Source organism: Flavobacterium sp. 9, assembly GCF_002754195.1.
Classification (GTDB): domain Bacteria; phylum Bacteroidota; class Bacteroidia; order Flavobacteriales; family Flavobacteriaceae; genus Flavobacterium.
The window spans coordinates 3,920,345-4,035,687 of sequence record NZ_PEEU01000001.1; the positions used below are offsets into that span (position 1 = coordinate 3,920,345).

The 115,343-nt window shown below is 33.2% G+C and carries 102 protein-coding genes and 2 tRNA genes (1 of these 104 cut by a window edge); 62 read left to right on the plus strand and 42 right to left on the minus strand.

Translation table 11 applies throughout. From position 1 onward, the window contains the following. The 3 genes in view from CLU81_RS16170 to CLU81_RS16180 are tightly spaced (at most 52 nt apart) and all read left to right on the plus strand, a layout consistent with a single transcriptional unit that may run on beyond the window. A protein-coding gene (locus CLU81_RS16170) for an Ig-like domain-containing protein (RefSeq protein WP_099710748.1) crosses the window boundary here: on the plus strand, positions 1-5,458 show its 3' portion. Its footprint begins 9,338 nt before the window's first position; only the last 5,458 of its 14,796 coding nucleotides appear in the window; its start codon lies off the left edge, out of view; the stop codon is at positions 5,456-5,458. 52 nt (positions 5,459-5,510) lie between these two features. Next, positions 5,511-6,422 (plus strand): type IX secretion system membrane protein PorP/SprF, encoded by a 912-nt coding sequence (locus tag CLU81_RS16175; RefSeq protein ID WP_099710749.1) that lies wholly within the window; start codon positions 5,511-5,513, stop codon positions 6,420-6,422. Between the two features lie 12 nt (positions 6,423-6,434). Beyond that, complete coding sequence (locus CLU81_RS16180) at positions 6,435-8,438, plus strand: OmpA family protein (protein WP_099710750.1); 2,004 nt, start codon at positions 6,435-6,437, stop codon at positions 8,436-8,438. 244 nt (positions 8,439-8,682) lie between these two features. Here CLU81_RS16180 and CLU81_RS16185 read toward each other — a convergent pair whose 3' ends face one another. Both CLU81_RS16185 and CLU81_RS27240 read right to left on the minus strand, forming a co-directional pair. Further along, a complete protein-coding gene (locus CLU81_RS16185; RefSeq protein ID WP_099710751.1) occupies positions 8,683-9,021 on the minus strand; it encodes a hypothetical protein in 339 nt (112 codons plus the stop codon). Then, positions 8,994-9,122: a hypothetical protein gene (locus CLU81_RS27240; RefSeq protein ID WP_255410516.1), complete on the minus strand. Its 129-nt coding sequence runs from the start codon at positions 9,120-9,122 to the stop codon at positions 8,994-8,996. The genes CLU81_RS16185 and CLU81_RS27240 overlap by 28 nt, the downstream gene beginning before the upstream one ends. Before the next feature lie 746 nt (positions 9,123-9,868). On the opposite strand from CLU81_RS27240, the gene CLU81_RS16190 reads away from it, so the two are divergent. From CLU81_RS16190 to CLU81_RS16265, 16 genes are all read left to right on the plus strand, one after another. Beyond that, a complete protein-coding gene (locus CLU81_RS16190) occupies positions 9,869-10,294 on the plus strand; it encodes a CBS domain-containing protein (RefSeq protein WP_099710752.1) in 426 nt (141 codons plus the stop codon). A 159-nt stretch (positions 10,295-10,453) separates the two neighbouring features. Then, entirely contained in the window at positions 10,454-12,745 is a 2,292-nt protein-coding gene (locus CLU81_RS16195) for an NADP-dependent malic enzyme (protein ID WP_099710753.1), read from the plus strand. A gap of 78 nt (positions 12,746-12,823) precedes the next feature. Continuing rightward, on the plus strand, positions 12,824-13,405 hold the full coding sequence (gene ruvA / locus CLU81_RS16200) for a Holliday junction branch migration protein RuvA (protein WP_099710754.1): 582 nt from the start codon (positions 12,824-12,826) through the stop codon (positions 13,403-13,405). A 24-nt stretch (positions 13,406-13,429) separates the two neighbouring features. Beyond that, positions 13,430-20,677, plus strand: coding sequence for a cell surface protein SprA (gene sprA, locus CLU81_RS16205; RefSeq protein ID WP_099710755.1), 7,248 nt, complete (start codon positions 13,430-13,432; stop codon positions 20,675-20,677). Positions 20,678-20,762: 85 nt separating this feature from the next. Next, positions 20,763-21,143, plus strand: coding sequence for a glycine cleavage system protein GcvH (gene gcvH, locus CLU81_RS16210; RefSeq protein ID WP_099710756.1), 381 nt, complete (start codon positions 20,763-20,765; stop codon positions 21,141-21,143). Next, positions 21,136-21,519 (plus strand): VanZ family protein, encoded by a 384-nt coding sequence (locus tag CLU81_RS16215; protein WP_099710757.1) that lies wholly within the window; start codon positions 21,136-21,138, stop codon positions 21,517-21,519. The genes gcvH and CLU81_RS16215 overlap by 8 nt, the downstream gene beginning before the upstream one ends. 114 nt (positions 21,520-21,633) lie before the next feature. Beyond that, positions 21,634-22,377: a deoxyribose-phosphate aldolase gene (gene deoC / locus CLU81_RS16220; protein WP_099710758.1), complete on the plus strand. Its 744-nt coding sequence runs from the start codon at positions 21,634-21,636 to the stop codon at positions 22,375-22,377. Beyond that, positions 22,378-24,519 (plus strand): energy transducer TonB, encoded by a 2,142-nt coding sequence (locus CLU81_RS16225; RefSeq protein ID WP_099710759.1) that lies wholly within the window; start codon positions 22,378-22,380, stop codon positions 24,517-24,519. It abuts the gene before it with no gap. A 159-nt stretch (positions 24,520-24,678) separates the two neighbouring features. Beyond that, positions 24,679-25,581 carry a heme o synthase gene (gene cyoE, locus CLU81_RS16230; protein ID WP_099710760.1) on the plus strand — a complete coding sequence of 301 codons (903 nt, stop codon included), beginning with the start codon at positions 24,679-24,681 and terminating at the stop codon, positions 25,579-25,581. A 2-nt stretch (positions 25,582-25,583) separates the two neighbouring features. Continuing rightward, positions 25,584-26,171 carry a cytochrome c oxidase subunit 3 gene (locus CLU81_RS16235; protein ID WP_099710761.1) on the plus strand — a complete coding sequence of 196 codons (588 nt, stop codon included), beginning with the start codon at positions 25,584-25,586 and terminating at the stop codon, positions 26,169-26,171. 42 nt (positions 26,172-26,213) lie between these two features. Next, on the plus strand, positions 26,214-27,197 hold the full coding sequence (locus CLU81_RS16240; protein WP_099710762.1) for a cytochrome c oxidase subunit 3: 984 nt from the start codon (positions 26,214-26,216) through the stop codon (positions 27,195-27,197). A gap of 18 nt (positions 27,198-27,215) precedes the next feature. Further along, complete coding sequence (locus CLU81_RS16245; RefSeq protein WP_099710763.1) at positions 27,216-27,566, plus strand: cytochrome C oxidase subunit IV family protein; 351 nt, start codon at positions 27,216-27,218, stop codon at positions 27,564-27,566. 78 nt (positions 27,567-27,644) lie between these two features. Next, positions 27,645-28,286 (plus strand): hypothetical protein, encoded by a 642-nt coding sequence (locus CLU81_RS16250; RefSeq protein ID WP_099710764.1) that lies wholly within the window; start codon positions 27,645-27,647, stop codon positions 28,284-28,286. Between the two features lie 10 nt (positions 28,287-28,296). Beyond that, on the plus strand, positions 28,297-28,986 hold the full coding sequence (locus CLU81_RS16255) for an SCO family protein (protein ID WP_099710765.1): 690 nt from the start codon (positions 28,297-28,299) through the stop codon (positions 28,984-28,986). A 2-nt stretch (positions 28,987-28,988) separates the two neighbouring features. Further along, a complete protein-coding gene (locus tag CLU81_RS16260) occupies positions 28,989-29,570 on the plus strand; it encodes a DUF420 domain-containing protein (RefSeq protein ID WP_099710766.1) in 582 nt (193 codons plus the stop codon). Then, positions 29,563-29,865 (plus strand): hypothetical protein, encoded by a 303-nt coding sequence (locus tag CLU81_RS16265; protein ID WP_099710767.1) that lies wholly within the window; start codon positions 29,563-29,565, stop codon positions 29,863-29,865. The genes CLU81_RS16260 and CLU81_RS16265 overlap by 8 nt, the downstream gene beginning before the upstream one ends. Before the next feature lie 144 nt (positions 29,866-30,009). Here CLU81_RS16265 and CLU81_RS16270 read toward each other — a convergent pair whose 3' ends face one another. Then, positions 30,010-31,416, minus strand: a complete 1,407-nt coding sequence (locus CLU81_RS16270) for a DUF4403 family protein (RefSeq protein WP_099710768.1) — start codon at positions 31,414-31,416, stop codon at positions 30,010-30,012. Between the two features lie 176 nt (positions 31,417-31,592). Here CLU81_RS16270 and CLU81_RS16275 point away from each other — a divergent pair, with 176 nt between their 5' ends. The 8 genes from CLU81_RS16275 to tsaB all read left to right on the plus strand — a co-directional run bounded on the left by CLU81_RS16275 (position 31,593) and on the right by tsaB (position 39,753). Then, positions 31,593-32,294, plus strand: a complete 702-nt coding sequence (locus CLU81_RS16275) for an ABC transporter ATP-binding protein (RefSeq protein WP_099710769.1) — start codon at positions 31,593-31,595, stop codon at positions 32,292-32,294. Further along, positions 32,287-33,531: an ABC transporter permease gene (locus CLU81_RS16280; protein WP_099710770.1), complete on the plus strand. Its 1,245-nt coding sequence runs from the start codon at positions 32,287-32,289 to the stop codon at positions 33,529-33,531. Before CLU81_RS16275 ends, CLU81_RS16280 begins: the two co-directional genes overlap by 8 nt. Positions 33,532-33,533: 2 nt before the next feature. Further along, complete coding sequence (locus CLU81_RS16285; protein ID WP_099710771.1) at positions 33,534-34,799, plus strand: ABC transporter permease; 1,266 nt, start codon at positions 33,534-33,536, stop codon at positions 34,797-34,799. A gap of 38 nt (positions 34,800-34,837) precedes the next feature. After that, positions 34,838-35,953 carry an efflux RND transporter periplasmic adaptor subunit gene (locus tag CLU81_RS16290; protein ID WP_099710772.1) on the plus strand — a complete coding sequence of 372 codons (1,116 nt, stop codon included), beginning with the start codon at positions 34,838-34,840 and terminating at the stop codon, positions 35,951-35,953. Between the two features lie 78 nt (positions 35,954-36,031). After that, complete coding sequence (locus CLU81_RS16295; protein WP_099710773.1) at positions 36,032-37,483, plus strand: TolC family protein; 1,452 nt, start codon at positions 36,032-36,034, stop codon at positions 37,481-37,483. A gap of 4 nt (positions 37,484-37,487) precedes the next feature. Then, positions 37,488-38,780, plus strand: a complete 1,293-nt coding sequence (locus CLU81_RS16300; protein ID WP_099710774.1) for an efflux RND transporter periplasmic adaptor subunit — start codon at positions 37,488-37,490, stop codon at positions 38,778-38,780. Between the two features lie 18 nt (positions 38,781-38,798). Next, on the plus strand, positions 38,799-39,050 hold the full coding sequence (locus CLU81_RS16305; RefSeq protein ID WP_099710775.1) for a hypothetical protein: 252 nt from the start codon (positions 38,799-38,801) through the stop codon (positions 39,048-39,050). Between the two features lie 28 nt (positions 39,051-39,078). Continuing rightward, on the plus strand, positions 39,079-39,753 hold the full coding sequence (gene tsaB / locus CLU81_RS16310) for a tRNA (adenosine(37)-N6)-threonylcarbamoyltransferase complex dimerization subunit type 1 TsaB (RefSeq protein WP_099710776.1): 675 nt from the start codon (positions 39,079-39,081) through the stop codon (positions 39,751-39,753). 7 nt (positions 39,754-39,760) lie between these two features. On the opposite strand, the gene CLU81_RS16315 is transcribed toward tsaB, so the two are convergent. From CLU81_RS16315 to CLU81_RS16325, 3 genes are all read right to left on the minus strand, one after another. Further along, positions 39,761-40,570, minus strand: a complete 810-nt coding sequence (locus CLU81_RS16315; protein ID WP_099710777.1) for a mechanosensitive ion channel family protein — start codon at positions 40,568-40,570, stop codon at positions 39,761-39,763. Positions 40,571-40,659: 89 nt separating this feature from the next. Continuing rightward, positions 40,660-41,088 (minus strand): hypothetical protein, encoded by a 429-nt coding sequence (locus CLU81_RS16320; RefSeq protein WP_099710778.1) that lies wholly within the window; start codon positions 41,086-41,088, stop codon positions 40,660-40,662. Between the two features lie 152 nt (positions 41,089-41,240). Continuing rightward, positions 41,241-42,140, minus strand: coding sequence for a NifU family protein (locus CLU81_RS16325; RefSeq protein WP_099710779.1), 900 nt, complete (start codon positions 42,138-42,140; stop codon positions 41,241-41,243). Between the two features lie 143 nt (positions 42,141-42,283). On the opposite strand from CLU81_RS16325, the gene CLU81_RS16330 reads away from it, so the two are divergent. Both CLU81_RS16330 and CLU81_RS16335 read left to right on the plus strand, forming a co-directional pair. Further along, on the plus strand, positions 42,284-43,273 hold the full coding sequence (locus CLU81_RS16330; protein WP_099710780.1) for a type IX secretion system membrane protein PorP/SprF: 990 nt from the start codon (positions 42,284-42,286) through the stop codon (positions 43,271-43,273). Positions 43,274-43,282: 9 nt separating this feature from the next. Then, positions 43,283-43,801, plus strand: a complete 519-nt coding sequence (locus CLU81_RS16335) for a gamma carbonic anhydrase family protein (protein WP_099710781.1) — start codon at positions 43,283-43,285, stop codon at positions 43,799-43,801. An 87-nt stretch (positions 43,802-43,888) separates the two neighbouring features. On the opposite strand, the gene CLU81_RS16340 is transcribed toward CLU81_RS16335, so the two are convergent. The 6 genes from CLU81_RS16340 to CLU81_RS16365 all read right to left on the minus strand — a co-directional run bounded on the left by CLU81_RS16340 (position 43,889) and on the right by CLU81_RS16365 (position 48,672). After that, on the minus strand, positions 43,889-44,605 hold the full coding sequence (locus CLU81_RS16340) for a LytTR family DNA-binding domain-containing protein (RefSeq protein ID WP_099710782.1): 717 nt from the start codon (positions 44,603-44,605) through the stop codon (positions 43,889-43,891). 108 nt (positions 44,606-44,713) lie between these two features. Then, a complete protein-coding gene (locus CLU81_RS16345) occupies positions 44,714-45,421 on the minus strand; it encodes an intradiol ring-cleavage dioxygenase (protein WP_099710783.1) in 708 nt (235 codons plus the stop codon). Between the two features lie 12 nt (positions 45,422-45,433). Next, entirely contained in the window at positions 45,434-46,534 is a 1,101-nt protein-coding gene (locus tag CLU81_RS16350) for a sensor histidine kinase (protein ID WP_099710784.1), read from the minus strand. Continuing rightward, a complete protein-coding gene (locus CLU81_RS16355) occupies positions 46,535-46,867 on the minus strand; it encodes a DUF4907 domain-containing protein (RefSeq protein ID WP_099710785.1) in 333 nt (110 codons plus the stop codon). Then, positions 46,857-47,864, minus strand: coding sequence for a kelch repeat-containing protein (locus CLU81_RS16360; protein ID WP_099710786.1), 1,008 nt, complete (start codon positions 47,862-47,864; stop codon positions 46,857-46,859). Before CLU81_RS16360 ends, CLU81_RS16355 begins: the two co-directional genes overlap by 11 nt. A 16-nt stretch (positions 47,865-47,880) precedes the next feature. After that, complete coding sequence (locus CLU81_RS16365; RefSeq protein ID WP_233209725.1) at positions 47,881-48,672, minus strand: DUF6268 family outer membrane beta-barrel protein; 792 nt, start codon at positions 48,670-48,672, stop codon at positions 47,881-47,883. A gap of 281 nt (positions 48,673-48,953) precedes the next feature. Between CLU81_RS16365 and CLU81_RS16370 the strand changes: the two genes are divergently transcribed. Both CLU81_RS16370 and CLU81_RS16375 read left to right on the plus strand, forming a co-directional pair. Beyond that, positions 48,954-50,282 (plus strand): DUF4270 family protein, encoded by a 1,329-nt coding sequence (locus tag CLU81_RS16370; RefSeq protein WP_099710788.1) that lies wholly within the window; start codon positions 48,954-48,956, stop codon positions 50,280-50,282. Then, on the plus strand, positions 50,283-51,518 hold the full coding sequence (locus CLU81_RS16375; RefSeq protein WP_099710789.1) for an aromatic hydrocarbon degradation protein: 1,236 nt from the start codon (positions 50,283-50,285) through the stop codon (positions 51,516-51,518). Positions 51,519-51,522: 4 nt separating this feature from the next. Here the strand turns inward: CLU81_RS16375 and murI are convergent, their stop codons facing one another. The 8 genes from murI to CLU81_RS16415 form a co-directional block, all read right to left on the minus strand. Beyond that, complete coding sequence (gene murI / locus CLU81_RS16380) at positions 51,523-52,302, minus strand: glutamate racemase (RefSeq protein WP_099710790.1); 780 nt, start codon at positions 52,300-52,302, stop codon at positions 51,523-51,525. A 518-nt stretch (positions 52,303-52,820) separates the two neighbouring features. Next, positions 52,821-53,324: an OmpH family outer membrane protein gene (locus tag CLU81_RS16385; protein WP_233209726.1), complete on the minus strand. Its 504-nt coding sequence runs from the start codon at positions 53,322-53,324 to the stop codon at positions 52,821-52,823. Positions 53,325-53,339: 15 nt separating this feature from the next. Beyond that, positions 53,340-54,368: an OmpH family outer membrane protein gene (locus CLU81_RS16390; protein WP_099710791.1), complete on the minus strand. Its 1,029-nt coding sequence runs from the start codon at positions 54,366-54,368 to the stop codon at positions 53,340-53,342. 42 nt (positions 54,369-54,410) lie between these two features. Then, positions 54,411-57,152 carry an outer membrane protein assembly factor gene (locus tag CLU81_RS16395; RefSeq protein WP_099710792.1) on the minus strand — a complete coding sequence of 914 codons (2,742 nt, stop codon included), beginning with the start codon at positions 57,150-57,152 and terminating at the stop codon, positions 54,411-54,413. Then, positions 57,085-57,825, minus strand: coding sequence for an isoprenyl transferase (locus tag CLU81_RS16400; protein ID WP_099712786.1), 741 nt, complete (start codon positions 57,823-57,825; stop codon positions 57,085-57,087). Before CLU81_RS16400 ends, CLU81_RS16395 begins: the two co-directional genes overlap by 68 nt. Before the next feature lie 4 nt (positions 57,826-57,829). Continuing rightward, complete coding sequence (locus tag CLU81_RS16405) at positions 57,830-58,519, minus strand: DUF6089 family protein (protein WP_099710793.1); 690 nt, start codon at positions 58,517-58,519, stop codon at positions 57,830-57,832. 173 nt (positions 58,520-58,692) lie between these two features. Further along, complete coding sequence (locus tag CLU81_RS16410; protein ID WP_099710794.1) at positions 58,693-59,577, minus strand: NAD kinase; 885 nt, start codon at positions 59,575-59,577, stop codon at positions 58,693-58,695. Positions 59,578-59,666: 89 nt separating this feature from the next. Beyond that, a complete protein-coding gene (locus tag CLU81_RS16415; RefSeq protein WP_099710795.1) occupies positions 59,667-60,326 on the minus strand; it encodes a CBS domain-containing protein in 660 nt (219 codons plus the stop codon). A 116-nt stretch (positions 60,327-60,442) separates the two neighbouring features. On the opposite strand from CLU81_RS16415, the gene CLU81_RS16420 reads away from it, so the two are divergent. The 3 genes from CLU81_RS16420 (at position 60,443) to CLU81_RS16430 (ending at position 64,521) form a co-directional block, all read left to right on the plus strand. Next, on the plus strand, positions 60,443-61,156 hold the full coding sequence (locus CLU81_RS16420; protein WP_099710796.1) for a pyridoxine 5'-phosphate synthase: 714 nt from the start codon (positions 60,443-60,445) through the stop codon (positions 61,154-61,156). 230 nt (positions 61,157-61,386) lie between these two features. Next, positions 61,387-63,666, plus strand: coding sequence for a TonB-dependent siderophore receptor (locus CLU81_RS16425; protein WP_099710797.1), 2,280 nt, complete (start codon positions 61,387-61,389; stop codon positions 63,664-63,666). A 3-nt stretch (positions 63,667-63,669) separates the two neighbouring features. Continuing rightward, positions 63,670-64,521 (plus strand): DUF4249 domain-containing protein, encoded by an 852-nt coding sequence (locus CLU81_RS16430; RefSeq protein ID WP_099710798.1) that lies wholly within the window; start codon positions 63,670-63,672, stop codon positions 64,519-64,521. Between the two features lie 51 nt (positions 64,522-64,572). On the opposite strand, the gene CLU81_RS16435 is transcribed toward CLU81_RS16430, so the two are convergent. Further along, positions 64,573-65,940, minus strand: a complete 1,368-nt coding sequence (locus CLU81_RS16435; RefSeq protein ID WP_099710799.1) for a hypothetical protein — start codon at positions 65,938-65,940, stop codon at positions 64,573-64,575. Between the two features lie 221 nt (positions 65,941-66,161). Here CLU81_RS16435 and CLU81_RS16440 point away from each other — a divergent pair, with 221 nt between their 5' ends. The 8 genes from CLU81_RS16440 (at position 66,162) to CLU81_RS16475 (ending at position 73,172) form a co-directional block, all read left to right on the plus strand. Then, positions 66,162-66,947, plus strand: coding sequence for an alpha/beta fold hydrolase (locus tag CLU81_RS16440; RefSeq protein ID WP_099710800.1), 786 nt, complete (start codon positions 66,162-66,164; stop codon positions 66,945-66,947). 27 nt (positions 66,948-66,974) lie between these two features. Beyond that, positions 66,975-67,463: a YdcF family protein gene (locus tag CLU81_RS16445; RefSeq protein WP_099710801.1), complete on the plus strand. Its 489-nt coding sequence runs from the start codon at positions 66,975-66,977 to the stop codon at positions 67,461-67,463. A 45-nt stretch (positions 67,464-67,508) separates the two neighbouring features. Continuing rightward, the gene (locus CLU81_RS16450; protein WP_099710802.1) at positions 67,509-67,853 is read left to right on the plus strand and encodes a phage holin family protein; all 345 of its coding nucleotides are present in this window, start codon (positions 67,509-67,511) and stop codon (positions 67,851-67,853) included. A 118-nt stretch (positions 67,854-67,971) separates the two neighbouring features. Further along, positions 67,972-69,294, plus strand: coding sequence for a trigger factor (locus tag CLU81_RS16455; RefSeq protein WP_099710803.1), 1,323 nt, complete (start codon positions 67,972-67,974; stop codon positions 69,292-69,294). A gap of 380 nt (positions 69,295-69,674) precedes the next feature. After that, positions 69,675-70,349, plus strand: a complete 675-nt coding sequence (gene clpP, locus CLU81_RS16460; RefSeq protein ID WP_089354755.1) for an ATP-dependent Clp endopeptidase proteolytic subunit ClpP — start codon at positions 69,675-69,677, stop codon at positions 70,347-70,349. A 176-nt stretch (positions 70,350-70,525) separates the two neighbouring features. Continuing rightward, positions 70,526-71,758 carry an ATP-dependent Clp protease ATP-binding subunit ClpX gene (gene clpX, locus CLU81_RS16465; RefSeq protein ID WP_099710804.1) on the plus strand — a complete coding sequence of 411 codons (1,233 nt, stop codon included), beginning with the start codon at positions 70,526-70,528 and terminating at the stop codon, positions 71,756-71,758. 162 nt (positions 71,759-71,920) lie between these two features. Next, on the plus strand, positions 71,921-72,520 hold the full coding sequence (locus CLU81_RS16470) for a hypothetical protein (protein ID WP_099710805.1): 600 nt from the start codon (positions 71,921-71,923) through the stop codon (positions 72,518-72,520). Continuing rightward, positions 72,510-73,172 (plus strand): murein L,D-transpeptidase catalytic domain-containing protein, encoded by a 663-nt coding sequence (locus tag CLU81_RS16475; RefSeq protein ID WP_099710806.1) that lies wholly within the window; start codon positions 72,510-72,512, stop codon positions 73,170-73,172. The genes CLU81_RS16470 and CLU81_RS16475 overlap by 11 nt, the downstream gene beginning before the upstream one ends. Before the next feature lie 155 nt (positions 73,173-73,327). Here the strand turns inward: CLU81_RS16475 and CLU81_RS16480 are convergent, their stop codons facing one another. Then, positions 73,328-74,293, minus strand: a complete 966-nt coding sequence (locus tag CLU81_RS16480; protein ID WP_099710807.1) for a GlxA family transcriptional regulator — start codon at positions 74,291-74,293, stop codon at positions 73,328-73,330. 141 nt (positions 74,294-74,434) lie between these two features. Here CLU81_RS16480 and CLU81_RS16485 point away from each other — a divergent pair, with 141 nt between their 5' ends. The 7 genes from CLU81_RS16485 (at position 74,435) to serB (ending at position 78,751) form a co-directional block, all read left to right on the plus strand. Next, positions 74,435-74,845, plus strand: coding sequence for a VOC family protein (locus CLU81_RS16485; RefSeq protein ID WP_099710808.1), 411 nt, complete (start codon positions 74,435-74,437; stop codon positions 74,843-74,845). A 3-nt stretch (positions 74,846-74,848) separates the two neighbouring features. Further along, on the plus strand, positions 74,849-75,271 hold the full coding sequence (locus CLU81_RS16490; RefSeq protein WP_233209727.1) for an SRPBCC domain-containing protein: 423 nt from the start codon (positions 74,849-74,851) through the stop codon (positions 75,269-75,271). A 45-nt stretch (positions 75,272-75,316) separates the two neighbouring features. Next, the gene (locus CLU81_RS16495) at positions 75,317-75,721 is read left to right on the plus strand and encodes an SRPBCC family protein (RefSeq protein WP_099710809.1); all 405 of its coding nucleotides are present in this window, start codon (positions 75,317-75,319) and stop codon (positions 75,719-75,721) included. Positions 75,722-75,882: 161 nt separating this feature from the next. After that, on the plus strand, positions 75,883-76,290 hold the full coding sequence (locus tag CLU81_RS16500; RefSeq protein ID WP_099710810.1) for a VOC family protein: 408 nt from the start codon (positions 75,883-75,885) through the stop codon (positions 76,288-76,290). Between the two features lies 1 nt (position 76,291). Continuing rightward, the gene (locus tag CLU81_RS16505) at positions 76,292-76,729 is read left to right on the plus strand and encodes an ATPase (RefSeq protein WP_099712788.1); all 438 of its coding nucleotides are present in this window, start codon (positions 76,292-76,294) and stop codon (positions 76,727-76,729) included. Between the two features lie 87 nt (positions 76,730-76,816). After that, complete coding sequence (locus CLU81_RS16510; protein ID WP_099710811.1) at positions 76,817-77,260, plus strand: VOC family protein; 444 nt, start codon at positions 76,817-76,819, stop codon at positions 77,258-77,260. A gap of 264 nt (positions 77,261-77,524) precedes the next feature. After that, positions 77,525-78,751 (plus strand): phosphoserine phosphatase SerB, encoded by a 1,227-nt coding sequence (gene serB / locus CLU81_RS16515; protein ID WP_099710812.1) that lies wholly within the window; start codon positions 77,525-77,527, stop codon positions 78,749-78,751. 266 nt (positions 78,752-79,017) lie between these two features. On the opposite strand, the gene CLU81_RS16520 is transcribed toward serB, so the two are convergent. The 3 genes from CLU81_RS16520 to CLU81_RS16530 form a co-directional block, all read right to left on the minus strand. Continuing rightward, complete coding sequence (locus CLU81_RS16520) at positions 79,018-79,263, minus strand: redox-active disulfide protein 2 (RefSeq protein WP_099710813.1); 246 nt, start codon at positions 79,261-79,263, stop codon at positions 79,018-79,020. Between the two features lie 44 nt (positions 79,264-79,307). Continuing rightward, positions 79,308-79,904: a Zn-dependent protease gene (locus tag CLU81_RS16525; protein WP_099710814.1), complete on the minus strand. Its 597-nt coding sequence runs from the start codon at positions 79,902-79,904 to the stop codon at positions 79,308-79,310. Positions 79,905-80,037: 133 nt separating this feature from the next. Beyond that, positions 80,038-81,561 (minus strand): GH3 auxin-responsive promoter family protein, encoded by a 1,524-nt coding sequence (locus CLU81_RS16530; RefSeq protein ID WP_099710815.1) that lies wholly within the window; start codon positions 81,559-81,561, stop codon positions 80,038-80,040. 257 nt (positions 81,562-81,818) lie between these two features. Here CLU81_RS16530 and CLU81_RS16535 point away from each other — a divergent pair, with 257 nt between their 5' ends. Both CLU81_RS16535 and CLU81_RS16540 read left to right on the plus strand, forming a co-directional pair. Then, complete coding sequence (locus tag CLU81_RS16535; RefSeq protein ID WP_099712789.1) at positions 81,819-82,613, plus strand: DUF2797 domain-containing protein; 795 nt, start codon at positions 81,819-81,821, stop codon at positions 82,611-82,613. Between the two features lie 259 nt (positions 82,614-82,872). Next, complete coding sequence (locus CLU81_RS16540) at positions 82,873-83,952, plus strand: glycosyltransferase family 9 protein (RefSeq protein WP_099710816.1); 1,080 nt, start codon at positions 82,873-82,875, stop codon at positions 83,950-83,952. A 70-nt stretch (positions 83,953-84,022) separates the two neighbouring features. Here CLU81_RS16540 and CLU81_RS16545 read toward each other — a convergent pair whose 3' ends face one another. From CLU81_RS16545 to sppA, 3 genes are all read right to left on the minus strand, one after another. Continuing rightward, positions 84,023-86,617 carry an AsmA family protein gene (locus CLU81_RS16545; RefSeq protein ID WP_099710817.1) on the minus strand — a complete coding sequence of 865 codons (2,595 nt, stop codon included), beginning with the start codon at positions 86,615-86,617 and terminating at the stop codon, positions 84,023-84,025. A 173-nt stretch (positions 86,618-86,790) separates the two neighbouring features. After that, positions 86,791-87,738 carry a S9 family peptidase gene (locus tag CLU81_RS16550; protein WP_099710818.1) on the minus strand — a complete coding sequence of 316 codons (948 nt, stop codon included), beginning with the start codon at positions 87,736-87,738 and terminating at the stop codon, positions 86,791-86,793. Positions 87,739-87,747: 9 nt separating this feature from the next. Then, entirely contained in the window at positions 87,748-89,505 is a 1,758-nt protein-coding gene (gene sppA / locus CLU81_RS16555) for a signal peptide peptidase SppA (RefSeq protein ID WP_099710819.1), read from the minus strand. A 281-nt stretch (positions 89,506-89,786) separates the two neighbouring features. Here sppA and folK point away from each other — a divergent pair, with 281 nt between their 5' ends. Next, positions 89,787-90,920 (plus strand): 2-amino-4-hydroxy-6-hydroxymethyldihydropteridine diphosphokinase, encoded by a 1,134-nt coding sequence (folK, locus tag CLU81_RS16560; protein WP_099710820.1) that lies wholly within the window; start codon positions 89,787-89,789, stop codon positions 90,918-90,920. Positions 90,921-91,036: 116 nt separating this feature from the next. Here the strand turns inward: folK and CLU81_RS16565 are convergent, their stop codons facing one another. From CLU81_RS16565 to CLU81_RS16575, 3 genes are all read right to left on the minus strand, one after another. After that, a complete protein-coding gene (locus CLU81_RS16565) occupies positions 91,037-94,000 on the minus strand; it encodes a T9SS type B sorting domain-containing protein (RefSeq protein WP_099710821.1) in 2,964 nt (987 codons plus the stop codon). Positions 94,001-94,108: 108 nt separating this feature from the next. Beyond that, entirely contained in the window at positions 94,109-94,651 is a 543-nt protein-coding gene (locus tag CLU81_RS16570; protein WP_099710822.1) for an RNA methyltransferase, read from the minus strand. 79 nt (positions 94,652-94,730) lie between these two features. After that, positions 94,731-95,153: a DUF1573 domain-containing protein gene (locus CLU81_RS16575; protein WP_099710823.1), complete on the minus strand. Its 423-nt coding sequence runs from the start codon at positions 95,151-95,153 to the stop codon at positions 94,731-94,733. A 158-nt stretch (positions 95,154-95,311) separates the two neighbouring features. On the opposite strand from CLU81_RS16575, the gene mutS reads away from it, so the two are divergent. The 4 genes from mutS (at position 95,312) to CLU81_RS16595 (ending at position 98,780) form a co-directional block, all read left to right on the plus strand. Then, the gene (gene mutS / locus CLU81_RS16580; RefSeq protein ID WP_199174573.1) at positions 95,312-97,918 is read left to right on the plus strand and encodes a DNA mismatch repair protein MutS; all 2,607 of its coding nucleotides are present in this window, start codon (positions 95,312-95,314) and stop codon (positions 97,916-97,918) included. A gap of 162 nt (positions 97,919-98,080) precedes the next feature. Next, positions 98,081-98,153, plus strand: a tRNA-Gly gene (locus CLU81_RS16585). 14 nt (positions 98,154-98,167) lie between these two features. Next, positions 98,168-98,253, plus strand: a tRNA-Leu gene (locus CLU81_RS16590). Positions 98,254-98,405: 152 nt separating this feature from the next. Further along, positions 98,406-98,780: a DUF1508 domain-containing protein gene (locus CLU81_RS16595; protein ID WP_099710824.1), complete on the plus strand. Its 375-nt coding sequence runs from the start codon at positions 98,406-98,408 to the stop codon at positions 98,778-98,780. 191 nt (positions 98,781-98,971) lie between these two features. Here CLU81_RS16595 and CLU81_RS16600 read toward each other — a convergent pair whose 3' ends face one another. Together CLU81_RS16600 and CLU81_RS16605 are read right to left on the minus strand one after the other, a co-directional pair. After that, complete coding sequence (locus tag CLU81_RS16600) at positions 98,972-99,196, minus strand: hypothetical protein (RefSeq protein WP_089354185.1); 225 nt, start codon at positions 99,194-99,196, stop codon at positions 98,972-98,974. 350 nt (positions 99,197-99,546) lie between these two features. Continuing rightward, positions 99,547-100,776, minus strand: coding sequence for a 3-deoxy-D-manno-octulosonic acid transferase (locus CLU81_RS16605; protein WP_099710825.1), 1,230 nt, complete (start codon positions 100,774-100,776; stop codon positions 99,547-99,549). 136 nt (positions 100,777-100,912) lie between these two features. Between CLU81_RS16605 and CLU81_RS16610 the strand changes: the two genes are divergently transcribed. From CLU81_RS16610 to CLU81_RS16620, 3 genes are all read left to right on the plus strand, one after another. Further along, positions 100,913-102,046 (plus strand): DegT/DnrJ/EryC1/StrS aminotransferase family protein, encoded by a 1,134-nt coding sequence (locus CLU81_RS16610; RefSeq protein WP_099710826.1) that lies wholly within the window; start codon positions 100,913-100,915, stop codon positions 102,044-102,046. 46 nt (positions 102,047-102,092) lie between these two features. Continuing rightward, positions 102,093-103,106 (plus strand): UDP-glucose 4-epimerase GalE, encoded by a 1,014-nt coding sequence (gene galE, locus CLU81_RS16615; protein ID WP_099710827.1) that lies wholly within the window; start codon positions 102,093-102,095, stop codon positions 103,104-103,106. Positions 103,107-103,268: 162 nt separating this feature from the next. Next, positions 103,269-103,490, plus strand: a complete 222-nt coding sequence (locus tag CLU81_RS16620) for a hypothetical protein (RefSeq protein ID WP_099710828.1) — start codon at positions 103,269-103,271, stop codon at positions 103,488-103,490. 89 nt (positions 103,491-103,579) lie between these two features. Here the strand turns inward: CLU81_RS16620 and fabD are convergent, their stop codons facing one another. Beyond that, a complete protein-coding gene (gene fabD / locus CLU81_RS16625) occupies positions 103,580-104,455 on the minus strand; it encodes an ACP S-malonyltransferase (RefSeq protein ID WP_099710829.1) in 876 nt (291 codons plus the stop codon). Positions 104,456-104,526: 71 nt separating this feature from the next. Beyond that, on the minus strand, positions 104,527-104,889 hold the full coding sequence (locus CLU81_RS16630; protein ID WP_041517577.1) for a DUF983 domain-containing protein: 363 nt from the start codon (positions 104,887-104,889) through the stop codon (positions 104,527-104,529). Between the two features lie 96 nt (positions 104,890-104,985). Between CLU81_RS16630 and CLU81_RS16635 the strand changes: the two genes are divergently transcribed. Continuing rightward, positions 104,986-105,846, plus strand: coding sequence for a helix-turn-helix domain-containing protein (locus CLU81_RS16635; RefSeq protein WP_099710830.1), 861 nt, complete (start codon positions 104,986-104,988; stop codon positions 105,844-105,846). A 152-nt stretch (positions 105,847-105,998) separates the two neighbouring features. Here CLU81_RS16635 and CLU81_RS16640 read toward each other — a convergent pair whose 3' ends face one another. The 4 genes from CLU81_RS16640 to CLU81_RS16655 all read right to left on the minus strand — a co-directional run bounded on the left by CLU81_RS16640 (position 105,999) and on the right by CLU81_RS16655 (position 109,776). Continuing rightward, on the minus strand, positions 105,999-106,532 hold the full coding sequence (locus CLU81_RS16640; protein ID WP_099710831.1) for a YceI family protein: 534 nt from the start codon (positions 106,530-106,532) through the stop codon (positions 105,999-106,001). 151 nt (positions 106,533-106,683) lie between these two features. Next, on the minus strand, positions 106,684-106,920 hold the full coding sequence (locus CLU81_RS16645) for a (4Fe-4S)-binding protein (protein ID WP_099710832.1): 237 nt from the start codon (positions 106,918-106,920) through the stop codon (positions 106,684-106,686). A 174-nt stretch (positions 106,921-107,094) separates the two neighbouring features. After that, complete coding sequence (locus CLU81_RS16650) at positions 107,095-107,811, minus strand: pirin family protein (protein WP_099710833.1); 717 nt, start codon at positions 107,809-107,811, stop codon at positions 107,095-107,097. A 483-nt stretch (positions 107,812-108,294) separates the two neighbouring features. Continuing rightward, positions 108,295-109,776: a helix-turn-helix domain-containing protein gene (locus CLU81_RS16655; protein ID WP_099710834.1), complete on the minus strand. Its 1,482-nt coding sequence runs from the start codon at positions 109,774-109,776 to the stop codon at positions 108,295-108,297. A gap of 197 nt (positions 109,777-109,973) precedes the next feature. Between CLU81_RS16655 and aceB the strand changes: the two genes are divergently transcribed. Together aceB and aceA are read left to right on the plus strand one after the other, a co-directional pair. Further along, complete coding sequence (gene aceB, locus CLU81_RS16660) at positions 109,974-111,575, plus strand: malate synthase A (RefSeq protein ID WP_099710835.1); 1,602 nt, start codon at positions 109,974-109,976, stop codon at positions 111,573-111,575. 126 nt (positions 111,576-111,701) lie between these two features. Next, positions 111,702-112,982: an isocitrate lyase gene (gene aceA, locus CLU81_RS16665; RefSeq protein ID WP_099710836.1), complete on the plus strand. Its 1,281-nt coding sequence runs from the start codon at positions 111,702-111,704 to the stop codon at positions 112,980-112,982. 111 nt (positions 112,983-113,093) lie between these two features. Here aceA and CLU81_RS16670 read toward each other — a convergent pair whose 3' ends face one another. The 3 genes from CLU81_RS16670 to purT are packed head-to-tail and all read right to left on the minus strand — an operon-like array spanning position 113,094 to position 115,149. Further along, positions 113,094-113,669: a Crp/Fnr family transcriptional regulator gene (locus tag CLU81_RS16670; RefSeq protein ID WP_099710837.1), complete on the minus strand. Its 576-nt coding sequence runs from the start codon at positions 113,667-113,669 to the stop codon at positions 113,094-113,096. Further along, the gene (locus CLU81_RS16675; RefSeq protein WP_099710838.1) at positions 113,669-113,986 is read right to left on the minus strand and encodes a DUF6370 family protein; all 318 of its coding nucleotides are present in this window, start codon (positions 113,984-113,986) and stop codon (positions 113,669-113,671) included. The genes CLU81_RS16670 and CLU81_RS16675 overlap by 1 nt, the downstream gene beginning before the upstream one ends. A gap of 2 nt (positions 113,987-113,988) precedes the next feature. Next, positions 113,989-115,149 (minus strand): formate-dependent phosphoribosylglycinamide formyltransferase, encoded by a 1,161-nt coding sequence (gene purT / locus CLU81_RS16680; RefSeq protein ID WP_099710839.1) that lies wholly within the window; start codon positions 115,147-115,149, stop codon positions 113,989-113,991. Positions 115,150-115,343: the final 194 nt, after the last annotated feature.

The following is a 115,343-nucleotide window of genomic DNA, read 5'->3' on the forward strand; positions in this document are numbered from 1 at the left end:
CACTGCTACAGAAGATACTTTATACACATCGACAATAAGCCTTGTGGCTAATGATACCGATGTAGATTCAAGTCCACTAACAGTGGTAGCAGGAACGTATACAACAACTAAAGGCGGAACATTGACTTTAGCGGCAGACGGATCTTATACTTATATGCCAGCTCCGAATTTCAACGGAACAGATACAGTAGATTATACGGTAACTGACGGAAGTTTAACAGATATTGGAACATTAACGATCACAGTAAATGCTGTAAATAATGCGCCAATCGCTGTTGATGATACAGCAACTGCAACCGAAGACACCCTTTTCACATCAAGCATCTCTCTTGTTGCTAATGATACCGATGTAGATTCAAGCCCGCTGACAGTGGTAGCAGGAACGTTCACAACAACTAAAGGCGGAACACTGACTTTAGCAGCTGATGGATCGTATACTTATATGCCAGCTCCAAACTTTAACGGAACCGACACGGTAGATTATACAGTTACTGACGGAAGCCTAACTGATATTGGAACACTTACAATCACAGTAAATGCTGTAAATGATGCACCAATTGCTGTTGACGATACTGCAACTGCAACTGAAGACACTCTTTACACATCAAGCATCTCTCTTGTTGCCAATGATACTGATGTAGATTCAAGCCCGTTAACAGTAGTAGCAGGAACATATACAACAACTAAAGGCGGAACCCTGATTTTAGCTTCAGACGGATCATATACCTATATGCCGGCTGCGAACTTTAATGGAACTGACACAGTAGATTATACGGTAACCGATGGAAGTTTAACTGATATTGGAACTTTAACAATCACAGTAAACGCTGTAAATGATGCACCAATTGCTGTTGACGATACAGCAACAGCTACAGAAGATACCCTTTACACTTCAATCATAAGTCTTGTGGCTAATGATACCGATGTAGATTCAAGCCCATTAACCGTGGTAGCTGGAACTTACACTACAGTGAAAGGCGGAACATTAACTTTAGCGGCTTACGGATTGTATACTTATATGCCGGCTGCAAACTTTAACGGAACCGACACGGTAGATTACACCGTAACTGACGGAAGTCTAACGGATATTGGAACATTAACCATCACAGTAAATGCTGTAAACGATGCGCCAATCGCCGTTGACGATACTGCAACTGCTACAGAAGATACTTTATACACATCGACAATAAGCCTTGTAGCTAATGATACCGATGTAGATTCAAGTCCATTAACAGTAGTAGCAGGAACTTACACTACTGCGAAAGGCGGAACATTGACTTTAGCGGCTGACGGATCGTATACTTATATGCCGGCTCCAAATTTCAACGGAACTGATACAGTAGATTACACCGTAACTGACGGAAGTCTAACTGATATTGGAACTTTGACAATAACAGTAACAGCAGTAAACAATGCGCCAATTGCTGTTGACGATACAGCAACGGCTACAGAAGATACCCTTTACACCTCAACTGTAAGCCTTGTGGCGAATGATACCGATGTAGACTCAAGCCCGTTAACAGTAGTAGCAGGAACGTACACCACAACTAAAGGCGGAACATTAACTTTAGCTGCTGACGGATCGTATACTTATATGCCGGCTCCAAACTTTAATGGAACTGACACTGTAGATTATACCGTAACTGACGGAAGTTTAACAGATATCGGAACATTGACCATCACAGTAAACGCTGTAAACGATGCACCAATTGCTGTTGACGATACTGCAACTGCAACCGAAGACACGCTTTACACCTCAACGGTAAGCCTTGTGGCGAATGATACAGATGTAGATTCAAGCCCACTTACAGTAGTAGCTGGAACTTATACGACAACTAAAGGCGGAACATTGACTTTAGCGGCAGACGGATCCTATACTTATATGCCGGCTGCAAACTTTAGCGGAACCGATACGGTAGACTACACCGTAACTGACGGAAGTTTAACAGATATTGGAACATTAACCATTACAGTAAATGCTGTAAACGATGCTCCAATTGCTGTTGACGATGTAAATGCAACTAACGAAGACACAACTTTAACTGTTGATGTTGCTTCCGGAAATAATTTATTAGCAAATGATACCGATGCAGATGGAGATACTTTGACAATTACACAATTTGTAATTGGAACAACAACTTACACAGTTGGAAGTACCGCTAACTTAACCGAAGGAGATCTTACAATAAATGCAAACGGCAGTTATGCTTTTGTTCCAAAAGCAGATTATAATGGATCGGTACCAAAAGTAACCTACACCGTAACTGATGGAACAACTTCTACTACAGCAAATTTATTTATCACAGTAATTCCGGTTAACGATGCAATTGTGATAAAAGACGATTCTGCAAATTCAGTTGTAAGTACAAATCAACCAAAAACGATTTTGAATGTTCTTGGAAATGATACTAAAAACGGATTACCAATTGTATCAACTGAAGTAACTATTAAAGAAACAGTTTCAGATCCAACAGGAAACATAAAATTAAATCCTGACGGAACAATTGTTCTAAAACCAAATGCGCCATCTGGAACTTATGAATTAACATACCAAGTTTGTGAATTAAACACAACAAACTGCGGAACAGCTACAGTAAAAATTACTGTTGTTGCACCGGTTATAGATGCAGTTTCTGAAACTACAACTCCAATTAATGGAAGTATTGGAGGAACAACAATATCGCTTATCACAAACGATACCTTAAACGGAGGTTCAGTAGTTATAGGAAACCAAGTTGGTCAGGTTATTTTGACAGGTATAAATGTCCCAACAGGATTAACTTTAAACGCAGACGGAACAGTAACTGTAGCACCTGGAACTCCAAAAGGAGATTACCAAGTTGAATACAGAATTTGTGAGGCAAATGATCCAAACAATTGTGATACAGCAATAAGTATTATCGCCGTAACTGGAGCAGATTTAATCTTGAAAGACGATTCTGCAGGTTCAGTAGTAAGTACAAATCAGCCAAAAACGATATTGAATGTTCTTGGAAATGATACTAAAAATGGATTGCCAATTGTTTCAACAGATGTAACTATTAAAGAAACAGTTTCAGATCCAACAGGAAACATAAAATTAAATTCTGATGGAACAATTGTTCTAAAACCAAACGCGCCATCTGGAACTTATGAATTAACATATCAGGTTTGTGAATTAAACACAACAAACTGCGGAACAGCTACAGTAAAAATTACTGTTGTTGCACCGGTTATCGATGCAGTTTCTGAAACTACAGCTCCAATAAATGGAAATATCGGAGGAACAACAATATCGCTTATTACAAACGATATCTTAAACGGAGGTTCAGTAGTTATAGGAAACCAAGTTGGTCAGGTTATTTTGACAGGTATAAATGTCCCAACAGGATTAACTTTAAACGCAGACGGAACAGTAACTGTAGCACCGGGAACTCCAAAAGGAGATTACCAAGTTGAATACAGAATCTGTGAGGCAAATGATCCAAACAATTGCGACACAGCAATAAGTATTATCGCCGTAACTGGAGCTGATTTAGTCTTAAAAGACGATTCTGCAGGTTCAGTAGTTGGAGTTAATCATCCGGTAGATGTTTTAAATGTACTTGGAAATGATACTAAAAACGGACAACCAATTGTTTCAACAGATGTAACTATCAAAGAAACAGTTTCAGATCCAACCGGAAATATTAAATTAAATCCTGACGGAACAATTGTTTTCGGACCAAATGCGCCAGCCGGAACATATGAATTAACATATCAGGTTTGCGAATTAAACACGACAAATTGTGCGACAGCAACAGTAACAGTTACCGTTGTTGCTCCAACAATGACAATAACAGCAGATAGCTATTGTTCAAACGATGTTCCTTATGTTTCCTATAATGTGAAACCGGACAATTTTACGCCAAACAACTTATTGACAATAACATGGATCGACAGCGCGAATAATGTTGTTGCAACACAAACTAACTTGCCATTAAGCGGAAATATTCTTTGGCCGGGAGCGACTATTGACAGTAATGGAAACGGTTTAGATTGGCCAGGATGGATATTCGCAAACGGACAATGGACAGAAGGCGTCGACGGATTTGAAAATACAAGACCAAGCGTAACGATGGAATTTTCATTAAATCCAACCGTAAAAGTTGTAGTAAATTATCCTGTAGCAACGGCAGATTGTAATGCAAGACCTGCATTTATAATTAAAGCTAATGATGATGAAGCAGGACCAATTAATACAAATAAAGAAATAAGTACATCATTGAATATCTTTAATAATGATACTTTAAACGGAACAAAATTTAATGCTTCGAATGTTGTTTTAACGACAATTATTCCGAATCCTAATTTAGTTTTAAACGCAGATGGTTCAGTAGATCTTGTACCAAAAACACCTTCAGGAACGTATCACTTAACATATCAAATTTGTGATGCTGTAAATCCACGTAGTTGTAGTCAGGCAGTTGTTACTGTTACCGTATTAAATTCATTAGATCCGGATCCGCCAGTAGTAACACCACTTATTCTAACGAATGATAAAATAAATGTTGATGGAATAAATGGAGAATTAGAATTCATAAATGTCTTGGATAATGATTTATTAAATGGATTACCAATTAAGATAGCCGATGTTGTATTTACACCTACTACAAGTCCATATTTCGAATTTAATGTAGATGGAACAGTAAACGTGAAACCAAACACGCCAGGCGGAGATTATACACTGACTTATCAAGTTTGTGAAAAAGCAAATTCACAAAATTGTAAAACAGGAACATTAAATGTTTTCGTTGAAGTTCCGTCAATTGCAATTATTAAAACAGCTTCGTTTAACGACGAAAATGGAGATAAAGTTGCAGAAGCCGGAGAAAGCATTACTTATAAATTCAAAATAACAAATACAGGTAATGTCGCTTTAACGCAAGTTATGATTAAGGATCTTTTACCGGGAATTGTAATCTCCGGACAAGCAATTGATTTGGATCCAAATCAGTCTGATGAAACAAACTTTACCGCAGAATACAAAATAACACAAAATGATATCAACCACGGAAGTGTTACAAATCAGGCAAGTGTTGAAGGAAAAAGCGGAAAAGGAGTTGTAGTTGGAGATACATCTGATAAGGAAAATAATGCAGAAGACAGACCTACAGTTATCGCATTGAATGGATGTGAGATAAAAGTCTTCAATGCTTTTTCTCCAAACGGAGATGCAAAAAATGCAAGATTCTATATTCAGGGATTAGAATGTTATCCTGACAATACAGTCGAGATATACAACCGTTGGGGAGTATTGGTTTATGATACTACTAATTATAATAATGAAGACAGAGTTTTTGTTGGAATCTCAGAAGGACGTACAACTGTAAAACAATCAGATGGTCTGCCGGTAGGAACCTATTTTTATATATTGAAATATAAAGACAGCGGCTCAAACCAACATGAATTATCAGGATACTTATACATTAATAAATAAAAATAATAAACGGCTTAGTCAGAAGCTGAGCCGTTTTTTAAAAGATCATTAAATGAAAAAACTAGCTTTAATTTTTGTGTTTTTTTCTATTGTATGTAACGCACAACAAGACGCGCAGTTTACACAATATATGTACAACACCATTGCAATAAACCCCGCTTATGCAGGTTCGCGCGGAGTATTAAGTGTTTTTGGTTTGTATCGTACACAATGGATTGGACTTGACGGAGCACCAGAAACAAGTACATTTTCAATCAATACACCTTTAAATAATAGTAATTTGGGATTGGGAGTTTCTTTGGTAAATGATAAAATCGGACCAACAAACGAAAACACATTGTCGGCAGATTTATCGTATAGTATTCCAACTTCAGAAAAATTTAAATTGTCATTTGGATTAAAAGCAACAGCCAACCTTTTCAATTTGGATGTAACTAAATTAACTTATGAAAATCAAGGTGATCCACAATTCCAGGATTTAAATAATAAGTTTACACCAAATATTGGAGCCGGAGTTTATTGGCATTCAGATCAGGCTTATATTGGATTATCAGTGCCAAATTTTATCCAAACCAATAGATATGATGATAACGATGTTGCTATTTTCAAAGACAAAATCAACTACTATTTTATGGCAGGTTACGTCTTTAATTTAGACCATTTAGAGTATATAAAATTCAAGCCAGCCCTATTAACAAAAATGGTTGAAGGAGCACCTTTGCAAGTAGATGTTTCAGGAAATTTTATGTTTAATGATAAATTTGTTGTAGGACTTGCTTATCGTTGGAGCGCTTCAGTAAGTGCAATGGCAGGTTTTCAGGTTTCAAAAGGAATGTATATAGGATACGGTTACGATCATGAAACTACCAACTTAAGAAGATACAATTCAGGATCACATGAGATTTTCCTTCGTTTTGAATTTTTCCATAATTACAGCAGACTTACATCACCAAGATTCTTTTAATTGATTTAAAATATGATGATTAAAAAACTATTATATTCCTTTTTGTTCTTTAGCATTTTTTTCGCAGCAAATGCCCAAACTGCAAGTATAGCAAATGCAGATAAAAAATACGATAATTACGCTTACGCGGATGCAATAAAAGCCTACGAAAAGTTAGTTAAAAAAGGAGTTAGAGACGAAAAAGTATTTCAAAGATTAGGGAATTCCTATTATCTTATTGGAGAATTACAACAAGCTTTAAAATACTATCAGGAATTATATATCCTTAATGAAAATCAGGAACCAGAGTATTTGTATAAATATGCTCAATGTTTGAAATCAGAAGGAAATTATACACAATCAGATGAAATTTTGGAAAAACTCATTCAAAAAGCACCATCAGATAAAAGAGGTATCCTATTCGCAAATAATAAAAATTATTTAGAAGATATTAAAGCAAATTCTGGCCGATTTGATATTGCAGATGCCGGAATTAATTCAAAAGATTCAGATTACGGAAGTACTATTTTAGATAATAAACTAGTATTTACATCTGCCAGAGATACCGGTTCAATAGTCAAAAAGAATTTTAAATGGACCAATAAAGCAATTTCAACTTTATATTCTGCTGAATTAAGTCCTGACGGAAGTATTGGAAAACCAATGATATTTCATAAAGAAAATTTAAGAGTCAATTTCAATCAATCGACTCCGGTTTTTACAAAAGACGGAAGAACAATGTACTTCACCAGAAATAATTCTGTAGATGGAAAAAGAAGAGAGAATGAAAAGAAAATTACATTCTTAAAACTTTATAAAGCAACTTTAATAGACGACGAATGGAAAGAAGTTCAGGAACTTCCTTTTAATAGTGACGAATACAGCGTTGCGCATCCGGCTTTGAGCGTCGATGAAAAAACATTGTATTTTGCATCAGATATGCCAGGAACGCTTGGAGCTTCGGATATTTTTAAAGTAAGTATAGAAGCTAATGGAAGTTTTGGAAAACCTGAAAATTTAGGTTCGGATATCAATACAGAAGGAAGAGAAACCTTTCCTTTTATTTCGGCTGAAAATGAACTTTATTTTGCCAGTGATGTAAGACCAGGTTTAGGCGGACTTGATATTTATGTTTCGAAAATAACTAAAGAAGGTTCTTTTGATGAAGTTCAGAATATTGGAGAACCAATTAATAGTAAACAAGACGATTTTGCTTTTATAATTAACAATAAAAACAGAAACGGTTTTTTCTCTTCAAATAGAAGTGGTGGTCAAGGATTGGACGATGTTTATCGATTTACAGAAAACCGCAGATTAATTTGCGAACAATCTATATCAGGAACAATTACAGATCAGGAAACAAACGAAACACTTTCGAATGTTGCTTTAATTTTGTTTGACGAAGCAGGTAAATCTGCCGTTGAAGCAAAATCTGATGCTAACGGAAATTATGTTTTTTCGAATGTAAAATGCGGAAAGAAATACTTTATCAAAACATCAAAAGAAGATTATTTGTTTAAAGAAGTTTCTGTGACGTTGAAAAAAGCAACAGGTTCAGTTTCTCTGCCAATAGCTTTAGAAAAGAAACCAAAACCAATAGTAGCAATTCCGGTTGTGATAAAGGCAAGTAATTCTATTAAACCAGTTAAAGTCAATATTACTATTGGGACCGATTTAGGAAAATTATTAAAAATTCCGATGAACTTTTTTGATTTAGGAAAAGCTACAATCAAGAAAACATCAGAGCCTCAATTGCAGAAAATTGTTGATATGCTAAAACAATATCCAAGCATAAAATTAGATATTCGTTCGCATACAGACAGCCGTTCATCGACTGAAAGTAATCAGATTTTATCAGACAAAAGAGCAGAATCGACGAAGAATTGGTTGATACAAAAAGGAATCGACGCAAGCCGATTAACAGCAAAAGGATACGGAGAAACACAATTAGTAAATAAATGTGCCGATGGTGTAAAATGTACCGAACAAGAACATCAGCAAAACAGACGAAGCGAATTTATAATTGTAAGTCTGTAATTTGATAAACATAAAAAAGACCTTTTTCTAATCTGAAAAAGGTCTTTTTTATTGCATTCTATTTTGAATAGGAATAAATCCCAGCGGTATGGAATATTTATAGATAATATTGATGTATCGGAAAGAACCCATTTTTGGGTGATATTTATGATGCAATTTCACTCCGCTGGAGTTTTAAAATAGAGATTTTTTGTTTGGCTATAAATATAATGCTCCGATGGAGCAGCCAATCTATCTGAATAAATTATGTGATATTATTAGAATCCGCAATAAACATTTGGTTGATTTCGTCTAGAACATCAAATTCATTGGTAGGAAACATTTCTAAAACCATTTCTAAAACGAGCGCTATATTAATAGGTGAAGTTTTAATGGTTTCCGAAGTTTTATGTGCATCGTGATCCAGCGCTACAATACATAATTTTAGGATTTCGGTAATAAGACAACCAAGTTCAGAATAATTTGAAAGCTTAATTTGAACGGTATAAGTTTCTGATTCATCATTAGAAGGTTTTAAGGTGTTTAAATATAGGGCAGATAACTTTTTTAGGCGTTCTAAATTTTTAGTTTCAATTGTTTCCATAATAATGTTTTTAATTCTTCTGAAAGTGTTATTGTCATTTCATGCAAGTTGTGTTTTATAATTGTTATTTTCAACATACTATAATATGTTAATTTAATCATTTTCTTATATTTTTAAAAAATCAAATGTATTAAAGAGAGAAGAATAATAGAACGACATATATGTCGTGTTGATATCTTTTTTAAATTTTATGTAATCCCTACGGGATATTATGGAAACGTGCTTTCCTATTTCTACCAACATTTAATTCCTAACGGAATATATTGTAGGGATGGATTTTAATCCGTCCTTCTCAAACATAACCACAATCTTGTCATTTCGACGGAGGAGAAATCTCCGTGAGAAGCTCGACAAAGATTGGCGAGTTTCTTTGTAGAGTTTCTAGTGTGATTTCTCCTCCGTCGAAATGACAAATTAAACGAAAAACACTATTATGAAAACAATTGCCCTAGCCCCGATAGAAGTGGAAATCCTTTTGTGGCGGGGTTCGCCACAAAAGATTGTAACGGATAGCGGGATTAGCTCCTGATTAAAATCATTCATTCATATATCCCTACAGGATATTTTATCGGGCATCATATTTTTTTTCTACCGATCCATAACTCCTAGCGGAGTTTCTGTTAATGCTTAATTTTCGCAAATTACCCCATTAGGGGTAAATGGTCGGTAACCCTGCGTTTTTCGCAAAAAAGTCTTAAAATTCATTCATTTTTTTAAAGTAAAATTTCTTTAGATTAAATTTTAACTTATTATGTTTAAAATGAGTTGATTAAGTCTTAAAAAATCGTTTTCGTTGTTTTTTATATTCATTTTTTTCTAACTTTATAGAACTTAAAATTTTTCAGATATGACTGTAAATCAAATACTAAACGCAAAAGGGAAAAATGTTTATTCCGTACTTTCAACAACAACAGTTTATGAAGCTTTGAAAGTAATGGGCGAAAAAAACATAGGGGCAATTCTGGTTATTGATGGAACCGATTTGAAAGGGATATTATCTGAAAGGGATTATGCCCGAAAAATTGTTTTGAAAGACAAGTCATCAAAAGAAACCTTTGTACATGAGATTATGGAAAGCACTGTTTTTTCGGTTAACCTTTCTAATAATATCGAAGACTGCATGGAGTTGATGAGTACGAAAAGGATTAGACATTTACCAGTTTTGGAAGATGGAATTGTGGTAGGAATAATTTCGATCAGTGACGTTGTAAAAGCGATTATAGAAATTCAAAAAGATACTATAAATCATTTAAATTCATATATTTCTCAGTAATATAAAACATAAAAATATACTTTATAAAATAGTCCAAATTATCGTGGACTATTTTTTTTGGGGTAACGAAAACGTTTTTTTCGGAAAAGAAAAATATAAAAAGACGCCATTTTAAACCAAGACTTATATCTTTGTAAGCTAGAATAAAAGCTAAATATAATGAACAAAGAGAGTAAAAGAAGAGAAGCGTTACTGTACCATTCAGAACCAACTCCAGGAAAAATTCAGGTAGTTCCAACAAAAAAATATGCAACCCAAAGAGATTTATCTTTGGCTTATTCGCCGGGTGTTGCTGAGCCATGTTTAGAAATTGCAGCAAACGTAGACGACGTTTATAAATACACAGCAAAAGGAAATTTAGTTGCCGTTATCTCAAACGGTACAGCGGTTTTAGGACTTGGAGACATTGGTCCGGAAGCTTCTAAACCAGTTATGGAAGGAAAAGGATTATTGTTTAAAATCTTTTCTGATATTGATGTTTTTGATATAGAAATCGGAACAAAAGATATCGAAGAATTTATCCAGACTGTTAAGAATATTGCTCCAACTTTTGGAGGAATAAATCTTGAAGATATTAAAGCACCTGAATCTTTTGAAATCGAAAGAAGATTGGTAGAAGAATTGGATATTCCGGTAATGCACGATGATCAGCACGGAACGGCAATTATTTCTTCTGCGGCTTTAATCAACGCATTAGAATTAGCAGGAAAAAAAGCGGAAGATGTAAAAGTAGTAGTTTCTGGCGCAGGTTCGGCTGCAATAGCTTGTACTGATTTATATGTTTTGTTGGGAGTTAAGGTTGAGAATATCAAAATGTTTAATAGTAAAGGACTTTTAACAAAAGACAATCCTTCACTATCAGAATTACAATTGAAATACGCTGTTGATGGCGCTAAAATTGAATTAGCAGAAGCAGTAAAAGGAGCAGATGTTTTCATCGGATTGTCTTCAGGAGGTATTTTATCGGCTGAAATGTTGTTGACAATGAAAGAGAATCCGATTGTTTTTGCAATGGCAAATCCAAATCCGGAAATCGATTATAATTTAGCTACAGAAACTCGTAAAGATGTTATTATGGCTACAGGACGTTCAGACTTTCCTAACCAGGTAAATAATGTTTTAGGTTTTCCATATATTTTTAGAGGAGCGCTAGATGTGAGAGCTACTAAAATTAACGAAGCTATGAAAATGGCTGCTGTAAAAGCATTGGCTATTTTGGCTAAAGAACCAGTTCCAGAGCAAGTAAACGTGGCATATGGCGCAACAAAACTGGGTTTTGGTAACGATTATATTATCCCTAAACCATTTGATCCAAGATTGATTACTGTAGTTGCTCCGGCAGTTGCAAGAGCAGCAATGGAATCTGGTGTTGCAAAAAATCCTATTACAGATTGGGCTGCTTACGAAGATCAGCTTCGCGAACGTATGGGTAATGATAATAAAATGGTTCGTTTGATGACAAACCGTGCTAAAATGGATCCTAAAAGAATTGTATTTGCTGAGGCAGATCAATTAAATGTATTGAAAGCAGCACAAATTGTTCATGAAGACGGAATTGGTTTTCCAATTTTATTAGGAAATAAAGAAGCGATTTTAGAGCTTAAAGCTGAATTAGGTTTTGATGCAGAACTTGAAATCATCGATCCTAAAACAAATGAAGAAGAAGTAAGACGTAACAGATTTGCAAAATCATACTGGGAAACAAGAGAAAGAAGAGGCGTTTCGCTACTTGATGCTCAGAAATATATGCGCGAAAGAAACTATTTTGCTGCAATGATGGTTAATGAAGGCGAAGCAGATGCATTAGTTACCGGTCATACAAGAAGTTACCCAACAGTTGTAAAACCAATGTTGCAATTGATCGAAAAAGCACATGGAGCATCACTTGTTGCAACTGCAAACATGATGTTGACTTCTCGCGGACCAATGTTCTTGTCTGATACTGCAATTAACATCAATCCTTCTGCCGAAGATTTGATTAATATTGCAATTATGACGGCAAAAACTGCAAAAATGTTTGGTGTTGAGCCAGTTATTGCAATGGTTTCATATTCAAATTTTGGATCTTCAACAAGCCAAAGTGCTTCAAAAGTAAGAGAAGCAGTAGCTTATTTGCATAAAAATCATCCTGATATGATCGTTGATGGAGAGATTCAGGCAGATTTTGCTTTGAATCAGGAAATGCTTGCAGAGAAATTTCCTTTCTCAAAATTAGCTGGAAAGAAGGTAAATACATTGATTTTCCCTAACTTAGAGTCGGCTAATATTACTTATAAATTATTAAAAGAATTATATAAAGTAAATTCAATTGGTCCAATTATGATGGGAATGGGTAAACCGGTTCACATTTTTCAATTAGGAGCAAGCGTTGAAGAAATGGTTAATATGGCTGCAATTGCAGTTATTGATGCTCAGGAAAAAGAGAATAAAAAAAATAAATTAGCTAAATAGTAGAAATTATAAGGGTCGATGTAATAATGTCGTATTTTTATTGCATTTTTATTATATTTGACCCTTATAAATTATACTATGATAGCACATTTGCAAGGTAAATTAGTCGAGAAAAATCCTACAGATGTAGTGATTGATTGTGGAGGTGTTGGATATCAAGTACATATCTCCTTACACACCTTCTCATTAATTCCTAATGCAGAGAATATAAAATTGTATACGCATCTTCAAATTAAGGAAGATGCGCATACTTTATTTGGTTTTGCAGAAAAATCAGAACGAGAAATTTTTAGAATGTTGTTATCTGTTTCCGGAATTGGAGCAAATATTGCCAGAACAATGTTGTCTTCAATTGAACCCAGACAAATAATAAATGCTATTGCCTCTGGCGATGTTGGTATTATACAGTCAATTAAGGGCATTGGGAACAAAACAGCACAAAGAGTTATTCTTGATTTAAAAGAAAAAGTGTTAAAGTTGTACGATTTAGATGAAGTTTCTGTAGTACAAAACAATACAAATAGAGATGAAGCGTTATCTGCTTTGGAAGTTTTAGGTTTTGTTCGAAAAACTTCTGAAAAAGTAGTCGAAAAGATCGTCAAAGAAGATCCCGAAGCTACTGTTGAATCAATCATCAAAAAAGCTTTAAAAAGCTTATAAACTCATTTTAAATAAAAGAATTGTATGCGTAAAATTTGTATTTTTTTGCTGGTTTTATTTTGCGGTAATGTTTTGCGTGCGCAAGTAAATCCGGCGGTCAAAGATACAACCAAGACTCAATTCTCCGTAGGAAAAGTTGAGATCGACGATCCACCAAGTATACTTTCTGCTTATAGATATGATCCTATTACAGACCGTTATATTTACACAAGTTCAGTTGATGGTTTCTCTATCAATTACCCTATTGTTTTAACACCAAAAGAATACGAAGATTTAGTTTTGAAAGAATCCAGAAGAGATTATTTCAAAAAGAAATCAGATGCTATCGATGGTAAAAAAGTAGGTAGTGAAGCTGATAAAAAGAATTTATTACCAAGATATTACATTAACTCAAGTCTTTTTGAAAGCGTTTTTGGAAGTAATACAATTGATGTAAAACCAACAGGATCAGTCGAAATGGATTTGGGTATTCGATATACCAAACAAGATAATCCTTCATTTTCACCTAGAAACAGATCAAGCTTAACCTTTGATTTTGATCAGAGAATCAGCATGAGTTTAATGGGTAAAGTAGGAACCAGATTAGATGTAAATGCTAATTATGATACTCAGTCTACATTTGCATTTCAAAACTTATTTAAACTGGCTTATTCCCCTTCAGAAGATGATATTATTCAAAAAGTTGAGGTTGGTAATGTTAGTATGCCTTTGAACAGTACGCTTATACGTGGAGCTCAAAGTTTATTTGGGGTTAAAACTCAATTGCAATTTGGTAAGACAACAATCACCGGAGTTTTCTCAGAACAGAAGTCACAAACAAAGAGTATAGTTGCAGAAGGTGGAGGTACAGTTCAAAATTTTGATTTATATGCTTTAGACTACGATAACGACAGACACTTCTTCTTGTCACAATATTTTAGAAACAAATATGACGCTTCTTTAAAAGGATATCCGTTTATTGATAGTCGTGTGCAGGTAACGAGAATTGAAGTTTGGGTAACCAATAAGCAAAACCGTGTAAGTACTACAAGTAATAACTTGCGTAACGTTATTGCACTTCAGGATTTAGGAGAAGCGCAAGCAAAGGGTATTCCTGATAATCAGGTTGTAGTTGTATCCCCAACAACAGGTTTCTTTAATAATCCTATTGATTCTCCTGCAGAGAATGATAATAATAAATATGATCCTGCGGCTATTGGACAGGCAGGTTCGTTTTTAAATTCAAATATTAGAGAAATTGTAACGGCAAAATCAGGATTTAATAGTGCAAACGTAAGTGAGGGTACAGATTATTCGATATTAGAAAATGCAAGAAAATTAAATGCAAACGAATTTACTTTTAATGCGCAATTAGGATATATCTCTTTACAACAGCGTTTGGCAAATGATGAGATTCTGGCTGTAGCCTACGAGTATACCATTGGTGGTAAAGTTTATCAGGTTGGAGAATTTGGTAGTGATGGAGTTGACGGGACAATTGTTACAGGAAACACTCCTTCAAATCAGGCTATTATTACGCAAAGTTTAATCTTGAAAATGCTGAAAAGCAGTTTGACAAACGTACAGAATCCAGTTTGGAATTTGATGATGAAAAACGTTTATCAAATTCCTCAGGCGTATCAAATTAAGCAAGATGATTTTAGATTAAACATTCTTTATACAGATCCTTCGCCTATCAATTATATTACTCCTGTTACAGGAACTTCTTTTCCTGCAAATCCTACAGCGGATAATAAGGTTGATCAAACACCATTATTAAATGTTTTTAATCTGGATAAATTAAACTACAATAACGATCCGCAAACCGGGGGAGATGGTTTCTTTGATTACCTTCCGGGAATAACGGTAGATGTTCAGAATGGCCGAATTATTTTTACTACAAAAGAACCTTTTGGTGAGCTTATATTTAAAAAGTTGCAAAACTCAGGTTCAGGAGAAACTTATGATGACCCTAGTACGTACAATGATAATCAAAAAAAATACGTGTTTAGAAATATGTATCGAAATACGCAATCCGGAGCATTACAAGACAGTGACAAAAATAAATTCTTATTAAGAGGAAAATATAAATCATCAGGAAGCAACGGGATTCCAATTGGAGCATTTAATGTTCCGCAAGGTTCAGTTGTGGTAATGGCTGCCGGGAGAAGATTAGTTGAGGGAATTGATTACAGCGTAGATTATCAATTAGGGCGAGTACAAATTCTGGATCCATCACTTCAGGCTTCAAATACACCAATTGAGGTTTCGCTGGAAAACAATTCAATTTTTGGACAGCAAACCAGAAGATTTATGGGAGTCAATGTCGAACATAAAATTTCGGATAATTTTATTGTTGGCGGTACCTTTTTAAAAATGACGGAGAGACCATTTACTCAAAAATCGAGTTATGGGCAGGAATCTGTAAATAATACTATTTTTGGTTTTAACGGAACTTATTCAACAGAAGTTCCATTCTTTACCAGATTAGTAAATAAATTGCCAAATATTGATACAGATGTTCCTTCTAATCTTTCGATTCGCGGTGAGGTTGCTTTCTTAAGACCGGATGCTCCAAAAGCAAGTGATTTTGAAGGAGAAGCAACTATATATGTAGATGATTTTGAAGGCTCACAGTCTACGATAGATATGCGATCAGCTTATGCGTGGAGTTTGGCTTCTACGCCATTTATTAATGCAGCAGGAGATCCTACTTTTAATGCAAATTATGATGATTTAAGATATGGTTATAAAAGGGCAAAACTGGCTTGGTATACCATTGATCCAATATTTTATACTTCAAAACCATCAGGTATTTCAAACGATGATTTATCATTGAACACAACAAGAAGAATTTACAGCCGTGAATTATATCCAAATACAGATATTGCTCAGGGACAAATTCAGGTTATTAATACACTTGATTTAAGTTATTATCCATCAGACAGAGGTCCGTATAATAACAATCCAAATTTTAATACAGATCCGGCATCTTCGAATTTTGGTGGAATTATGCGTGCTCTGAATTCTACAAATTTTGAACAGGGGAATGTTGAATATATTCAGTTTTGGGTTCTCGATCCTTATGTTGGAAACGGAGAAGCGCAAACAAATAATACCGGAAAAATATATTTCAATTTAGGTGAAGTTTCTGAAGATGTTTTAAAAGATGGAAGAAAACAATATGAAAACGGATTAGGACCAGGTCAGATAATGGTAAATCCACAGCCAATTTGGGGAGATGTTCCAGCATCACAATCTTTGATTTATGCTTTTGATACAAATCCGGATAATCGTAGAAATCAGGATGTTGGTTTAGATGGTTTGCCGGATTCCAGAGAAGGTTCAGTATATACAAATTATGCAGGAGATGAAGATCCTGCTGCGGATAATTATACCTATTATTTAAATACAACGGGTGGAGTTCTTGATCGTTATAAAAAGTATAATGGAGTAGAAAATAACTCCGCGGTAAGTATAGATGATCCTAATCGTGGATCAACAACATTACCGGATGTTGAAGATATTAATCGTGATAATACGATGAGTACTATAAATGCTTATTACGAATATAGTATTGATATTAAACCGGGAATGCAAGTTGGACAGAACTATATTACAGATATTCGTGATGTATCCAATATTGAATTGCCAAACGGTGGAACAACAAATGCAAGATGGATTCAATTTAAGATTCCTGTTTCTCAGCCTCAAAAGACCATTGGTAATATTACTGATTTTAGATCTATTCGTTTTATGCGTATGTTTATGACTGGCTTTAATGATCAGATGACAATGCGTTTTGGAGCTTTAGATTTAGTTCGTGGAGAATGGAGAAGATACACTGGAACTTTAGACGCAAATGATACGGATCCGACTAATGACGGAACTGAATTTGATGTTTCGGCAGTAAATATTCAGGAAAACAGTACAAAATGTCCTGTGAATTATGTCATTCCACCAGGAGTTCAAAGAGAGCAATTGTATAATAACAATACAATTATCAACCAAAACGAGCAAGCGTTAGCATTAAGAGTTGGTGGATCAGGTTTACAACCACTGGATTCGAGAGCAGTTTTTAAAAATGTAAGCGTAGATATGCGTCAATACAAAAAACTTAAAATGTTCTTGCATGCTGAATCTTTGCCAAGTGAAGCTACGTTACAAGATGATGAAATGGTAGGGTTTATTCGCTTTGGAAATGACTTTACACAAAACTTCTATCAGGTTGAGATTCCATTAAAAGTAACCAGAACAGGAGGGTCATGTTCAATAAGTCCTGATCAGGTTTGGATGGAAGACAATAATATCGATCTGGCATTGGAGTTGCTGACAAGTATGAAGATTAAAGCTATGAGCCTTGATCCTGCTTCTCCTAAGCGAGATATTAATGGTATTTATTACCCGGATAATGATCCGGATGCTAAAGGCGGCGATGGAGATAGTAGATTGACATTAGGTATAAAAGGAAATCCTAACTTTGGTTTAGTTCGAAACTTAATGGTCGGAGTAAAAAGTAGAGTAGATCATAAAGATATCAAGGGAGAAGTTTGGTTTAATGAGCTTCGTCTTGCCGATTTAGAGAATAAAGGTGGTATGGCAGCAATATTAAATATTGATACCAATATGGCTGATTTCGCCACAGTTTCGGCAACGGGTAAAAAGAGTACAATTGGTTTTGGATCTCTTGAACAGGGAGCAAACGAAAGAAGTCGTGAAGATATTCAGCAATATAATATTGTTACCAATTTAAATCTGGGTCAGCTATTGCCACATAAATGGGGAATCAATCTTCCATTTAATTATGCGATTGGGGAAGAGGTAATTACTCCTGAGTATGATCCTTTTAATCAGGATATAAAACTAGATCAGTTGATTAGAGAAACTACTGATCAGGCTGAAAAAGACAATATCAGAACTCGTGCTGTTGATTATACAAAACGAAGAAGTATTAATTTTATTGGAGTAAAAAAGGACAGAGCGCCTGAACAAAAACCGCATATTTATGATGTTGAGAATTTAACATTTTCACAATCGTATAATGAGGTTAATCGCCATGATTATGAAGTAGAAACTTATCAGGATCAACAATCGAATACCGCGGTAAATTATGCTTATACTTTTCAGCCAAAAGAAGTAGTTCCTTTTAAGACAACCAAATTCATGAAAACAAGTGAATATTGGAAGATCTTAAGTGACTTTAATTTTAATTATTTACCATCTAATATTACGTTTAATACCAATATTTTAAGACAAAGCAATCGTCAACAGTTTAGAGATGTTGAAACACAAGGGATTCCGGTTTCACCACTTTTCAGAAGGAATTTTGCATTTAATTATCAATATGGTTTTGGTTATAATCTAACAAAATCATTGAAAATAAATTATACTGCTGCATCAAATAATATTGTTAAAAATTTCTTGAATGACGATAATACCCCTAAGCAGGATTTTAATATTTGGGATGATTATCTGGATATTGGAACGCCAAATCAACACATACAGCAATTAGTATTGAATTACGAAATTCCTATTAATAAAATCCCTGTTTTTAGTTTTGTAAAGGCAAGTTATTCATATACGGCTGATTATAACTGGCAGCGTTCTTCTTCAGCGTTTGCTGATCTTCCGATAGAAAATGAGGATGGATCAACAACAAATTACAATTTGGGGAATACAATCCAGAATGCAAATTCTAATACATTGACTACAACATTTAATATGAATATGCTGTATAAATACTTAGGATTAACGCCTGGAGCAAAATCGTCGAAGGCTGGAGCAAAACCTAAGGCTGCTGCGCCACCAAAACCTGGGGAAAAAATTGTTAATACCGCAAAACCGGTAGTAAGTAATAGCCCTTTTTATGATGGTTTGATAGGAATATTAACTAGTGTGAAAAACATTCAGGTAAATTATACTAAAAATAGCGGAACTGTTTTGCCGGGATATACACCAAGTGTAGGATTCTTTGGGACTTCAAGACCAACATTAGGGTTTGTTTTTGGAAGTCAGGATGATGTGCGATATGAAGCTGCTAAAAATGGATGGTTGACAGATTATCAGGATTTTAATCAAAACTTTACACAGGTAACAAATAAGCTTTTAAAAATAACAGCAAATATTGATTTACTGCCGGATTTAAAAATCGACTTGGCAATGGATCGCGCTTATTCTCAAAATACATCAGAACAATATAGTGTTGATCCAGTTAGTAGAGAATATTTGCCATTATCTCCATATACTTATGGGATGTTTTCGATTTCGACTGTATTGATAAAGACGGCTTTCTCTAAAAGTGATGAAACACAATCTGCGGCATTTGATGATTTTAGAAACAATCGTTTGATAATTGCAAATCGTCTTGCAGAAGAACATTATGGCTCAGCTCCAATACCAAGATATGATGTAGCTGATGTTCCACCACCACCGGTAGATCCAACGCAGGAAGATCCGTTTAAAAAACAAAGAGAAATTTATGCGGCAAATCAAGGATATCCAATTGGTTATGGCAAAAGCAATCAGGCAGTATTATTACCGTCTTTCCTTGCGGCTTATACCGGAAGTGATGCATCGAATGTTTCAACTGGAATTTTTAGAGATTTCCCAATTCCAAACTGGAGTATTAAATACAATGGTTTAATGCGTTATAAGTTTTTCAAAGATAAATTCAAGCGATTCTCATTACAAAATAATTACAGAGCATCGTATACAATAAACCAGTTCAGGTCTAATTTTGACTATGCTGAAAAGCCGAATGGACAGGATATTAATACCAATTTCTTCAATAAAACGATCATGTCAAATGTCAATTTGGTAGAGCAGTTTAGTCCGCTTATCCGTGTTGATTTTGAGCTGAAGAGTTCATTGCGTATTCTTACCGAGATTAAGAAAGACAGAGCATTATCGATGAGTTTTGATAATAATTTATTGACAGAAGTTAAAGGAATGGAGTATGTTGTAGGAATGGGATATCGTTTTAAAGATGTCATTTTCTCCTCAAGATTAGCAGACAGTCCAACAGGAATTATTAAAAGTGACATCAATATAAAAGCCGATTTTTCTTTTAGAAATAATCAAACGTTGGTTCGTTATTTAGATTATGACAATAATCAATTGGCAGCAGGACAGAACATCTGGTCGTTAAAAATGACAGCAGATTATGCGTTTAGTAAAAACCTAACTGCAATATTTTATTACGATCACTCGTTCTCAAAAGCAGTAATTTCAACATCATTTCCATTGACGAATATTAGATCAGGATTTACACTTAGATATAATTTCGGAAATTAATTTTTAGTTTCTAAACTAGATTTCTTAGAAGATTATTACATTTGTGGCTGAATTACTAAATTATCAATTTTCAAACAACACAATTATGAGCATACCAGCAAATTTAAAGTACACAAAAGATCACGAATGGGTTAGCATCGAAGGCGATGTTGCAACTGTAGGAATTACTCATTTTGCACAAAAAGAGTTAGGAGATATCGTGTATGTTGAAGTAGAAACTTTAGATCAGACACTTGATAAAGATGAGGTTTTTGGAACAGTTGAAGCTGTTAAAACAGTTTCTGATTTGTTTTTGCCTTTAACAGGAGAAATTATTGCTTTTAATGAAAGCTTGGAAAGTGCTCCTGAAACAGTAAATTCTGATCCTTATGGAGATGGATGGATGATTAAAATAAAAATTGCTGATGCATCAGAAATAGAAGGTTTATTATCTGCTGAAGCTTATACACAATTGATCGGTGCCTAAACAGTTACTGTTAATCTGGGCAATTATTTGTTCGGGAATTATTGCTTATTTCTGTCTTATTGATTCGAGTAAGATTCCCATAGTAAATTTTCCGAGCATTGATAAAATTGTGCATTTTTGTTTTCATTTTGGATTTACAATTTCCTGGATTGTATTCTTTAAGAAAGAGCTTAAAGGAAGAGAAGCGGATGATTATAAAGCATATTTGATTTCGTTTATATTTTCTGTTTTTTTTGGAATTACGATCGAGATTTTACAAAGTGTCCTGACAATTACACGAGCATCAGATGTAACAGATGTTTTAGCAAATGCACTTGGTGCAACTATAGCGGTTTTTACCGCAATAGCCTTCAAGAAGCGATTAGATAAAATATAAGAATATAACTACCCACTTCGGTGGGTTTTTTATTGTCTAAAAATCAGGCATTACAAGGAGTTTTTTTTGAATTTAAAATGTATTTTTGTCCCGATTCAATATAATTTCAAAATCATGAATGTCAAGCAATATTTGGATTCGACTTATTTAAAAACTGCCTCTCAAGCCGGACTTACAGAAGCCGAAAATGAGCGCGTAGTAAAGAATGCAATTAGTGAAGCAATTCTGGAAGGATTTAAGTTAATTATGATTCGCCCGGAATATGTGGCTTTAGCCAAAGAAATGATTTTGAAAGCCAATTCGACTTTACTTGTTGGTACCGTTATTGATTTTCCTGAAGGTAAATCAAGTATCGAAACTAAAATCAAAGAAGCAAATGAAGCAATTGAAAATGGAGCAGACGATTTAGATTTTGTTTGTAATTATGAAGCCTTCAAAAGAGGTGAAATTACTTTATTAAAAGAAGAAATTTTATTTGGAACTCAGATAGGTTTAGCAAATAATAAAACAGTAAAATGGATTATTGAAGTTGCTGCCTTAACAGATAAAGAAATTATTCAGCTCTCGGCATTGATAAAAAATGTTGTGATGTCAAACTTTAAAGAAGAGAATTATACTTCTGTTTTTGTAAAATCATCAACGGGCTTTTTTAAAACAGAAGACAATGTTCCAAATGGAGCGACCGTTCCAACTATTATTATGATGTTAGAAAATGCGTCCCCTTTGCAGGTTAAAGCTGCCGGAGGAGTTAGGTCGTATGATGAAGCAATAGAAATGATTCGTTTAGGTGTTAAACGTATCGGAACTTCGGCTGCAAAACCAATTGCAAACGGAGAAAATACCACAAATCAATATTAAATGAAAACCAAAATTTACGTGAATAAGATTTCTTTATCTTTTATTTTTACATTATCTGTCTTATTTGCTTTTTCTCAGGAAAATAATAATGCTTCTATAAAACCAGGCTTTACTGCAGAGCAATTTCCTGTTTTTCCAAATTGTGAAAATTTAGAAGCGAAGAAATTAGAGAATTGTTTTTACAAAGAAGTTCAGGATTTTGTGTTTCAGAATTTTCAAGTTCCTGAAAAATCAAAACAAAATAATTATAAAGGAGAAGTAAAAGTGCTTTTTGAAGTTGATGTTAATGGTGAGTTTAAAGTGATTTATGTAAATGCCGCCAATGACGAATTATCTGAAGAAGCAAAACGTGTTTTTGGTAAATTTCCGAAAATAAAACCTTCAACATATAATGGAAAACCAACGTATTCAAAATATACAATTTCTATTGATATACCATTAAAAAGTTCAGCTCAAATCGCTGAGGAAGCTTTGGCTGCAGCCCAAATTCTAAAACCGGTTGAAAAACCAATGACAGAATTGGATAGTATTGTATATAAAAAATACAATAATCCTGAATTCGAAAGTCATTTGAATATTCCGTTTTCTCATAGTTATTATGCACAATTTGATGGCGCTATGAATCAGGTAGGAACTAACAATCATACCGCTTCTAAGCCCTATACTTATGCCGAAGTTTCTAAATATTATAATTTAAAAGCCGTAAATGAATCACTTCAAAAGAATGTTTCTACTTGGTTAGGACGAAAATGGTGGAATGAAAATTTAGTTCAGATTCAAGGCGAAGACTATTGGTTATCGCTAAATCCTATAGTTGATTTGCAAATGGGAAAAGCTTCAGATCTTGATGCTTCTTATACTTATGTAAATACCAGAGCGCTAAACTTTAGAGGAGGTTTGGGTAAACAGATTAACTTTACAACCACGGTTTTTGAAAGTCAGGGAAGATTTGCGGGTTATTATAATGATTATGCCGAAACTTTAAAACCTTCTGGAGGAAATCCGGCAATTATTCCCGGAGTAGGAATTGCAAAACGATTTAAAACGGATGCTTACGATTTTCCTTTGGCAGAAGCCAATATTACGTATACTCCAAGTAAAATTTTTGATTTTCAGTTGGGTTACGGACGTAATTTTATTGGTGATGGATATCGTTCTCTTCTTGAAAGCGATGGAGCAAGTCCATATCCATATTTTAAAATCAACACGACTTTCTGGAAGATAAAATATACAAACACGTATATGTGGCTTAAGGATGTTCGACCAGATGTTACATTAGAAAAAACATATGCAACAAAATTCATGGCGAATCATTATTTAAGCTGGAATGTTTCTAATAAATTGAACTTAGGTTTTTTTGAATCTGTAGTTTGGACTGATACTAATAATAGAGGTTTTGATGTGAACTTTGTAAATCCAATTATTTTTTATCGTTCCGTAGAATTTGCGTCGTCTTCTAAAAGTGGTAATGCGCTTTTAGGATTCACAGGTAAATACAAGTGGAACAATAATGTTAATTTGTATGGGCAATTCTTGTTGGATGAATTTTCAGTTAGTGATATGGGAAAAGGAGAGCAAAGCTGGAAGAATAAATTTGGTTATCAATTAGGTGCAAAATACTTCAACGCGTTTAAGGTAAAAGATTTGTTGCTGCAATTAGAGTACAATCATGTTCGTCCTTATGTGTATTCTCATAGTGCAGTTATTACCAATTATGGTCACAATAATCAAAGTATTGGGCATCAATGGGGAGGTAATTTTGAAGAACTTGTTGTGATTGGACGCTATCATAAAGGGCGTTATTATGCTGATGGAAAAATAACAGTTGGAACACGAGGGTTGGATTTTGATACCGCAGGAAATAGCTTTAATTACGGAGGTAATATTTATAAAAGTTATGATGTAAATCGTCCATATGATACAGGAGTAAAAGTAGGTCAGGGAAATAAAACAAGTGTTTTTATTGCAGATTTTCAAGGAGGATATGTGATTAATCCAATGACAAACCTTAAATTGTTTGGAAGTTTGATTTATAGAAATTTTGATCCAACGCAAGAAACCGCGACGACTTTTAAGCAAAACACGACTTGGTTTAGCATCGGATTACGTACAGATGTCTTTAATTGGTATTTTGATTACTAGTATTTTTAATAAGATTTTTCGAAATAATTGTGTTAAAGATAGGCAAGTCCTTATTTTGTAAAGGTTTTATTGAAAAAAATCTAATTTTATAGGTCAGGATTCTACAATCTAATTTGTACATTTGCACCACTCAAAAAAAACATACAAACAATTACCGTATTGAACGCTACTAAAAATACATTTTCAATAAAATCAATATTTAACGATTTCAAAGAGATAACAAAGGCTGGTTTGGCTATTAGTGTTTTGTTTTCTTCCATTGCCGGATATTTGTTAGGTGTTAATGATGCGCATCCTTTTAAATGGAGTGTCTTGATTGTTTTGATGATTGGAGGTTATTGCATGGTTGGAGCATCAAATGCTTTTAATCAGGTAATCGAGAAAGATATCGATTCATTAATGGATCGTACTAAAAATCGTCCTGTTCCTTCTGGGCGTATGTCACCAAGAGTGGCTTTGTTTGTGGCAAGTTTGCTTACAATAATTGGAATAACTTTATTGTATACAATCAATGCGAAGTCGGCAATGTTTGCTGCAATTTCAATATTTTTATATACAAGCATTTATACACCTTTAAAAACAGTAACTTCGTTATCAGTTTTTGTTGGTGCATTTCCTGGTGCAATTCCGTTTATGTTAGGTTGGGTTGCGGCAACAGGAGAATTTGGTATTGAAGCCGGAACCTTATTTTTGATTCAGTTTTTCTGGCAATTCCCTCATTTTTGGGCAATTGGATGGTTTTTATATGAAGATTATGAGAAGGCTGGAATCTTTATGCTTCCAACAGGGAAAAAAGATAAAGGAACTGCTTTGCAGATTATATTATATACAGTTTGGCTTATCATAGCGTCATTATTGCCGGTTTTAGGATATACAGGGCAATTGTTTATTACGCCAATCGCAGCAATTTTAGTCTTTTTATTAGGATTGTGGATGTTGTTTTATGCAGTTCGTTTGTATCAATTAAGAACAGCAAAAGCAGCAAGAACATTGATGTTGGTAAGTGTTTCGTATATCTCATTATTGCAAATAATATATATAGTAGATAAATTTTTAAGATAGTTATGGAAATGACAATGACAAAAGGCGAGGAACAAGTAAGGAGCGCAAAATCGGCAAAACTGATTTTGTTATTCGCAATGGTAAGTATGACAATGATGTTTGCCGGACTTACAAGTGCATTTGTAGTAAGTAAATCAAGGGCTGACTGGTTGAAGAATTTTGAATTACCAACAGCGTTTTTTTACAGCACAGCTGTAATTATAGGATGTAGTGTTACTTTTTATCTGGCTAAAAAAGCAATTCAAAAAGACAATAGAAGTGCAACTACAGCATTACTTTTAGGAACATTGGCTTTAGGGATTTTATTCGTGGTTTTGCAATTTGTAGGTTTTGGACAAATCGTAAAAAGCGGGTATTATTTTACAGGAGAAGGTAGTTCAATTACTACAACTTTTCTTTATGTAGTAACCGTAACACACTTATTACACTTGGCTGGAGGGCTAATTTCACTTTTAATTATAATTTATAATCATTTTAAACAAAAATACAATTCGACTCAAACTCTTGGTATAGAACTAGGTGCGATGTATTGGCACTTTTTGGATTTATTATGGGTATATTTATTTTTATTTTTATATTTCTTTAAATAAGAAAAAAACGTAAATTTGGGAACTTTTTAACGAATATCTTTTATGGAAGCGACAGTTACTACTGCAAATAACGACGAAAAAACTTGGGGAGGCGGAGATATCCAGCCATTAGGAGCAAGTTATGGTAAAATGATGATGTGGTTTTTTATCGTATCGGATGCCTTGACATTCTCTGGATTCCTTGCTGCTTATGGTTTTTCTAGATTTAAATTTATTGAAACTTGGCCTTTGGCTGATGAAGTGTTTACTCACTTCCCATTTATGCATGGTGTTTCGGCTCCAATGTATTATGTAGCCTTAATGACTTTTATTTTAATTTTCTCATCTGTAACAATGGTTTTGGCTGTTGACGCAGGTCATCAATTGAAAAAAACAAAAGTTGCAATCTACATGTTCTTAACTATTATTGGAGGTTTAATTTTCGTTGGTTCTCAAGCTTGGGAATGGAAAAACTTCATTAAAGGTGAATACGGAGCAGTAGAAACAGTAGGAGGAAGTTTATTGCAGTTTGTTGATAAAGATGGTAAAAGAGTAGCTCTTGAAGAGTTTGCTGTAAAATTGCCGGAACAACCGGAAGCGCTTACCAGAGCAAAAGGAAAATGGTTTATGGAAAGTGCTGAAACAGTACCAACATATTCAGTTGCTGAAATTCAGGCAGGTTTTAAAGCTCACCCTGATTTATTGATCAGAACAGAGCAACTTACTGATAAAAAGAAAAAAACAGTATTGACAAGAGCAGAGTCTGAGACTCGCTTAAGTACTGCAAAATATGTAGTAGAAGGAGCAAACTTAACTAGAAATGAATACGGAAGTAAATTATTTGCTGATTTCTTCTTCTTCATTACAGGATTCCACGGATTCCACGTATTTTCTGGAGTAATCATTAACATCATTATTTTCTTTAATGTATTGTTAGGAACTTACGAGAAAAGAAGAAGCTATGAAATGGTAGAGAAAGTTGGTTTATACTGGCACTTTGTCGATTTAGTTTGGGTATTTGTATTTACAGTTTTCTACTTAGTTTAATTTTAGATTTTTATTATTATGTCACACGAACACGTATCAAATACAAAGAGAATCTGGTTTGTTTTTGCACTATTATCTGCAGTAACTACAGTAGAAGTAATTTTAGGTATTTTGAAGCCTGGAGTTTTAGAATTTAATCATTTTGTAGGTTTGAATTTATTGAACTGGATATTTTATATCTTAACAATATTCAAAGCATATTATATAGTATGGGCATTTATGCACATGGAAGGTGAAAAAAGCAGCCTTAGATGGTCAGTTGTTTCACCAGTTATTTTCCTAGTTTTATATTTATTGTTTATTCTTTTGACAGAAGGACATTATATTTATGGGGTTTTTAAAGATTCTACTATTAAATGGAATTTTTAACATGATATTAATTCGAAAAGAGGCTCCGTTTAACGGAGCTTTTTTTATTTTTGTACCTCAATAACTTCCGTTAATACAATGAAAAAAAATATAGTTCTCTTTGTACTTTTTGTTTTGCCAATTGTAGCCTATTTGTTTTTTGCTTCAGGTGTAAATAGTTTTACTAAACTTCCCACAATCACTCCTAAAATTGCCGACTTTGGTAATTGGAAATCTCTTAAAGGAGAAAAAGTTACTTTAAATAATAAAATTACGATTCTTGGTTTTTCTGGTTCTGAAATTTTAAAAAACAGAGGAAATTTTTTCAACTTAAACGAAAAAATTTATCAACGTTATAATGGTTTCAAAGACTTGCAATTTGTAGTTGTTTGTCCATTAGGAACGGAAAAAGATGCTCAAAAAATTGAAGAATCATTAGGCGCTTTTACAGATGTTTCAGGTTGGCATTTTATTTTTGCTTCACCAGATGAAATTAAAGCTTATTATGATCAATTGCATTTAAAAGGTAAACTAGATTCGAATCTTGGAACTTCAAATGTTTATATCGTAGATAAAGAACGTAATTTAAGAGGAAGAAAAGATAAAGACGAATACAAAGAAGGCTATAATACTTTTCATCCTTCTGAGTTGAGCAATGAAATGTTAGATGATTTCAAAATCATTCTATACGAATATCGTGCAGCTCTTAAAAAGAATCACAACGCAACAAAAGAACTTTAATCTTTATATCATGTTTAAAAATAAATCATATATCGGAATTTCGTTTATCGTTTTAATCTTTGGAATTTATGCTGTACCAAAAATTGTTGACAGAATAAAAAATGGAGAAGTGGTAAAAGGAAACCGTTTAGATAATGTGGGTTTGAAATCTTCAAAATCTGATAGTAAATTATTAACAATTGGTCCGGCTCCTAAATTTGAATTAACAAATCAGGATAATGCTAAAATTTCAAATGCAACGTACAAAGGAAAAGTATATGTTTTGGAATTTTTCTTCACGACTTGTCCATCAATTTGTCCAAAGATGAATTTAAGCATGTTAGAAATTGAGAAAACTTTTTTTGGTAATCCTAATTTCGGAATTGTTTCTATAACTATCGATCCAAAACATGATACGCCACAAGTTTTAAAAGATCATGCGAAACTTTTGGGAGTAAAATCTTCAAACTGGAATTTCCTTACGGGAGATAGAGAAACGATTATGAACTTGTCAAACAAAGGATTTAATTTGTATGCAGGCGAAAATGATAAAGTAAATGGAGGATTCGAACATTCAGGTTTGTTTGCTTTAATCGATAAAGATGGAAATATTCGTTGTAGAAAAGATGATTTCGGAAATCCAATTTTATATTACGACGGACTTGATAAAAAAGGCGTTAGAGAAATTCAGGAAGATATTAAAATACTATTAGAAGAATAAAAATGGAAGATAATTCATTAGAAAAAAAATATAGCAAGCTTATTATTGCCGTTTCAATTGTAATACCAACTTTGGTTGCGATATTATTTGCGGTAAAATTAAAAGATTTTGGTATCAATGTAGAGCCGCTTTCGTTTTTGCCTCCAATTTATGCTACTACAAATGGTATAACGGCAATTGTATTAGTTTGGGGTGTAATTGCTATTAAGAACGGAAAACGTAAATTACATGAACGCTTAATGACTTTTGCAATAGCATTATCGCTTGCATTTTTAGCTATGTATGTAGCGTATCATATGACGGCTGATTCAACTAAATTTGGAGATTTAAACCACGATGGAATTCTAGATTTGGCAGAAACTGCAAAAATTGGTGCACTTCGTTATATCTATTTCTTTATTTTAATAACCCATATTTTATTGTCTATTGCAATTATTCCGCTAGTATTAATTACTTACGTGAGAGCTCTTGCACAACGATTTGACAGACATAGAAAAATAGCTAAAATAACTTTCCCGCTTTGGTTATACGTTGCGGTAACAGGTGTTGTAGTTTACTTAATGATTGCTCCTTATTATGCTTAAGATGGAAAATAGATTAACGAATAAAGAATATAGAACACAGAATATAGAAAATAGAGTCAATAGATCTTCGTCAGTAAGATTTATATATATTATATTCTCTATTTTCTTTTCTCTTGCAGCAAACGCTCAATGCGCAATGTGTCGTGCTGCTCTTGCGGGAGATTCAAATGTAAAAAAAGCAGAAGCGGTAAATAATGGAATCGTTTATTTGATGGTGATTCCGTATTTACTTGTTGCGATAATTGGATATCTAATTTATAGAATGTACCAATCAAAAAAGAAAAAAGCAGAATAATTATTCTGCTTTTTTCTTTTTAAATAATAATCACAATATACTATTGTATTTTAAAATTAGATAAAATGAGTAATATGGTGATTAAGAATAGTTTTTATTGATATAAGTTCTTTTGACTTTACGACTTTTAAATTTTCGACTTACTTATTTCAATCCGTCAACGGAAACATTTACCGTTCCGTTTATTTTGATAAAAGCGATTATAGCTTGATTCGTCAACTGAATTTTATCAAACTGAATATCTTCCATTTTTCCATTTACAAATACACCAGGCATCGGAGAATAGTTTTTTAGATATGCAGCAATATTCTTTTTACCATCTTCTAAGTTGGGTTGTATTGAATAACGGCAGCTTTCTTCCATTTTTCTTAAGATATAACCTTGACCTAACCAGCTTGCAGTTCTCATTAGTCTGCTTTTTGTGTCCAAAACATAATCCAGTTTCTCGAAATAGATTTCTTTAGTTTTTGGATTGTATGACGGAAATCCGTTTAGATAAATAGTTCCGTTTATAGATCCTAAAATGTCTAGTGCAATAACCATTTTCCCGTCTTTGTGCCAAATCGCAACGTTTTTAACGGTTATTTTTTTGCTTCCTGAGGCAAATTCCTGGCCGGCAAAATTGTTAGTCATTATTTTTGAAGCATCCATATAAGTTGAAATCGCAGCAATATTAGCAGAAATTTGATTTGGAATTTTTGCCACAGGTTTCAATACAATTTTATTGGCACTAAATTTTGATTCGGGTTTCTTGCCAACAATAGTTTCCATGTTGCATTTCATTCCCATATCCAGTAAAAATTGATCATTTTTAAGTTTGGCATTGGTTGAATAAATTTCGATAGGAACGATTCTCAGCCAACTTTCATAAGTATCACTCATTTGAAAAGGAGTACATACTTTTTCTAAAGCAGATAAAACATTCGGTTTAAAATCCATTGATTTTTCAATCGCCTCATCTATGCTTTTTTCGATTTTTGATTTAAAGATTGAAACTGCCGGATTTATCAAATAGGTTATTGGCATACTTTTTCCAAAAACCTGCATCGTTGGACTTTCGTTCCAATTAAGAGATTTGAATTCCGTTTTAGTGTTTAGTTTCCAATTTGTCAGTGCAACTTCACTTGATAAAGTAATTACACCATTTAAGTTAAATTCTCTAGTGTCGTAAAGTTCAATTCCCAATTTTTTAGTTCCAATTCTGTATTTGATTGTCGCTTTTAACGGTAGAATTGTTTTGATTTTTTTATCCGGATTTGCCGGATCATTTTGAATTTTTATCGGAGCCTGTTTCCAGATTTTCATTTCGATATCATCATCTTCAATGTTGCTGTCATCATAGATTAATCCATTCAGCAAAGTGTTGGTTTGATTTTCAATATCACTAAGTTTTACTGTTATTGGCAGGTTGATAAGCGAAGGATTTGCATCGTAAACCAGTGGACTTGCATCGTCTGGTTCCGGTTTTAACGTTTCTAATTTTTGAGCTGTAGAACAGCTAACAAGTACGGCAAGTACTGTGGATAAAGAGAGAATTGAAAAAAACTTCATGTTTAAGATTTTTTTGAGTGATGCAAAATTAAGAAAACTATTAAATTATCTTAAAAAAGTGTAACAATTGATAACGAATAGAGTCTTATCTAAATAACAAAACGGAATTATTAACGTTTTCTTACCATATTTTACTTAATAAAAATGTTATTATTGTTTTAAAATTTAACAATATCATGATCGAAATCAAAGATTTACACAAGTCCTATAAAATGGGAAGTTCAAGCTTGCATGTGTTAAAAGGTATTAATTTTAATATTGCTGAAGGGGAATTAGTTGCGATTATGGGATCTTCGGGATCCGGTAAATCTACGCTTCTTAATATCTTAGGAATCCTTGATGAAGCCGATTCTGGTAATTATATTTTAGATAAAACCCCGATTAAAAACTTAAATGAAACAATCGCTTCAAGATATCGAAATAAGTTTTTGGGATTTGTATTTCAGTCATTCAATTTGATAAATTATAAAACAGCACTCGATAATGTTGCTATGCCATTGTATTATCAAGGTATAAAAAGAAAAGAACGTTATGAGATCGCAATGAAATATTTGGAGAAAGTTGGTTTGGGAACTCATTCTCACCATTTACCAAGTGAACTTTCCGGAGGACAAAAACAGCGTGTTGCAATTGCAAGAGCATTGGCGTCAAATCCAAAAGTTTTATTGGCAGATGAGCCAACAGGAGCTTTAGATACCAAAACTTCTTATGAAGTAATGGAGCTTATTCAAGGAATTAACGACGAAGGAAAAACTATTCTGATCGTTACACACGAGCCTGATATTGCCGCAATGTGCAAAAGAAATGTAGTCCTGAAAGATGGATTAATTATCGATGATAAAATGGTAGAACAAGTTAGAGCTTCATCTTATGTTTAATATTGAGCGTTGGCAGGAAATCTTTGAGGCAATCTCGAAAAATCGGTTAAGAACATTTCTTACCGGCGTTTCTGTGGCTTCGGGTATTTTTATCCTTGTGATTTTGCTGGGTGCTGGTAAAGGGCTTCAAAACGGAATTGAAAAACAATTTGAACGTGATGCCGCAGGGATTATTGAGGTTTGGTCCGGAACTACGACCAAAGAATATAAAGGGTTGAATCCCGGAAGACAAATTCAGTACAGAGATGCTGATTACAACCAATCTGTGCAGAAATTTGATGATAAGTTAGATATGAGAGCTTCAACTTATAATTATTGGGGAGCTCCATTTTCGTACGGAAAAGAATCGGGAAGTTATCAATATAGAGGAGTTACTCCGGACTATGGAAGAGTTGAAAATTTAACGATAGTCCAAGGTCGATATGTAAATGATAATGACATAGCCAATAATGAAAAAGTGGCTTGTATTGGGATGAAGGTTAAAACGGATCTTTTTAAAGATAAAGATGCTCTTGGGAAAGAAATCATAATTAATGGTATCAATTTTAAAGTAATTGGAGTTTTTACAGATCCGGGAGGAGAAAGAGAAGAAACAAGAGCTTATTTGCCTTTAACAACTGTACAAAGAGCTTTTGGTAATGGAGATAAAATCAGCAATTTGTTTTTTACGATGAAAAAAACAGATAATTATGATGAAGCTCTGGCGCAATCTGAAAAATTTACACAAGATTTGAAAGATTTGCTTAAAAGCCGAAATATGGTTGCTCCTGATGATGATGGTGGCGTTGGAGTTTATAATTCAGTTAAAGATGCTAAGCAATTTTATGATTTGAACTTATATATCAGACTATTCTTTTGGTGGGTTGGTATTTGTACTATTATTGCCGGTGTTGTTGGTGTGAGTAATATCATGCTTATTATTGTAAAAGAAAGAACTAAAGAAATTGGAATCAGAAAAGCTTTGGGGGCATCTCCGTTTTCAATTATTTCAATGATACTTCATGAGTCTATTTTTATTACCACAATCGCTGGTTTTGTAGGATTGCTTGCGAGTTTATTGTTGTTGGAATTTGTTGGTCCGATGGTGCAGAGTGAATATTTTCAAAATCCTCAGGTAGATTTCAATGTGGCCTTAACGACACTTGCTTTACTTGTATTTGCGGGCGCAATGGCAGGATTTTTTCCAGCATACAGAGCGGCTAAAATTAAACCTATTGTAGCACTTAGAGACGAATAATTATGTTTAAAAAAGATAATTGGGACGAAATTTTACAGGCTTTAACAGCCAATGTTTTCAGGACAGTTCTAACTGCTTTTGGGGTATTTTGGGGTATATTTATTTTAGTAATATTACTTGCTGCAGGAAAAGGTCTTGAAAATGGTGTAAAAAGAGGTTTTGACGGAATAGCGACCAATACAATGTTTATGTGGAGCCAAACGACATCAAAAGCTTATAAAGGATTGCCTAAAACGCGTCGTTATGATTTTAGAAATAGTGATGTAGCAGCTTTGAGAGCAGCTTTGCCGGATTTATTATATGTTTCGCCAAGAAATCAATTAGGAGATTTTAACGGAACTAATAATGTGGTTCGTGGTACTAAAACTTCTTCTTTTACCATTTATGGAGATTATCCGGAACTGATCAAACAGCAGCCAATGGATATTATAAAAGGACGTTTTATAAACCAACAAGATATTAATGAGAGAAGAAAAGTTGCTGTAATTGGAAAAGGAGTTATTAGCGAACTTTATGGAAAAGAAGAGGAATCTATTGGAACTTATGTAAAAGTAAACGGGATTAATTTTATGGTGGTTGGAGTTTACAACTCTAAACAACAAGGAGGAAATGCAGAACAAGAACAGAAAAATATTTTTGTTCCGTTTACTACTTTCCAACAAGCCTTTAATTATGGTGATAAAGTTGGGTGGATGGCGCTTACCGCGAAAGATGAAACTTCGATTACGGCCTTAAAACCGAAAATTTTAGAGTTGATTAAATCGTTACATTCTATTAATCCTGCAGATGATCGTGCAGTTGGGAATTTCGATTTATATGAGCAATTTAATAAAGTACAAAGTTTGTTTACGATTTTAACAATCATCGCATACTTTGTTGGGTCATTAGTTTTAATTTCGGGAGTAATTGGTATTTCAAATATCATGCTTATTGTAGTTAAAGAGCGTACAAAAGAAATTGGAATTCGAAGAGCTTTAGGAGCAACTCCGGCTGCTATTCGAGGACAAATTTTATCTGAATCTATCTTTTTAACTATTATTTCGGGAATGTTGGGTATTGCCGTCGCCACCGGAATTATTGCTCTTTTGAATTTGGCATTGTCTTCGATGCCACCAGACAGTAATACTATGTTTGCAAATCCAAGTGTCGACTTAAGAGTTGTATTTGTAGCTTTATTAATATTAGTAGGATCTGGTTTGCTGGCAGGATTTATTCCGGCTCAAACCGCAATTAATGTAAAGCCGGTAGACGCTTTACGATCAGAATAAATTATCAATCAAAAATAATCGATTAAACCAAAAACAAAATGAAAAAAGGAGTAACTGTAACCATTTTAATTTTTATTGCTTTAGTTTTTTTTGGCGCACTTTACTATTTGTATGCTAAAAATCAAGAGTCGCCAATTGTCTTTAAAACGGAGAAAGCAGAAATTAAAACGATCGTAAAAAATACAATCGCAACAGGTAATATTCAACCGGATGAAGAGGTCCTAATCAAACCAAATATCTCTGGAATTATTGAAGAAGTGTATATCAAAGCCGGTCAAAAAATTAAGGCAGGAGATATGATTGCGAAGATTAGAGTTGTAGCAAACGTTTCTAATGTGAGTTCTACTCAAAACCAAGTGCAAACGGCTAAGATTGCTTTAGACAATCAGGAAAAAATCTACAAAAGACAAAAAACTTTGTTTGAAAAAGAAGTTATTTCTGCCAATGATTTTGATGCGGCACAATTAGCTTACACGCAAGCAAAACAAAACTATCTTGCTGCAAGACAAAGTTTAGATATCGTAAAAACAGGAACAACAACATCATTAGGAAGTTATGCAAATACCCTAATTCGTTCAACTGTAAACGGAATGGTTTTGGCCGTTCCTGTAAAAGTTGGAAATCAGGTTATTGAAAGTAATAACTTTAACGAAGGAACTACAATTGCAAGTGTTGCAGATGTTGGAAGAATGATTTTTATTGGAAAAATTGATGAATCTGAAGTTGGAAAAATAAAAGTTCAAATGCCAATTGAGATTACAATTGGAGCAATTGAAAACAAGAAATTTGAAGCTCGTTTGACAGATATTGCGCCAAAAGGTGTAGTAGAAAATGGTGCAATTCAATTTGAAATTAAAGCTTCTTTAGAAAATAGAGATGCTACTTTTATCAGAGCTGGATTAAGTGCAAATGCTTCAATTATATTAGAAAAAGCAGATAAAGTTTTGGCTATCAAAGAATCTTTGGTTCAGTTTGATAAGAAAACCCAAAAACCATATGTTGAAATCGAAACAGTTCCTCAAAAGTTTGAAAGAAAGGATCTTGTATTAGGAGTTAGCGATGGAATTTATGTTCAGGTTAAAAGCGGTATCAAAAACACGGATAAAATTAAAATCTGGAATCAGGGTTTAATTAATGAAGGTGAAAAAAAATAATCTGAAATTGTAAGGTTTTTTTGGTTTTAAAAAATGTTAAATTTGCGTAGTCACTTACTATGCTTTGATTCAAAATATATGAAAATAAATAAATATAATAGTCTTGTTTTTGCAATGTTATTCGGGTTCGGACTTTCGGGCCATGCACAATCAAAACAATGGACTTTAGAAGAATGCGTGCGTTATGCATTGGATAATAATATCACAATAAAGTTATCAGAGTTAGATGTAAAAAATGCTGATATTGATAAAAAAGATGCTTTTGGTAAATATCTTCCGTCAGTAAACGGTAATGCTTCACACTCCTGGAATATTGGTTTGAACCAGGATGTAACAACAGGGGTTTTGCGTAATCAGACTACTCAGTATTCTTCTGTTGGTGTAAGTGCAGGAGTAGATATTTATAAAGGTTTACAAAACCAAAATACATATCGAAGATCAAAACTTTCTATTATTGCGTCACAATATCAATTGCTGAAAATGCAGGAAGATATTTCGTTGAATGTTGCTAATGCTTTTCTTCAGATTTTATCTTATAAAGAAGAATTGAAAGTAAAAAAAGAGCAATTAACGATTGATGAAAAACGTTTAGCGCGTTCTGAAGAAATGGTAAATGCCGGAACAATTCCAAGAGGAGATTTGTATGATCTAAAAGCTACTATCGCAACAGATCAACAAGGAATTACGGTTTCAGAGAATAACTTATTGATTTCAAAATTAAGTTTAGCACAGCTTTTACAACTAAAAGAATTTGCTGATTTTGATGTAGTTGATGATACAAATGCCAAAGACGAAAATAATATCATGGCGCAAAGTCCAATTGATATTTATAATAAAGCAAAAGAAACAAGAACTGAATTAAAACTGGCACAAACTAATCTTGAGATTGCAGAGAAAAATGTTGCAATTGCAAAAGGAGCTTATAAGCCTACTTTAAGTGCTTTTTATAATTTTAATACAAGAGCAAGTTACTCTGATGTTGTAAAAGGAGCGGTTCCAAATACTGCCAATCCAACATCTCAGATTGGTTTTGTTGAAGGAACTAATCAGGCAGTATTACAAAATAATTTTACTCCTGTCTTAGGAGGTCCGGCGCCAATATTTGATCAATTTAGTGATAATAAAGGGCAATCGTTTGGATTCCAGCTTTCTGTTCCAATTTTTAATGGTTTCGCTGTTAGAAATAATGTCGAGCGTAATAAAGTAAGTTTAGAGAAATCTAAAATAGATTTAGAACAAAAAAGTTTAGATTTGCAACGTAATGTTTATACTGCTTTTACAAATGCAAAAGGAGCTTTAAATACATTTGAATCTTCAACAGTAACATTAGAAGCAAGACAACAAGCTTATAATTATGCTAAAGAAAAGTATGATGTAGGTTTGATGAATTCTTTTGATTTTACGCAGGCTCAAACATTATTGACGAATGCACAATCTGATGTTATCAGAACAAAATACGATTATATATTTAAAATAAAGATACTTGAATTCTATTTTGGAATTCCAATTGTCCCGATTATCAAAAAATAGTTATATGAAAAAAAAGACGGTTTATTTCTTAGTAGGCGGAGCGCTGATTGTTATTTTTGCTTTAGTTGGACTTTCGAAATCGGGAGTAATAGGAAATAAGGATGAAGGTAAAGAAGTTGAAGTTTCAAAAGTAATGGCTTCCACGATTGTCGAAACAGTTTCGGCAACAGGAAAAATTCAGCCGGAAATTGAGGTGAAGCTTTCTTCAATGGTTTCGGGTGAGATTATCGCATTAAACGTAAAAGAAGGTCAGGTTGTAAAAAAAGGGGATTTATTAGTTAAGATAAACCCTGATTTATATACTTCAGGATTAGAAAGATCTGTGGCAAATTTATCCGGTACAAAAGCGGGTTTGACACAATCTGAAGCAAGTTATAGAGAAGCTAAAGCCAGTTATGAGCGTAATAAAACGCTATATGACAAAGGTGTAATTTCAAAATCTGATTGGGATAAATCTGTTTCTACTTATGAAGTAGCAAAAGCGACCAAACAAAGTTCCTATTATAATGTTCAAAGTGCATCAGCATCTGTAACAGAAGCCAAAGATAACCTTGGACGTACTTTAATTTATGCTCCTGCCGATGGAACAATTTCAGTATTGAATGTTGAGTTAGGCGAGCGTGTTTTAGGAACACAACAAATGGCCGGAACAGAGCTTTTGAGAGTGGCAAACCTAAACAACATGGAAGTTGAAGTTGATGTCAACGAAAATGATATTGTTAAAGTAAAAATTGGAGATGAAGCTAATGTTGAAGTAGATGCTTATTTGAAAAAGAAATTTAAAGGTACTGTAACTAGTATTTCTAATTCGGCAAGTACAGCTTTGACATCAGATCAGGTAACTAATTTTAAGGTTAAAGTGCGTATTTTAAAAGAATCATACCAAGATCTATTAGAAGGTCAGCCAAGTACATATTCACCTTTCAGACCGGGAATGACAGCTACAGTTGATATTATTACAAGAACTAAGAACAATGTTTTGGCAGTGCCAATTAGTTCTGTTGTTGTAAAATCTGATACGACTGCGGTAAAAGATTTTAAAGTTGAAGATCCAAGTGAAGACAAAAAAGCAGCTCCAAAAAGTGATAAGAAATTTGAATGCGTTTTTGTAAAAGTTGGAGATAAAGCTAAAATCAGAATCATTAAAACCGGTATTCAGGACGATACAAATATCGAAGTAATGTCAGGTTTAAAATCAGGTGATGTTGTAATTACCGGACCATATACTACGGTTTCTAAAGATTTGAATTCTGGTGATAAAGTGAAGCTTAAAAAAGCAGATACAGCTAAGAAATAATTTGAAATTTTAGTATTTATGATTTCATTATGTGGAAGTCCGCCAGCTGGTTTTTTTGAATCCATCGGGATTGGATTAATTTTAGCAATCGTGTTTCTGTTTTTTACTCATTATAAAGCATATAAAACGGAGTATTATAATGAAGAATATGTTTATTTTTCCAGTGGAAAAAAAGCTTTAATTTACTTAGGTTTTTTAGCAATAAATTTATGCATTGTTCCTTTGTTGATTATAGTATGTGTTTTTCTTTATACAGGAATCTCTAAGTAATTTTTTTAAATAATTAAATATAAATACATTGTCTTTTATTCTCAATATCGAAACGGCTACGAAAAATTGTTCAGTATCTATTGCTAAAAACGGTGAAACCATTATTTGCAGGGAAATTGCCGAAGAAGGCTATTCGCATGCCGAAAAACTTCATGTTTTTATTGAAGATGTAATAGAAGCCTCTGGAATAAGTGTTCAGGATTTAACAGCAATTGCAGTTAGTCAGGGTCCCGGATCTTATACAGGATTAAGAATTGGAGTTTCGGCAGCAAAAGGATTATGTTTTGCATTAAATCTTCCGTTGATTGCAGTTGATACATTACAAACTTTAGCTTCTCAGGCCAAAGTTTCTGATGGAAAAATAATTCCAATGCTGGACGCAAGAAGAATGGAAGTTTACAGTGAAGTTTTTACGGCAAATCTGGAAGTTGAAAGAGCAATTCAGGCAGAAGTTATTACAGAAGAATCTTTTGCAGAATATACTGATTTAGTTTATTTCGTTGGCGATTGTGCAGATAAGTGTAAACCCGTTTTAACGAAAGAGAACTTTGTTTTTCTGGAAGATATAAAATACCCTTCGGCTTCAGCAATGAGTAAAATCAGTTATGATAAGTATCAAAAAAGCGACACTGTAGATGTCGCTTATTTTGAACCGTATTATTTAAAAGATTTTATGATGACATTGCCATCTAAAAAACAATAAATCAATTTTATTTTTGAAGAGTAAAAGGTTGGATTTTAATTCCAGCCTCGTCAAGTGCAGCTTTGCAATTTTCTAAAGTCTCTGAAAAAACAGAACCATAATTTGCGTTTTTTGCCCAGGGACGAACTGCAAATTCAACAGAACTAGCCGTTAAGTTTTTTACGAAAACCTCTGGAGCCGGCTTTTTAAGTACTTTAGGATTTGAGTTTAAAACATTCAAAAGAACTTCTTTTGCTTTTTTGATATCAGAATCATAAGAAACCGCAAAAGTCAAATCTGCTCTTCTTTCTCCCTGCATTGAATAGTTAATAATCGTTCCGTTTGATAATGCACCATTTGGCACAAAAACAGTTTGATTATTGGCGGTAAGCATTTTGGTAACAAAAATTTGAATTTCTAATACTGTTGCAATCACACCTTGTGATTCGATAGTATCGCCAACTTTAAAAGGTTTGAAAACGATAATTAACATTCCTCCTGCAAAGTTAGAAAGCGAACCTTGCAAAGACAAACCAACTGCAAGTCCCATTGCTCCTAAAATGGCAACAAATGAAGAAGTCTCGATTCCAAGTTTTGAAATAAATGTGACAAACAATAAAATTCGAAGTGCCCATATTAAAATATCCGAAAGGAATTTGGTTAATGTGGGATCTAAATTTCTTTGAATCATTACTTTGGTAATGATTTTATTGATCAATCTGATGGCATAAATACCAACAAATAAAATTAGTAATGCCGAAATTAATTTAGGCGAATAATCAACTAATACGTCAATGAATTTTGTGGCGTAATTGCTAAGTTGTTCTGGACTCATCATGTTTTATAGAATAAAAAAACCTTCTCAAAAGAGAAGGTATATTAGTGGTGCAAATATAAAGATATTTCTTTTATAAGAAAAATAAGGATCTATTCCTTGTCTGCGGTTTCATCAACAATTTTATCCGTTGCATCTTCAGTTTTTTCAGCTGCATCTTCAGTTTTTTCAGCTGCATCAACTACAGTTTCGGCAGCAACCGCTTTAGTTTCTTGAGTAAGATCACTGGCTTTTTCTTTTACCGTGTCAATTACATCACTTAATGAATCAGATGCTTTCTCTACATATTCGCTCACGATATCTTTTGCCTGATGTGCATATTCTGCAGCGCTTTCAAGTATTGGTTCCGAAGCTTCTTTGGCTTTTGCGAAAGTTTCTTCTGCAAAAGTCTCAGCTTTTTCTACATAAGGTGCAGCAGCTTCTTTAGCTTGTTCAATAGTAGTTTCTGCCTGATTAGCTAAATCTGTAGCGGTTTCTTTGGCTGAGCCAAATAAATTCTTGAAAAATGATGTTACTCCCATGGTTTGAAATTTGATTTGTTAAGAATACAATATTAAATCATTTTTACAAGAATTGTAGTGTTATTGTTAAAATAATTTACTGATAGTAAATAAGATATATAAAAAAAGCGTCTACCAATGGCAGACGCTTTCTGTTTATTTAAAACGTAATATTATGCGTTTAAAGCTTCTACTTTAATAGCTTCATCGTTTAGCATACTTTTTAGCATATTTTCGATTCCGCTTTTTAGAGTAAAAGTAGATGACGGACAACCGCTGCAAGCACCTTGTAGAATTACTTTTACAGTTTTGTCTTCTTCATTATATGAATCAAAAGCAATATTTCCACCGTCAGCAGCAACTGCAGGTTTTACATATTCTTCTAAAATGTTAATGATTTGTTGAGAAGTAACATCCAATTTGTCAAATGCTTCATCTTTAGTGATGTCATTTTTAGTCGCAACTTCAATTAAAGTTTCATCTAAAACAGTTCCTCCATTTTCGATAAATTGTTTGATGAAAGATCTAACTTCTAATGTGATTTCATCCCAATTATTAATGTCATATTTTGTTACCGAAATATAATTTTCATCAATAAAAACCTCTTTTACATATGGAAATTTGAATAATTCTTTTGCTAAAGGAGAAGAAGCAGTCTGATCGATGTTTTTGTATTCTACAGCATTTCTGGTTAACATTCTGCTAACTACAAATTTTAGAGCAGCAGGATTTGGAGTTGTTTCTCCATAAACCGTTATTGGTTGTTTCTTTGTTGTAGTTTCGTCAACTTTTATGATAACACCACCTTTGTCAACAAATGCTATAATTTGTTCAGCAACAGCGTCTTTAACGTCGTCCCATTCTACAATACTGTATCTTTCGATAGCGATAAAGTTTCCTGAAATATAAACTGTTTTTACAAACGGAAGATAGAATAATTGTTGTGCTAATGGAGATGCTTGTGCTTCATCTATATTTTTGAACTCAAAACTTTGATTTTGTGTAATGAAATCTTCAAACTCGAACTTTAAGATCGTTGGGTTTTGAGTTTCTTTTATGGTGATTTTTGTCATGATTTGTAAATTTTTACAAATTTAGTAAACTTATTTTCTACTAATACCTATATTTGATTTTTTAATAAAATAATTAAGACTCTTTTCAAATAAATCGTATTAAATTATGAGAGTCAAAAATATAAGTAAACAAAATTGCCTTTATGGAATTTAGAATCAAGGTTTTATTCATTTTTATTATTACATCGTTTTATTCTTATTCACAAGAGGGGATTCCGGTTTATTCAGATTATTTATCCGATAATTACTATTTAATTCATCCGTCGATGGCGGGAGCGGCGAATTGTACAAAAATAAGATTGACAGCCAGAAAGCAATGGTTTGGTCAGGAAGACGCTCCGTCACTTCAAACTTTAAGCATGAACGGAAGAATTGGAGAAAGATCAGGTGCTGGTATTATCCTGTTTAATGATAAAAATGGTTACCATTCTCAAAAAGGTGTAAAGGTTACTTATGCACATCATATTATGTTCTCGAGAGACGAAATAGATTTAAATCAACTTTCGTTTGGTATAAATGCAGGTTTGATTCAAAATCAATTAGACGAAACTAAATTTGGAGGAACTTTTGATCCGATCGTTTATGGTCAAATTCAAAAAGATTCTTACTTCAATGTTGATGTTGGAGCTTCGTATAATTATTTAGATTTTTATGCTCATGCAACTGTTCAGGGTTTATTAGAGACTAGAAGAGATTTATATACGGACTATGAAAGTGATAACTTGAGAAAGTATTTACTTAGTGCGGGTTATGTTTTTGGAAAAAGAGAAAATATTACCTGGGAACCTTCTATTTTGTTTCAGCTATTTGATAAAACAAAACAGAAATCTATCGATTTAAACATGAAAGCGTATAAAAATATGGATTTCGGAAGTTTATGGGCTGCATTATCTTACAGAAGAAGTTTTGATGGTGCAGAATATAGAAGCGGAAGTGGAGTTTCATCTCAAAAATTACAATATTTTACGCCTATTGTTGGGGTGAATTTTAATAATTTCATGTTTGCTTATACGTATTCTCAAGTTGTAGGCGATGTAAAATTTGACACTGGTGCTTATCACCAGGTTACTTTGGGAATTAATTTATTTTGCAAAAGAGAACGTTACGACTGTAATTGTCCTGCTATTAATTAAATCAATTTTATGTTAATCAAATCTGTAAACGGAAAAACGCCTCAAATTCCTGAGGATTGTTATGTTGCCGAAAATGCTACGATTATTGGCGATGTTACTTTTGGAGATTCTTGTAGTGTTTGGTTTAACGCGGTAATTCGCGGCGATGTTCACTTTATCAAAATCGGGAACAAAGTAAATATTCAGGACGGAGCGATTATTCATTGCACGTATCAAAAACATCCCACTATTATTGGAAATAATGTTTCGATAGGACATAATGCGATTGTACATGGTTGTACGGTTCATGATAATGTTTTAATAGGAATGGGCGCAATCGTAATGGACAATTGTGTCATAGAAAGTAATTCTATTATTGCAGCCGGAGCAGTTATAATTCAAAATACTGTTGTAACTTCTGGAAGTATTTACGCTGGTGTTCCGGCAAAAAAAGTAAAAGATATTGATCAATCTGACTTTGCAGGCGAAATCGAGCGTATTTCGAACAATTATGTAATGTATTCCGGATGGCTTAAAGACGAAAAATAAACTATAAATAACTCAATAAAAAAAATCCAAATTCCAATTGTTGTTGAACGCTATTGGAATTTGGATTTTTTTTTATTGGAATTTTAATTACAGGTTGATTCTTTCGAAGAAAGCATTCTTGTAACTCTCGCTAATTGGAATTCGTTTATCACTAATCAAAACTTTATTTTTCTGAATTGATTTTACGTGTTTTATATTGATGATATAAGACCTGTGAATTCTTGAAAATCCTTTGCTGGAAAGTAAGTTTTCTAACTTTATTAAACTAATTAAGGTTAGAGTGAATTTATTGTCTGTAGTATAAATTTTTACATAATCTTTTAGACCTTCAATAAAGAGAATATCCGAAAAATTCATTTTTACGTTTTCATATTCAGCTCTTACAAACATAAAATCCTGTTCTAATTCCGGAGCAGTTGTGTTTTCAGAAATTGCCTGAGTAGAAGCAGTTGGATTTAAAATTTGCTGTGCTCTGACAACTGATTTTAAAAAACGATGAAACGGAATTGGTTTTACCAAATAATCAACAGCACCAAGATTAAATCCTTCAACAGCATAATCAGAATAAGCCGTTGTGAATATAATTAAAGGCTTTTTTTCGATTGTATTTAAAAAATCTATACCAGAGAAATGTGGCATCTGAATGTCTAAAAAAATCAAATCGACGTTGTTTTGATTGATAAAAGAAACGGCATCAATAGCATTATTAAAAGTGCTGACCAACTCGAGAGAATCTATTTTTCGAACAAAATCTTCTAATAATTCAACCGCTAAAGGTTCATCGTCTATAATTACACATTTCATCTTGTTGGAGATTAAATTTTAAAAGTCTTTTTTTGGTGCTCAAAAGTAGTTTTAAACCAATGAATTAAGTTTTAAAGTTTTCATAAAAAACAAAATTCATTTTTCAAACTACCCATTTACTGTTATGGTTTTACTAAGCGTATAACCATCTGTCAAATTTCCGGTTAACGTTGCTAATTCACTTTCAAGACTGTCTGAAAAAACGTTGTCTTTTGTATTGGAAGTATCCGCTTGACCGTGAGCAGAATAATTAGTACTTGAATAAACTTCGCTTGCAACATTTTCGGGAAAAGCAATTTGTGTTACCAATAATGATGCTCCGCTAGTAGATAACACTTCAACATGTACATGTGGAGCTCTGCCTTGATACCAACCCGGAAAAATAGAAATAAATGAAACTTCTCCTTTTGAATTTGTCGTTTGTCTGCCTCTTAAAAAATGAACAGAAGTATAATCTGTTTGTTGCATCGAAGTGCCTCCATATTCAGAATAATTTCCGTCTTTATCGCAATGCCAAACATCCACAAAAACACTTTCTAATGGAGCGCAGTTATTATTTTTATTTTCGATAATAAGATTAATAAGTAAAGCTACGCCAATTCGATCAGATTTTATATTTTCTAATACCAGTTGGCTTGGCGTTTTGATAGGGAAGGGGCCTTTTGTTTCAGCAGGAGAAACATTGCAGCTTCCATCGGACGAATTTGTATTGGTATCGTCATTATCACTTTTAGAACAAGATTCTAATAATTTTGAGGCTGTTGCCAAAGATGCAATTCCTAATATACTATTTCTAATGAATTTTTTTCTATCCATGATAAGTTGTGTTTAATTGATTGCGTTTTGAATTTCATCCAGCTGTAAATTCAAATGCACACGATAAAAATTATCGTCTTGCGTGATCGTAAGTTCGTGAGCATCTGGATAAAGCAAATCCAGTCTGTTTTGAATATTCACTAATCCAATTCCTGAATTTTCAGGATCTTTCAGATAGTTTTCAATGGTGTTTTCGATCCAAAAATCAAGACTATTGTTCATGATAAAAATCTTAATTTTTACGTGAGCTGCTCCTTTATAATCAGTTCCGTATTTAAAGGCATTTTCAACAAATGAAATCAGTAACAATGGCTCAATAAATTTATTTTTTGTGTCACCGTGAACATTAATAACAATGTCTTCGATATTGTTGAGTCTTAGCTTTTGTAATTCGATGTAATTCTGAATGTAATTGATTTCTTTTTCCAAAGCCACCGTTTTATTATCTGTTTCATAAAGCATATAACGCATTAATTCAGATAACGTGACGATGGCATCGGGGACCAAATCAGATTTTTTGTGCGCCAAAGAATAAATACTATTTAACGAATTGAATAAAAAATGCGGATTGGTTTGTTTGCGCAAATAAATCAATTCAGTATTTGTTCTGTGGGTTTCGGCAATAAGTTTGTTTTGTTGGTTGTTATAAAATTCTGTAAGCGTTCTGATTGCTGCACTTATAGTAATAATTAAAATATAGAAAAGCGAAGGACCAATTTTAAAAAACAGAGGCTGTCTTGTTGCCATTATTCCTCTTATTCGGGTTCCTTTATACATCAATTTAAAATCTTCCTGAGGTATCAATCTTGGTCTGATATGTTTAAATTCAGGAATAAAATAATTGATTCTGATAATCATGAAAGCAGCAATCAAAATAAAAACAAAAGCAAAATAGGACCAGTATTTTTTCTGCAAAAGCAAAGCTGGAACCAAATAAAAATAGTTGAGATAAAACAATACAATTCCGGTAAGCCATTGCACATAAAAGTCATTATTGATACGGAACGGACTTTCGTAAAACTGAATTAAAGAAGTCAGAATAAAGAAAACCCATATCATGCAATGGAATAAAATTGTATTGGAACTCGTATTTTTAATGGTATCTATTTTCATTTATAATTTTATTTTTAATAAAATTAAATCATTTTTCGTTACCGTTGGCGATATATGCTGATTGAGTTTGTCAACTACTAAATGTGCCACTTTTAATGCATCATCTTCTGTCGAAAAGCTTTTAGAATCACTTATCACCGGTATTATAGATTGCTTGATTATGATTTTACTTTTGTAAGCAATTGAATATCCCCAACCGGATTTTGTTTTGAAAGATTCTGTTTTAAAAGTTTCATTTTTTGAGCAGGCAACAAATTGCAAAACAAGTAAAAGAAACAGTAAATTCTTCTGGATTTTGGTCCAGAAGAATTTTATTTGTGTATTAATTATCATCGTCATTTTGCGCATCCAAAGGTTTAAATTCCCAAGCATCATCAAAGTAAGTAGAACCTATTCTTCCTAACATATAAAAACCACGGTTGTTGATTGCAAATCCTACAGCATCTGATCTTGTAGCGCCTTCCATAGGAGTTCTTTCTACCCAAAGATCTGTTGACGGAATGTATTCCCAAACAGTTTTGATACTTTCACCACCTACAATATATCCCAATCCATTCATAGAAAAACTAGAAGCATTTGCACGAACAATTGCATAATCGTCATTGTAAGTTGGGTCATCATCTGTGTCTTTATCGACATCACGTTTTCTGGTCCAAACATCAGTTGATGGATCAAATTCCCAAAAATCTTCCTGATAAACTCCATTGTTTACTCCGGTTACCAAATACGCTTTAGTATCAATTACAAATACAGTAGCATTACGTCTTTTGTTTCCGCTAAATCCGTTAACAAGAGTCCATGTATTTGCCTGATCGTCGTATTGATAAAAATCTTTTAGATAATTTCCGTCATAACCAGTTCCAAAATAAGCTTTTCCACCTACTTGAAAACCTACAGCACCATAACGGCCAGTTCCTCCAAAATCAGTTTTTTGAGTCCAGCTATTGCTTGTTGGATCGTATTGGTAAAAATCTTTCAGCTTATTGGTTCCATCGTAACCCAAGCCAACGTATCCTTTTCCGTTAAGGGTAAAACTTGAAGCAGAACTTCTTCCTACTCCGGCAAAATCGGCTTTTTGTTCCCAATAATCTCCTGTGGAATTATATGCCCATAAATCTTTTAAATATACATCTCCAGTATAACCTGCCGCTACATAAGCATAATCTCCTATGACAAAACTAGTCGCACTAGATCTTGCAGGTCCATCAAATGCAGATTTTTTAATCCAGTTTCCTACCAAATCATCATCCTCATCGTCATGACTACAGCCTATAAAAAAGAGACTAGAAAACAGTGCCGCGAATAATATTCCTTTTTTTAAATTATTCATAGTGTATTAAATTTATTTATTGTTTGTATTTGATCCCAATGCCCAGAATATATCCATTGCCGGTATTGAAATCATAGATTCTGTGATTGTCATTATCGAGCAGGTTATATTTTTTGTTAAAGTCATATCCGGCTTTAAAATTTAGAAACCAGTTCTTTGTAACATTTCTTTCATATTCAAAAGCCGAAGTCATTTGTGATAAACTCGCTTTGGTTGTATTTTCATACGAGCTGTTTGGAACGTCTAAATGATAAAAAGTTCCGTTGAAACTATTCGTTAAACTGAATTTGTTTCGAATATTATTTGAATACGAAATATTCGAATCCGGAAAACCAATCAACACATTACTATGTTCACTCATTTGATAGTTTATTGATAAAGTCGGAATGAATTTAGCATAACCAAAAATGGCTGATCTCGCCACTCCAAGTTTAATATTCGTCTTTGAATTTAATTGCTGGCTAATATCAAAACTTCCAAAAAGTAAAAAATCAGAAGCATCTAAGTTTCGCTGAAAATTTACCGAAGGAGTAATAGCTAATTCAAATTTTGTTGTGTTTGAAACTTCATGTTTGATTTCAAACGTGTTTTGAATTTTGTTGAATTGATTCAGATCTTCAACATTATTAAAGCTGCCTAATTCATAATTCACTTTCAAACTTGAATATTCTAATGTATTTGTTATTTGGTTTTTGGCATTTATTTTTTTGCTGAACAAAACTCCAATACTACTTTCGTTAAAATCAATTTTATCCGTTGGTTCTGTTTTCAGATTCATATTTACTGAAAAATTTTCCTGTGCTTTCATACTGAAAAATGAAATTGAAAAAATAGAACAAATTAAAAACCTTGTTTTCATTACATATTTATTGGTTCAAAAGTAGGTGGCTAATGGTTTTAAAAAAAAGAAGATATATGTATGACACTTTTCGATAGACTAAACGCCCCTTTTTAAGGCTGAATGAAGTATTTGATGGTAATAATGTGTTATAGATGTTTTTTTACCATTTATAGGCTAAAAACGCGTGACGGTATATGTTATAGTGTTGTGCAGAAGAGTCCATTTTATATTTGTTCAAAAAATTGATTATGCACAAGTTTATATTGATGTTCTTTTTTGCGTTATCGCTAATTTCGTGTGGTACAGATACAGATACGGGTGAGTTTGTTGTGGGGTCAGATTATTTGGCACTAAATAATAAAGTTATTCTCGTAGATACGCTTACGGTCGAGATGTCTACAATAAATTTAGATTCGCTTATAACTTCTACTCAAAGCCGAATTTTGATAGGAAATTATGATGATCCTCTTTTTGGAAAAATAAAGTCCGATAGTTATTTTCAATTATCAACTAACACATATGCTTTAAATAATAGTGGTTCAGATACAGAGGCAATCAAATATGTCTTTGATTCTATTTCGATGATTCTAAAATATGATAACTATTATTTTGGAGACACTACAAAAGTGCAGACATTTGATATTCATCGTTTGATCCAGAAAGTTAAACCTAATACTGAGGATAATAATTTCTATAATAATTCAAAATTAAATTATAGTCCGGAAAGTCTTGGAACAATTTCGTATAAGCCGCGACCAATCGAGAAAGATTCTATTAATATTAAAATGAGCGATGCATTTGGTGCAGAACTTTTTCAAAAATTAAAGAAAAGAGAAGTCACAGATTTTGACACTTTCACAGAATATTTAAAAGGATTTGTTTTAGTGCCTTCATCTTCTAATTCTTCAAGTGTGATAGGTTTTAGTGCAAGTACAAGCAAAGTCAGATTGTATTATTCCAAATATCAGGCAGACACTGAAGAAACACCTTATATTTTAGATTTTACTATACTTGACAAGACAAAGCAGTTTAACTCCATCTCGTCTGATAAATCAGGTACTTTGCTTCAGAATTTATCTGTTCCAACAAGCAAGCTGGCAAGTTCTTTAACCGAGCATCAGGGATTTATTCAATCCGGAACAGGAGTTTCTTGTAGAATCGATTTTCCCAATATAAAGCAGTTTAAACATATCTCAGATAATGGAGCAATTGTTGCCGCCGAATTGCTTTTAAAACCAGTCAATAATTCCTATTCAGACAAATATCCTTTATCAGATTCCTTAAGTGTTTATGTAGCCGATAATTTAAATAGAATTAGTGGCACTTTATTGAATTCTGAAAGTAAATCAGTGTATGGAATTTTAAACAAAAAAACCGATGAGTTTAACGAAAATATTGGTTATACAATTCCTATTGGAGGCTTTCTACAAAAAGAAATGCTCAAACCGACTGATTCAAGATCTTGTTTGATTCTTACTTTACCCGCACTTTCTAAAGCAGTCAACAGAGTTGTTTTAGGAGATCAAAAACATTTGAACAATAAAATTCAATTGAAAATTTATTACATCTCTTATTAAATGAAAAATAGAATAGTTTATTTAAGTGGCGCCATTTTAATGTCGTTGACTTCATTTGCTCAAAGTATTTCGAGTTCTCCTTATTCATTATATGGAGTTGGAAGTTTATACGATTCAGATTTTGGTTCGCTTCCCTCAATTGGATCCTCTGGTATGGCATTACCTTCAGATACTTTTATTAATAACCTAAACCCGGCCTCACTAGGTTATTTGCCTCAAAATCATTTTATGTTTGATATAGGTGGCAAGGCTATTGCAACAACCTACCAGAGTGGTTCAAGAAGCGAAAAGCGAAATAATTTTCAATTCTCGCATATTGCTTTTGCATTTCCTGTGACTAAAAACTCCGGATTTAGTGCAGCACTGCGCCCTTATTCAAGTTCAGCATTTAAAATTTCAAATTTAAAATTGCCAATTTCAGACAGTCAGGAATTCTATTATTTAACCGCGGCAGGTTCTGGCGGATTAAATAATTTTGATTTTTCATATGGATATCGATTCGGAAAAAAATTGTCACTTGGAGTATCTGCCGCCGTTTTATTTGGAAGTACTACCGATGACAGAAGTTTTTTAATCGCAAATTCAATTACAACGTTAAGTAAAAAAACAAATTATAATGGTTTGCGGGCCACATTTGGAGCCCAGTATAAAATTGATTCAACGCTTACAATTGCTACAACTTTTAAGTTGCCAACTCAAATTAATGCCTCTAAAGTTCAATCAGTTCAAACAATTACAAATAATGTTGCAACCAGTATAGAATCGAATGTAGCATCAGATTTAGATGATTATTATATGCCTTTGGAAATGGGGATAGGTATTAGTAAACGCTTTAAGAATAATCTAAACATGACGCTTGATTATGAAAAGAGTTTGTGGAATGATACAAATCAACCTGAATTATATGGAGATTTTGTGAACCAGGACAGATTTGCAATGGGTTTTAGTTATAGTCGCAGAAAAAATGTCAGGAAATATTGGGATAGCGTTCAATATTCAACAGGTTTGAACTTTGATACCGGTTATCTTGAAATCGACGGAAAAAGGGTCAATAATGCCGCGATCTCTTTTGGGATTTCGCTGCCAATCGAAAATACTTTTTCCGCAGTTAATATTTCTTATTCCTATGGACAAAAAGGAAGAATCGCAGATAATCTAATAAAAGAAAATTACCATAAGTTATCCCTGAATTTATCTTTAGACGGAATTTGGTTCGTCAAGCGAAAAATAGAGTAGAAGCTTAAAAATCTTTTTCGATTACCGGATATTTATAATCTAAAATCGATTTTAAAACATCAGGATTTGAATTGACATAAAATATTGGTTCGTCGTTATTTTGAGTATCTGTAAAGCCTACTTTTTCACGTAAGACATTTTGCGTTTGTCTTGCAACAGCCTCTCCGGAATCTATAATTTGAATATGTTCCGGAAGGATTTTTTTTATTTGCGGAATCAAATACGGATAATGGCTACAACCTAATACCAAATAGTCAATATTGGCGTCAATCATAGGTTGTAAATAGGATTCTAACAATTGAGTCATTTCCGGAGAATTTAGATTCCCATCTTCGATAAGTTGTACAAGTCCGTGACCAACTTGCTCAATTATTGTAGTATGCTGAAACATCTCAGCAGTTTTATTAAACAACTCGCTATTCAGCGTTCCTTTTGTAGCAAGAATACCAATTACTTGTGTTTTTGAATTATTGGCTGCAGGTTTTATTGCAGGCTCAATTCCTATAAACGGAACATCATATTCCGCACGGAGTTCCCGAATAGCATTTGTTGTGGCAGTGTTACATGCAACAACAATGATTTTACAATTTTGTTCTAGTAGAAAATCAACATTTTTTTTGCTTAATGCAACGATTTCTTCTTTGGTTCTTTGACCATAAGGAGCATTTTTGCTATCCGCTAAATAGATGGTTTTTTCGTTTGGAAGTAGTTCGTGGATGGCGTTCCAGATGGAAGTTCCTCCAATACCGGAATCAAAAACGCCTATAGGATTGTTGTTCGTCATATTACAAAGTTACATATTTCTAAGATTTTCTACAATCAGGAATTTAAATAATTGAGTTATTTAAATGTAAAAAAAGTACTATATTTACATTCAACCTTAAAACAATTATAACTATGAAATTTGTCAAAAATTGCGAGAGATTAACAAAAGATGAGCTTAAAAGTATTAATGGTGGAAAATTTCCAGATTGTCCAGTTGGTAAGATATGCTATCTTGGTACTGGTAGTAACGGTCTTCCGATTTGGGATTGTGTCCCAACAACGGAATTATGTCCGTCAATCTAGAAAAAAGTATAATAAAAAAAGGAGCTTAAAAGCTCCTTTTTTTATTCGCTAAATATGAAATACACCAGTTAAAAAAGATAGTCACAACCTTTGAAACAGTATTGTTATTTGACGATATCTGAATGTATTAACGAAGAATTTATCGTTAACAAAGTGATGTGGGAAATTTATAAAGACAAAAAAAATGGCTCAAACTTTAAAATTTGAGCCATTTTTTATAATGTGATTTGTTTCTTAGAATCCTAAGTCTTTCTTAACATCAGCAGTAATGTTTGGACCATCAGCTAATAATAAAGTAGAACCGTCAAGAACATATTGGAAACCTTTAGCTTTTCCAACTTTTTGGATAGAAGCTCTTACTTTTTCCATTAATGGTTTTACGATATCAGTTTCTTTTTGTTGTAGTTCTTTTTGTGCATTGTCTCTATAGTCAACAATTCTTTTTTGCATGTCTTGAACTTCTTTAGAACGCTCTCCGTTTACAGCATCAGTTACTGTAGCAGCTTCAGCCTCGTACTTTTTGATTTTTACTTGATATTCGTCAACCATTTTTTTGTATTCTGCATCATATGTACCGCTTAATTTTTGTAATTGGTTTTGAGCATCTAGCATTGCAGGCATTTTCGACATAATCTCGCTAACATCAACATGAGCTACCTTAGCTTGTGCGTTAATTGTGTTACTTGCTCCTAAAACTAAAATGGCAGCAATTAGTAAAGTTTTGATTTGTTTCATCATTTTTAAAAATATTAATTAATTATTGGTCGTATTTGTTTTCTGTGTTTCGGCTTCTTTTGCTTTTTTAGCCGCTTCTCTTTCCTCTAAGATTTTCTTTCTCTTTTCCTCTAATTCTTTTTTACGCTGTTCGTAAAGTTTTTGTCTTTCTGCTGCTTTATCAACCGCTGGTGTTGTCGGAGCGGCTTCAGTTCCGGTTGCTGTTCCTGCCGCTGCTGGTGGTGTTACAGTTTTTCCTGTAGCATCTGTTTTGGCAGCCTCAGTTGTTTTTGCTGTTTCAGAAACCGTGCCATTCTTTTTAGCTTCTCTTTCAGCTTGTATGGCTTTTCTTCTGTCGTCGTATTCTTTTTTCTTAGCTTCCTGTTCTAATCTTCTGTCTTCAATTAGTTTATCTCTGGCAGCTTTCTTTTCGTCTAATACTTTTTGTCTGTCTTGCAATGCAGGACTTTCATCTATAGCATTTTCTTTACTTTCTTTAGCTTCCTGATCTTTCAATTGTTTTTTAGTCAATTGTTCGCGTTTATCAGTTCTGTTTAAAATACGCAAAACCTGATCGCTAATATCGAATCTTTTGTTGCTAAAAAGCATTGTTAAATCCGATGATTTATCAAATACAAAATCATAATTCTTAGCTTCAGCAATATCCTGAACAGCTGTAAAAACCTGATCTTGTATTGGCTTTGCCAGCGCCATTTTTTGGTGCATTAAATTTCCATCAGCACCAAATTGCTTTTGTTGATAATCCAACATTTCGGTTTCAAGAAATTTGATCTCAGTTTCTCTTTCATCAATTAGTTCTTTAGTAAGTAAAGCTTTTTCGGCTTTAAGACTTTCCTTAAGAGTATTGATGTTTAACTTCTTAGCTTCTATTTCTTGTTTCCATTTTTGAGCTTTTAGCTCTAATTGGGCTTTCGCTTCTTTATAATCAGAAACGTTTTCCAAAATGTATTCCATGTCGATGTAGCCAATCCTTGTCGTTTTTCCTTGTGCCTGACTTGTATTAGCTACAATCAAGGCTAAAAATATAAATAAAAACTGTTTTCTCATAACATTACTTTATTTGGAAATTTTTAACCAATTTTAATTTATCTAGAACTGTTGTCCTATGATAAAGTGTGTCTCCCAACCATTTGGTTTATTACTTGGCATTCCTGGTGCCGCATCAAATCCGTATCCGAAATCAATACCTAACAATCCAAATGCCGGCATAAATACACGTAAACCAGCACCAGCTGAACGGTATAAATCAAATGGGTTGTAATCTTTAAACGTTGGATATGATGATCCAGCTTCTAAAAACGTTAATGCATATATAGATGCTGACGATTTTAATGTAATTGGATAACGTAATTCTAAAGAGAATTTGTTATAAATCGTTGCCCCAATTTGATCTCCGTTAGTATTTACAGGAGTCAAAGAGCTATTTTTGTACCCTCTTAATCCTATTGTTTCTCTACCATCCATTGAGTATTGAGCCATTCCGTCTCCTCCTAAATAGAAACGTTCAAATGGTACAACTCCTCTTGCCTGATCATAAGCTCCTAAGAAGCCAAACTCAGTCAGTGTTCTTAAAACTAATTTACCATACACTTTAGTATACCAATCAGCTTTAAATTTAATTTTATAATATTCTAACCAGTTATATCTTTTCTGATCCACTTTACCTTGATCAGTATCTGCACTTGCAAAATCAGATCCAACACTTACAGTTCCGGCAGTTGTCGCCTTAATGTAATCCCCGTTTCTTAATGGTTTTTGGTCTGCACCATAACCTGATTCTCCAGTCCACCTTGCTTTATATTCTTTTTCATTTGCCAAATCTCCATAGTCTATACCATTAAATAAAGAGTATGGCGGCGTAATTTTTGCAGAAACACTAAATTCAGAACCGTATGTCGGGAAGATCGGGTTAACCCCTTTATTACTTCTCGAAAGACCAATTGTGTATGCTAAGTTTCTTGATGCTCCATTACCAAAGGTAAACAAACCAGTGTTGTAATTATTCAAATCATAATGTTGGTAACTTACAGATTGAGACAATACAAAATAATCATCCGGCACTGTTAGTCTTTTTGCTAAACCAACTTGAATGGTAAAAATATTAAAACTTTTGCTTTTGTCAACACTTCTGGTGACATAATTATTAAGAAATTGTTTACTATATGAAATAGACGAACTAAATTGTACTGGTTTTTTTCCTCCAAACCATGGTTCAGAAAACGATAAACTGTACGTTTGGAAATAAGTACTTCCTTGTAAACGAAGTGCTACTTTTTGTCCATCTCCCATTGGTAAAGGCTTGTAAGCTTCTTTATCAAAAAGTTTTCTTGCAGAAAAGTTATTAAAAGATAGTCCTAAGGTACCAATGAAACCTCCACCACCGTAACCTCCTTGAAGCTCAACCTGGCTAGATCCTTTTTCTACAACATTGTATTCAATATCTACAGTTCCGGCTCCGGCATCTACGTTTTTGAATTTTGGTTCGATTGCTTCAGGATCAAAGAATCCTAATTGTCCAATCTCACGAATAGTTCTAACTAATTGCTCTTTACTATATTTTTCTCCTGGCTTAGTTCTTAATTCACGATAAATTACGTGGTCATTTGTTTTGTCGTTTCCAACAACAGATATTTTATTGAAATAAGCAATAGGCCCTTCAGTAACTCTAATTTCAAAATCAATTGTGTCGTTTACTGTTTTTACCTCTACTGCATTAATGTTAGAAAACAAGTAACCGTTGTTTTGGTATAAGTTTGTTATATCTTCAGCGTCTGGTTTTGATTTATCAGCAATTCTTTTTTCAAGTAAAACACCATTATAGGTTTCACCTTTTTTAATTCCTAAATAACGATTTAATAATTGATCTGAGTAAACGGTATTCCCTAAAAACTTAATATTTCCGAAGTAATATTTATTTCCTTCTTCTACATTAATTTTGATGGCAAGCATATTCTTCTTCTTGTCGTAAGTAACAGAATCATAGATGATACGTGCATCACGATATCCTTTTTCTTTATAAGAAGAAACGACTTTTTCTAAGTCAGTTTTGTATTTTTCAGGAATAAATTTTGAAGCTTTTAAAACGCGAAACACGTTTTTTTGCTTTGTGTCTTTCATTGCGCCTCTTAACTGTGAGTCTGTAAGTTGCTTATTGCCAGTGAAATCAATGCTGCTTATTTTTACTTTGTCACCTTTGTCAACCCGAACGAGCATATTAACCTGGTGTCCGTTTATAGTATCCGGAGTAGTGGTAATTGTAACTTTGGTATTATAAAAACCGTCTTTTTTGTATTTGTTTTCGATATAATTTTTAGTGGTAGTAATTAAATTCTCGTTAACAATTTTACTTTTCGTTAAGTTGTTGTCTTTAATTAATCCTTCGACTTTACTTTTCTTAATACCAACAAATTTTACTTCATTTAGTTTAGGTAGTTCGACGATATTTAAATCTAAATAAATACTATCGTTTTCTACCTTATTAATATAGAAGGCAATTTCGTCGAAAAGACCAAGTTTACCTAATTTTTTAATAGCGCCACTGATTTCTTCACCAGGTACGGTTATTTCCTGTCCTTTTTGAAGGCCTGAAAAGGTAACTACGGTTTGTTCATTGAAGCTTATTTTACCAACAACAGAAACTTTAGCAAGAATATATTTTTTTCCTTGATCAAAAGGAACTCTATCTTGTGCTTTTATTTGTGAAAAACTACCCAAAAGAAGTAGGGTAAGGGCTATTTGTACTCTTTTTTGTAACACTAAAAAATTATTTAATTTGTTCACTGGTTTTTCCAAATCTACGTTCTCTTTTTTGATAACTAATAATAGCCTCATATAAATCTTGATCTTTAAAGTCTGGCCACAAGACATTAGTAAAATATAATTCTGCATAGGCTATTTGCCATAGCAAAAAATTACTTATTCTATGTTCTCCACTTGTTCGTATTAATAAATCTACGTCAGGTAAATTTTGCGTGTAAAGATGCTCATTTATAATTGAATCGTCAATAGTGTCTATTGAAATTATATTATTTTTAACTTTATCACTGATGATTCTAACGGCATTTACCAATTCTTCTCTTGATCCGTAACTTAAAGCCAGTGTTAGCGTGAGACGCGTATTGTTTTTGGTTTTATCAATTACATCAAGAAGTTCTTTTTGAGCAGATTTTGGTAATTTCTCAAGATTACCAATTGCATTCAATCTTATGTTGTTTTCTTGTAAAGTAACTAACTCTTTTTTTAGGGAATTGATCAGTATTTTCATTAGAGCTTCAACCTCCAGTTTTGGACGATTCCAGTTTTCTGTAGAAAAAGCATATAAGGTAAGATACTCAATACCTAGTTTGGCGCAAGTTGTAATTGTTTTTTTGACAGATTTAGTTCCGTTTTCGTGGCCAAAAGCTCTTAAGAAGCCTTGTTGTTTAGCCCAACGACCATTTCCGTCCATAATAATGGCCAAATGTTTGGGTAAGTTGGTTTGATCTATAGAGTCTAGTAAATTCATTTTATTAATATGCGCAATAGCAAGGTTTTTGTCCAAAGGTATAGGTTAAAGTGATACCTGAAAAGACATACCAGTCATTATTATTTAAATTCCCGAATTTCTTTATATTCGTGTTACTTGTATTAGGATTACTTCCGTCAATATCGTCTGTAAAAGTGTAGCGAACTCCAACTTCAGCGCCTAAAACCCAATGTGGATCTATATTCGATTTTACACCTAATATAATAGGTATAGCAAATGAGCCGGATCTTTGGGATTGCGTTATATTTGGATTGGATACTTGTCGATACAATTGATCATACCTAAAGTAACTTAATCCTGAATATATATAAGGAGTAACTTTTGGATGATAATCATGTAAATTAAAATCAAAAAAATTAAATTCTAAACCTGCAGATAACTCTTGTATAGTATTTTCAAAACTATAGCCTCTTTTATTTCGTCCTGTTTCTTTTGAATCGTAATCATTTCCAATAACAGATGACTGTGTATAAGAAAAGCGATAAGAATGGCGAGGACTCTTGTTCCACTTGTATAAAACACCAAAAGCCAGTTTCTCGGGAGCAATATAGGTTGTACTTCCTACGTCTCCAACAAAGTTACTTCCGCCAAGAAATACACCAATCTCATTGATCTGAGCATTTAGTGTAATAAAGGGGAAAAAACATAACAATAAATTAAAAATTTTCTTCATTTAATTCAAAATTGCGTGCAAATATAATAATTATCGATACGAATCAACGTTGCTTTAGTTAAATGTGCTTTTTTTTAAATTTACGATATGAATTTCAGACATTTAATGAAGATTCGATACATGCAGAACGAGAAAAAGTAGTATTATCGTATAGTGAGATGTCAGAAAAGGACTTAGTTTCTTTTGTCCTCTCCCCAAAGTAGCTTATTTCTAAGTGTTTTCAGGAAAGTTTCGCCAGGAATCTCTACCATTTTTATTTTAAAGTTTGTCTTTGTTATTGTCAAAATTGATTCATTTTTTACAGAAGCTATTCTGGAATCCAATGAAACTAAATATTGATCTTCTCGACCTGAAACGCGAAGTTTAACTTCGGTATCATCAGGAATAACAAGAGGTCTTGCGGTTAAGTTATGAGGAGCAATTGGCGTTATTACTAAGCTTTTGACATCCGGAGTTAATAATGGACCGCCACAACTCAAAGAATATCCTGTAGAACCCGTAGGAGTTGAGATGATTAAACCGTCTGCCCAATAAGAATTTAGATATTCATCGTTTAGATACGTTTCAATAGTCACCATCGATGTAGTATCTTTTCTGCTCACGGTAACTTCGTTCATCGCAAAATTCAAATCTTCAATAGCTTCGTTTTTTGGATCGCAAGTCAGGCTTAATAAAGTTCTTTCGGAAGTAGTGTAATTTTTATCGATCACAAATTGCAAAAAGCTATCAATGTTTTCTTTTTGAACAGTAGCCAGAAAACCTAGCCTTCCCGCATTGATTCCTAAAATAGGCACGCCAGAATCACGAACTAAAGTTGCAGCTCTCAAAATGGTTCCGTCACCGCCAATACTAATTAGCATTTCAAAACTATTGTCTAAAGACGTACTAGCCGAAAAAGTCTCGTATTGATTGTCAACGAGTTGTTTTTCGTGAAGCATTTTTAGGAAATTTTCTTCAATTACCATTTCAACATTATTGGAATTGAAGAATAAAAAAATGTCCTTAATAATAGGTTCCGTACTGTTTTGATAATACTGTCCGTATATGGCTACTTTCATCTGGTGTTTAATCGATTTTTTGTTTAATTGTTTAATCGTTAATTTTCTTCGTCAAAACGATTAAACAATTAACCGATTCAACATATAATCTATATATTAAGATACTTGTCTAAGTAGTCTGAACGTTCTTTTAAGCTATTAATATAAGCGTCTTCCTGATGTTCTGAGATAATTTCGTAATTGTAGCGTCTAAAAGTTTGAATGATTTCGTTCATTGGTCCAACGCCAATTTTTATCGTGATTTGAACATTTTCCAAATCAGCTTCAGATATAAAACAGCCTAAGATTTTACCATTATTACTCTCAACAATTTGAGTAACCTGACCCATAGAATAATCTAAAAGGCCTTTTTGGACAATAATTATTCCGCCTTGTTCTTTTAAAAATGGAGTTTCCTGAAAAAATTTCATGATATCTTCCATTTCATAATAGCCAATATAGCTGTTATTTTCGTCAAGAACCGGGATTACATTGGTGTGATTTTTGGCAAAAACTTCCAAAACATCCAGCCAAAGCATCGATTTTCTGGCAAAAAAACGTTCCAGAGTATATTTATAATCGATCGCTTTTTTATCCGTGTCAAAAGTTTCAACATCGTCAGAAGCGATACTTCCAATGAAAATTCCGTTCTCCAAAACCGGAAAATGCGAAAAATTCAAATCCGCAAAAAAGTCCTGAACAGATGCTATCGTTTCCTGACTATCAATCGCTCTGAAATCATTGGTGATATAATTCGTAATTTCTGTCATAAATCAATTGAAGATATTTGATGCAAAATAATCAAAAAATAGCAAAAACTGCTACGTTTTACTTTGTATTTTTGTCGTAACAAATATAGTGTTACTAGAATTAATTATCTATTTATATGACAAAGTTAAGTGTAAATATCAATAAAATTGCAACCTTAAGAAATGCACGTGGCGGAAATGTCCCTGATTTACTAAAAGTAGCTACAGATATTCAGAATTTCGGAGCACAGGGAATTACCATTCATCCTCGTCCGGACGAGCGTCACATTCGTTATCAGGATGCACGTGATTTAAAAGCGATCGTACATACCGAATATAATATTGAAGGAAATCCGCAGCATAATTTTATCGATTTAGTATTAGAATGTAAACCAACGCAAGTAACTTTAGTTCCTGATGCAATTGGAGCGATTACTTCTTCTGCAGGTTGGGATACAATTAAAAATGAAGCGTATTTAATCGAAGTTGTTCAGGAATTCAAACGCAACGGAATCAGAACTTCGATTTTCGTAGATCCGGTTTTAGAAATTATCGAAGGCGCCAAAAAAACAGGAACTGACAGAATCGAATTATATACCGAAGCTTTTGCACATCAATATAGTTTGGGAAATAAAAACGGAATCGATCCTTATGTCGAAGCTGCAAAACTGGCAAATGAATTAGGATTAGGAATTAACGCTGGACACGATTTAAGTTTAGACAATGTTCAGTTTTTCAATCAAAACATACCGGGATTATTAGAAGTTTCTATCGGTCACGCATTAATTTCAGAAGCGCTTTATCTTGGATTAGATAATGTGGTGAATATGTATTTGAATAAATTAAAGTAATATAAAAAGGAGTAGGGCATGACCCGCAGAAAAAGCGGGTCGGGCTATTCGTTTCAATCTTTTGTTTTTTAAAGAAAAAAACAAAAGGATTTCCACTGCTATCCCTCATGCAACATCGTGGTAATAATGAGCTTTTTAAGGCGCAAATTCCAAATAAAAAATAAAATATTTACTTCGACAAAAAATTGATTTATAATTGCTTATTTTCGCACTTTTCTTATTAAAATCAAGTGCCAAAATCAATAATTATCCTTTTTTTGTTCTGTTTTTCCAATGTATTTGCGCAATCTAAAGCCACTATAATTGGAAACATAAAATCTCCCGAAAACGAAAACCTTGTTGGTGCAAGTATTTCTTTCAATACAAACAATCAGAATTGCTACACAATATCAGATTCTATTGGACATTTTTCGCAAAATATTCCCTTAGGCAAAGTCGAAATAGCGATTAGCCAATTAGGATATCTTAAAAAATCGATCCATTTTGATTTTGCAAAAGACACTGTAATTTCGATAGTCTTAGAAAAAGATATTTCGCAGTTAAAAGAAGTTATCATCGCAAATGACAAGAAAAGCGGAGTTACGACTTTGTCCGGCGGAAAATTATCTTTCAATCTAAAAGAATTGTCTTCTGTTCCAACTGTTTTAGGAACCACAGATATTATCAAGCTTTTGCAATTAACGCCGGGAGTTCAGAATTCCGGAGACGCAAACGGATATTTATATGTAAGAGGCGGAGATCCCGGACATAATGCCATTTTGTACAACGGAACTCCCGTATATGGAATGTCGCATTTATTAGGTATTTTTCCTTTTTATAACACGGATCATATTAAGGAAGTAGAATTTGATAAATCCAGTTCAAATGCAAAATATGGCGGACGTTTAAGTTCAACTACGCTTTTGATTCCCAATAAAAAAATACCATCAGAATTTGGAATACAAGGAAATGTGGGGATTCTGGCATCACAACTAAGTCTGGCGGTTCCGGTAACTAATAATTCGGGATTTTATATCTCCGGGCGAAAAACCTATATTGATGAAATTGTCTCGCCATTATTGACATCAAGCTCAAATAATAGTGATGTTCAGGATATGAAATATGGATTTTCAGACGGAAATATTACCTTTCTTTCTCAAATTTCAAAAAAGAATCTATTTTCTATCGATGCTTTTATTAGCGGAGACGAACTAAAAGTCAAAGATGGAAATCTGGCTTTAAGAACCAATTTAAAATGGAGTAATTTTATAGTTTCTCCAACTTTAGTAACTACGTTTTCGCCTAAAGTAAGCATGTCAAATTCGGTTTATTTCAGTCAGTATTCTAATGATTTGGATATGGAACAAGCTACAATTCAGTTTAGCGTTTCTTCTTATGTAAAGGATTTTGGGTTTGCAAATTCAGTTCGTTATTTCGTTAAGAATATTCCTTTTGAATCAGGTTTACATTATGTATATCACGATTTACAACCTCAAAAAGTAAATGTCGAAAATCTGACAACCAACAATAATACATCTCAAAATAGTATAATTAATGCCAATGAAGCAGCTGTTTTTACAACGGCAAAACCAAAGATATTTGAGAACTTGATTGCAGAATTAGGACTTAGAATCAATTATTATACTTCAGGATCTAAGGATTCATATTTACATTTTCAGCCTCGTGTTGTGTTGAATTATTATCCAAATGACAAATATTCGTTTTATGCTTCTTATAATAAACAATATCAATATTTAAGCCTGATTACGACTTCGAGTGTTGGAATTCCGACAGATTTCTGGATTGCAAGTTCAGACGGAATAAAACCACAATCATCAAACGAATTTTCGATTGGTTCAAATCAAAATATTTCGAGAAACTTTAGTTCTTCGTTTGGGGGATTTTATCGCTCAATGAAAGATTTACTGGAATATCCTTATGGAATTACCCAGTTTAACGAAACCACAACGCTAAAGAACGATCTATTAGTTGGAAAAGGAAAAGCATACGGATTTGAAATGATGTTGAAAAAAAGCAACGGAAAATTCACGGGTTGGCTAAGTTATACTTTAAGTTGGTCAGATAGAAATTTTGACGAACTGAATAATGGGAATACTTATTTTGCGAAATACGATCGTCGTCATAACCTTTCATTAGTTGGAATGTACGATTTGAATTCAAAATGGAATTTTGGCGTAACACAAATATTTAGTTCCGGAAACCGATTTACAATGCCAACGTCATGGTACTTTATTAATAATAATCCAGTCAAAGAATATTCAGGATATAACAATGCGCAAATGCCAAATTATATCAGAACAGATCTTTCGGTAAATTATTTTTTCGTAAAAACGAATAAAAAAGAAAGTGCTTTGAATTTTTCGATCTACAATACTTTTAATATTAGTAATCCAATTTATGTGGTACTGAATGTTCAGGTAAATAAAGATAAAAATAGTGTGGTTGTAAAACAAGAAGAGAAAGTTTTGTACCGAATATTACCTTCAATAAGCTGGAGATTTAAATTTTAAAACATGAAAAAATATATACTATTTCTTTTTGCTCTAATACTAACAAGCTGTTCTAAAGATGATTTTAGCGAGCAAAATCTGGAATCTAAAGTTGTTGTTGAAGGCTGGATAGAAGAAGGAGATTATGCTCAGGTTTTGTTATCGAGCAGTATTCCGGTTACAGGTGTTATTGATTCGACAAATGTTTTGAGTCACGTGATCAGATCTGCAAAAATCACGATTTCTGATGGTCAGACATCAGAAGTTTTAAGAGTTAAAAATGATAAAAACAGAGTGCCTCCATTTGTATATTTTGGATCAACATTAAAAGGAGAAGCCGGAAAAGAATATTCGCTTAAAATTGAATATTTAAATAGAATTGTGACGGCGATAACCAAAATTCCAAAAAGCGTTAAACTCAAAAGTGCTGAGTATATTAAAAAGATTGCTACAGATACTACAGGATATATTTTTGTAAAATTTGATGATCCTTTAGATGAAAAAAACTACTATCAGATCGCCACAAAAATCGATGTTGAAGAGCCTATTTTTGTTCCTTCGTTTTATGGTAATTTAGATGATAAAAACTTTACTAAACCTGAAGTTTCGGTACAAATAAATCGAGGAGTTTTACTTTTTCCAAAAACAAAATTCACACCTTATTTTGCTGATGGAGATTTGATTCATGTAAAACTAAGGACGCAAAATAAAGACGCGTTAGATTTCTGGAACAGTTGGCAAAACGAAATTGTAAATAGTAAAAATCCAATATATCCTGCAAATGCAAGTTTAAAATCCAATATAAAGGGCGGAATTGGTATTTGGGCAGGATATGGTCAAAGCACTTTAGTGGTAAAAACACCTCCAAAAAAATAAAGCCGATTTGAATGATTTCAAATCGGCTTTAAGTAGTTTTATAAAAGATTTTTATTTCTTGAAAGAAGTATAAAAGTCTTTAAATTTTGTGTTTAGATTTTCAAATCCTTTTGAAAAATATACACTCATTGCAACTTCTGTATTATCATTGAATTTTAAATAATATACTTCAGTGTAATATTTAACTTCGATTGTTGAGTTCTCATCATAAGTCCAGTAACCACCATTAGAATCAGTAGCATCTACAACCCATTTTTGAGGAGGATTATAACTTCCATCAGCTTCTGAATGTACAACAACATCAGCTATTTTAGTTCCATCTTTTTTAGATGCTAAAATTGCTTTTATGTTTTTATTTAAACTAGCAGCAGTACCTTGAGAATATTTTAAATTATTACTGTTCTCATTTGTATAGTAGTCTTTGTTATCAAAGTCAACGTCAACTAAACTTTTTTCTAAATTTTCACTGTCAATTCCTAAATTAACAAGGTCAGCTTCACTTACAATAACAAAGTTGTCCATGATTTTAACCAAACCATTAGCTTTTCCTTTGTATTGATTAAGTTCTGGTGTATTGATTAAATTATCGATATCAGCCGTACTTCCTACATTAAATTCGATTAGATTTTTACCATTATAAGTAAAAGATGCTTTTGAAGTAGATTCAGCTGCTTTTTTACCATTCATTTCCCAAGTATAACCATCATTCAAAGTAACTTTATAAGTATACTCTTCAGGAGATTTGTTTTTAGATGAATATTTTGCAGTTGAAGCTAAAGTAGCAGACTGAGTTCCGTCAATTGTTAAAACTGCATCTACAGAAGTTGGTAAGTAAAACCAATCAACTACAGAAGGAGTGTTTTCCCATTGTTGTGTTTCGTTATTGTAGTTCCATTCTCCATAAGTATCTGTATTAGAAAATTTTATATCAGAAGAAGTACTTTTTGATGTTAATATTGCATTGTTTGCAGTTTGAGATGCTTTTGCAGGAAAAACAAATTTTAATTCAGTTGTTGAAGCTGTTTTTATCCATGTTTTGTTAGTATTATCCCAAGTATAAATACCGTAAACACCAGAAATGTTTAAAACTTCTTCTACTCCGTTGTCACTTTTTCCATCAAAAAGATCGATGTGTTTAAGGCTAAATAAACGCCCTAAATTTTGAATAGCTTCAATGGCACCAGAACTTTTTGATTTGTCCAATTGAACCAACATTTCATTAGCTTCAACTTCAACTTTGATTTTTTGGTCAGCCGGAGTTAATTTAGAATAAGGTTGTTTAACAATATTTGCAATTTGCTCTGCCAATGTTTGCTCTGCAGTTGGTTTTTCTGGTTGGTTTTCCGGACTGTCTTCACTAGAACATGAAATTGTTAGTTGAGACACAACTAGTGATAATAAAAGGATTTTTTTAATCATGGTATGGTGTTTAATTAATGAATTAAATCAAATTTTTGATTCGATTTCTAAGCACGCAAGATACTTTGCTAAAATTTAATAAGCATACGGGAAACCGTAAAAGGATAAACTTTTTTGTATAAAAAGTAAGATTAAAAAACAATCTTATAGAATATGTTCTGTTAGAGATTGATAGATAAGTTTTTTACCTTTGTGATCTGTTTTTTAAAACCCAAATACAAATGTTATACTCAAAAATAGAAGGCGAAGGAAAACCATTTATCATCATGCACGGATTTCTTGGCATGTCTGATAACTGGAAAACACTTGCCGGACAATATGTTGAAGCAGGATTTCAGGTTCATATTTTAGATTTGCGCAATCACGGCCGCAGTTTTCATTCAGACGAATGGAGTTATGAGGAAATGGTACAAGACGTTTTCGAATATTGTCAGGCCAATCAATTAAACAAAATAGATATTTTAGGACATTCAATGGGCGGAAAAGTAGCAATGCTTTTTGCAACCACACATCCTGAAATTGTAGATAAATTGATTGTGGCAGATATTGGACCGAGATTTTACAAACAACATCATCAGGATATTTTGGCAGGTTTAAATGCAGTAGATTTTTCGGTAAAGCCAAGTCGAAATGATGTTGAAGCAATTGTTGCGCAATATGTACCTGATTTTGGAACACGTCAGTTTTTGTTGAAAAACCTATATTGGAAAGAACCGGGACAATTGGCATTTAGATTTAATCTTGAAGTTTTCAATAATAATCTCGATGCTATCGGAAAAGCTTTGCCTGATGGTTTAGTTTTCGAAAAAGAAACCTTATTTATTAGAGGAGGCGCATCAGGATATATTGCAGATGCAGATTTTGATGACATACGTCAGCATTTTCCAAAAGCTAAGTTCGAAACCATTCCAAATGCAGGACATTGGCTTCATGCCGAAAATCCTAAAATGTTTTTTGAATTAACGACTGAGTTCTTAAAAGAGCAACCTATTAATAAAGGTTATTGATTTTGTCAGAATATAAAATTGCAAAAGATGAAAACTTTAGTTGTTCTGGGTTCTCCAAATCTAGAAGATGGTAGTCTGGGTTATACCGCTTTAGACAGATTGAATTATTGTGCGGATATTTTTGATCCAACGAATAATTATATTATTTGCACTGGTGGTTTTGGAGAACATTTTAATACAACTAAAAATTCTCACGCAACTTATGCAATGAAATATCTGATGGATAAAGGAGTAGAAAACGAAAGTTTTTTAGAACCTGCTTTGTCCGCTAATACAGTTGAAGATGCAGTTATGACAAAGAAAATAATGTTGCGTCATAATCTGGATTCGCTCGTTGTGATTACTTCGGATTATCATGTAGAAAGAGTAAAGCTAATTTTTGATGAAATCTTAGCGTCTTTTACTATAGAATATAAAGGAGTTGAGCATGATATATCCAATGTTGAAAAAGAAAAACTGTTGGCGCATGAAAAAAAAGCGATCGATGGAATCTTAAATAAAGGATTGTATTATTAAAATTTTGTATTTTTACTTTATACGAAAAAATTAAACTGAAACTTTATGAAATTATTACTTAGACTCCTTGTTACTGCGGGCTTGGTTTTGTTAATTGCGAACTTCTTGCCGGGCGTACACGTTGCCAGTTTTACAACTGCAATAATTGTTGCAATTGTCTTAGGATTATTAAATCTGTTTATAAAACCAATATTGGTAATTCTGACTTTGCCGGTAACAGTCATTACTTTAGGTCTGTTTTTATTGGTGATTAATGCAATTATTATTTTACTGTGTACTAATATAGTTGGAGGTTTTGCTGTAGATACTTTCTGGACCGCATTGTTCTTTAGTATTATACTGTCTATTCTTCAGTCTATTACTTATCAAATACTAGGAGACGATAAATAAAATAAATATTGGAAGCGTGTTTAAAACGTCTTCAAATACAATAGATTAAAAACTTGGTTGGGTTGCAAAAATTTTATAATTTTGCAACCCAATTTTATTATGTAAATTAAAGAAGAAGATGGATATTAAAAGAGTAGCAACAGATGCTGTGAATGAAACGATTGTATTAAACGTTGTTCACATGGATTATAAAGGTCAGGTAGCAAAAAGAATAAACGAAAAAATGCCATTGGCTACCGTAAAAGGTTTTAGAAAAGGACAAGTTCCTAAAGACCTTGTTGAAAAACAATACGGAAAAGCAATTAAGCAAGAAGAAGTAAAAAAAGTAGTTGATTTGGCTTTAGAGCGTTTTGTTCAATCTGAGAGATTAAATCTTTTAGGAACTCCTCTTGCTAAAGAAAACGAAAACTTTGATTGGGATGCTGAAGAACTAACTTTCGAATACGAAATTGGTTTAGTTCCTAACTTCGAAATTGATTTAGAAGCAAAAAATAATATCGTAAAATATATCGTTACTGCCGATGATAAATTAATCGACGGACAAGTAGAACGTATCCAAAAACAATTCGGAAAAGCAATTCCTCAAGATAAAGTTGTTGCTGATTCAGATTTAACCGGAACTTTTGCAAACGAAGAAAAAGGAATCAACAATACAACTACAATTTCAGTTTCTACATTCAACAAAAAAGCAGGTGATAAATTCATCGGTAAAAAAGTTGGTGACGTAGTTACTGTAAGCACAAAAGGTTTATTCGAAGATGATCACCAATTAATGGATTACCTAAAAGTTGGTCATGATGATGTTCACGGTTTAGATATCGAAGTAAACTTTACTATCGAAGCAATCAACGGAGCAGAATTGGCTGAATTAAACCAAGAGCTTTTTGATAAACTTTTTGGAGAAGGAAAAGTAGCTTCTTTAGAAGATTTGAAATCTAAAATTAAAGAAGATGCTGAAGCTCAATTCGCGCAACAAGCAGATCAAAAATTATTATTAGACGTTCAGGATTTCTTGATCGAAAATACAAAATTTGATTTACCGGCTGCATTCCTTAAAAAATGGTTACAAACTGTTGGAGAGAAAAAACTTTCTGCAGAAGAAGCTGAAGTTGAATACGCAAGATCTGAAAAAGGATTACGTTTTCAATTAATCGAAGGAAAAGCTATGGCTCAAAGCAATATCCAAATTACATTCGAAGATTTGAAAGCATTTACAACAAACGCAATCAAACAACAAATGGCTCAATTTGGTCAAACAAATCCAACTGACGAAGAAGTTCAGGGAATTGTAGCTAGAGTTTTATCTAACCAAGAAGAAGTAAAAAGACTTTCTGAGCAAGTAGTTGCTGAGAAATTGTTAGAAGTGTTTAAAGAAAAAGCAAATCCAACAACTAAAGAAGTAACTTACGAAGAATTTATTGCCGCTTCATACGGAGAATAATTTCTAAAAAAATAAGTATATTTGAGCGTCAGGAAAAACTTCCTGGCGCTCTTTTGTTTTAAATTAATTTTGATTACTTTTCAGAAGCTAATCCAGCTATCCGTTACAAGTTTTTTTTCTTCCGTTTAAGTTTTTTAAATTCTTGCAAGAGCTTCTTCCAGTCGCTTTCCAAGAATAAAAAAACTAAAAACCGGATTTCAAAAAGCTTTTCACTACTATCTGGGCTATTTTACAAGCAAGTTCGAGAACTTGAAACCTGAAATTAAATTAAACCTGAAACAAATTTTCAAAATAAGACAAATTGACATCCTTTCGAAATAGGTACAACCTTTGATGAAGAATATATACAGTAAATAAAGTAAAACTTAGAACAGACACATATGAACTACGGTAAAGAATTTAAAAAATTTGCTACAAAGCACCAAGGAGTAAACGCTATGTACTATGACAAAATCATAGCAGCAATGAATCCAACAAATATGACTCCATATATTATAGAAGAACGTCAGTTGAATATTTCTCAGTTAGACGTTTTTTCAAGATTAATGATGGACAGAATCATCTTTTTAGGAACAGGTATCGACGATCAAATCGCTAATATCGTTCAGGCTCAGTTATTATTTTTAGAAAGCGCTGATGCATCAAAAGATATTCAAATTTATCTAAATTCTCCTGGAGGAAGTGTTTACGCAGGATTAGGAATTTATGACACAATGCAATACATTAAACCAGACGTAGCGACAATTTGTACAGGTATGGCAGCTTCAATGGGAGCAGTTTTATTATGTGCAGGAGCAGCAGGAAAACGTTCGGCTTTACCACATTCAAGAGTAATGATTCACCAACCATCAGGAGGAGCACAAGGAGTTGCAACTGATATGGAAATCAACTTACGTGAAATGTTGAAATTGAAAGATGAATTATACAATATCATCTCTCAACATTCAGGACAAACTTTTGACAAAGTACACAAAGACAGTGAGCGTGATTATTGGATGATCGCTGACGAAGCTAAAGAGTACGGAATGATTGATGAAGTATTGAGAAGAAGCTAATTTTTTTTTAAGGTTCAAAGTTGCAAAGGGACTAAGGTTCTAAGATTAACTTGAAACTTGAAACAAAATTAAACTCGAAACAAAAAATAAAAAGTTAATAGGATGCTAAGTTTCTGAGGTTTTAGTGATAAATCTCAGAAACTTAGTAACTTTGCAGCTTATGTAACTAAAAAAGAATGGCTAAAGTAGTATTAGAATGTTCGTTTTGTGGAAGAAAAAAGCCAGAAACTAATTTATTAATTGCAGGTATTAATGCACATATCTGTGATAAGTGTATTGAACAAGCACACGGAATTGTACTAGAAGAATTAAAATCAAGCGGAAGCGCGAAACTTGTTGGTGACTTAATTTTAAAGAAACCAAAAGAAATCAGAGCTTTCTTAGATCAATACGTAATTGGTCAGGATCAGACTAAAAAAGTAATGTCAGTTGCGGTTTACAATCACTACAAACGTTTAATGCAACAGCAATTAGACGACGAAGTAGAGATTGAGAAAAGTAATATCATCATGGTTGGTCAAACCGGAACCGGAAAAACATTAGTGGCAAAAACTATTGCAAAAATGTTAGACGTTCCTTTGGCTATCGTTGATGCAACTGTACTTACAGAAGCAGGTTATGTTGGTGAAGATGTCGAAAGTATTTTGACACGTTTACTGCAAGCTGCTGATTACGACGTTACAAAAGCAGAAAGAGGAATCGTATTTATTGATGAAATTGATAAAATTGCCCGTAAGAGTGATAATCCATCAATAACACGTGACGTTTCTGGTGAAGGAGTTCAACAAGCTTTATTGAAACTATTAGAAGGAACAGTTGTAAACGTACCACCAAAAGGAGGACGTAAACATCCGGACCAGAAATTTGTTGAGGTAAATACTCAAAACATCTTGTTTATTGCAGGAGGAGCTTTTGATGGAGTAGAACGTATTATTTCTAAACGTTTAAACCGTCAGGCAGTTGGATATTCTACATCTAAAAACGTAGACAATATTGATAAAGACAATTTACTTCAATATATTATTCCAAAAGATATTAAAGATTTTGGTTTGATCCCGGAGATAATTGGTCGTTTGCCAGTTCTAACACATATGGATCCTCTTGATAGAGAAACATTGCGTGCGATTTTGACACAACCTAAAAATGCGTTAATCAAACAATATCAAAAATTATTCATGATGGATGATGTTGAGTTTACGATTACAAACGAAGCATTAGACTTTATTGTTGACAAAGCATTAGAATACAAATTAGGAGCTCGTGGATTACGTTCGTTATGTGAAGCAATCTTAACAGATGCGATGTATGAATTACCAAGTTCAGACGATAAAGTTTTGACAATCGACAAAGATTATGCAAAACATACTTTGAATAAAAACTTATTGAAGCGAATGGAAATTGCTTCTTAAATCTTGATATTACTTTATCAAAGTTCAAAACTTTGACAAAGTTTCTTTTAATAACCTGTTCATTTATTTGAGCAGGTTTTTTTTATCTTAATATTTGGAGTAATATTTTTCTTTCTTTGTTTAAAAGAATACATTTGATTTTATAATTATTTATGATCACAAATGATAACTGAAGTTTTAAAAAATTTAGCATACTTATATTATCCTAAAAATATATGCCCTTGGAATCAAAAGGAATTGTATTTGGAAACTGTGGAGTATAAAAGATTAGAGAAAGTAATAGATCTTTTTAATTCTGATGAAAACCAGAAATTAAGTAATACTATAAAGACAGAGTTTGATAAGGATGAAGTTTTAAAAGATTTTCAGGATTTTTCAAGACTAGATTTGCAAGATCGATGCTACACATTTTTTTTAAATATTGTAGAAGGAGGTGAGTTATGCTCGATTACATTGTATTTGAGTGTTTTGTTGCCTTATTATGTAATTGATATTATAATTCATAAAAAACAAATGATTGTTCCTAGATCAAAAATTGAAGAATTGGAAAAAGAAAATATTGATCCGAGAAAAATTAAAGATTTGGTTTTAGAGATAGAAAATATAGTTGAAAAGAAACTATTATATTCCAAATTTCCAAAAGAAATATTGAATGACAAATTTGAAGATATTAGTTTTCAGGATTCATATTTAGGCAAATTTAAAATGTTTAATGCTTTTTTTAATAATCAAGTTATTCATCGAGACGGACATGGTAATTAATAACTATTTACGCTGTATATCTTTATTCTTTGTTTTTGGATTTTCTTGTACTAAAGAAAATAAGACAGTTGTATCTGAAACTAAACAAAAAAGTGAAGTAATTTTAAAAGAAAAGCAACGTCTTGAAATTAATTATAGTAAATATTATAAAGAAGCAAAGCAATACTGCCAAAAAAACAATCTAAATCAAGATCAGTTTTTTCTAATTGATTTAGGCGTTCATTCCGGTTTGAAAAGATTTTTTGTTTATGATTTTAAAAAAGACAAAATTTCAAAATCCTATATGGTAAGTCATGGTTGCGGGGATAATAAATGGGGCGCAACAACGTCAAAAGAAAAAGCTCCAATAAGTAACGAATTTGATTCGCATTGTTCGTCTATTGGGAAATTTGTTGTTTTAGATCGTGGTGTAAGTCAATGGGGAATTAAAGTAAATTACATATTACAAGGAAAAGACAACACAAACTCTAATGCAAGAAGTCGTGCTATTGTTTTGCATTCCTGGGAAGCCATTTCGAGTAATGAAACTTATCCTGAAGGAACTCCTGAAGGTTGGGGTTGTCCCGCAGTTTCAAATGAAAGTATGACAGAAATTGACGCACTTTTAAAACAAAATAAAAAGGTCTTAATGTGGATTATAAAATCATCGTAGATTCTTTTTAAAGTGTTTGGTGAATTATGAAAACGAAATTTCTAATTTAGCCCTGATCGAAGCGATATCCTTTTGTCGTGGGTTTCACGACAAAAGATATAGTGTAGAGCAGGAAAGGTGGTCTTTTGAAAACCGAATTTCTGCTCCTGAAAAAATTACTGAACCCTAAATTTCTCCCGATATTCGATAGGTTTCATTCCAACCATTTTATAGAATACTTTTCTAAAAGCTTTTGGATCATTGTAACCTGTTTTTTCGATAATTTCGGAAATCGAAAGCTGCGTTTGTTCTAGATATTTCTTAGAACTCTCTACTCTTATATTTTGTAAATATTCAATTGGCGGAATCCCTGTAACTTGTTTAAATCTTCGTGTCATGTTACGCGCACTCGTTGGAATATCTTTGGTGATTTCTTCCAGCTTTTCGATCGAATGATATTGACTTTCTATTTTTTGCTGCAGCATTGCAACCAGCGTATCATTATGTAAATGATTTGGTCTAAAAGTGCTAAAATAACTCTGTTTATATCTATTCAAGTCAATCGAGAAGATTTTCGCAATTTGAACCGCAATTTCATTTCCGCAATATTTCTGAACCAAAAGAATCAATAAATGAAATGTTGAGGTAGAGCCACCGCTGGTATATAGACTTCCGTCGGCGGTTAAAGTTTCTTCGGGCTTAAGTTTCACCATGGGAAAAGCTTTAGTAAAAGCACTGCAAGCATCAACATGAGTTGTTGCCAGTTTTTCGTTAAGCAAACCCGAGGCGGCAAACAAAAAAGCACCGGTACAAAAACTCGCTAATTCGGCGCCTGATGTATGTTGTTTTTTTAACCAAGGAATAAAATTCTTATTCTTCACAATCATTTCACTCATATTATCGGTCGTAAAAGCCGGAATCAAAATCAGATCTAGAGATTCATTTGATTCTTCAATAGCACTTACGTCATATCCAAATAAGCGTTTATCGTTAATTTGTTCAACGGATTGGAAAACCATAATCTCAAAAGGTTTATCGTTTTCTTTAGCCAGTTTATTAGCCGTTTCAAAAACCTCTAAAATCGCTGCTATACTTAATAATTTATAATCATGAGGAATGATTAGGCCTACTTTCTTAGTCATAGTGTTATATATTTTAGAAAAGATTTTAAACACAAAAATAAGTATTTTGTCTTAAATGACCCTAAAGTTGACTTTTAAAGCATCCTAAGCTTAATGTTAATAATCTAATTTTGTCTTAATAATTTGTAATTTTATATAAAAATGGAAACAAAAATTTTCTTAAATCTTCCTGTAAAAGATTTAAATCGGTCAAGATCATTTTTTACCAACTTAGGTTTTTCATTCAATCCACAATTTACAAATGACAAAGGAACTTGTTTGATCATAGGTAAAAATATCAATGCAATGTTGTTAGTTGAAGAGTTCTATAAAACATTTACATACAAAGAAATTTGCAATGCAAAAACCACTAACGAGGTAATTATTTCAGTACAAACTGAAAGCCGAGAAAAAGTAAATGAAATCATTGAGAATGCTTTAAAAAATGGAGCAACTGAATATGCCGAAGCCCAGGATTATGGCTGGATGTATTATCGTTCTTTTTTTGATTTAGATGGACATCACTGGGAATTCTCAGTTATCAATGAAGATCAGATTCCAGATAAAATGTAAGCAATGGAAAAGGATAACATGATAATAGTTCAAAATTCAATTAATGCACCAATTGAGAAAGTCTGGGAATTATGGACATTGCCGGAACATATTAAGAATTGGAATATTCCTTTTGCAAATTGGCACACGCTATATGCAGAAAATGATTTGAAAGTTGGTGGTAAATTTAAATTTACAATGACTTCAAAAGATGGAAAAGAAGGTTTTGATTTTGAAGGAATTTATACTAAAGTCGAAAAATTGGCATTGATAGAATATCGACTCTCGGATAATAGAACAGCAAATGTTCGTTTTGAAAATTTAGGTTCAGAAACAAAACTTACCGAAACATTTGAACCCGAAGCTACTATTTCTGAGGAAATGCAAGAACAATTTTGCCAGTCAGTTGTTGAGAATTTTAAAAAATACGTTGAAAATTTCGAATAATAAATCTATTAAAAATAAAAACTAAACAATAAACAAAAAGATAAAATGATAACAGTAAAAAACACAATTAACGCTTCAATCGACAAAGTTTGGGATTTATGGACATTACCGGAACATATTACAAAATGGAGTTTTGCTTCGCCGGATTGGCACACGCCTTATGCCGAAAATGATTTAAGAGAAGGCGGAACATTCAAATCAACAATGGCGGCAAAAGATGGCAGCATGAGTTTTGATTTTGGTGGTGAATATACATTGGTAGAAAAATATAAAGCAATTGAATATGTTTTGGGAGACGGAAGAAAAGTAGAGATTAGTTTCAATGAAACCCCAAACGGAATAGAAGTAATTGAAAGTTTTGATCCTGAAACTCAAAATCCCGAAGAAATGCAACGCGGAGGATGGCAGGCAATCATGGATAATTTTAAAAGTTATGTAGAACAAAATTAGTTTTTGAAGGTTCAGAGGAACAAAGGTTCAAAGGGACAGAGGAAAATAAAAACTTTGCTTCCGAAGCCTCGGGACTGCGACTTTGCGAGAGCATAAACTTCGCAAGCATCACTTAAATTATCTTACATCACTTATAGGATTTAATTTAAAAGTAAAAAAATATGACAAAACAAATTTGGCTGAATTTGCCTGTAAAAGAGGTGGCAAAATCTAAAGCCTTTTTCTCGAAAATAGGATTCTCTTTTAATGAAGAACACGATACGCCAAGTTCTACTTGCATGATCGTTGGTGAAGGAAAATTTGTAGTAATGCTTTTTGAAGAATCATTATTCGCCAGTTTTTCTCAAAACAAACTTACGGATACAAAACTGAGTTCAGAAGTTCTGATTTCAATTGATGCAGAAAGCACAGCAGAAGTTGACGAATTGGCAAAGAAAGTTACAGAAGCTGGCGGAACCGTTTTTTCTCCACCTGCAGAAAGTCAGGGTTGGATGTACGGTTTTGGTTTTGCAGATTTAGATGGACATCGTTGGAATGTACTTTTTATGGATTTTAGTAAATTATCATAATATGGAAACGTTAGAATTTAAAATCAGAATCAAAGCACCGGCAGAAAAAGTCTGGTCAGTTTTGTGGGATGACGAAACTTATAAAAAATGGACAGGAGTTTTTTGTGAAGGTTCATATACTATAACCGATTGGAATCAAGGTGATAAAGTACATTTTATGTCTCCTAATGGGGAAGGAATGTATAGTGTTATCGAAACTAAAATTCCAAATGAATATATGGCTTTTAAACATTTAGGTGAAATAAAAGACTTTAAAGAAGTGCCGATTAACGAAGAAACAAAAAAGTGGAGTGGTGCAATGGAAACGTATCGATTGACTCAGGATGATGAATTTGTAGATTTAGTCGCTCAGGTTGATACGGTTGAAAAGTATATCGATTATTTTAAAGGAGTTTTTCCAAATGGATTAGAAGTTGTAAAAGAGCTTTCAGAGAATTAAAAGATAGAAAATAGAGTAAAGAGAATAGATGAAAGAAAATAGAGAATAGATTGAATTAACTATAACAAACAAAAAAACAAAAATATCATGGCAACATCAGTAAACCCTTATTTAATTTTTAACGGAAATTGCGAAGAAGCATTTCTATTTTACAAATCAGTTTTTGGAGGAGAATTTCCGTATATCGGAAAATTTAAAGATATGCCTGCAGACGAACACGGAGGCTGTGCTCAAGTATCAGATAAAGATGCTGACAGAATTATGCACGTTTCGCTGCCTATTGGTGACACTATTTTAATGGGAAGCGATAGTAACGAACAGTCAGGCGATGTAGTTTTTGGTGGAAATTTTTCAGTATCAATCAATGTAGAAAGTGAAGGAGAAGGAGACAGAATCTTTAACGGACTTTCGGCAGGAGGAACTATTTATATGCCAATGGGCAAAACCTTTTGGGGCGCTTATTTCGGAATGTTCAAAGATAAATTTGGCGTAAGCTGGATGGTAAACTTTGATGAAAATCAACCAAGCTAGGATATTTCTTTTCCGGTTCAATATTTAAATTCTGCCGAAGATCAGAAGATTTTAAAGATAACTCATTTTAACCCTTAAAATTTTTGACAAATTCTAATAAAAACCAAAAAAGTTAGGTTATTTTAATACTTCGGCATAATTGTTAAATTAATTCAAAAAGCACATTCATATGTGCTTTTTCTTTGCAAAAAAAACAAACAATATCCTTTTTTATAAACAATAGATTACCGATTTTTGTCGCTTCTTAAAATCAACAAAGATAAAATGGCAGAAGAGAAAGAAATTATTCTATTAAAAGTTTCAGGACATGATAAACCAGGAGTAACGGCTGGTTTGACAGCTGTATTGGCTGCTTATGATGCTAATATTTTAGATATTGGTCAGGCCGATATTCATGACACACTATCTTTGGGTATTTTATTCGAAGTCGAAGCAGGCTCTAGTTCAGGACCAGTTTTAAAAGACTTGCTGTTTAAAGCTTATGAATTAGAAGTAAAAGTAAAATTTATTCCAATTTCAATTGAAGATTACGAAAATTGGGTAAAAACACAGTCTAAGCAACGTTACATCATTAATATTTTAGGAGAGAAATTAGCCGCTTCGCAATTAGCCGCTGTCGCAAAGTTACTTTCTGATCAAAATTTGAATATTGTTTCTATTATAAGATTAACAGGCAGAACATCTGTAGTCGAAAAAGAAGATTATCCGCGTTCTTGCATTCAATTGTCACTAACCGGAGATATTGTAGATAAAATTGCGATGACAGCAAGTTTCATGGAGATTTCGAGAACTTTAAATGTTGATATTTCGTTTCAGGAAGACAACATTTACAGAAGAAACAGACGTTTAGTTTGCTTCGATATGGATTCTACTTTAATTCAAACTGAGGTAATTGATGAGTTGGCAGAACTAAATGGAGTAGGAGAACAGGTTCGCGCTATTACAGAATCTGCTATGAATGGCGAAATAGATTTCAACGAAAGTTTCAAACAGCGTATGGCGTTGTTGGAAGGTTTAAGCGAAGATGTTTTACAAAATGTTGCTGTAAATTTACCAATAACAAAAGGAGCGCATCGTTTGATGAAAGCCTTAAAATATTACGGATATAAAACTGCAATTTTATCTGGAGGATTCACTTATTTTGGAGATTATCTGCAAAAAGAATTAGGTATAGATTATGTTCATGCCAACCAATTGGAGATTATAGACGGTAAATTAACCGGTAAATATTTGGGTGAAATTGTAGACGGTCAAAAGAAAGCCGAATACTTAAAAGCAATTGCTGAAAAAGAAGGAATTCACATCAACCAAACTATTGCTGTAGGTGATGGGGCAAATGATTTACCAATGCTAAATCTAGCCGGATTAGGAATCGCTTTTCACGCAAAACCAAAAGTAAAAGAAAACGCCTCAACCTCAATTTCAAGTTTAGGTCTCGACGGAGTTTTATACTTATTAGGATATCACGATAGATATATTGATATGATGTAGTAAAGGGCTTCGACTTCGCTCAACCTGACAAAAATAAGTGTCATCCTGAGCGAAGTCGAAGGCTTATAATTCAAAAAGGGGGGGTGAAAACTCTTGCTGAAATAAATAAAAACCTTAGTTTTCCAATAAAGCTAAGGTTTTTTTTATGGGCATGACCCGCCGAAAAAAGCGGGTCGGGCTATCCGTTTCAATCTTTTTGTCCGACGTGGCGGACAAAAAGGATTTCCACTTCTATCCCTCATGCGCTTTAGTGGAATTACAAATTCTTAATTTTCTCTGGATTTCAATTCTTTTTTAATTTCTGATAAAGTCTTGAAGTTTAAAAAAAGTATTGGCAGCAATGCAAAAGGAACAACCGGAGAGGCGGTAAATCCTTTTTTAGAAAAAAGAAATATATTGACTACAAATAAGAGAGATAAGATTCCTGCAAATGTATAAGTGGCGATTTTTGAAGTTTTCTGACTTTTAAGTAGCTCTTCAGTAGACATTTCGCTAAATTTTGTGGTTTTCATCTTAGTTTGGTTTTGGGTTAATTATGTATTTTTAGGATGAGATATCAGGTTACAGGATTGTTTAATTTCCAGCCTTTTTTAATTAAAAAGTTTTTACATTTTAAGCAAAAATCAGTTTCTTCATTCAGATGATTTTTTCCTTCGGCATCTCGCATTAAGCAAGTTTTTACAGGACAATGAGGTAATCCTTCGGTATGACCTAATTCATGTAGAACTACTTTATAGAATTGTTGGTTTTTATTTTGTTGACTTAGTCTAAAATCAGAAACTACGCAGGATTTCCCCGGATGATAACCCAATCCCATAACGCCCCAATCCTTGATTTTTCCTTTGGTTACACTAATATCACGATTCGATAATCCAACAATTACAGAATCTTTGCCAATATTATTTTTGATTGTTTTGATAATGCTGTCCGCTCGATATCTATTTCGAGGTTGATAATAAGCATTTTCGGGAAAGGGAATATTTTGCCTTAAAACAACGTTTGGGTTAATTGTTTTGATTTTATTGAAGACACTTTTTGACTGCTCAATATTGAAATCTCCTAAAGGCTGAATAACAATTATTTTTTGATGTTGCTCTTTTGTATTAGTACAAGAAATAAAAGCAAATATTAATATCAAAAAATAATGTCTCATTTATGAAATCGATTGGTTTTAAACTTTTTATTATAGAATAACTTGTACTTGATTGTGCTCACGAGCGGGACGCTCGCGCTAGCTTTGTGATTTTATTTTTCATTTAATTTGCGAAAATTAGTGAAATTCGTGTTTAGCTCTTAACAGTACACATCTCTTTCAACTGCTCCAAATAATCTCTCTGGTTCGAAAGCCTCGGAATCTTATGTTGTCCGCCAAGTTTATCACGTTCCTTTAGCCAATCGTAAAATAAGTTTTCACGTGCGACATTAATTACAAGCGGATTTAAAGTCATATTGTTATGGCGTTTGGCTTCATAATCGGAATTTAAAGTCTGTAAAGTTTCATCCAGAACTTTTTGGAAAAGCCCAACATCAGCAGGGTTTTTCTTGAATTCGATCATCCATTCGTGTGCGCCTTTTTCTTTATCCTGCATAAAAATTGGAGCAACGGTATAATCTATAACTTCGGTTTGAGTAAGTTGGCAAGCTTTGGCAATTGCCTGATCGGTATTTTCGACCATTAATTCTTCACCAAAAACATTAATATGATGTTTCGTTCTTCCCGTAACACGAATTCTGTATGGGTTTAAAGAAGTAAAACGAACTGTATCTCCAATTAAATAACGCCATAAACCAGAATTTGTAGTAATAACAATGGCGTAGTTTTTATCCAATTCAACATCTGCCAAACGAACTACTTTTTGATTTGGAGTTCCAAAAGTATCCATCGAAATAAACTCGTAGAAAATTCCGTAGTCCAACATCAATAATAAATCGCTCGAATTATTCAAATCCTGAATGGCAAAAAAGCCTTCAGAAGCATTATATATTTCGTAATATTTGAAATCTTTACTCGGTAAAATTTTCTTGTATTGTTCTTTATATGGAGAAAAACTTACGCCTCCATGAAAGTAAACTTCAAGATTTGGCCAAAGCTCTAATAAACTTTGTTTTCCTGTATTTTCTAAAACCTTATTCATCAAAACCAACATCCAGGACGGAACTCCGGCAAAACTGGTAACATTTTCGTTTTTGGTTTCATTTATAATGGCGGCAATCTTAGATTCCCATTCACTCATTAAAGAGGTTTTGCTGCTTGGAGTACTGCTAAATTCGGCCCAAATAGGCATATTTTCAATCAAAATAGCAGACAAATCTCCAAAGAAAGTATTGTTGTTTTCGTAAATCTGAGAACTTCCGCCCAAGCGAAGGCTTTTTCCAAGAAACAATTCAGAATCCTCATTATTATTCAAGTATAAACAAAGTAAATCTTTACTTCCTTTATAATGACAATCTTCCAGAGCTTCGTTACTTACAGGAATAAATTTACTTTTGGCATTTGTAGTTCCGCTAGATTTGGCAAACCATTTAATAGGAGTTTCCCAAAAAACATTTTGTTCGCCTTGACGTGTGCGTTCAATCAAAGGCTGCAATTCTTCGTAAGTCGCAATTGGAACTCTTTCTACAAAAGTAGCATAGGAGTTTATGGACGCAAAATCATATTTTTTTCCGATAATCGTATTTTCTGACGATGTCAATAAATTATGCAACAGTTCTTCTTGAACTTCATTCGGATATTTTAGAAAAAGTTCAATTTGATGTATCCTTTGTTTCAGGACCCAAGAGGCAAACGAGTTGATTATTGATAAGGGCATGGGGAAAAATAGATTTTAGATTGATGATTTTACATTTTAGATTTCATGATTAGTTTAAAATCAGGAAAATTTAAAATTTGAATATCGATAGACAAATACTAACTTTGTCACTTTATCAAAAATAGTGTTTTTTTATAAAAAACAATTGTATTTGAACTAAAGATTCAACTTCAAAAATGGAATTATATGATAAAATGTTCCAAATTCTTCAAAGTGAATTAAAATCTAAAATAAGCAATCTAAAATCTAAAATTAAAATGACATATCAAGGAGTACTTACAAAAATGCAAACTGAAATGGGAGATCCAATTCAATATTATTTGGTTTTCGAAGATAGTTTTCTAAATATGAATCAATTATTGAATAAAGAGATTGAGATTAATTTTGTGGGTTATGAATGTTTGAATTGTCATAAAAAGAAGAAAATATACAGACAAGGTTTTTGTTATGATTGTTTTTACTCGAGTCCTGCAGTTGGAGATTGGATTATGAGACCGGAATTAAGTACGGCTCATTTAGGAATCGCTGACCGTGATTTAGACTATGAGCAAAAAGTGCAATTGCAGCCACATATTGTTTATTTGGCACTTGCAAGTGAAGTAAAAGTAGGTGTGACGCGCAAAACACAAGTTCCAACGCGTTGGATAGATCAGGGCGCAACACAAGCAATCGCAATTGTTGAGGTTCCTAATCGATATTTGGCAGGAATTACTGAGGTTGCGTTAAAAGATCATTATACGGATAAAACGAATTGGAGAAAAATGCTTCAAAGTACGGGCGAAAGTTTTGATTTGATTGCTGAAAAAGTAAAAGTAGAAAGCTTAATTCCGTCTGAAGTTCAGGAATACTTTTATTCTCAAAAAAATGATCTTTATGAATTGCATTATCCTGTTCTAAATTATCCTGCAAAAGTGGCCAGTTTGAACTTAGATAAGACACCTTCTTTTCAGGGAAAATTAACAGGAATCAAAGGCCAATATTTAATTTTTGAAAACGGAACTGTATTTAATATTCGTGGTTCTGAAGGTTATGTTGTCGAAATAAACGTCTAGTGTGAGTTGCCAAACGTCGATTGTTAATGGCTAACGGTCTAATAATTTAGTGATTGGGGAATAATTTCCGTAGTTTTAAATCTCTTTCAAGTAGTTGAAGATGTGAATGTTGAAACATTTTCGTTACAATTTTGTAATAATTGCTTAATTGAAAGAATCTAATTTTAGAAAAAAAAAGAGGCTAGCTTTGAGTTAGTTAAATCTTTTCAATTTTTCTAAAATTGGATATGGATTTTATAACCCCTAAATTATTTTATAGATGAGTGTTTTGAGCAAAATAAATCATTACAGGCGTGGCGTAATGCGCAATCTGACTAAGAACATTGGAAAACCAAAAAGTGAACTGGATATTGTTTTGGTTGATAAATCTGAGATTAAACGGGTTTTGATTTGTAGACCAAATGCAAGATTAGGGAATCTTTTATTGATTACACCTCTCGTTCAGGAAGTCATGGAAATATTTCCAAATTGTAAAGTCGATTTGTTTGTTAAGGGAACTTTAGCTCCAATAATTTTTGAGAATTACGAAAGCATTAATAAAGTAATCGATTTGCCCAAAAAGCCCTTCAAAAATTTACTGAAATACATTAATGTCTGGATTTCAATAAAAAAACAAAAATATGATGTTGCGATCAATGTCGATCAAAACTCTTCTTCAGGACGTTTAGCAGTCCAGTTTTCTAACGCTAAGTATAAATTTTACGGAGATTTACATGAAGAATCTCAACTTGTAAAAAGTGATTACGATCATATTGCAAAATACCCGGTTTACAACTTTCGATATTACTTAACCAAACTTGGTCTTGCAAAAAGTAATAAAATAATAGCTCCAATAGATCTTAAATTATCGTCTTCGGAAATTGCTGAAGGAAAGAAAACGTTACATGATTTAGTTCATAATTCTAAAAGAACAATCTGCATATTTACTTATGCAACCGGTACAAAATGCCTGGCAGAAGATTGGTGGGATAATTTCTATAAACAACTTACTACAGAATATAAAGAGTATAATATCATTGAAATTTTGCCTGTAGAAAATGTTTCTCAAATTGACTTTAAAGCGCCTACTTTTTATAGTAAAGACATTCGGGAAATAGGATCTGTAATCGCCAATGCTGATTTATTTATTGGTGCCGATAGTGGTATTATGCATTTGGCAAGCGCTGTTCAGACTCCAACAATTGGATTGTTTTCTGTGTCAAACATGAAAAAATACGAACCTTATGATAATTGCAGTATTGGAGTAGATATCAATTTATATTCGAAGAAAGATTATATAAAAACGATAAACTCAATTTTGAATAATGGAAAATTAAACATCTATTCAAAAGCAATTTAATAAAGTACTTTAAATAAAAAAGAGGCATTCACCAAAGTGAATGCCTCTTTTTTTATGCTCATTTTTTTATTTAGTTTTTCTTCTTGAACAAACCGTTTATCAAGTCACTTGCTTTTTTAGTAACTTCTTGAGTTTTCTGTTCTTTTTCAGTTGCAGCAGCTTTTGTAGTATCTTTTGCTTTTGTATTCTTGTTGATTAAATCATTAAGTGCAGAAGCTCCTTTTTGTGTCAACTTTTCTTTTTGTTGATTTGCAACTTGCGATGCTAAACTTGTAACTGCAGATTTCATATCAGTTGAGATTTTTGGATTAGAAAAATTCCCTGTAATCATTGCGTTTATCGGAATGTTTTGCAATTTCGCAGCATCAGCAGGAGACATTTTCGAGATAAAAGCATTTGCTTCGCTTCCTAAATACTTAGCCGGAACATCCAATTTTAAGTTATAATTCATTGATTGGTCAAAACCGTGAGTTCCACCAACAGTGATTTTAATATCCTGATATTTGATGTCAAATGGTTTTACATTTACTTTTCCGTTTTCAAAAGTTAAAGCGGCTTTAATATCATTTAAATTTATCTTATTCATATCGATAAATTTAATGTTTGATGTCAAAGCATTTAATACTGTTGAATTTTTAGAATTTATCGTAGTTGAAAGTAATTGTCCTAACAAATCTCCTGAAATAGATTTTAAATCCGGAGTTAATTCTTTCGCATCTAAGTTTCCGTTTAATTTAATAGTAGAATTCAATTTACCATTGATAATTCCGGCAATTGGAGCGATCTTTTTCATCATGTCCAATTGAGTAAAAGTCTGTGCAATATCAACTTGATTGAAACCTAAATTCATATCAAAAGTTGGCACTTTTGCTTTTGTAGAAACTGTTCCTGTTAAACCAATTGTTCCGCCAAAAATTGAAGTTTTAAAGTTCTCTAAAGTTGCTTTTTCATCTTTTACGATTAATTTACCAGAAACATCCTTTAGTTTTAAATTATCATATAAAACTGTTGTTGCTTTGGCATTGATAGTACAATTTAAAAAAGCTGGAATTTTCATCGCTTCTGTTGGTTTTGCTGCAGCTTTTTCAGTTGCAGGTTCACCGGCAGTCATAAAATCATCAACCGCTAATTGGTTTGAGCTCATGTTGAAATTTCCTTTTAGTTCTTGTTTTTTAAACATAAAACCATAGAAATTTTCCAGAACACCATTTATGCTTAAATCACTTTTTCCGGTTGTAGCATCAAATTTTTTCAGATTAATAGTGCTTGGATTAAATTCAACCAAAGCCGTACTAATGTTCATAGATTTGTTATTCTCATCTGTATATTTAAAGCCTGACAAACTCATTGTTCCGGCATTTTTAATATTTTGATATTGGCTTTTTTCTACAGATGCCATATCAAAATTGGTCGTAACATCAGCTTTTAAAATACCAGCCAATGGTTTGTCCATTTTGATTGGATATGCTTTTGAAAGGTTTGCTAAGTTGATCGTTCCTTTTAATGCAGCATCTACAATAGGATTTACTGTAATGTTTTTGATATTCGCTTTAGCGCTAAAAACGTCCTGATCAATTCTAAAAGAAAGCTTGTCTAAATTAACGTAGGTGTCATTTAGAATTCCTGTTTCATTGATGATTTTTGTGTCGATTACAATATTCTGAACTGATTTTGGTAAGTTAGGATATTGAAAAGAAGCATTGTTTGAAGCAATCGCAATATTGAATTTAGGAACTGTAGTATCTGTCAATTCACCTTTTGCAAAACCAGCTACAGTAAAATCTCCAGTTGTTTTTACACCATCTAAACCAGAAGCATATGCCGACGGAATTAAACCTAAGAAATTGGTGAAAGACGAAGTTGGTGTTTTAAATTTTAAATCATAAATCTGACCTGCATCAACCATCTGAATAAAACCGTCAAATTCTAACGGTAATTGATTAATCAAGGCTTTATTTTCTTTAAAAGTATATTTACTTTTTTCTAAATCAATTCCTAAAACTGCGTCTAAAGTCAGTTTTACGTTTTTCATATAATTGATTTTGTCCATATCCAAAGATACTTTGGCAGTAGATTTTGTAGTCAAATCTAGTTTAGAATTGGTAAAATCTCCCGTTCCTTCGTGATTTAAACTATCAATTACCATTTTTATTTTTGATCCCTGATCGATATATCTAAAGGTAAAGTTTTCGATTTTATAATTCTGAATTTTCAATGAAAGCGGTTTACTAGCATCGTCTTTCTTTGTTTCTTCTTTGTCTTTTAAAGCGATATCGAAGTTACCAATACCATCTTTATTAAAGATGATATTAATTAAACCATTCGTAGAACTAATTCCCTGAATGCTTAAAGGTTCGTCTTTTCCTTTGAAAAGTTCTTTAATACTCATTTTTAGATTCAATTCGCCTAGTGAAACCAAAGTATCACCTTCAAAAGGAGCTTTGTTGATAATAACCAATTTCTCGATTCCAACAGTTGCATTTGGGAAGTTTTTAAACAAACTTAAATCAGCGTCAGCAAAACTTACTTTTGCATCAACACTTTCGTTAATAGCCTCGGCAATTTTGGCTTTTATCTGATCTTTAAAAAAATAAGGAATGGCAAATAATGCAGCAACAATGACGACAAGTACAATGGCTGCGATTTTTAGAATTTTCTTTAACATATTTATAGATTTGAGGATTTAATATGAATATTTAACTGATGCAAAAATAGCTTTTTTGATTTAGTTCTGCGATAAAGTTTTCTTAAAAACTGTAAGAATTTTACTTTGTTTGTTAAAATAAAAAAATCCGTTTGACTATATATTCAAACGGATTTTGGTTTTTATTATTTTAATTATTTCAGAATAAAAGAAACAATCTTATTAGTCATAACTTCGGAAATTGGTAAAGTCGCGTTGTTATAACTTTCTAAATTTGCCTGTTTGTCGCCTTCGATAATTTTCATGATATGATTCATTTTATCTACGATCAGTAATTCGGCATTTTTGTTAGACTTGGATAAGTTCTCAGCATCTTGCACCGTGACTTGCAAATCGTTGTTTCCTTGCAGAATTAAAACTGGAACATTTAGCTTTTTGATTTCTGTTTGTGGATTGTATTTAAACCACGAAATCAAATACGGCTGAATACTCGACCTGAAAAGTGAATTAAGCATTGGATCAACTTTTTTAACCGTATTTCCAGTTTTTAAACTGTCAATAATAGGAAAGGTCATTTCCTCAATTTGCTTATTAGATTTACTTGCTATTTGTGCCTTTATGATTTTATCTGCTGAATCTCCGGCTCCGGCAATAGAAATAAATTTATTTGCTTTTGCTCCTGCAATCATTCCTATTAATGAACCTTCGCTATGTCCAATGATTACTAATTGCGAAAAACGTTTGTCTTGTTTCAGGAAATTAATCCAGCTTTTGGCATCTTCGGTATAATTTTCAAAAACTAAACTAGATTCAGATATTGCAGAAGCTTTGCTTTCGCCAATTCCTCTTTTGTCATATCTTAATGATGCAATCCCGTTTTTTGCCAAAGCTTCAGCCAGCATTTTTAACGAATTATTTTTCATCATCGGATTATTTCCGTCTCTGTCTGTTGGTCCTGAACCTGCAATTATTAATGCAACAGGATATTTCTTCGTTAAATCAGGAACGGTTAAAGTACCAAAAAGCTGATCGTTATTAATTTTTAAAATTACATTAGACTCTTTATAGGTATCTTGTTTTTTATCCTGAGCATTTACAAAGCTCAAAAAGAAAATAGTGAGCAGAAGAACTATATTTTTCATCACTTTAAATTATTTGATGTTTAACCCAAAAGGAAGGATTGCCTGAACACCTTTTTGATTTTGAAACCTTTTTACCTGTTCGATAAGTTGGTAGTTTTCTTCTCCGATTTCTTCTTTTATAAAAGCTTCTTTCGATTGTGCAAAAGGCAGATTTGAAAGTAAATCATTGAATGTTTTTTCATATTCAGGATAGTTTTGAGTGCTGTATGTTTTTACTTTGGCAATTTTTGCAGCCTCGGCAATAGCATCATTCAAACCTCCAATTTTGTCAACCAAACCAATTTTCAAAGCTTCAGTTCCTGACCAAACTCTTCCTTGTGCGATAGCATCTACTTGCGCAAAAGTCATTTTTCGACCTTGAGCCACATGAGTTACAAAAGTATTGTAGATTTGTTCAACTCCTTCTAATGTAAAGGCTTTAAACTTCTCATCAATTGGCACAAACGGACTATAATTAGCGGAGTTTTCGTGTGTTTTTACTTGTTCTGTATTGATTCCTAATTTAGTTGCCAAAGGGCTGAAGTTAGGTAAGATACCAAATACACCAATAGAACCGGTAATAGTATTGTTCTCAGCAAAAATTTTGTTGGCGTTACAAGCAATATAATATCCTCCCGAAGCAGCATAATTACCCATTGAAACTACAACTGGTTTTACTTTTTTAGTGATTTCGATTTCTCTCCAAATCAAATCAGAAGTCAAAGCGCTTCCACCCGGACTATCAATTCTAAGTACGATTGCTTTTACATCTTCATTTTTTCTGGCTTCTTGCAATGAACGACGCATTGAACCTTCTCCAATTACGTTAACATCTCCTTCACCGCTTTGTATTTCGCCTTGAGCGTAAATAATCGCGATTTGATCTGTTGCAGTATTGGTCAAAGCTGTTGTTATGTTGTTTTGAGTATAATCTGCGATAGAAATTTTGTTGTAATCATCGTCTCCGGTTACTTTCAATTCTTTTTTAATGTTATCGTGATATACATCTTCATAAGCAACAATATCTACTAAATGTTGTGCTTTTGCCATTTCCGGAGTTCTGGCAAGCAAACCATTTGCGATTTCGTTTAATTTAGCAACAGGAATATTTCTACTTTTCGAAATATCGTTCGTAACCGTTGTCCAGATTGAGTTTAATAATGCTGTAACTTGTTCTCTGTTAGCATCACTCATTTTGTTTTCTAAGAAAGGTTCAACGGCACTTTTGTATTTTCCGTGACGAATCACTTCCATATGAATACCTGATTTATCCTGAAAATCCTTAAAGAACATTACTTCAGACGAAAGTCCTTTGAAGTCTAAATCTCCGGCAGGATTCAAATAAACGGTGTTGGCAACTGAGTTTAAATAATATTCTTTTTGAGAATAAGTATTGGCGTAAGCCCAAACAAATTTTCCTGATTTTTTGAAACTTTCAAGTGCATTTCTCAAATCTTTATATTGTGCCAATCCTAAAGAAGACTGATCATTTAAAATAGAAATTCCTTTGATGTTATCATCTGTTTTTGCAGCTTCGATAGCGCTGATAACATCCGTTAAACCGATTCCTTTTTTATCTGAAAAAACCGTTACCCAAGGATCTTTGTATTTTCCGGCGTAATCATTTTGAATTTGTTTTAAATCTAATTCTATAACAGAATCACCTTTAACAGAAACAGAATCGTCTCCGCCAAAAATAGTTCCAATTAGAATTACTCCAAAAAAGAAGAGCATAATAAATACAAAAATACCAATAACTGTGGCAATTACATTTCCTAAAAACTTCATAAGTATATTTTTTTTAATAAGTAGTAAAAAAGGTTGGTTTGTTACAAATATAATCTAAATAGAATTTAATCCTTATACGTCATTTGTCAAATATTTGTATTATTTCAACTTTTGAATGCTGTAAATAAAGATACTTTATTTTGTAAGATTATGATTGTTTTTTATATTAATTTAGATAAAAGAAGCGATTAAGAAAGAGTTTTCTTTTCTTGAAAACTTCTAATTCTTGAGTCAAATAATGTACTTAATTCTAAAATAGTTTTAGTTAATTTGCATTAATTATGAAATCACAGCATCAAATCACACTATCTATAGGCAGTAATCAGGGAGACAGATTAGCAAACATCACAAGTTGTATTGCTTTAATACATCAGGAAGTGGGCACTGTAATCAGGGTTTCAAGACTATACGAAACTCCGGCTTGGGGATTTGAAAGTGATGCTTTTTATAATTGTGCTTTGGTTTTGCACAGTAATTCATCTGCACAAAAAATACTCAATCAGGTTTTAAAAATCGAAAAACAATTAGGAAGAATCCGATCTAATCAGGAAGGTTATCAATCCCGAATAATTGACATCGATTTGATTACTTATGATGATGAGATTATTGAATCTGAAAAACTTCAGATTCCGCATCCGCAAATGCAAAACAGAAATTTTGTTTTATTGCCAATGCAGGATTTAAAACTGAATTGGAGACATCCTGTTTCTCAAAAATCTATTACGGAATTAGTTACAATTTCGCCAGACGATAGTGTTTGTACAATTGTTCAGGATTTAGAAAATCCGTTAAGAGAAATTCCATTAGAAAGTTTTAATTATATTGCTTTTGAAGGAAATATTGGTGCCGGAAAAACTACTTTGGCACACAAAATTTCAGAAGATTTTAATGCTAAAACTGTTTTAGAACGTTTTGCAGATAATCCGTTTTTGCCAAAATTCTATAAAGATCAAAACCGATATGCTTTTCCTTTAGAAATGTCTTTTCTGGCAGATCGTTATCAGCAATTATCAGATGATTTGGCACAATTTGATTTGTTTAAAGATTTCATTGTAGCCGATTATCATATTTTTAAATCCCTGATTTTTGCCAAGATTACGCTTGCAGAAGATGAATACCGTTTGTATCGAAACCTGTTTGATATTATTTATAAAGAAATGCCAAAGCCTGATCTGTACGTTTATTTATATCAGAATTCAGAACGTTTGCTTGAAAACATCAAAAAAAGAGGACGTAATTACGAACAAAATATTTCAGCAGATTACCTTGATAAAATCAACAACGGTTATTTAGATTATATTAAATCTCAAACAGATTTAAATGTCTTGATTATCGACGTTTCAGAGCGCGATTTTGTAAAAAAACACGAAGATTATCTTTTTATTCTTGACGAAATTAAGAAGAAAATAGGTTAATGTGTCAATGGGATAATGTGTCAATGAGATAATTAGACAATTGCCTATATTTAATTCTCTAATTAAGCAGTTTCAATAATTATCTCATTTTCTTATTTTCACATTATCTAATTAAATTATCTCTTAAGCGAAAAATGACCTCTTAAAACAGGATGCTCATTATCTATTTTCATTGCGTACCAATAATCAGAAGCAGGTAGAGGATTTTTATCCAAAGTTCCGTCCCAACTCATTTTAGAACTATTTAACTGCGCGACAAGTTTTCCATAACGATCAAAAATTGTTACTTGAGCCTGTGGATAATTTTCCATTCCGTCAACTTCCCATGAATCATTAAAAGAATCGTTGTTTGGAGTGAAAAATGCTGGAAAACTTACTACAATAAATTTGAAAGTATCGCCTCCACAGCGATTTTTTTCCTGAACAAATGCAGTCTTTAATCCTGCAGGAACATCATAGAAAACATTCGAGTCCTGAAAAGTTAATCCATCTACGGAATATTCATAATAATCTGCGTCTTTAGTAAGATAAATTACAACTCGTGTTCCGTTAACATCAACTCTTGAGATTTTGGGAGTTAGATGCTCGTTGACGATAATTGTTTTTTCACTTGGACAGTTTTCCGGATCTGGACTTATAACTTTAACCGTGTATGTTCCGGGAGTTGTAACTGTAATTATCTGAGCGGTTTCGCCGGTGCTCCATTTATAAGTCATTCCTGCGATTCCTGCGTCGAGATTGACTTTTTGATTTTGGCATAATATTTTAGTTTCATCAGTAACTACAGGCGGAGTATAGATTTTGATGTCTACAGGAATACGCGTGCTATTGATACAGCCATTATTTGAAGCCTCAGCATAATAAGTAGTATTTGTCGAAATTGTTGGAGTTGTAAAGCTTTCTCCTGTAAATAAACTTGGACCGCCAGTCGATGTTGCGTACCAATTGATGTTGCCAATATTTGAACTTGCCTGAATAGTTACAGATCCCGGACCACAATTATAATAAAAAGGTTGTCCGGCAATAGGTTGTGCCGGTGTTGCATTAACTGTTGCTGTAACGGCTTTTCGGTTTGATTCGCAACCCGCATCTACATAGTAAGTTGTGGTTGAAGTTATTGTAGGAGTTGTAAAAGAATTTCCTGTTTTTAATGCGGTTCCGCCTGTGGCTGTTGCGTACCAACTAATTGTTGCTCCTGTTGTTGCAGTAGCATTAAAAGTAAAAGTTCCTGAATCACAAGCCGCATCTGGATTTGCTCCAGGTGTTGCAACCGGAATTGTTATTTTTGTACTGGCAGCTATTTCTAAAGGTGCTTCTCCAGGTGAACCTCCATATTCTACAATATAACCTTTAGGTTGGTAATCACCACTTGTATCACCACTATTTGATAAGTCATTCCACGAACCTCGTATTCCAACTCCGGGTTGTGTAATGTGAGCATAATCTTCGTCTCCCTGGTTGTTTGGTTCGCCTGTATTCCAGAAAGTATATGACATTACTGTTCCTGCTTCTGGTCCGGTTACCCATTTCCAAACACCTTCTGTTTCTGCATCACTTCCTCCAATCCATCCGGTTCCAGATGCTTGTTCGCCACTTAACTTAGCTTCATCGGCAGTTAATAAAGTAGCGAGATATCCTTTAAGACCATAATAAGTACTGTTTTCAGCAGCAAATTTTGCAGATGACCAGCTAATACCAATGCTGGGAACATACAAATAAAAATGCTTTGTAGAAGGCAGGTAATTTGCCTGACCAATTGTTATTGAGAAAGTTCTTGTACCTGAAGCTGTAGCCGAAGAATTTGAGAATACAACATCTTTAATAGCAGCTTCTAATTCAGAATATGGAACGTTTCCTCCAGTTGGACTTGATAAGACCAATTTCCCTTCAAGAGGATACCAAGCTTGTACAATTGTTGAATGTGAGGCAGGGTTCTGAATTTCTATTTTATCTAAACCACTAGAATAACCTGAAGAAATCTGAATATAAGCAGCTTGTGTTCCAGGTTCTGCAAGATCATGAGTAATTGTAATAGAAGGTGCAATTTTTATAGAAGTTAACGGGCAATAGAATTGATCGTCTGTTGCTCTAATTATAGGCGGTGCAATTGAAGTTGCATTGCAATTGTTTGAATAAAGAGCTGCATTGTCTTTTGCTGTCCAATTTGTTGTTGAATAGCTCGCATTATCTACCTGAATACAAGTTAGACTGGAATTAAATCGAAAATCTACAGAAGTAAGCGAAGTGTTTTTTCCGTTTTTTAAATTCAGATTGGTTAATTGATTGTTGTTACACCAAAAATTAAACAAATTGATGTTTTTAGAAAGATCTAAACTAGTCAATTGGTTTTGATGGCAGTTTAAAACGTTCAGAGCTGTATTGTTACTAACATTTAAAGCTGTTAAACTATTATTGCTGACATTTAAGTTATCCAGAGCTGTATTTACAGAAATGTTAAGGTTTGATAAATTATTAAAACTGCAATTTAGACTTCTTAAAAGAAGATTTGTAGAAAGATCTAAACTTGTCAATTGATTACTATAACAGTTCAAAGATGTTAGCGAAGTATTTTTGCTGACATTTACAGTTGTAAGTTGATTGTTGAAACAAAATAAAGTTTCCAAGAGTATGTTGTTAGAGACATCAATGCTGGGAAATTTATTGTACTCTAAAAATAAAATTTGCAGTGCTGTATTATTTGAAAGATCAAGACTTGATAAATTATTATAACTACAATCTAAGTATTGGAGGTTTATATTGTTCGTTAGATTTAAAAATGTAATATTGTTTTTTTGACTAAGATCATTATTGTATAGTCCCAGATCTAATTTTTGTAATTTTACAAAGCCTTCAATTCCGGTTAAATTAGTAATATTTTTACCGGGAATTATCAATGATGTTACATTGGCGATATTAGCTGTTAAAACTTTTCCGTCAATAGTACCGCTGTCAATATTTAAATCTATTAAAGCTTGTTCAAAATTTGGATCTGGAATTGATGTGTCTTGTGCATGCCCGAAAAAACCTGACAGCAATAAAAAAAATAACAGAGATATTTTTAAGAAATTAACATTTTTCATTTTATAAAAGTATCAATTTTATAATAATAAAAAAATATATTTACATTTCTAACATTTAAAAGTGTAATTCAATATAAAATAACAATCTAATTCTTTCGAAGTTGTTTTCTAGATTTTAGCTGGCCAGTTTAACTTCTGGAATAAATCCCAAACTACGATTCCGGCACTCACAGCAATATTCAAAGAATGCTTGGTTCCTAATTGCGGAATTTCGATACAACCATCACAAATTGCAACAGCTTCCTGAGCAACACCATAAACTTCGTTTCCAAAAACCAGTGCATATTTCTGATCCTTTTCTACTTTGAAATCCTGAAGAAAAACAGAACTTTCGACCTGTTCAATAGCAAGCGTTAAAACATTGTCTTTTTTTAGATTTTCAATAACTTCCAAAACATTTTCATGATGTTCCCAAGCTACAGTTTCAGTAGCACCAAGAGCAGTTTTATGGATTTCTTTGTTTGGAGGCGTAGCAGTAATACCGCAAAGAATTATCTTCTCGATCAAAAAAGCATCTGCAGTTCTAAATACAGAACCTATATTGTGCAAACTACGAATATCGTCTAATACCAAAATTAGAGGAGTTTTGTCAGATTTTTTAAAATCTTCGATAGATTTTCTGTCTAGTTCGCTATTTTCCAGTTTTCTCATTTGTGTTGGATTCAGGTCATAAAAAAAGCTTCCAAAGATAAGGAAGCTTTTTCGATTATTTTATTTTTGTTTTCTCAGATTAGCTTTTTACTGGATCTGGTAAAACTGTACCTTTAATAGTAAGTACTTTTGTTGGTTGTCCTTCAGCGTTAGAAGTAACCGTTACGGTTTTTGTAAATGCACCAACTCTGTCAGTAGCATATTTTACACCAATAATACCTTTAGCACCTGGAGCGATTGGCTCTTTTGGAGTTGTTGGTACAGTACAACCACAAGATCCTTGTGTATTTGTAATGATTAATGGTTTAGTTCCGTTGTTTACAAAAACGAATTCACGTTTTCCATCAGCATTGTGAGCGATAGTTCCGTAATCAATAGTTTCTGTTTCGAAAGCCATTCCAGCACCTTCAACTTTAGCAACTTTAGCTTTTTTAGTGCTTTGAGCGTTAGAAGCTGTAATTCCAACTACAGCTAACATAGCGATTAAGATTATTTTTTTCATCTTTTAGAGTCTTTGTTTTAATTATGAACAAATCTATATAAAATTCTTATATCTCAACTTAAAAATTCCTTAAAATATTTTAATTTTTGAAGGGCTTCGATATTCCTTTAAAATATTATAAATTCGCTGTCTTAATTTTTCATTTAAAATACAATAATTTGGCAGCGAAAGACAAAGTGGTGAAAGAAACACCCTTAATGAAACAGTACAACGAAATCAAGAGAAAATATCCTGATGCATGTCTGCTTTTCAGAGTAGGAGATTTTTATGAAACCTTTGGAGAAGATGCTGTTAGAGCGTCAAAAATCCTTGGTATCACACTAACCAAAAGAGGCGCGGGATCTGAAACCGAAACAGCGTTGGCGGGTTTTCCACATCATTCTATTAATACGTATTTGCCAAAATTGGTCAAAGCCGGACTTCGTGTAGCGATCTGTGATCAGCTTGAAGATCCAAAAATGACCAAAACTATCGTGAAACGTGGCGTTACTGAATTGGTAACACCCGGAGTTTCCTTAAATGATGAAGTTTTACAATCAAAAACAAACAACTTTTTAGCATCAGTTTATTTTGCTAATAAAAGCATCGGAGTTTCTTTTCTGGATGTTTCTACAGGAGAGTTTTTAACCGCTCAGGGAAATGCAGAATATATAGATAAATTATTGCAGAATTTTAACCCGAGTGAGATTCTGGTTCCAAAGAATAATAAGATGGATTTCAAAGCTTCTTTTGGAGAAGATTTCCATACTTTTTATTTAGAAGATTGGATTTATAAAGAAGATTATGCTTTAGAAACTTTGACTAAACATTTTCAAACCGTTTCCTTAAAAGGTTTTGGAGTTGAAGAGTTAAAAGAAGGAATTATTGCTTCAGGGGCAATTCTTTATTATTTGTCAGAAACACAACATAATCGGGTACAACATATCACTGCGATTCAGCGTATTGCAGAAGATGCTTATGTTTGGATGGATCGTTTTACCATTAGAAACTTAGAATTATATCACAGTTATAATCCAAATGCCGTAACGCTTTTGGATGTAATTGACAGAACGCTTTCGCCGATGGGAGGACGTTTGTTGAAACGTTGGCTGGCTTTACCTCTAAAAGATAGTGCTAAAATCAAAAATCGTCACGATGTCGTTACGTATTTAAAATCAGATCCTGAAGTTTTACAAAACATTCAATATCAGATTAAGCAAATTTCAGATTTAGAGCGTTTGATTTCTAAAATTGCAGCCGGAAAAGTTTCGCCTCGTGAAATTGTTTATCTGAAAGAATCTTTGGATGCTATTATTCCAATAAAAACTTTGGCGTTGGCAAGTCCGCAGGAAGCTGTGAAAATTATTGGAGACAGTTTGCATGCTTGTGATCTTTTAAGAGAGAAAATTAAAACAACCTTAAATCAGGATGCGCCCGTTGCGATTGCAAAAGGAAATGCAATTGCAAAAGGAATTAGTGAAGAATTAGATGATTTACGCGCTATTTCTACTTCAGGAAAAGAATTTTTAGAAGGAATCGAAAAAAGAGAATCTGAGAGAACCGGAATTTCTTCTTTGAAAATATCCTTCAATAATGTTTTTGGATATTATATCGAAGTTAGAAATACACACAAAGATAAAGTTCCGGCAGAATGGATTCGTAAACAAACCTTAGTAAATGCTGAGCGTTATATTACTGAAGAATTAAAAGAGTACGAAACAAAAATTTTAGGAGCCGAGGAAAAGATTCATAAAATTGAAAGTGAGCTTTTTGAACAATTAATTGCCTGGATTGCTACGTATATTAAACCGGTTCAAATGAACGCTAATCTGGTGGCGCAATTAGATTGTTTGTGTTCATTTACACAATTGGCAATCGAGAATCAATATGTATGTCCGGAAATCGATGAAACTTTTGAACTCGATATCAAAAATGGACGTCATCCTGTAATTGAAAAACAATTGCCGGTTGGAACACCTTATATTGCCAATGATGTTTTCTTAGATAGAGAAACGCAGCAAATTATTATGATTACCGGTCCTAATATGTCTGGTAAGTCGGCTATTTTAAGACAAACCGCATTAATTGTATTGTTGGCTCAAATGGGATGTTTTGTTCCGGCTGATAGTGTGAGAATGGGAATTGTAGATAAGATTTTTACCAGAGTAGGAGCGTCGGATAATATTTCGATGGGAGAATCTACTTTTATGGTCGAAATGAATGAAACGGCTTCTATTTTGAATAATATCTCAGATCGAAGTTTAGTTCTTTTAGATGAAATTGGTAGAGGAACTAGTACTTATGACGGAATTTCGATTGCTTGGGCTATTGCCGAATTTCTACATGAACATCCGGGAAGACCTAAAACATTATTTGCAACGCATTATCATGAATTGAATGAAATGACAGAGTCTCTGACTAGAATTCAGAATTATAATGTTGCAGTAAAAGAATTAAAAGATACAGTTCTTTTTGTTCGTAAGCTGATAAAAGGAGGAAGTGCACATAGTTTTGGAATTCACGTTGCTAAAATGGCGGGAATGCCTCAAATCGTAATTTTAAAAGCGCAAAAGCTATTAAAGAAATTAGAGAAGAATCATTCAAGCGAATCTTTAAACGGAGTAAAATCTGCTGCGGATGAAATGCAAATGAGTTTCTTTAATTTAGATGATCCTTTGTTAGAAGAAATAAAAGAAGAGATTCTGAGTCTTGATATAAATGCGATAACTCCGGTCGAAGCATTGATGAAGCTGAATGAAATCAAGCGAATGTTAGTTAAGAAATAAAATCAAAAAAAGTTTTCAAGTTTAAAGTTTAGGTTATCAGAAAGTTATAAAATAAGTGAATTTTTTTTTGGAAAAACGCTTGTGTAATTGAATAAATGTCCTAAATTTGCACTCGCAATACACAACAAGTCAAGTATTGCGGTTCTTACAAGAATTTGAAATGCGAAAATAGCTCAGTTGGTAGAGCGCGACCTTGCCAAGGTCGAGGTCGCGGGTTCGAGCCCCGTTTTTCGCTCAAAACCATATAATGCTCGGATGGTGAAATTGGTAGACACGCTGGACTTAAAATCCAGTGAACAGCAATGTTCGTGCGGGTTCAAGTCCCGCTCTGAGTACTAAAGCCTCTTCTTTTGAAGAGGCTTTTTTTATTGTGTAAACTCACACGGCTTAAAATAAATTTACAAAGTAAATTTGTTTAAAAGATTCTAAGGTTTGAAATCAGCAATCAATAATTAATAATCAACAATCAATAATCTAAAATATATTTATGGGTGCTTTTGTAATTAGTAAAAGGTTTAATGATGAATATAAATTCGTATTTACTTCTAGAAAAGGCAAAGTGATATTTACAAGTTTAAGTTATGAGCTGAAATTTGAAGGAGAAGAAGATATTGAGAAATTTAAAGCAAATATTGATCAGGCGAAATTTTTAAAATTTAAAGGCTCTGGCGGAAAGTATTTCTTTAAATTGATGTTGGGCGAGGTTCACTTTGCAACAAGTCGAAAATACACAACAGAATTGCTTTTGCAGAAAGGAATTAAAGAAATAGTTAATTATGCTTCAAAAGCAGAAATTTTAGACTTCTCGTCAAGCGAATCTATTTTTGAAGATGAAGTGGTTTTTGAGGAAGAAGAAGATTAGAGAAAGAATTAAATAAAAAAAAATCCCAAATTTCAATAAGGCTTTAAAGTCTTGTGGAATTTGGGATTTTTTTGTTGCTAAAATTTAAGATTTGTCCTGAATCTTGAAGATTTGAATTTTAAATTAAATTTTGGCATAAAAAAAAACCATCACGATGGATGGTTTTAAAATCTTTAGAATTTAAGTTCTAATTATTTTTTTACTTCTTTAGCAGCTTCTTCTACTTTAGCAGCAGCAGAATCAACTTTAGTAGCAGCAGAGTCAACAGTTGCAGCAGCAGAATCAACTACAGTAGCAGCAGAATCAACAGCAACAGCAGTAGAATCTACAGCTTCAGTAGCTGCAGCGTCAGCTTTTTTACAAGATACAACAGTTAAAACAGCAACAACAGCTAAACTTAAAAATACTTTTTTCATCTTACTTTATTATAAAAGGTTAATTATTAATTCGTGGCAAAGATATAAATTTTTTAATATGTAAAATATTTTTTTATTTTTTTTTTAAAATATTTTCATTGCTCACGATTATCTTATTTATCAAAGAATATGCCAAAACTACAAAATCGCTTGGTATTATCGTATTTTTTGTATAAATTATTTTTCATTGATTATTCTATAAGAGAATTGGCTTTTTCTATTCCCTTGCTTGCAGTTTATTTTGTTTTTTAGTGATTATTGCGCAAAAGCTAAATGTTAAAATAAGATGTTTTTATCACTTTTTAGTTTGATTGTGGTGGTGAAATTCGGATTTGAGTTTTTGAAACCTCTCACGAAACGATTTTCATGATCGTATTTGTTGCTCCTTTATGGTCTTGGATGTACGACTTGCAAATTTGACTTTTCTCTTTTAGAAAGCTTTCGTTATTAAGTAATAGGTCAAGGTTTTGTTTTAATTCTTCTGCATTAGAAATTACCAAACAACCTCCAAGATCAACTAATTGAACAGCTTCGGCAAAATTGGAATAATTAGGACCAATTACAATTGGAGTTCCAAATGTAGCGGGTTCCAGGATATTATGGATTCCGGGATTTCCAAAACCGCCGCCTACATAAGCAATAGTTCCGTAGCTGTAGATTTTGGTCAAAAGCCCGATTGTGTCAATTATAAACACATTGTAGTTTGATAAATCCTGATTTTCTTTTTCAGAAAATAAAACCGTTGATTTTGTAATTTGCGATTTAAGATTAGCTATTTGATCCGCTTTGATATTGTGTGGCGCAATAATGAATTTTACCGTTGAAGGCGCATCATTAATATATTCGATTAATAAAGCTTCATCTTTTGGCCACGAACTTCCTATTATTATAGTTGGAGTATTGTTTTTGAAGTTTTCAATAAAATCTAATGTATTGTCTCTTTCTAAGATTGCATTTACGCGATCAAAACGAGTATCGCCGGAAACAATAACATTCTGAAATCCGAGAGCTTCAATTTTTTCTTTAGAAGCTTCATTCTGAACAAAAAAGTACGTGAATGCGTTTAATGCTTTTCGGTAGAAACCGCCGTACCATTTGAAAAACATTTGATTATCTCTGAAGATTCCGGAAATTAAATAAGTTGGAGTTTTGCTGTTTTCTAATTCTTTTAAATAATTCAGCCAAAATTCGTATTTAATAAAAAATGCCAATTCAGGATGTACTAATTTTAAGAACCTTTTTGCATTGCTTTTAGTGTCCAATGGAAGGTAAATAGTAACATCGGCGACAGTATTGTTTTTTCGAACTTCATAACCGGAAGGAGAGAAAAAAGTAACGATAATTTTATGAGAAGGATATTTTTCTTTGATTTTTTCGATCACCGGTAAACCTTGTTCGTACTCTCCAAGTGAAGCCGAATGAAACCAGATCGTTTTATCTGTAGGTTTTATCTTGTCTTCTAAAATTGTAAAAACATTTTTCCGACCTTCTGTGAAAAGCTTAATTTTCGGACTAAAAAGAGCTACAATTTTCAGAAAAAACCCCGCAATAGAAACAACTAAATTGTATAGAAAAAGCATCTGTTTATTTTTGTGGCTAAATTACATTTCTTTCGATTATTTTCATTGGTTTAAAGGCATTAAATAACTATTTTTGTTCCTCCTTTTAGGGATTCTGTTTAAAATACAGGTCTTTAATTTTAAAAATATATTGAAAATGAAAAAAATTCAAATGGTTGACTTAAAGAGTCAATACGAAAAAATAAAAACTACTGTTGATGCTTCAATTCAAGAGGTTTTAGATACAAATACTTATATAAACGGTCCTTTAGTACATCAATTTCAAAAGAATCTTGAAGATTATTTAGGAGCAAAACATGTAATTCCGTGTGCAAATGGTACAGATGCGTTGCAGATTGCTATGATGGGATTAGATTTAAAACCGGGCGATGAGGTTATTACTGCCGATTTTACTTTTGCTGCAACTGTTGAGGTAATTGCTTTATTGCAATTAACACCGGTTTTAGTAGATGTTGATATGACAAATATGAACATCGATATTGAAGCAATTAAAAAAGCAATTACACCAAAAACGAAAGCAATTGTTCCTGTTCATTTATTTGGACGCGCAGCAAATATGGATGCGATTATGGAAATTGCTGCAGAGCATAATTTGTATGTAATCGAAGATAATGCACAAGCAATTGGAGCAGATTATATTTCTAAATCAGGTACAAAAAGTAAAGTAGGAGTAATTGGTCACGTTGCGGCAACTTCATTTTTCCCATCTAAAAACTTAGGTTGTTATGGAGATGGTGGAGCAATTTTTACAAACGATGATAAATTGGCACACATTATCCGCGGAATTGTAAATCACGGAATGTATGAGCGTTATCACCATGATGTTGTGGGAGTAAACTCTCGTTTGGATAGTATTCAGGCAGGAGTTTTAAATGCAAAATTACCTTTATTAGATGAATATAATGCAGCGCGTCGTTTGGCGGCTACAAAATATAATGCAGCCTTTGCAGGAAATGCACATATTGTAACACCGGAATTTGATGCAAACGAAAATGATCACGTTTTTCACCAATATGTATTGAGAATTATCGATGCAGACAGAAATGCTTTATTGCAGCATTTGCAGGACAAGCAAATTCCATGTGCAATTTATTACCCAATTCCGTTGCATTCTCAAAAAGCTTACGTTGATACTCGTTATAAAGAAGAGCAATTTCCGGTAACGAATCAATTAGTAAAAGAAGTAATTGCTTTGCCAATGCATACAGAACTTGATGATGAACAAATCAAATTTATTACAGATTCTGTTTTGGAATTTTTAAATAAATAATTTTATAAAGTTAAACCAAATAACAACAGCACAAAACAACCACAAAATGAAAGTATTAGTAACAGGAGGATTAGGATTTATTGGTTCTCACACCGTAGTCGAATTGCAAAATGAAGGCTTTGAAGTCGTGATAATTGATAATCTTTCGAACTCTTCAGAAGATGTTTTAAAAGGAATTACGGCTATCACAGGAAAAACGCCTTTATTCGAAAAATTAGATTTAAGAGAAAAAGCGTCCGTTCAGGATTTCTTTAAAAAACACAACGATGTTACCGGAGTAATTCATTTTGCAGCTTCAAAAGCAGTTGGAGAGAGTGTTGAGCAGCCTTTATTGTATTATGAAAACAATATTGCTTCGCTGGTTTATTTGTTACAGGAATTACAACAAAAACCTGAGGCAAGCTTTATTTTTAGTTCGTCTTGTACTGTTTACGGTCAAGCCGAAAAAATGCCAATTACTGAAGATGCTCCCGTTCAAGCGGCAATGTCTCCTTATGGAAACACAAAGCAAATAGGAGAAGAAATCATTACAGATACAGCGAAAGTAACTAATATTAGTGCGATTTTATTGCGTTATTTCAATCCGGTTGGAGCGCATTCAAGTACTGAAATTGGAGAATTACCATTAGGAGTTCCTCAAAATTTAGTTCCTTTTATTACTCAAACAGGAGTAGGATTGCGTCAGGAATTATCGGTTTTTGGAGATGATTATCCAACTCCGGACGGAACTGCAGTTCGTGATTATATTCACGTTGTAGATTTGGCAAAAGCACACGTTATTGCATTACAGCGTTTATTCAATAAAAAGAATTTGCAAAAAGTAGAAACCTTCAATTTGGGAACCGGAAAAGGAAGTTCAGTTCTGGAAGTAATTCATAGTTTCGAAAAAGTAAGCGATAAAAAATTGCCATACGCAATTAAGCCACGTCGTGAAGGTGATATCACCGAAGCGTATGCAAATACAGATAAAGCAAACAATGTTTTGGGCTGGAAAGCGCAATTAAGTTTAGACGAAGCAATGGCAAGTGCCTGGAAATGGGAACAAAAAGTTCGTTCTTAATTTAGTTTTCAGTCTCAGTTATAGTTTTCGGTAGAGACGCACAGCAGTGCGTCTAACGATAGAATATTAAAATCCCAAATGATCATTAGATTATTTGGGATTTTTTATTTTAGGTTGATTTATTTTGTAAATTTGTAAGATTAAACTGGTTTAATTATAAGTATGGAAAAAGATGATAGAATGAATATTTTTGATTTTGACGCAGAGTTTGCGAAGGGATTAACACTAGAAGAAGCGAAAGCTGAGTCGAAAAGAAGAATTAGGGAATGGTGGGTAGATGATTTTGATGCTGAATTCGCAAAAGGTTTAACACCTGAAGAATTTAAGGATGAAATGTCTAAAAGAATAAAAGCTTATCCTTGGAAGAATAAAACCCAAAAATAAAGTAAAAAGCAAAATCCTCATAATCTGATTGTTTATGAGGATTTTTATTTTATTTGGATTTTCAACTGAAAACCGCGACTGAAAACTAATTAAGCATTCGCAGTAACAGCTTCTTTATCGATTTTATTAATCAAACCAGCTAATACTTTTCCTGGACCAACTTCAGTAAACAAAGTAGCGCCGTCAGCGATCATTTGTTGTACAGATTGAGTCCATTTTACAGGAGCAGTCAATTGAATAATTAAGTTCTTTTTGATTTCGTTTGCATCAGAAACCGCATTTGCAGTTACGTTTTGATAAACTGGGCAAATAGGATTAGAGAATGTAGTTGCTTCAATTGCAGCAGCCAATTCTTCTCTTGCAGGTTCCATCATTGGTGAGTGAAAAGCTCCTCCAACAGGTAAAATTAAAGCACGTTTTGCTCCGGCAGCTTTCATTGCTTCACAAGCTTTTTCAACTGCAGTAGTTTCTCCTGAAATTACCAATTGTCCTGGACAGTTATAGTTTGCAGCAACTACAATTCCGTCGATAGAAGCACAAACTTCTTCTACGATATTATCAGCTAAACCTAAAACGGCAGCCATTGTAGATGGAGTAATTTCGCAAGCTTTTTGCATCGCAAGAGCACGTTGAGAAACTAATTTAAGACCATCTTCAAAAGATAAAGTTCCGTTTGCAACCAATGCAGAGAATTCTCCTAAAGAATGTCCTGCAACCATTTCTGGTTTAAAATCTTCGCCTAAAGTTTTTGCTAAAATAACCGAGTGTAAAAATACAGCAGGTTGAGTTACTTTAGTTTCTTTTAGTTCTTCGGCAGTACCTTCGAACATGATATCTGTGATTCTAAAACCTAAAATTTCATTAGCTTTTTCGAATAATTCTTTGGCTAAAGCCGATGATTCATATAAGTCTTTGCCCATTCCTGTAAATTGTGCGCCCTGACCCGGAAATACGTATGCTTTCATTTGTCTAATTTAAGATTGAATTTTTTTGAATTGAAAATTAGTTTCAATTGAAAGGCAAAAATAACACTTTTTTACTTCGTATAATCCTTAAACATATAAATCCACGCTAATCTTGAAAATCTAAGATTGAAAGAAGTCAGTAAAGTAATGACAACCGCAATAATTGGAATGATTCTTAAATCGAAATTTTTCTCAAAGAAAAACTGTGCAATACAATACGTTGCAATTCCCTGAGCGACTGTTAATCCGTAGTTTACATACATTGCGCCAAAGAAATAACCAGGTTCTTTTTGGAACTTGTAATTGCAATGACTACAGTATTCGTTCATTTTTGGTAAACCAAAATTCAGGAAAATATTCTTGTCTTTAAAAACTTTTCCTTTATGACAAATAGGACATTCGTTGCTTAAAATATGAGTTAATGCACTTGACATGATCTTGTTGTTTTTTATTTATACAAAGGTAATTCAGAGCAGTATTAAAGTCTTTTTTATATCTTCGCTACTTATAGCACAATAAAGACATTTTTTATGAAAAGATATCCCGTTTATAGTGTTCAGAATTTTAGCTGCAATGATATTCATCGTGATTTTTATATAAATACATTCAAAGAACATTTAAAAAGTCACAGTTTTGTCGAAGAACCGCATCGTCATGATTCATATTTAATGGTTTTTTTTACGAAAGGTTCGGGACAACACGAAGTAGATTTTGATCAATTCGAAATAAAAAAAGGAAGTTTATTCGTTTTGCAACCCGGACAAATGCATCATTGGAGTTTGTCTGAAGATATCGAAGGCTTTGTAATTATTTTTTCGCAGGAATTGTATAATCTCTATTTCGGACAAAAAAATATCAATGAGTATAACTTTTATCATTCGATACATAACCGACCGGAAATGGTTTTCGAAGAAAAAGAAATTCCCAAAATCCTCCCGTTTTTTAATTTGCTGATTCACGAAAATAATCAGGAGAATCGATATCAACTCGATAAAATGTTGAATTTGCTGGATTGTATTCATATCGAAATTGCCCGCAAATACAACGAAACTTATTCGCATCAAACACATTCGTACAATATTAAAATCGATAAGTTCGAAATGCTTTTGGAGCAATATTTCAGACAAGAAAAATTACCATCTTTCTATGCTGAAAAACTGAATATCACATTGAAGCATTTAAATAGAATCTGCAATGAAATTCTTCAAAAAACAGCGACAGAAGTAATTACAGATCGTGTAATTCTGGAAATAAAAAGAATGCTGATTGATAAGCAATTAGCAGTAAACGAAGTGGCGTTCAAAGTAGGTTACGAAGATTATTCGTATTTCTCCAGATTCTTTAAAAAACAAACCGGAATCTCGCCAACAGAATTTCGAAATATGAAATAAGGACTTCGACTTCGCTCAGTCTGACAATTGTATTTTTAAAGATATCGTATGTCAGGCTGAGCGAAGTCGAAGCTCCACGTTCCAAAAAAAGCCTGCACTTCCTAAAAAGTGCAGGCTTTTCAACCAACCAAATTAAATTTATTTTTAGAGAATTAAGCTTGTTTTACAAATTGTAATTCAATGTTTAATTTTACTTCTTCTCCAACTAAAACACCACCAGTTTCAAGAGCAGAGTTCCAGTTTAAACCCCAATCTTTACGATTGATTTTACCTTCTATGCTTAAACCTACTTTAGTATTTCCCCATGGATCAGTCATGATTCCGCTAAAGTCTACAGGAAAAGTTACTGATTTTGAAATACCTTTGATAGCTAAATCTCCAGTTATTTCATAATCTCCAGCATCAATTTTTTTGAAAGTAGAAGCTTTGAAAGTTAATTTTGGATTGTTTTCAACATCAAAGAAATCTGCACTTCTCAAGTGACCGTCTCTGTCTGCGTTTGCAGTGTCGATAGAAGCGATATCTCCTGAAAATTGGATATCTGCATTTTCGAAGTTTTCTCCTTCTGTAGTAATTGTTGCGTCGTAAGTTCCAAATTTACCTGAAACATTTGTAAACATCATGTGTTTAACTTTAAAACCAATTTCTGAATGTGTTGGGTCAATTGACCATTTTGTAGTTGCCATAATTTTTATTTTTAAATAATTAATTTCATTTTGATAGGACAAAGTTACGTTGGTAGTCAGCGTAACACACTTAACCTAGATTAAGAAATAAAAAGAGACCTAAAAGATTTTTAAAATCTGTTAGGTCTCTTTTGAAATTGTAAAAATATATTTAGTCTTGATTTTTGTTATTCAGATAATAAGTCAAAGCTCCCGAAGGGCATTTATTAACGGTGGAAATTATTTTTTCAGAAGTAGAAGCTTCGGCTACAATCCAGGGTTTCTCTTTTGGACGAAAAACGTCGGGATTATTTTTTACACAATTAGCAGAATGTATGCATTTTCCGGATTGCCAAACAATGGTTACTTCGCCATTTGTGTATTCTTTGGTTAGATTATTTGGATTCATGATTGAAAATTTTAAATGCTTAGTTTAGAGTGAATTAAAAACCTGTTTTCATATATAAAAATACATTTTCTTTTTGAGTTTTGATGAAAATTAAGGCAAAAAAGAAACGATATAAAGCTGAAGATTAGCTTATATATCGTTTCTGAAAAAAAAAATAGTAATTGTATTTTTGAATTAATAATTCATAGGAACATCCATTAAAAGAAACTCAGCATCTGTATTTGCTTTTATGTTTAAAGTGTCAGTTCCTGAAATTCCAACAGCATCACGAGTGTTTAATTCCTGACCGTTAATTGTCACGTTTCCTTTTAAAACGAAAGCGTAAACTCCGTTTCCTTCTTTTTTAATTTTATATTCAGTAGACACGCCTGAGTCAAAATTACCCATGTTGAACCAAGCATCTTGGTGAATCCAAACTCCTTCATCATCAGCATTTGGAGATAAAATCTGTGCTAATTTATTGTGTCTGTCAGCAACATCCAAAGTTATTTGTTGGTAACGAGGTGTTACATTTCTTTTGTTTGGGAACAACCAAATCTGTAATAATTTAGTCTGTTGATCTGCGTTTGGGTTAAACTCACTATGCTGAACTCCAGTTCCGGCACTCATAACCTGAATATCTCCATTTCTGATAATTTCAGTATTTCCCATGCTGTCTTTGTGCGCTAAATCACCTTCAAGCGGAATACTAATAATTTCCATATTATCGTGCGGATGCGTTCCAAAACCCATTCCGCCTGCAATCGTGTCATCGTTCAAAACACGAAGCGCTCCAAACTGAATTCTATCCGGATTGTACCAACTTGCAAAACTAAAACTATGATATGCGTTAAGCCATCCGTGATTTGCGTTTCCTCTTGTTTCTGCTTTATGTAATACTATATTTTCCATGATCTATGTTTTGTTATTTTTATAGTACAAAGATACCACCAAGGTCAATGAAACGCACTTAACCTAGATTAAGTTCTTTAAGGTGCTGAGTTTATGAGATTGTGAGGTGCTGAGATTTTATGGTTTTGTGGTGGTTTTTAGGAGCAGAAATTTTGGTTTTCAAAAGACCTGAAGTCCCGCTATCCATTTCAATCTTTTGTGTCCGCCGCGGCGGACACAAAAGGATTTTCACTTCTATCGGGGCTATGCGAGAACTTTTATGTTCATAAGAAATCTATACTCCCTCTTTTTATTAAAGTTCCGAAGGAACGAACTATATTGTAGGGATGGATTTCAATCCATTCGGTGCAATCCATTCAACGCAATCATAATCGACAAAGATTGGCGATTATAGAAACGGAATTTCTAGTGTGATCTCTCCTCTGTCGAGATGACAAGATTGTGTGTAAAAAAAATCTAAAATCAACAATCTAAATTCTAAAATCAGCTATATTGTGTAATAAACTGCTGCACAACTGCATCTGTATTTTCATGGCGTTTTTTCTTTTCTAAAGCGATTGGCGGCGCGGCTCTTTCAAGACAATCTTTCACATCGCAAGTTTCGCAGGTAACGCCTACGATTCTTTTCTCGATGGGTTTTCCTTCGATGAATTTGAATTTCTTTTTCATGGTTGGATTAATTAAAATTCCAACCGAAATGCTGCGTATGTTGTCTTTTATAAACGGATCTTTTGTAGCCGATGAAAACACCAAATATTCATTTCCGCTATGAACATAACTTGAGATTTGTGCGTCAAAAAAATGAGGTTTGTTTTGTCTGATCGCTTCATCAATGGTTTTTACCGAAACCCATCTTCTGCAATAATGCTCATTTGTTTCGTTTGCGTGTGGTTCCTGCTGATTAGTAATGTGTAATTCTTTCTTAATCTGATAAAAATCAGAACCAATTTTATGAGACATTCTCAAAAAGAATAGATTTTTCAGATGAAAATCTTTCGGTAGTAAATTGGTTAATCTTTGGTAGAAAGATTCCGGCGAAACCTCAAAACTTTCTATTAAAGCAACAAATTCTTCCGGATTTGGTTTTTCGTTATTCAGGAAATCATTGATTTTATTGACCACCAATTGTCTTGGTAATAATAGTGCTCCGGCAAAATAAGAAGCATAAAAATTATGCAGAACCTGATCGAAGTTTTCGAATTTAATCCAGCTGAAAGTCAATAATCTATCAGATAAATTCAAATAATTATAAGCGATTTCCTTTGCTAGAATAAAAGCCCTTTGCGGATTGTCGATTTCTGTTGAAAGTAATAATGTTTTGCTTTTCGGAACATAAATAGAGCGCAAATCTTCTAAAGCTTCCTGATCTGTAAACGCAATTTCCTTTATGATGTATTCGTATTCTTCTTTAAGAATGGCTTCTAATTCTTCTATACTAATTTTGGAATCTAAATTAATCTGAAAGGATTTCGAAAAAGCAATTACTTTCTCTTCCAGATCTTCAAAATAATTACTGTGCGCTTCCTGATATGATCTTAAAGCGGCAAGAAAGAAACTTTCACGGCTTAAATTATAATGTTGTGCAATTTCGATAATTGTACTAATAAAAGCATTGACTTTGGCAGGAGCATTTGCAATAATATCAATTAAATCAGCTTCCTGAATCCCAAAAAGCTCTAACGGAATCTCTTTTAAAATTCCTGATTTTAAGATTTCACCAATCGGAGCGAGATTATTATCAAGTTTTAAAGACACCATTTGGTCATAACTTGTTTCTAAATGTTCACACAGAAGTAAAATTTTATCTGTTTTTGGATATTTTTTTCCCTTTTCAATTTCGTTTAAGTACGATTTTGAAAGATTTGTCAATTTGGCTAAGCCAAAAAGAGAAAGATTTTTTTGTGTTCTAACCTGTTTGAGTTTTAGCCCAAATATCAGCTTTATATAGTCTTTTTCGATATCCATGTATCAAATATAGACAATTGAAAAATAATCGCCAAAAAATTATTTTTAATATTTAGCGAACGTTCGCTTGTTTTGTAAAAAACTTTTTTCTAATATTGTGGTGTAGAAAATATTAACCATCAGATTGTTATAGAAACTATTTTCTTGAAATGATAGAAATTAAGAAAACAATTGAGGAATAATTAAAATCAGCAGCTATGAAAAACCAATTAGAGATTACCGAGACGGCAATGGAATTTTTAGCCGAAAAGAGCCTTTCTTATCCAAAGATCTGGACAGAAGAAGCGATTGTTTTTATAGGTGATTTGCATCGAAAATTCGAATCGCAACGAAAACTGTTATTGTTACAGCGCGAGCAAAAACAAAGTGCTTTTGATCAGGGCGTCATGCCATCTTTTCCTTCAGAAACCAAAACCGTCAGAGAAAGTAATTGGACCGCTGGAGAAATTCCGAAAGATTTACAAGATAGGAGAGTGGAGATTACCGGACCTGTAGATCGAAAAATGATAATCAATGCATTGAATTCCGGCGCGAAAACTTTTATGGCTGATTTTGAAGACAGCACTTCGCCAACCTGGCAAAATTTAATGGACGGACAAATAAATTTAATCGATGCGGTTAACAAAACCATTACATATACTGATTTGGCTAAACACAAATCATATCATTTAAATGAGAAAATTGCAACATTGATTGTACGTCCAAGAGGTTTGCATTTACCGGAAAAACATCTTTTAATTGAAGGAAAAGAAGTTTCAGGTTCTTTGGTTGATTTTGGATTGTATGTTTTTCACAATCACAAAAGGCTTTTAGAAAACAATTCAGGACCGTATTTCTATATTCCAAAATTAGAGCATTATCTGGAAGCGCGTTGGTGGAATACTGTAGTTGATTTTACAGAAGATTATTTAAAATTAGAACGCGGAACAATAAAAGTGACGGTTTTAATCGAAACCATAACGGCAAGTTTTCAGTTAGATGAAATTATTTATGAATTGAAAGAACATATCGTGGGATTAAATTGTGGACGTTGGGATTATATTTTCTCTTACATCAAGAAATTCCGCAAGAACCCAAAGTTTATTGTTCCGGATCGCGATCAGGTAAATATGACTTCACCTTTTATGAATGCCTACTCGAATTTGGTAATTCAAAGATGTCATAAAAGAGGAATTCACGCTATTGGCGGAATGGCAGCTCAAATTCCGATTAAGAATAATGAAGAAGCCAATGCTGTTGCTTTTGCAAAAGTAAAAACCGATAAAGAACGTGAAGTTAGAAACGGACACGACGGAACTTGGGTAGCACATCCGGATTTGGTTTCAATTGCAAAAGAAATTTTTGATAAAGGAATGCCAACTCCAAATCAGATACATATAAAAAGAGAACATCGAAAAATTACAGAAGAAGATTTGATTGAACCACCAATTGGAATCATTACTGAAAATGGTGTTCGAAAAAATATCAACGTTGGAGTTTTGTATCTGGCTTCATGGCTGAACGGACAAGGTGCCGCGGCTTTGCATAATTTAATGGAAGATGCTGCAACAGCCGAAATCTCAAGATCACAATTGTGGCAATGGCTTCAGAACAAAGTGGTTTTGGATAATGGCAAAAAATTAGATCTGGCTTATTATCACGAATTGGCTTTAGATGAGTTCAAGAAAATTAAAGACGAATTGGGCGAAGAAAATTACGAAAAAAGACAATTTCCTTTAGCTGAAAAAGTTCTGGAACGACTAGTTGTAAATATTGATTTTGTCGATTTCCTGACTATTCCTTGCTACAAATATTTATAATGAATTAAAAATCGAGAATTAAAAATTAAAAATATTCTTTACGCAGATAGCACAGATTTTTAATTTTTAATTCAAAATTTTTAATTGAATAAAATGCTTTTACTAACCAACTTAACTATATTATTTATGAAAACAACAGAAGACAGAATTCAGGAATTGATTAACGATTGGATTACGAACCCAAGATGGAAAGGCGTTGAACGTCCTTATACTGCTACAGAAGTGATTACGCTTCAGGGTTCATATCAAATTGAGCATTCTATTGCTAAAATAGGAGCGCAAAAATTATGGAGAAAGTTAAAAAGTCAGGATTATGTTGCTGGTTTGGGCGCATTGACAGGAAATCAGGCGATTCAGGAAGTCGATGCTGGTTTAGAAGCGATTTATTTGAGCGGATGGCAAGTTGCCGCTGATGCAAATTTGGCGGGAGAAATGTATCCTGACCAATCGCTTTATCCGGTAAATAGTGTGCCAATGGTGGTTAAAAAAATTAATAATGCTCTTTTACGTGCTGATCAAATTCAGACGGTAAATGGAGTTGAAGATAAAAAAGATTATCTGGTTCCGATTGTAGCTGATGCCGAAGCTGGTTTTGGCGGAAACTTAAATGCTTTTGAACTTATGAAATCAATGATTGAAGCGGGGGCTTCAGGAGTTCATTTTGAAGATCAATTGAGTTCTGCTAAAAAATGCGGACACTTAGGCGGAAAAGTTTTGGTTCCAACTCAGGAAGCAATTAATAAGTTGATTGCAGCTCGTTTAGCGGCAGATGTTATGGGAGTTTCTACACTTATTGTGGCAAGAACAGATGCTGATGCAGCTAATTTATTGACAAGCGATGCGGATCCTAGAGATGCTAAATTTATTACAGGCGAAAAAACAAATGAAGGTTTCTTCTATGTAAATAGCGGGATCGATCAGGGAATTGCAAGAGGTTTAAGTTATGCACCTTATGCTGATTTAATTTGGATGGAAACCAGTAATCCTGATTTAGTTTATGCTAAAAAGTTTGCTGATGCTATGAAAAAAGAATTTCCGGATAAAATGTTAGCTTACAATTGTTCGCCTTCTTTTAACTGGGCTGCAAAATTATCAGTTGCCGAAATGGAAACATTCAGAGAAGACTTAGCTGCGATGGGATATAAATTCCAATTCATTACTTTGGCTGGATTCCATGCTTTGAACACAAGTATGTTCGAATTGTCTAAAGCATATAAAGAACGTGGAATGGCAGGATATTCTGAATTGCAGGAAAGAGAATTTGCTTTGCAGAAAAACGGATTCAGAGCGGTAAAACATCAGGCGTTCGTAGGAACTTCTTATTTTGATGCTGTTCAGAATACGGTTATGATAGGAAAATCAACTATAACGGCGATGGAGCATTCTACGGAGGTTGAGCAATTTTAATTCAAAAGAAAAACCAGTTCATTGAACTGGTTTTTTGTTTTTTTTACCATTAAGATATTAAGAAAATTAAGTTTTGTTCTTAATGAACCTTAATATCTTAATAGTTAAATTTTATTTTTTCAAAAGTCTTGCTTTCATTTTACTGAAGAATTCAGGTGTAACACCTATGAAAGAAGCGATTTGTTTTTGAGGTACTTTATGTACCAGATTTCCGTATTTAGTAGAGAATTTCTCAAATCGTTCTTCTGCAGGTAAACTCAAGTTGTCCATTAATCTTTGTTGATTGGCAACTAATGAGTTCTCAATTAATATTCTGAAAAAACGTTCTAATTTTGGAATTTCGTGAAACAATCGTTCCTGATTTTCTTTGGATAAAGAAATTACTTCTGCATCTTCTAAAACTTCTATAAAAAGCTGTCCTGGTTTTTGCGAAAAATAACTGTACATATCGCTCATCCACCAACCTTGACAAGCAAACGACAGTACATGTTCTACGATATTATCGTTGATATTGAAGCTTCTTAAAATTCCGGAATTCACAAAATATGAATGTTTACAAACTTCGCCCGCACTTAGCAAAATTGTTTTGGCTTTGTAGTTATGTGTTTCGGTTTTAGATAAAAAAAGAGCTTGTTCTTCAGGAGTTAGCGAAACGTGTTTGGCAATATTTTCAAGAATTAATGCCATTATTTTTCTTTTATTAAAGTGAATGAAGTAGCTTTAAAACGACCGTTTTCTACTTTTCCGGTAACTGAAGCTTTGCGTATTTTATTGCAAAAACCATCTTCGGCATGAGCGTCTCCATGTTGGTCAATTGTAGTTCCGTCAACGAAATAAGCTTTTCCATCAATACGAACTGCTAAGTCACAACTTTTTCCTTTCATTCCAAATTGACATTCTCCGCAAGCTGTTTCTACGATTTGAGGTTTTTCGGTTGTTTTTTTATCCTGAGCTTGTGTTGCTATTCCAACAAATAGGAATAGTATAGATAATGCTTTTTTCATTTTTAAGAGTTTACAGTTATTAGTTTCGAAGTTGTTTTGGCACGTTCAACAATCTCCTCGATTGGAGTTGCCAGTGAATCATGACTTAATACAACTCCCATTCGGCGATAAGGTCTTGAAGTTGGTTTTCCAAATATTCTGAAATCAGTTTTTGGTAAAGAAGCTACTTTTTCTATTCCGGTAAAAGTAGGATTTGTAGAATCTTCTGATGCTAAAATTACGGCGCTTGCTCCAGCTTTTTCTAATGTAATTTCGAAAATAGGAAGGCTTAAAATGGCGCGTAAATGCAATTCGAATTCATTAAAATTCTGTGTTCCCGCCAGAGTTACCATTCCGGTATCATGCGGGCGCGGAGAAAGTTCTGAAAAATAAACTCCTTCATTGGTTAGGAAAAATTCAACACCAAAAAGTCCAGCTCCGCCAAGCGCTTCAGTAATTTTTTCGGCCATATCTTGCGCTTCATATAAATCTTTTTCTGAAACTAAAGCAGGTTGCCAGCTTTCCTGATAATCACCACGTTCTTGTCTGTGACCAATTGGAGCACAAAACAAGGTTGGATTGTTATTTTGAGTAATCGTTAAAAGCGTAATTTCCGAATTGAAATCAACAAAAGCTTCTACAATAACTTCGATAACATCGCCACGAGAACCTGCAACAGCATATTTCCACGCTTTCTCGATATCACTTTCGGTTTTTATAGTCGATTGTCCTTTTCCGGAAGAAGACATTAAAGGTTTTACAACGCAAGGAATTCCAACTTCCTGAACGGCTTTTTGCAATTCTTCTGCTGAAGTTGCGTATTGATATTTGGCTGTTTTTAAACCTAATTCTTTTGAAGCTAAATCACGGATAGCTTTACGATTCATGGTAAAGTTTGCCGCTTTCGCCGAAGGAACAACGGTGATACCTTGTTTCTCGTAATCGTAAAAACGTTCGGTGCGAATGGCTTCTATTTCAGGAACTATGAAGTCTGGTTTGTGTTTGGCTACGATTCGGTCAAGAGCTTCGCCGTCAAGCATATTGATGACTTCAAAACCGTGTGCAACTTGCATTGCGGGAGCATTTTCGTAACTATCAATTGCAATTATGGTTTGTCCGATTCGTTGTGCGGCAATGACAAATTCTTTGCCTAATTCGCCTGAACCAAGGAGTAGTATTTTCATTTTGGAGTGTTGTAAATAATGGAGTAGTAAAAGTAGCGAAAAATGTTTTTAACCACAAAGTTCTATTGATATGTATTAGTGTAGAGGCGCACTGCAGTGCGTCTTCACAATCTAAGTTTAACCGCAAAGTTCGCAAAGATTTACGCGAAGAACGCAAGGATTTTGATTTTTAAGTAAAAGAAAAAGGTTCGCAA

Coding starts and splice junctions, on each gene's coding strand:
- CLU81_RS16175 (WP_099710749.1), top strand. CDS start 5,511: ATGAAAAAACTAGCTTTAATTTTTGTGTTTTTTTCTATTGTATGTAAC.
- CLU81_RS16180 (WP_099710750.1), top strand. CDS start 6,435: ATGATGATTAAAAAACTATTATATTCCTTTTTGTTCTTTAGCATTTTT.
- CLU81_RS16185 (WP_099710751.1), bottom strand. CDS start 9,021: ATGGAAACAATTGAAACTAAAAATTTAGAACGCCTAAAAAAGTTATCT.
- CLU81_RS27240 (WP_255410516.1), bottom strand. CDS start 9,122: ATGATTAAATTAACATATTATAGTATGTTGAAAATAACAATTATAAAA.
- CLU81_RS16190 (WP_099710752.1), top strand. CDS start 9,869: ATGACTGTAAATCAAATACTAAACGCAAAAGGGAAAAATGTTTATTCC.
- CLU81_RS16195 (WP_099710753.1), top strand. CDS start 10,454: ATGAACAAAGAGAGTAAAAGAAGAGAAGCGTTACTGTACCATTCAGAA.
- ruvA (WP_099710754.1), top strand. CDS start 12,824: ATGATAGCACATTTGCAAGGTAAATTAGTCGAGAAAAATCCTACAGAT.
- sprA (WP_099710755.1), top strand. CDS start 13,430: ATGCGTAAAATTTGTATTTTTTTGCTGGTTTTATTTTGCGGTAATGTT.
- gcvH (WP_099710756.1), top strand. CDS start 20,763: ATGAGCATACCAGCAAATTTAAAGTACACAAAAGATCACGAATGGGTT.
- deoC (WP_099710758.1), top strand. CDS start 21,634: ATGAATGTCAAGCAATATTTGGATTCGACTTATTTAAAAACTGCCTCT.
- CLU81_RS16225 (WP_099710759.1), top strand. CDS start 22,378: ATGAAAACCAAAATTTACGTGAATAAGATTTCTTTATCTTTTATTTTT.
- CLU81_RS16235 (WP_099710761.1), top strand. CDS start 25,584: ATGGAAATGACAATGACAAAAGGCGAGGAACAAGTAAGGAGCGCAAAA.
- CLU81_RS16240 (WP_099710762.1), top strand. CDS start 26,214: ATGGAAGCGACAGTTACTACTGCAAATAACGACGAAAAAACTTGGGGA.
- CLU81_RS16245 (WP_099710763.1), top strand. CDS start 27,216: ATGTCACACGAACACGTATCAAATACAAAGAGAATCTGGTTTGTTTTT.
- CLU81_RS16250 (WP_099710764.1), top strand. CDS start 27,645: ATGAAAAAAAATATAGTTCTCTTTGTACTTTTTGTTTTGCCAATTGTA.
- CLU81_RS16255 (WP_099710765.1), top strand. CDS start 28,297: ATGTTTAAAAATAAATCATATATCGGAATTTCGTTTATCGTTTTAATC.
- CLU81_RS16260 (WP_099710766.1), top strand. CDS start 28,989: ATGGAAGATAATTCATTAGAAAAAAAATATAGCAAGCTTATTATTGCC.
- CLU81_RS16265 (WP_099710767.1), top strand. CDS start 29,563: ATGCTTAAGATGGAAAATAGATTAACGAATAAAGAATATAGAACACAG.
- CLU81_RS16270 (WP_099710768.1), bottom strand. CDS start 31,416: ATGAAGTTTTTTTCAATTCTCTCTTTATCCACAGTACTTGCCGTACTT.
- CLU81_RS16275 (WP_099710769.1), top strand. CDS start 31,593: ATGATCGAAATCAAAGATTTACACAAGTCCTATAAAATGGGAAGTTCA.
- CLU81_RS16280 (WP_099710770.1), top strand. CDS start 32,287: ATGTTTAATATTGAGCGTTGGCAGGAAATCTTTGAGGCAATCTCGAAA.
- CLU81_RS16285 (WP_099710771.1), top strand. CDS start 33,534: ATGTTTAAAAAAGATAATTGGGACGAAATTTTACAGGCTTTAACAGCC.
- CLU81_RS16290 (WP_099710772.1), top strand. CDS start 34,838: ATGAAAAAAGGAGTAACTGTAACCATTTTAATTTTTATTGCTTTAGTT.
- CLU81_RS16295 (WP_099710773.1), top strand. CDS start 36,032: ATGAAAATAAATAAATATAATAGTCTTGTTTTTGCAATGTTATTCGGG.
- CLU81_RS16300 (WP_099710774.1), top strand. CDS start 37,488: ATGAAAAAAAAGACGGTTTATTTCTTAGTAGGCGGAGCGCTGATTGTT.
- CLU81_RS16305 (WP_099710775.1), top strand. CDS start 38,799: ATGATTTCATTATGTGGAAGTCCGCCAGCTGGTTTTTTTGAATCCATC.
- CLU81_RS16315 (WP_099710777.1), bottom strand. CDS start 40,570: ATGATGAGTCCAGAACAACTTAGCAATTACGCCACAAAATTCATTGAC.
- CLU81_RS16320 (WP_099710778.1), bottom strand. CDS start 41,088: ATGGGAGTAACATCATTTTTCAAGAATTTATTTGGCTCAGCCAAAGAA.
- CLU81_RS16325 (WP_099710779.1), bottom strand. CDS start 42,140: ATGACAAAAATCACCATAAAAGAAACTCAAAACCCAACGATCTTAAAG.
- CLU81_RS16330 (WP_099710780.1), top strand. CDS start 42,284: ATGGAATTTAGAATCAAGGTTTTATTCATTTTTATTATTACATCGTTT.
- CLU81_RS16335 (WP_099710781.1), top strand. CDS start 43,283: ATGTTAATCAAATCTGTAAACGGAAAAACGCCTCAAATTCCTGAGGAT.
- CLU81_RS16340 (WP_099710782.1), bottom strand. CDS start 44,605: ATGAAATGTGTAATTATAGACGATGAACCTTTAGCGGTTGAATTATTA.
- CLU81_RS16345 (WP_099710783.1), bottom strand. CDS start 45,421: ATGGATAGAAAAAAATTCATTAGAAATAGTATATTAGGAATTGCATCT.
- CLU81_RS16350 (WP_099710784.1), bottom strand. CDS start 46,534: ATGAAAATAGATACCATTAAAAATACGAGTTCCAATACAATTTTATTC.
- CLU81_RS16355 (WP_099710785.1), bottom strand. CDS start 46,867: ATGATAATTAATACACAAATAAAATTCTTCTGGACCAAAATCCAGAAG.
- CLU81_RS16360 (WP_099710786.1), bottom strand. CDS start 47,864: ATGAATAATTTAAAAAAAGGAATATTATTCGCGGCACTGTTTTCTAGT.
- CLU81_RS16365 (WP_233209725.1), bottom strand. CDS start 48,672: ATGAAAGCACAGGAAAATTTTTCAGTAAATATGAATCTGAAAACAGAA.
- CLU81_RS16370 (WP_099710788.1), top strand. CDS start 48,954: ATGCACAAGTTTATATTGATGTTCTTTTTTGCGTTATCGCTAATTTCG.
- CLU81_RS16375 (WP_099710789.1), top strand. CDS start 50,283: ATGAAAAATAGAATAGTTTATTTAAGTGGCGCCATTTTAATGTCGTTG.
- murI (WP_099710790.1), bottom strand. CDS start 52,302: ATGACGAACAACAATCCTATAGGCGTTTTTGATTCCGGTATTGGAGGA.
- CLU81_RS16385 (WP_233209726.1), bottom strand. CDS start 53,324: ATGATGAAACAAATCAAAACTTTACTAATTGCTGCCATTTTAGTTTTA.
- CLU81_RS16390 (WP_099710791.1), bottom strand. CDS start 54,368: ATGAGAAAACAGTTTTTATTTATATTTTTAGCCTTGATTGTAGCTAAT.
- CLU81_RS16395 (WP_099710792.1), bottom strand. CDS start 57,152: ATGAGGCTATTATTAGTTATCAAAAAAGAGAACGTAGATTTGGAAAAA.
- CLU81_RS16400 (WP_099712786.1), bottom strand. CDS start 57,825: ATGAATTTACTAGACTCTATAGATCAAACCAACTTACCCAAACATTTG.
- CLU81_RS16405 (WP_099710793.1), bottom strand. CDS start 58,519: ATGAAGAAAATTTTTAATTTATTGTTATGTTTTTTCCCCTTTATTACA.
- CLU81_RS16410 (WP_099710794.1), bottom strand. CDS start 59,577: ATGAAAGTAGCCATATACGGACAGTATTATCAAAACAGTACGGAACCT.
- CLU81_RS16415 (WP_099710795.1), bottom strand. CDS start 60,326: ATGACAGAAATTACGAATTATATCACCAATGATTTCAGAGCGATTGAT.
- CLU81_RS16420 (WP_099710796.1), top strand. CDS start 60,443: ATGACAAAGTTAAGTGTAAATATCAATAAAATTGCAACCTTAAGAAAT.
- CLU81_RS16430 (WP_099710798.1), top strand. CDS start 63,670: ATGAAAAAATATATACTATTTCTTTTTGCTCTAATACTAACAAGCTGT.
- CLU81_RS16435 (WP_099710799.1), bottom strand. CDS start 65,940: ATGATTAAAAAAATCCTTTTATTATCACTAGTTGTGTCTCAACTAACA.
- CLU81_RS16440 (WP_099710800.1), top strand. CDS start 66,162: ATGTTATACTCAAAAATAGAAGGCGAAGGAAAACCATTTATCATCATG.
- CLU81_RS16445 (WP_099710801.1), top strand. CDS start 66,975: ATGAAAACTTTAGTTGTTCTGGGTTCTCCAAATCTAGAAGATGGTAGT.
- CLU81_RS16450 (WP_099710802.1), top strand. CDS start 67,509: ATGAAATTATTACTTAGACTCCTTGTTACTGCGGGCTTGGTTTTGTTA.
- CLU81_RS16455 (WP_099710803.1), top strand. CDS start 67,972: ATGGATATTAAAAGAGTAGCAACAGATGCTGTGAATGAAACGATTGTA.
- clpP (WP_089354755.1), top strand. CDS start 69,675: ATGAACTACGGTAAAGAATTTAAAAAATTTGCTACAAAGCACCAAGGA.
- clpX (WP_099710804.1), top strand. CDS start 70,526: ATGGCTAAAGTAGTATTAGAATGTTCGTTTTGTGGAAGAAAAAAGCCA.
- CLU81_RS16470 (WP_099710805.1), top strand. CDS start 71,921: ATGATAACTGAAGTTTTAAAAAATTTAGCATACTTATATTATCCTAAA.
- CLU81_RS16475 (WP_099710806.1), top strand. CDS start 72,510: ATGGTAATTAATAACTATTTACGCTGTATATCTTTATTCTTTGTTTTT.
- CLU81_RS16480 (WP_099710807.1), bottom strand. CDS start 74,293: ATGACTAAGAAAGTAGGCCTAATCATTCCTCATGATTATAAATTATTA.
- CLU81_RS16485 (WP_099710808.1), top strand. CDS start 74,435: ATGGAAACAAAAATTTTCTTAAATCTTCCTGTAAAAGATTTAAATCGG.
- CLU81_RS16490 (WP_233209727.1), top strand. CDS start 74,849: ATGGAAAAGGATAACATGATAATAGTTCAAAATTCAATTAATGCACCA.
- CLU81_RS16495 (WP_099710809.1), top strand. CDS start 75,317: ATGATAACAGTAAAAAACACAATTAACGCTTCAATCGACAAAGTTTGG.
- CLU81_RS16500 (WP_099710810.1), top strand. CDS start 75,883: ATGACAAAACAAATTTGGCTGAATTTGCCTGTAAAAGAGGTGGCAAAA.
- CLU81_RS16505 (WP_099712788.1), top strand. CDS start 76,292: ATGGAAACGTTAGAATTTAAAATCAGAATCAAAGCACCGGCAGAAAAA.
- CLU81_RS16510 (WP_099710811.1), top strand. CDS start 76,817: ATGGCAACATCAGTAAACCCTTATTTAATTTTTAACGGAAATTGCGAA.
- serB (WP_099710812.1), top strand. CDS start 77,525: ATGGCAGAAGAGAAAGAAATTATTCTATTAAAAGTTTCAGGACATGAT.
- CLU81_RS16520 (WP_099710813.1), bottom strand. CDS start 79,263: ATGAAAACCACAAAATTTAGCGAAATGTCTACTGAAGAGCTACTTAAA.
- CLU81_RS16525 (WP_099710814.1), bottom strand. CDS start 79,904: ATGAGACATTATTTTTTGATATTAATATTTGCTTTTATTTCTTGTACT.
- CLU81_RS16530 (WP_099710815.1), bottom strand. CDS start 81,561: ATGCCCTTATCAATAATCAACTCGTTTGCCTCTTGGGTCCTGAAACAA.
- CLU81_RS16535 (WP_099712789.1), top strand. CDS start 81,819: ATGACATATCAAGGAGTACTTACAAAAATGCAAACTGAAATGGGAGAT.
- CLU81_RS16540 (WP_099710816.1), top strand. CDS start 82,873: ATGAGTGTTTTGAGCAAAATAAATCATTACAGGCGTGGCGTAATGCGC.
- CLU81_RS16545 (WP_099710817.1), bottom strand. CDS start 86,617: ATGTTAAAGAAAATTCTAAAAATCGCAGCCATTGTACTTGTCGTCATT.
- CLU81_RS16550 (WP_099710818.1), bottom strand. CDS start 87,738: ATGAAAAATATAGTTCTTCTGCTCACTATTTTCTTTTTGAGCTTTGTA.
- sppA (WP_099710819.1), bottom strand. CDS start 89,505: ATGAAGTTTTTAGGAAATGTAATTGCCACAGTTATTGGTATTTTTGTA.
- folK (WP_099710820.1), top strand. CDS start 89,787: ATGAAATCACAGCATCAAATCACACTATCTATAGGCAGTAATCAGGGA.
- CLU81_RS16565 (WP_099710821.1), bottom strand. CDS start 94,000: ATGAAAAATGTTAATTTCTTAAAAATATCTCTGTTATTTTTTTTATTG.
- CLU81_RS16570 (WP_099710822.1), bottom strand. CDS start 94,651: ATGAGAAAACTGGAAAATAGCGAACTAGACAGAAAATCTATCGAAGAT.
- CLU81_RS16575 (WP_099710823.1), bottom strand. CDS start 95,153: ATGAAAAAAATAATCTTAATCGCTATGTTAGCTGTAGTTGGAATTACA.
- CLU81_RS16595 (WP_099710824.1), top strand. CDS start 98,406: ATGGGTGCTTTTGTAATTAGTAAAAGGTTTAATGATGAATATAAATTC.
- CLU81_RS16600 (WP_089354185.1), bottom strand. CDS start 99,196: ATGAAAAAAGTATTTTTAAGTTTAGCTGTTGTTGCTGTTTTAACTGTT.
- CLU81_RS16605 (WP_099710825.1), bottom strand. CDS start 100,776: ATGCTTTTTCTATACAATTTAGTTGTTTCTATTGCGGGGTTTTTTCTG.
- CLU81_RS16610 (WP_099710826.1), top strand. CDS start 100,913: ATGAAAAAAATTCAAATGGTTGACTTAAAGAGTCAATACGAAAAAATA.
- galE (WP_099710827.1), top strand. CDS start 102,093: ATGAAAGTATTAGTAACAGGAGGATTAGGATTTATTGGTTCTCACACC.
- CLU81_RS16620 (WP_099710828.1), top strand. CDS start 103,269: ATGGAAAAAGATGATAGAATGAATATTTTTGATTTTGACGCAGAGTTT.
- fabD (WP_099710829.1), bottom strand. CDS start 104,455: ATGAAAGCATACGTATTTCCGGGTCAGGGCGCACAATTTACAGGAATG.
- CLU81_RS16630 (WP_041517577.1), bottom strand. CDS start 104,889: ATGTCAAGTGCATTAACTCATATTTTAAGCAACGAATGTCCTATTTGT.
- CLU81_RS16635 (WP_099710830.1), top strand. CDS start 104,986: ATGAAAAGATATCCCGTTTATAGTGTTCAGAATTTTAGCTGCAATGAT.
- CLU81_RS16640 (WP_099710831.1), bottom strand. CDS start 106,532: ATGGCAACTACAAAATGGTCAATTGACCCAACACATTCAGAAATTGGT.
- CLU81_RS16645 (WP_099710832.1), bottom strand. CDS start 106,920: ATGAATCCAAATAATCTAACCAAAGAATACACAAATGGCGAAGTAACC.
- CLU81_RS16650 (WP_099710833.1), bottom strand. CDS start 107,811: ATGGAAAATATAGTATTACATAAAGCAGAAACAAGAGGAAACGCAAAT.
- CLU81_RS16655 (WP_099710834.1), bottom strand. CDS start 109,776: ATGGATATCGAAAAAGACTATATAAAGCTGATATTTGGGCTAAAACTC.
- aceB (WP_099710835.1), top strand. CDS start 109,974: ATGAAAAACCAATTAGAGATTACCGAGACGGCAATGGAATTTTTAGCC.
- aceA (WP_099710836.1), top strand. CDS start 111,702: ATGAAAACAACAGAAGACAGAATTCAGGAATTGATTAACGATTGGATT.
- CLU81_RS16670 (WP_099710837.1), bottom strand. CDS start 113,669: ATGGCATTAATTCTTGAAAATATTGCCAAACACGTTTCGCTAACTCCT.
- CLU81_RS16675 (WP_099710838.1), bottom strand. CDS start 113,986: ATGAAAAAAGCATTATCTATACTATTCCTATTTGTTGGAATAGCAACA.
- purT (WP_099710839.1), bottom strand. CDS start 115,149: ATGAAAATACTACTCCTTGGTTCAGGCGAATTAGGCAAAGAATTTGTC.